This is a genomic window from Pantoea agglomerans NBRC 102470 (genome assembly GCF_001598475.1).
Lineage (GTDB): Bacteria > Pseudomonadota > Gammaproteobacteria > Enterobacterales > Enterobacteriaceae > Pantoea > Pantoea agglomerans.
Window position 1 is genome coordinate 170,598 of the sequence record NZ_BCZA01000003.1, and the last position, 114,376, is coordinate 284,973.

112 protein-coding genes, 8 tRNA genes and 1 pseudogene (2 of these 121 only partly in view) are annotated in these 114,376 nt (G+C 52.2%); 64 read left to right on the top strand and 57 right to left on the bottom strand.

From position 1 onward, the window contains the following. Together glnS and nagE are read right to left on the bottom strand one after the other, a co-directional pair. Nucleotides 1–208: the 5' portion of a glutamine--tRNA ligase gene (gene glnS / locus PAG01S_RS06955; RefSeq protein WP_010671287.1), read on the bottom strand. Its footprint begins 1,460 nt before the window's first position; only the first 208 of its 1,668 coding nucleotides appear in the window; it begins with the start codon at nt 206–208; its stop codon lies beyond the left edge, outside the window. Between the two features lie 152 nt (nt 209–360). Then, the gene (nagE, locus tag PAG01S_RS06960; RefSeq protein ID WP_031293061.1) at nt 361–2,388 is read right to left on the bottom strand and encodes an N-acetylglucosamine-specific PTS transporter subunit IIBC; all 2,028 of its coding nucleotides are present in this window, start codon (nt 2,386–2,388) and stop codon (nt 361–363) included. Between the two features lie 328 nt (nt 2,389–2,716). Here nagE and nagB point away from each other — a divergent pair, with 328 nt between their 5' ends. The 12 genes from nagB (at nt 2,717) to PAG01S_RS07020 (ending at nt 9,750) form a co-directional block, all read left to right on the top strand. Further along, nucleotides 2,717–3,517: a glucosamine-6-phosphate deaminase gene (gene nagB / locus PAG01S_RS06965; RefSeq protein ID WP_010260676.1), complete on the top strand. Its 801-nt coding sequence runs from the start codon at nt 2,717–2,719 to the stop codon at nt 3,515–3,517. A 62-nt stretch (nt 3,518–3,579) separates the two neighbouring features. Then, nucleotides 3,580–4,728 (top strand): N-acetylglucosamine-6-phosphate deacetylase, encoded by a 1,149-nt coding sequence (gene nagA / locus PAG01S_RS06970; protein WP_010671285.1) that lies wholly within the window; start codon nt 3,580–3,582, stop codon nt 4,726–4,728. A gap of 7 nt (nt 4,729–4,735) precedes the next feature. Continuing rightward, nucleotides 4,736–5,956 carry a DNA-binding transcriptional regulator NagC gene (nagC, locus tag PAG01S_RS06975; protein WP_062758165.1) on the top strand — a complete coding sequence of 407 codons (1,221 nt, stop codon included), beginning with the start codon at nt 4,736–4,738 and terminating at the stop codon, nt 5,954–5,956. A gap of 186 nt (nt 5,957–6,142) precedes the next feature. Next, complete coding sequence (locus PAG01S_RS06980; protein ID WP_010260664.1) at nt 6,143–6,895, top strand: HAD-IIA family hydrolase; 753 nt, start codon at nt 6,143–6,145, stop codon at nt 6,893–6,895. Nucleotides 6,896–7,202: 307 nt separating this feature from the next. Beyond that, nucleotides 7,203–8,870, top strand: a complete 1,668-nt coding sequence (gene asnB / locus PAG01S_RS06985) for an asparagine synthase B (protein ID WP_010671283.1) — start codon at nt 7,203–7,205, stop codon at nt 8,868–8,870. 218 nt (nt 8,871–9,088) lie between these two features. Further along, nucleotides 9,089–9,165 (top strand) — tRNA-Met (locus PAG01S_RS06990). 9 nt (nt 9,166–9,174) lie between these two features. After that, nucleotides 9,175–9,259, top strand: a tRNA-Leu gene (locus PAG01S_RS06995). A gap of 22 nt (nt 9,260–9,281) precedes the next feature. Continuing rightward, nucleotides 9,282–9,356: transfer RNA gene (locus PAG01S_RS07000), tRNA-Gln, on the top strand. Nucleotides 9,357–9,390: 34 nt separating this feature from the next. After that, nucleotides 9,391–9,465 (top strand) — tRNA-Gln (locus PAG01S_RS07005). A gap of 22 nt (nt 9,466–9,487) precedes the next feature. Further along, nucleotides 9,488–9,564: transfer RNA gene (locus tag PAG01S_RS07010), tRNA-Met, on the top strand. 6 nt (nt 9,565–9,570) lie between these two features. Continuing rightward, nucleotides 9,571–9,645 (top strand) — tRNA-Gln (locus PAG01S_RS07015). 30 nt (nt 9,646–9,675) lie between these two features. Further along, a tRNA-Gln gene (locus tag PAG01S_RS07020) sits at nt 9,676–9,750 on the top strand. A gap of 99 nt (nt 9,751–9,849) precedes the next feature. Here PAG01S_RS07020 and ubiF read toward each other — a convergent pair. Next, on the bottom strand, nt 9,850–11,022 hold the full coding sequence (ubiF, locus tag PAG01S_RS07025; RefSeq protein ID WP_062758167.1) for a 3-demethoxyubiquinol 3-hydroxylase: 1,173 nt from the start codon (nt 11,020–11,022) through the stop codon (nt 9,850–9,852). A gap of 172 nt (nt 11,023–11,194) precedes the next feature. Here ubiF and miaB point away from each other — a divergent pair, with 172 nt between their 5' ends. The 9 genes from miaB (at nt 11,195) to PAG01S_RS07070 (ending at nt 20,614) form a co-directional block, all read left to right on the top strand. Next, on the top strand, nt 11,195–12,619 hold the full coding sequence (gene miaB / locus PAG01S_RS07030) for a tRNA (N6-isopentenyl adenosine(37)-C2)-methylthiotransferase MiaB (protein ID WP_062758169.1): 1,425 nt from the start codon (nt 11,195–11,197) through the stop codon (nt 12,617–12,619). A gap of 209 nt (nt 12,620–12,828) precedes the next feature. After that, complete coding sequence (locus tag PAG01S_RS07035; RefSeq protein ID WP_010258952.1) at nt 12,829–13,890, top strand: PhoH family protein; 1,062 nt, start codon at nt 12,829–12,831, stop codon at nt 13,888–13,890. Further along, a complete protein-coding gene (ybeY, locus tag PAG01S_RS07040) occupies nt 13,887–14,360 on the top strand; it encodes an rRNA maturation RNase YbeY (protein WP_022626053.1) in 474 nt (157 codons plus the stop codon). Before PAG01S_RS07035 ends, ybeY begins: the two co-directional genes overlap by 4 nt. A gap of 82 nt (nt 14,361–14,442) precedes the next feature. Then, entirely contained in the window at nt 14,443–15,324 is an 882-nt protein-coding gene (corC, locus tag PAG01S_RS07045; RefSeq protein WP_008925004.1) for a CNNM family magnesium/cobalt transport protein CorC, read from the top strand. Between the two features lie 4 nt (nt 15,325–15,328). Further along, nucleotides 15,329–16,852 carry an apolipoprotein N-acyltransferase gene (gene lnt / locus PAG01S_RS07050; protein WP_010258955.1) on the top strand — a complete coding sequence of 508 codons (1,524 nt, stop codon included), beginning with the start codon at nt 15,329–15,331 and terminating at the stop codon, nt 16,850–16,852. A 440-nt stretch (nt 16,853–17,292) separates the two neighbouring features. Then, a complete protein-coding gene (locus PAG01S_RS07055; protein ID WP_010258958.1) occupies nt 17,293–18,189 on the top strand; it encodes an amino acid ABC transporter substrate-binding protein in 897 nt (298 codons plus the stop codon). Between the two features lie 281 nt (nt 18,190–18,470). Then, nucleotides 18,471–19,211, top strand: coding sequence for an amino acid ABC transporter permease (locus PAG01S_RS07060; protein ID WP_010258960.1), 741 nt, complete (start codon nt 18,471–18,473; stop codon nt 19,209–19,211). After that, on the top strand, nt 19,211–19,888 hold the full coding sequence (gene gltK / locus PAG01S_RS07065) for a glutamate/aspartate ABC transporter permease GltK (protein WP_010258961.1): 678 nt from the start codon (nt 19,211–19,213) through the stop codon (nt 19,886–19,888). Before PAG01S_RS07060 ends, gltK begins: the two co-directional genes overlap by 1 nt. Beyond that, the gene (locus PAG01S_RS07070; protein WP_010258962.1) at nt 19,889–20,614 is read left to right on the top strand and encodes an amino acid ABC transporter ATP-binding protein; all 726 of its coding nucleotides are present in this window, start codon (nt 19,889–19,891) and stop codon (nt 20,612–20,614) included. It begins immediately after the preceding gene. 58 nt (nt 20,615–20,672) lie between these two features. Here PAG01S_RS07070 and PAG01S_RS07075 read toward each other — a convergent pair whose 3' ends face one another. Beyond that, on the bottom strand, nt 20,673–21,155 hold the full coding sequence (locus PAG01S_RS07075; RefSeq protein ID WP_010258963.1) for a zinc ribbon-containing protein: 483 nt from the start codon (nt 21,153–21,155) through the stop codon (nt 20,673–20,675). Nucleotides 21,156–21,377: 222 nt separating this feature from the next. Here PAG01S_RS07075 and leuS point away from each other — a divergent pair, with 222 nt between their 5' ends. The 13 genes from leuS to lipA all read left to right on the top strand — a co-directional run bounded on the left by leuS (nt 21,378) and on the right by lipA (nt 34,873). Further along, the gene (leuS, locus tag PAG01S_RS07080; protein ID WP_062758170.1) at nt 21,378–23,960 is read left to right on the top strand and encodes a leucine--tRNA ligase; all 2,583 of its coding nucleotides are present in this window, start codon (nt 21,378–21,380) and stop codon (nt 23,958–23,960) included. Between the two features lie 14 nt (nt 23,961–23,974). Beyond that, the gene (gene lptE / locus PAG01S_RS07085) at nt 23,975–24,574 is read left to right on the top strand and encodes an LPS assembly lipoprotein LptE (protein WP_062758171.1); all 600 of its coding nucleotides are present in this window, start codon (nt 23,975–23,977) and stop codon (nt 24,572–24,574) included. Continuing rightward, on the top strand, nt 24,571–25,602 hold the full coding sequence (gene holA, locus PAG01S_RS07090) for a DNA polymerase III subunit delta (RefSeq protein ID WP_062758172.1): 1,032 nt from the start codon (nt 24,571–24,573) through the stop codon (nt 25,600–25,602). Before lptE ends, holA begins: the two co-directional genes overlap by 4 nt. Further along, nucleotides 25,595–26,239 carry a nicotinate-nucleotide adenylyltransferase gene (gene nadD, locus PAG01S_RS07095; protein WP_062758173.1) on the top strand — a complete coding sequence of 215 codons (645 nt, stop codon included), beginning with the start codon at nt 25,595–25,597 and terminating at the stop codon, nt 26,237–26,239. The genes holA and nadD overlap by 8 nt, the downstream gene beginning before the upstream one ends. A gap of 92 nt (nt 26,240–26,331) precedes the next feature. Then, a complete protein-coding gene (rsfS, locus tag PAG01S_RS07100) occupies nt 26,332–26,649 on the top strand; it encodes a ribosome silencing factor (protein ID WP_062758174.1) in 318 nt (105 codons plus the stop codon). Nucleotides 26,650–26,652: 3 nt separating this feature from the next. After that, the gene (gene rlmH, locus PAG01S_RS07105; protein ID WP_010258969.1) at nt 26,653–27,123 is read left to right on the top strand and encodes a 23S rRNA (pseudouridine(1915)-N(3))-methyltransferase RlmH; all 471 of its coding nucleotides are present in this window, start codon (nt 26,653–26,655) and stop codon (nt 27,121–27,123) included. A gap of 34 nt (nt 27,124–27,157) precedes the next feature. Continuing rightward, nucleotides 27,158–29,062, top strand: coding sequence for a peptidoglycan DD-transpeptidase MrdA (mrdA, locus tag PAG01S_RS07110; protein WP_010258971.1), 1,905 nt, complete (start codon nt 27,158–27,160; stop codon nt 29,060–29,062). A gap of 8 nt (nt 29,063–29,070) precedes the next feature. Beyond that, a complete protein-coding gene (gene mrdB / locus PAG01S_RS07115) occupies nt 29,071–30,183 on the top strand; it encodes a peptidoglycan glycosyltransferase MrdB (protein WP_010258973.1) in 1,113 nt (370 codons plus the stop codon). A gap of 10 nt (nt 30,184–30,193) precedes the next feature. Further along, entirely contained in the window at nt 30,194–31,291 is a 1,098-nt protein-coding gene (gene rlpA / locus PAG01S_RS07120; RefSeq protein WP_010671273.1) for an endolytic peptidoglycan transglycosylase RlpA, read from the top strand. Nucleotides 31,292–31,422: 131 nt separating this feature from the next. Continuing rightward, nucleotides 31,423–32,634, top strand: a complete 1,212-nt coding sequence (gene dacA, locus PAG01S_RS07125) for a D-alanyl-D-alanine carboxypeptidase DacA (RefSeq protein ID WP_010258977.1) — start codon at nt 31,423–31,425, stop codon at nt 32,632–32,634. 100 nt (nt 32,635–32,734) lie between these two features. Beyond that, entirely contained in the window at nt 32,735–32,998 is a 264-nt protein-coding gene (gene ybeD, locus PAG01S_RS07130; protein WP_003854030.1) for a DUF493 family protein YbeD, read from the top strand. An 80-nt stretch (nt 32,999–33,078) separates the two neighbouring features. Continuing rightward, nucleotides 33,079–33,738 carry a lipoyl(octanoyl) transferase LipB gene (gene lipB, locus PAG01S_RS07135; RefSeq protein ID WP_029519432.1) on the top strand — a complete coding sequence of 220 codons (660 nt, stop codon included), beginning with the start codon at nt 33,079–33,081 and terminating at the stop codon, nt 33,736–33,738. A 169-nt stretch (nt 33,739–33,907) separates the two neighbouring features. Continuing rightward, complete coding sequence (gene lipA, locus PAG01S_RS07140) at nt 33,908–34,873, top strand: lipoyl synthase (RefSeq protein ID WP_010258979.1); 966 nt, start codon at nt 33,908–33,910, stop codon at nt 34,871–34,873. Between the two features lie 112 nt (nt 34,874–34,985). On the opposite strand, the gene tatE is transcribed toward lipA, so the two are convergent. From tatE to PAG01S_RS07170, 6 genes are all read right to left on the bottom strand, one after another. Next, complete coding sequence (tatE, locus tag PAG01S_RS07145; protein ID WP_010671272.1) at nt 34,986–35,189, bottom strand: twin-arginine translocase subunit TatE; 204 nt, start codon at nt 35,187–35,189, stop codon at nt 34,986–34,988. Between the two features lie 92 nt (nt 35,190–35,281). Beyond that, nucleotides 35,282–36,052, bottom strand: a complete 771-nt coding sequence (locus PAG01S_RS07150) for an amino acid ABC transporter ATP-binding protein (RefSeq protein WP_045140679.1) — start codon at nt 36,050–36,052, stop codon at nt 35,282–35,284. Then, complete coding sequence (locus PAG01S_RS07155; RefSeq protein WP_052271540.1) at nt 36,049–36,984, bottom strand: amino acid ABC transporter permease; 936 nt, start codon at nt 36,982–36,984, stop codon at nt 36,049–36,051. The genes PAG01S_RS07150 and PAG01S_RS07155 overlap by 4 nt, the downstream gene beginning before the upstream one ends. Beyond that, the gene (locus PAG01S_RS07160; RefSeq protein ID WP_062758176.1) at nt 36,981–37,868 is read right to left on the bottom strand and encodes an ABC transporter substrate-binding protein; all 888 of its coding nucleotides are present in this window, start codon (nt 37,866–37,868) and stop codon (nt 36,981–36,983) included. Before PAG01S_RS07160 ends, PAG01S_RS07155 begins: the two co-directional genes overlap by 4 nt. A 22-nt stretch (nt 37,869–37,890) precedes the next feature. Next, nucleotides 37,891–38,679, bottom strand: coding sequence for a deaminated glutathione amidase (locus PAG01S_RS07165; RefSeq protein WP_062758177.1), 789 nt, complete (start codon nt 38,677–38,679; stop codon nt 37,891–37,893). Then, nucleotides 38,679–39,647 (bottom strand): ABC transporter substrate-binding protein, encoded by a 969-nt coding sequence (locus tag PAG01S_RS07170; RefSeq protein WP_033756873.1) that lies wholly within the window; start codon nt 39,645–39,647, stop codon nt 38,679–38,681. The genes PAG01S_RS07165 and PAG01S_RS07170 overlap by 1 nt, the downstream gene beginning before the upstream one ends. 120 nt (nt 39,648–39,767) lie before the next feature. Between PAG01S_RS07170 and PAG01S_RS07175 the strand changes: the two genes are divergently transcribed. Then, nucleotides 39,768–41,123 (top strand): aminotransferase-like domain-containing protein, encoded by a 1,356-nt coding sequence (locus PAG01S_RS07175; protein WP_033771120.1) that lies wholly within the window; start codon nt 39,768–39,770, stop codon nt 41,121–41,123. Here PAG01S_RS07175 and PAG01S_RS07180 read toward each other — a convergent pair. From PAG01S_RS07180 to PAG01S_RS22810, 3 genes are all read right to left on the bottom strand, one after another. Next, complete coding sequence (locus PAG01S_RS07180) at nt 41,101–41,532, bottom strand: GNAT family N-acetyltransferase (RefSeq protein ID WP_010258992.1); 432 nt, start codon at nt 41,530–41,532, stop codon at nt 41,101–41,103. The genes PAG01S_RS07175 and PAG01S_RS07180 overlap by 23 nt on opposite strands. A gap of 226 nt (nt 41,533–41,758) precedes the next feature. Then, on the bottom strand, nt 41,759–41,968 hold the full coding sequence (gene cspE, locus PAG01S_RS07185; protein WP_006118399.1) for a transcription antiterminator/RNA stability regulator CspE: 210 nt from the start codon (nt 41,966–41,968) through the stop codon (nt 41,759–41,761). A 957-nt stretch (nt 41,969–42,925) separates the two neighbouring features. Next, nucleotides 42,926–43,009 carry a small membrane protein YohP gene (locus PAG01S_RS22810; protein WP_019105993.1) on the bottom strand — a complete coding sequence of 28 codons (84 nt, stop codon included), beginning with the start codon at nt 43,007–43,009 and terminating at the stop codon, nt 42,926–42,928. A 256-nt stretch (nt 43,010–43,265) separates the two neighbouring features. Here PAG01S_RS22810 and PAG01S_RS07190 point away from each other — a divergent pair, with 256 nt between their 5' ends. Continuing rightward, nucleotides 43,266–43,511 carry a hypothetical protein gene (locus PAG01S_RS07190; protein ID WP_010258994.1) on the top strand — a complete coding sequence of 82 codons (246 nt, stop codon included), beginning with the start codon at nt 43,266–43,268 and terminating at the stop codon, nt 43,509–43,511. A 198-nt stretch (nt 43,512–43,709) separates the two neighbouring features. On the opposite strand, the gene gntT is transcribed toward PAG01S_RS07190, so the two are convergent. Then, entirely contained in the window at nt 43,710–45,026 is a 1,317-nt protein-coding gene (gene gntT, locus PAG01S_RS07195; RefSeq protein WP_010258995.1) for a gluconate transporter, read from the bottom strand. 291 nt (nt 45,027–45,317) lie between these two features. Between gntT and PAG01S_RS07200 the strand changes: the two genes are divergently transcribed. After that, the gene (locus PAG01S_RS07200) at nt 45,318–46,466 is read left to right on the top strand and encodes an iron-containing alcohol dehydrogenase (protein ID WP_062758317.1); all 1,149 of its coding nucleotides are present in this window, start codon (nt 45,318–45,320) and stop codon (nt 46,464–46,466) included. A gap of 165 nt (nt 46,467–46,631) precedes the next feature. Here the strand turns inward: PAG01S_RS07200 and PAG01S_RS07205 are convergent, their stop codons facing one another. From PAG01S_RS07205 to PAG01S_RS07220, 4 genes are all read right to left on the bottom strand, one after another. Beyond that, complete coding sequence (locus PAG01S_RS07205) at nt 46,632–47,468, bottom strand: Cof-type HAD-IIB family hydrolase (protein WP_033756869.1); 837 nt, start codon at nt 47,466–47,468, stop codon at nt 46,632–46,634. A gap of 102 nt (nt 47,469–47,570) precedes the next feature. After that, nucleotides 47,571–48,035, bottom strand: a complete 465-nt coding sequence (locus tag PAG01S_RS07210; protein WP_010671265.1) for an RcnB family protein — start codon at nt 48,033–48,035, stop codon at nt 47,571–47,573. Nucleotides 48,036–48,313: 278 nt separating this feature from the next. After that, nucleotides 48,314–49,411, bottom strand: coding sequence for an ABC transporter substrate-binding protein (locus PAG01S_RS07215; RefSeq protein WP_033756865.1), 1,098 nt, complete (start codon nt 49,409–49,411; stop codon nt 48,314–48,316). Between the two features lie 241 nt (nt 49,412–49,652). Beyond that, nucleotides 49,653–50,939 (bottom strand): HAAAP family serine/threonine permease, encoded by a 1,287-nt coding sequence (locus PAG01S_RS07220; RefSeq protein ID WP_010671264.1) that lies wholly within the window; start codon nt 50,937–50,939, stop codon nt 49,653–49,655. A 364-nt stretch (nt 50,940–51,303) separates the two neighbouring features. On the opposite strand from PAG01S_RS07220, the gene PAG01S_RS07225 reads away from it, so the two are divergent. Together PAG01S_RS07225 and PAG01S_RS07230 are read left to right on the top strand one after the other, a co-directional pair. Continuing rightward, a complete protein-coding gene (locus PAG01S_RS07225) occupies nt 51,304–51,894 on the top strand; it encodes a hypothetical protein (RefSeq protein WP_033771112.1) in 591 nt (196 codons plus the stop codon). 150 nt (nt 51,895–52,044) lie between these two features. Beyond that, on the top strand, nt 52,045–53,238 hold the full coding sequence (locus PAG01S_RS07230; RefSeq protein WP_062758179.1) for a zinc-dependent alcohol dehydrogenase: 1,194 nt from the start codon (nt 52,045–52,047) through the stop codon (nt 53,236–53,238). A gap of 64 nt (nt 53,239–53,302) precedes the next feature. On the opposite strand, the gene PAG01S_RS07235 is transcribed toward PAG01S_RS07230, so the two are convergent. Next, on the bottom strand, nt 53,303–53,509 hold the full coding sequence (locus PAG01S_RS07235) for a hypothetical protein (protein ID WP_010259007.1): 207 nt from the start codon (nt 53,507–53,509) through the stop codon (nt 53,303–53,305). Nucleotides 53,510–53,697: 188 nt separating this feature from the next. On the opposite strand from PAG01S_RS07235, the gene PAG01S_RS07240 reads away from it, so the two are divergent. After that, nucleotides 53,698–54,450, top strand: a complete 753-nt coding sequence (locus PAG01S_RS07240) for a GNAT family N-acetyltransferase (RefSeq protein WP_010671262.1) — start codon at nt 53,698–53,700, stop codon at nt 54,448–54,450. Here PAG01S_RS07240 and PAG01S_RS07245 read toward each other — a convergent pair. Beyond that, entirely contained in the window at nt 54,447–55,139 is a 693-nt protein-coding gene (locus tag PAG01S_RS07245; protein WP_010259010.1) for a DUF421 domain-containing protein, read from the bottom strand. The genes PAG01S_RS07240 and PAG01S_RS07245 overlap by 4 nt on opposite strands. A 600-nt stretch (nt 55,140–55,739) precedes the next feature. On the opposite strand from PAG01S_RS07245, the gene PAG01S_RS07255 reads away from it, so the two are divergent. Further along, nucleotides 55,740–59,501 carry an NAD(P)-binding protein gene (locus PAG01S_RS07255; RefSeq protein WP_062758181.1) on the top strand — a complete coding sequence of 1,254 codons (3,762 nt, stop codon included), beginning with the start codon at nt 55,740–55,742 and terminating at the stop codon, nt 59,499–59,501. A gap of 13 nt (nt 59,502–59,514) precedes the next feature. Here the strand turns inward: PAG01S_RS07255 and PAG01S_RS07260 are convergent, their stop codons facing one another. Continuing rightward, on the bottom strand, nt 59,515–59,844 hold the full coding sequence (locus tag PAG01S_RS07260) for a hypothetical protein (protein WP_045140688.1): 330 nt from the start codon (nt 59,842–59,844) through the stop codon (nt 59,515–59,517). 351 nt (nt 59,845–60,195) lie between these two features. Between PAG01S_RS07260 and PAG01S_RS07265 the strand changes: the two genes are divergently transcribed. Next, complete coding sequence (locus PAG01S_RS07265) at nt 60,196–61,419, top strand: AI-2E family transporter (protein WP_010259014.1); 1,224 nt, start codon at nt 60,196–60,198, stop codon at nt 61,417–61,419. 306 nt (nt 61,420–61,725) lie between these two features. Here PAG01S_RS07265 and PAG01S_RS07270 read toward each other — a convergent pair whose 3' ends face one another. From PAG01S_RS07270 to PAG01S_RS07280, 3 genes are all read right to left on the bottom strand, one after another. Continuing rightward, complete coding sequence (locus PAG01S_RS07270; RefSeq protein ID WP_010259015.1) at nt 61,726–62,043, bottom strand: KPN_00521 family repetitive protein; 318 nt, start codon at nt 62,041–62,043, stop codon at nt 61,726–61,728. A 138-nt stretch (nt 62,044–62,181) separates the two neighbouring features. Next, nucleotides 62,182–62,607 carry a DUF4186 domain-containing protein gene (locus PAG01S_RS07275; protein WP_062758183.1) on the bottom strand — a complete coding sequence of 142 codons (426 nt, stop codon included), beginning with the start codon at nt 62,605–62,607 and terminating at the stop codon, nt 62,182–62,184. 12 nt (nt 62,608–62,619) lie between these two features. After that, nucleotides 62,620–62,892, bottom strand: coding sequence for a cupin domain-containing protein (locus PAG01S_RS07280; protein WP_010259018.1), 273 nt, complete (start codon nt 62,890–62,892; stop codon nt 62,620–62,622). A 171-nt stretch (nt 62,893–63,063) separates the two neighbouring features. Between PAG01S_RS07280 and PAG01S_RS07285 the strand changes: the two genes are divergently transcribed. Further along, nucleotides 63,064–63,960 (top strand): lipid kinase, encoded by an 897-nt coding sequence (locus PAG01S_RS07285; protein WP_010259020.1) that lies wholly within the window; start codon nt 63,064–63,066, stop codon nt 63,958–63,960. A 36-nt stretch (nt 63,961–63,996) separates the two neighbouring features. Here the strand turns inward: PAG01S_RS07285 and PAG01S_RS07290 are convergent, their stop codons facing one another. The 6 genes from PAG01S_RS07290 to PAG01S_RS07315 all read right to left on the bottom strand — a co-directional run bounded on the left by PAG01S_RS07290 (nt 63,997) and on the right by PAG01S_RS07315 (nt 68,379). Next, on the bottom strand, nt 63,997–64,230 hold the full coding sequence (locus PAG01S_RS07290) for a BssS family protein (RefSeq protein ID WP_033785445.1): 234 nt from the start codon (nt 64,228–64,230) through the stop codon (nt 63,997–63,999). Nucleotides 64,231–64,480: 250 nt separating this feature from the next. Then, nucleotides 64,481–64,936 (bottom strand): DUF421 domain-containing protein, encoded by a 456-nt coding sequence (locus tag PAG01S_RS07295; RefSeq protein ID WP_010671255.1) that lies wholly within the window; start codon nt 64,934–64,936, stop codon nt 64,481–64,483. Between the two features lie 12 nt (nt 64,937–64,948). Further along, nucleotides 64,949–65,458, bottom strand: a complete 510-nt coding sequence (locus PAG01S_RS07300; protein ID WP_223565618.1) for a hypothetical protein — start codon at nt 65,456–65,458, stop codon at nt 64,949–64,951. Nucleotides 65,459–65,589: 131 nt separating this feature from the next. Then, entirely contained in the window at nt 65,590–66,555 is a 966-nt protein-coding gene (locus tag PAG01S_RS07305) for a magnesium and cobalt transport protein CorA (RefSeq protein WP_010259025.1), read from the bottom strand. A gap of 103 nt (nt 66,556–66,658) precedes the next feature. Beyond that, nucleotides 66,659–67,678 carry a DUF481 domain-containing protein gene (locus PAG01S_RS07310; RefSeq protein ID WP_062758185.1) on the bottom strand — a complete coding sequence of 340 codons (1,020 nt, stop codon included), beginning with the start codon at nt 67,676–67,678 and terminating at the stop codon, nt 66,659–66,661. A 104-nt stretch (nt 67,679–67,782) separates the two neighbouring features. Further along, nucleotides 67,783–68,379 (bottom strand): DUF1349 domain-containing protein, encoded by a 597-nt coding sequence (locus PAG01S_RS07315; protein WP_050498552.1) that lies wholly within the window; start codon nt 68,377–68,379, stop codon nt 67,783–67,785. 355 nt (nt 68,380–68,734) lie between these two features. On the opposite strand from PAG01S_RS07315, the gene PAG01S_RS07320 reads away from it, so the two are divergent. Continuing rightward, nucleotides 68,735–68,971 (top strand): DUF2171 domain-containing protein, encoded by a 237-nt coding sequence (locus PAG01S_RS07320; protein ID WP_003854080.1) that lies wholly within the window; start codon nt 68,735–68,737, stop codon nt 68,969–68,971. A gap of 346 nt (nt 68,972–69,317) precedes the next feature. Here PAG01S_RS07320 and PAG01S_RS07325 read toward each other — a convergent pair whose 3' ends face one another. From PAG01S_RS07325 to PAG01S_RS07340, 4 genes are all read right to left on the bottom strand, one after another. Next, a complete protein-coding gene (locus tag PAG01S_RS07325; protein WP_062758187.1) occupies nt 69,318–70,121 on the bottom strand; it encodes a carboxymuconolactone decarboxylase family protein in 804 nt (267 codons plus the stop codon). 25 nt (nt 70,122–70,146) lie between these two features. After that, nucleotides 70,147–70,869: a putative quinol monooxygenase gene (locus PAG01S_RS07330; protein ID WP_081114146.1), complete on the bottom strand. Its 723-nt coding sequence runs from the start codon at nt 70,867–70,869 to the stop codon at nt 70,147–70,149. A gap of 80 nt (nt 70,870–70,949) precedes the next feature. Further along, nucleotides 70,950–71,513, bottom strand: coding sequence for an NAD(P)H-dependent oxidoreductase (locus PAG01S_RS07335; protein ID WP_010259033.1), 564 nt, complete (start codon nt 71,511–71,513; stop codon nt 70,950–70,952). A gap of 217 nt (nt 71,514–71,730) precedes the next feature. Continuing rightward, nucleotides 71,731–72,054 carry a YciI family protein gene (locus PAG01S_RS07340; RefSeq protein ID WP_062758189.1) on the bottom strand — a complete coding sequence of 108 codons (324 nt, stop codon included), beginning with the start codon at nt 72,052–72,054 and terminating at the stop codon, nt 71,731–71,733. A 141-nt stretch (nt 72,055–72,195) separates the two neighbouring features. Here PAG01S_RS07340 and PAG01S_RS07345 point away from each other — a divergent pair, with 141 nt between their 5' ends. Then, on the top strand, nt 72,196–73,134 hold the full coding sequence (locus PAG01S_RS07345; protein WP_062758191.1) for a LysR family transcriptional regulator: 939 nt from the start codon (nt 72,196–72,198) through the stop codon (nt 73,132–73,134). Nucleotides 73,135–73,528: 394 nt separating this feature from the next. Beyond that, a complete protein-coding gene (locus tag PAG01S_RS07350; protein WP_062758193.1) occupies nt 73,529–75,568 on the top strand; it encodes an RNA/DNA-binding domain-containing protein in 2,040 nt (679 codons plus the stop codon). Nucleotides 75,569–76,045: 477 nt separating this feature from the next. Here PAG01S_RS07350 and PAG01S_RS07355 read toward each other — a convergent pair whose 3' ends face one another. From PAG01S_RS07355 to PAG01S_RS22220, 4 genes are read right to left on the bottom strand one after another with little or no spacing between them, the layout of a single operon-like run. Beyond that, on the bottom strand, nt 76,046–76,669 hold the full coding sequence (locus tag PAG01S_RS07355; protein WP_062758195.1) for an HNH endonuclease: 624 nt from the start codon (nt 76,667–76,669) through the stop codon (nt 76,046–76,048). 1 nt (nt 76,670) lies between these two features. Next, nucleotides 76,671–77,303 carry a response regulator gene (locus tag PAG01S_RS07360; protein WP_062758197.1) on the bottom strand — a complete coding sequence of 211 codons (633 nt, stop codon included), beginning with the start codon at nt 77,301–77,303 and terminating at the stop codon, nt 76,671–76,673. Nucleotides 77,304–77,313: 10 nt separating this feature from the next. Next, a complete protein-coding gene (locus PAG01S_RS07365; RefSeq protein WP_073970655.1) occupies nt 77,314–79,515 on the bottom strand; it encodes a sensor histidine kinase in 2,202 nt (733 codons plus the stop codon). Beyond that, the gene (locus PAG01S_RS22220; protein WP_073970656.1) at nt 79,499–80,800 is read right to left on the bottom strand and encodes an N-6 DNA methylase; all 1,302 of its coding nucleotides are present in this window, start codon (nt 80,798–80,800) and stop codon (nt 79,499–79,501) included. The genes PAG01S_RS07365 and PAG01S_RS22220 overlap by 17 nt, the downstream gene beginning before the upstream one ends. 291 nt (nt 80,801–81,091) lie before the next feature. Here PAG01S_RS22220 and PAG01S_RS07370 point away from each other — a divergent pair, with 291 nt between their 5' ends. The 3 genes from PAG01S_RS07370 to PAG01S_RS22085 all read left to right on the top strand — a co-directional run bounded on the left by PAG01S_RS07370 (nt 81,092) and on the right by PAG01S_RS22085 (nt 83,481). Beyond that, on the top strand, nt 81,092–81,484 hold the full coding sequence (locus tag PAG01S_RS07370) for a hypothetical protein (RefSeq protein ID WP_062758201.1): 393 nt from the start codon (nt 81,092–81,094) through the stop codon (nt 81,482–81,484). Between the two features lie 9 nt (nt 81,485–81,493). Then, entirely contained in the window at nt 81,494–82,600 is a 1,107-nt protein-coding gene (locus PAG01S_RS07375) for a relaxase/mobilization nuclease domain-containing protein (RefSeq protein ID WP_062758202.1), read from the top strand. A 296-nt stretch (nt 82,601–82,896) separates the two neighbouring features. After that, complete coding sequence (locus tag PAG01S_RS22085) at nt 82,897–83,481, top strand: DUF4755 domain-containing protein (RefSeq protein ID WP_088234229.1); 585 nt, start codon at nt 82,897–82,899, stop codon at nt 83,479–83,481. A gap of 479 nt (nt 83,482–83,960) precedes the next feature. Here the strand turns inward: PAG01S_RS22085 and PAG01S_RS07385 are convergent, their stop codons facing one another. The 14 genes and pseudogenes from PAG01S_RS07385 to PAG01S_RS07440 all read right to left on the bottom strand — a co-directional run bounded on the left by PAG01S_RS07385 (nt 83,961) and on the right by PAG01S_RS07440 (nt 94,982). After that, nucleotides 83,961–84,473 (bottom strand): hypothetical protein, encoded by a 513-nt coding sequence (locus PAG01S_RS07385; protein ID WP_062758206.1) that lies wholly within the window; start codon nt 84,471–84,473, stop codon nt 83,961–83,963. Between the two features lie 4 nt (nt 84,474–84,477). Beyond that, a complete protein-coding gene (locus PAG01S_RS07390) occupies nt 84,478–84,939 on the bottom strand; it encodes a Panacea domain-containing protein (RefSeq protein ID WP_062758207.1) in 462 nt (153 codons plus the stop codon). 604 nt (nt 84,940–85,543) lie between these two features. Next, nucleotides 85,544–85,690, bottom strand: a pseudogene (locus PAG01S_RS22580) (DUF943 family protein); the annotation flags it as partial. 168 nt (nt 85,691–85,858) lie between these two features. Beyond that, complete coding sequence (locus tag PAG01S_RS07395) at nt 85,859–86,119, bottom strand: hypothetical protein (RefSeq protein WP_062758209.1); 261 nt, start codon at nt 86,117–86,119, stop codon at nt 85,859–85,861. Nucleotides 86,120–86,272: 153 nt separating this feature from the next. Further along, the gene (locus PAG01S_RS07400; protein ID WP_062758211.1) at nt 86,273–86,680 is read right to left on the bottom strand and encodes a hypothetical protein; all 408 of its coding nucleotides are present in this window, start codon (nt 86,678–86,680) and stop codon (nt 86,273–86,275) included. A 91-nt stretch (nt 86,681–86,771) separates the two neighbouring features. Continuing rightward, nucleotides 86,772–87,170: a hypothetical protein gene (locus PAG01S_RS07405; protein ID WP_062758213.1), complete on the bottom strand. Its 399-nt coding sequence runs from the start codon at nt 87,168–87,170 to the stop codon at nt 86,772–86,774. Continuing rightward, the gene (locus PAG01S_RS07410; RefSeq protein WP_162268213.1) at nt 87,163–88,989 is read right to left on the bottom strand and encodes a DNA-binding protein; all 1,827 of its coding nucleotides are present in this window, start codon (nt 88,987–88,989) and stop codon (nt 87,163–87,165) included. Before PAG01S_RS07410 ends, PAG01S_RS07405 begins: the two co-directional genes overlap by 8 nt. Further along, a complete protein-coding gene (locus PAG01S_RS07415; protein WP_062758217.1) occupies nt 88,922–90,244 on the bottom strand; it encodes a site-specific integrase in 1,323 nt (440 codons plus the stop codon). Before PAG01S_RS07415 ends, PAG01S_RS07410 begins: the two co-directional genes overlap by 68 nt. Nucleotide 90,245: 1 nt before the next feature. Continuing rightward, a complete protein-coding gene (locus PAG01S_RS07420; protein WP_245006265.1) occupies nt 90,246–91,424 on the bottom strand; it encodes a tyrosine-type recombinase/integrase in 1,179 nt (392 codons plus the stop codon). 331 nt (nt 91,425–91,755) lie between these two features. Next, nucleotides 91,756–91,962, bottom strand: a complete 207-nt coding sequence (locus PAG01S_RS21605) for a helix-turn-helix transcriptional regulator (protein WP_073970657.1) — start codon at nt 91,960–91,962, stop codon at nt 91,756–91,758. Between the two features lie 169 nt (nt 91,963–92,131). Beyond that, nucleotides 92,132–92,944 (bottom strand): DUF6387 family protein, encoded by an 813-nt coding sequence (locus tag PAG01S_RS07425; protein WP_062758220.1) that lies wholly within the window; start codon nt 92,942–92,944, stop codon nt 92,132–92,134. Beyond that, on the bottom strand, nt 92,941–94,143 hold the full coding sequence (locus PAG01S_RS07430) for a tyrosine-type recombinase/integrase (RefSeq protein ID WP_062758222.1): 1,203 nt from the start codon (nt 94,141–94,143) through the stop codon (nt 92,941–92,943). Before PAG01S_RS07430 ends, PAG01S_RS07425 begins: the two co-directional genes overlap by 4 nt. 164 nt (nt 94,144–94,307) lie before the next feature. Continuing rightward, nucleotides 94,308–94,384: transfer RNA gene (locus PAG01S_RS07435), tRNA-Arg, on the bottom strand. Nucleotides 94,385–94,478: 94 nt separating this feature from the next. Further along, the gene (locus PAG01S_RS07440; protein ID WP_062758224.1) at nt 94,479–94,982 is read right to left on the bottom strand and encodes a DUF1198 family protein; all 504 of its coding nucleotides are present in this window, start codon (nt 94,980–94,982) and stop codon (nt 94,479–94,481) included. Nucleotides 94,983–95,155: 173 nt separating this feature from the next. Here PAG01S_RS07440 and folD point away from each other — a divergent pair, with 173 nt between their 5' ends. Together folD and ybcJ are read left to right on the top strand one after the other, a co-directional pair. Further along, nucleotides 95,156–96,022, top strand: a complete 867-nt coding sequence (gene folD / locus PAG01S_RS07445; protein WP_010671240.1) for a bifunctional methylenetetrahydrofolate dehydrogenase/methenyltetrahydrofolate cyclohydrolase FolD — start codon at nt 95,156–95,158, stop codon at nt 96,020–96,022. Next, nucleotides 96,023–96,235: a ribosome-associated protein YbcJ gene (gene ybcJ, locus PAG01S_RS07450; protein ID WP_003849455.1), complete on the top strand. Its 213-nt coding sequence runs from the start codon at nt 96,023–96,025 to the stop codon at nt 96,233–96,235. It abuts the gene before it with no gap. A 27-nt stretch (nt 96,236–96,262) separates the two neighbouring features. Here the strand turns inward: ybcJ and PAG01S_RS07455 are convergent, their stop codons facing one another. Together PAG01S_RS07455 and cysS are read right to left on the bottom strand one after the other, a co-directional pair. Then, nucleotides 96,263–97,369, bottom strand: a complete 1,107-nt coding sequence (locus PAG01S_RS07455) for an AAA family ATPase (protein ID WP_062758226.1) — start codon at nt 97,367–97,369, stop codon at nt 96,263–96,265. 33 nt (nt 97,370–97,402) lie between these two features. Beyond that, nucleotides 97,403–98,788, bottom strand: a complete 1,386-nt coding sequence (gene cysS, locus PAG01S_RS07460; RefSeq protein ID WP_039388349.1) for a cysteine--tRNA ligase — start codon at nt 98,786–98,788, stop codon at nt 97,403–97,405. Between the two features lie 212 nt (nt 98,789–99,000). Between cysS and ppiB the strand changes: the two genes are divergently transcribed. From ppiB to purK, 4 genes are all read left to right on the top strand, one after another. Then, nucleotides 99,001–99,495, top strand: coding sequence for a peptidylprolyl isomerase B (gene ppiB / locus PAG01S_RS07465; protein ID WP_010259052.1), 495 nt, complete (start codon nt 99,001–99,003; stop codon nt 99,493–99,495). After that, nucleotides 99,495–100,211 (top strand): UDP-2,3-diacylglucosamine diphosphatase, encoded by a 717-nt coding sequence (gene lpxH / locus PAG01S_RS07470; RefSeq protein ID WP_062758228.1) that lies wholly within the window; start codon nt 99,495–99,497, stop codon nt 100,209–100,211. Before ppiB ends, lpxH begins: the two co-directional genes overlap by 1 nt. A 131-nt stretch (nt 100,212–100,342) precedes the next feature. Continuing rightward, nucleotides 100,343–100,849 carry a 5-(carboxyamino)imidazole ribonucleotide mutase gene (gene purE, locus PAG01S_RS07475; protein ID WP_010259054.1) on the top strand — a complete coding sequence of 169 codons (507 nt, stop codon included), beginning with the start codon at nt 100,343–100,345 and terminating at the stop codon, nt 100,847–100,849. After that, a complete protein-coding gene (gene purK / locus PAG01S_RS07480) occupies nt 100,846–101,910 on the top strand; it encodes a 5-(carboxyamino)imidazole ribonucleotide synthase (protein ID WP_062758230.1) in 1,065 nt (354 codons plus the stop codon). The genes purE and purK overlap by 4 nt, the downstream gene beginning before the upstream one ends. 257 nt (nt 101,911–102,167) lie before the next feature. On the opposite strand, the gene ybbP is transcribed toward purK, so the two are convergent. After that, nucleotides 102,168–104,585, bottom strand: coding sequence for a putative ABC transporter permease subunit YbbP (ybbP, locus tag PAG01S_RS07485; protein WP_062758231.1), 2,418 nt, complete (start codon nt 104,583–104,585; stop codon nt 102,168–102,170). Continuing rightward, entirely contained in the window at nt 104,582–105,268 is a 687-nt protein-coding gene (gene ybbA / locus PAG01S_RS07490; RefSeq protein WP_010259059.1) for a putative ABC transporter ATP-binding protein YbbA, read from the bottom strand. Before ybbA ends, ybbP begins: the two co-directional genes overlap by 4 nt. Between ybbA and tesA the strand changes: the two genes are divergently transcribed. From tesA to PAG01S_RS07525, 7 genes are all read left to right on the top strand, one after another. After that, nucleotides 105,236–105,862, top strand: a complete 627-nt coding sequence (gene tesA / locus PAG01S_RS07495) for a multifunctional acyl-CoA thioesterase I/protease I/lysophospholipase L1 (RefSeq protein ID WP_010671236.1) — start codon at nt 105,236–105,238, stop codon at nt 105,860–105,862. The two genes, ybbA and tesA, sit on opposite strands and share 33 nt — an antisense overlap. Before the next feature lie 267 nt (nt 105,863–106,129). Next, on the top strand, nt 106,130–107,050 hold the full coding sequence (locus PAG01S_RS07500; protein WP_062758233.1) for a DUF8812 domain-containing protein: 921 nt from the start codon (nt 106,130–106,132) through the stop codon (nt 107,048–107,050). Next, nucleotides 107,047–107,496 (top strand): lysozyme inhibitor LprI family protein, encoded by a 450-nt coding sequence (locus tag PAG01S_RS07505; RefSeq protein ID WP_022626094.1) that lies wholly within the window; start codon nt 107,047–107,049, stop codon nt 107,494–107,496. The genes PAG01S_RS07500 and PAG01S_RS07505 overlap by 4 nt, the downstream gene beginning before the upstream one ends. Before the next feature lie 186 nt (nt 107,497–107,682). Then, nucleotides 107,683–108,456, top strand: a complete 774-nt coding sequence (locus tag PAG01S_RS07510) for an SDR family oxidoreductase (RefSeq protein WP_022626095.1) — start codon at nt 107,683–107,685, stop codon at nt 108,454–108,456. Between the two features lie 79 nt (nt 108,457–108,535). Next, the gene (locus PAG01S_RS07515) at nt 108,536–109,393 is read left to right on the top strand and encodes a thioredoxin family protein (protein WP_022626096.1); all 858 of its coding nucleotides are present in this window, start codon (nt 108,536–108,538) and stop codon (nt 109,391–109,393) included. Between the two features lie 58 nt (nt 109,394–109,451). Beyond that, entirely contained in the window at nt 109,452–110,366 is a 915-nt protein-coding gene (locus PAG01S_RS07520) for an SPFH domain-containing protein (RefSeq protein ID WP_010259065.1), read from the top strand. Further along, the gene (locus PAG01S_RS07525) at nt 110,366–110,812 is read left to right on the top strand and encodes an NfeD family protein (RefSeq protein WP_033779639.1); all 447 of its coding nucleotides are present in this window, start codon (nt 110,366–110,368) and stop codon (nt 110,810–110,812) included. The genes PAG01S_RS07520 and PAG01S_RS07525 overlap by 1 nt, the downstream gene beginning before the upstream one ends. Here PAG01S_RS07525 and cueR read toward each other — a convergent pair. Beyond that, complete coding sequence (cueR, locus tag PAG01S_RS07530; RefSeq protein ID WP_010671233.1) at nt 110,800–111,204, bottom strand: Cu(I)-responsive transcriptional regulator; 405 nt, start codon at nt 111,202–111,204, stop codon at nt 110,800–110,802. The genes PAG01S_RS07525 and cueR overlap by 13 nt on opposite strands. A gap of 97 nt (nt 111,205–111,301) precedes the next feature. Between cueR and copA the strand changes: the two genes are divergently transcribed. Both copA and PAG01S_RS07540 read left to right on the top strand, forming a co-directional pair. Next, nucleotides 111,302–113,815 (top strand): copper-exporting P-type ATPase CopA, encoded by a 2,514-nt coding sequence (gene copA / locus PAG01S_RS07535; protein WP_062758235.1) that lies wholly within the window; start codon nt 111,302–111,304, stop codon nt 113,813–113,815. 71 nt (nt 113,816–113,886) lie between these two features. Then, nucleotides 113,887–114,376, top strand: partial view of a TraB/GumN family protein gene (locus tag PAG01S_RS07540; protein ID WP_010259069.1) — the 5' portion only. The gene runs 314 nt beyond the window's last position; the window shows 490 of its 804 coding nt (coding positions 1–490); it begins with the start codon at nt 113,887–113,889; the stop codon falls past the right edge of the window.

Below are 114,376 nucleotides of genomic sequence, written 5' to 3' on the forward strand. Positions count from 1 at the left end.
TGGTATCGTCGAAACGCAGGTTGCATTGCCCCTGATAGTCCTGGGCGATGCCAAAATTCAGACAGATCGATTTCGCATGACCAATATGCAGATAGCCATTGGGCTCCGGCGGAAAACGGGTATGCACGCTGCTGTGCTTACCGCTCGCCAAATCTTCGTCAATGATCTGACGAATAAAGTTAGTTGGGCGGGCTTCAGCCTCACTCATCTCAAAAATCCTCAATACGAATAACGGGTGATTTGTACCACGAAGTAACGGAGTATGATCCACAAAGCGTCTGAGGGAAACAACCGTTTGTTAAGCCTTTAAAACAAAAAAGGCAGGAATCGCTTCCTGCCTGTGGGGTTCTGTTGCGGGGATTAGCCTTTCACTTCATACAGCGGGGTTTCCCCTGCTATTACCTGACCCTGTGCCAGTAAAGTCAGACCGGCGAAATCGTCGCTGTTGCTGACCACGACCGGACTCACCATTGAGCGGGCATTGGCGTTAAGGAATTCAAGGTCCATCTCCAGTACTCGCTGACCGGCGACCACGCTGGCCCCCTCTTCAACCAGACGGGTAAAGCCTTTACCTTCCAGCGCCACGGTATCCAGCCCCATGTGCACCACAATCTCCACGCCATTGTCGGTTTCCAGACAGAAGGCATGATTGGTGTTAAAGATTTTCACCAGCGTACCGGCAATCGGTGCCACTACCCATTTGTCGCTGGGCTTGATCGCCAGACCGTCGCCCACCGCTTTGCTGGCAAAGGCTTCATCCGGCACATCATCCAGCGCCACGACTTCACCGCTGACCGGCGCCAGCAGCGTGGCGATGACCTGCTTCTCACTGTTCAGCACCGCCTGCGGTTTAACATCCGGCTCGGCCGGCGCACTGCTGGTAGCCGCTGCAGCGACCGGACCTTTGGTCAGCACTTTTTTCATGGCCGAGGCGATGCTTTCTGCCTGGGTACCCACGATGATCTGCACGCTCTGTTTGTTAAGACGGATTACGCCGGACGCGCCAAGACGCTTAGCAACCGCCTCATTCACCTGCGCCGAGTCATTCACGTTAAGACGCAAACGGGTGATACAGGCATCGATGCTGGTTAAGTTAGCTGAACCACCAATCGCCCCAATGTAGCGGCGCGCCAGTGACTCTGTGGCACTTTCACCGCTATCCGTTTTATCAACGTTAACGTCATAACCATCAGTTTCATCACCATCAACCGCCAGCTCGCGGCCCGGCGTCATCAGGTTGAATTTTTTGATGGTAAAGCGGAACACCACATAATAGATAACGAAGAAGACCAGACCCTGCGGGATCAGCATGTACCAGTGTGTCGCCAGCGGATTACGGGTCGACAGCACCATATCCACCAGCCCGGCGCTGAAACCAAATCCGGCAATCCAGTGCATGCTGGCAGCGATGAAGACAGAAATACCGGTCAGGACGGCGTGGATCAGATAAAGCACGGGTGCCACGAACATGAAGGAGAACTCCAGCGGTTCGGTAATACCCGTAAAGAAGGCAGCAAACGCCGCGGCCAGCATGATACTACCCACTTTGACGCGGTTCTCAGGACGCGCACAGTGGTAGATAGCCAGCGCAGCACCCGGCAGACCAAACATCATGATCGGGAAGAAGCCCGCCTGATAACGACCGGTGATGCCGACTGTTGCCGAGCCATCAGCCAGTGACTGTGCACCGCCAAGGAATTTAGGAATGTCATTAATGCCCGCAACATCGAACCAGAACACCGAGTTCAGGGCGTGATGCAGACCGACCGGAATCAGCAGGCGGTTAAAGAAGGCGTAGATACCGGCACCGGCAGAGCCGAGCTTCTGGATATGTTCACCAAAGCCCACCAGACCGTTAAAGATAACCGGCCAGATATACATCAGGATAAAGGCGACCAGGATCATCAGGAACGAGACCAGTATCGGCACCAGTCGCCGTCCGCTGAAGAAGGAGAGTGCTTTCGGCAGCTCGACGTGGCTGAAGCGGTTATAGACCTCCGCCGACAGGATACCGACCAGAATACCGACAAACTGGTTATTAATTTTGCCAAACGCCACAGGTACCTGGTCAACCGGCATCTTCTGTATCATCGCCACCGCGGCCGGTGAGCAGAGCGTGGTGACTACCAGAAATCCCACAAAGCCGGTCAGGGCTGCCGCACCATCTTTATCTTTCGACATGCCATACGCGACACCAATCGCAAACAGCACTGACATGTTTTCAATGATGGCAGCACCAGATTTGATCAGTAACGCCGCCAGCGCATTACCTGCGCCCCAGCTGTCTGGATCGATCCAGTAGCCCACGCCCATTAATATCGCTGCTGCTGGCAGGGTTGCTACCGGCACCATCAGTGCGCGCCCCACCTTTTGTAAGTAACCTAACATATCCCCTTCCCCCTATGAGCCTGACTTGTCGCTTTGCGCTGCTTAATGTTGTTATGTCAGCTGCAAAGATCGTTAATACACTTCATATCACGCAGCGAAGTGTAATGATAAATTAATTCGCCTCGCAAATTAAAAGCCTGGTAAATGTGATTTTTATCACTAAAAAACATCGTTTCATACGGCAACATCTGGCTATGACCGTAAACTTATTTTATGATCCGAAATATTGAATTATGCGCCGCCCGTGGCGACAATGAATCATCTGTTCAGATTGGTGACTCACGCAACGGCTTAGCCATCCCCTTTCTATTTTCAATTGAGGTGAAACATGAGACTGATTCCTTTAGCGACACCAACCCAGGTGGGAAAATGGGCCGCCCGACATATTGTTAATCGTATCAATGCGTTTAACCCGACGGCGGATAAACCTTTTGTCCTGGGTCTGCCAACCGGCGGTACGCCACTGGAAGCGTACAAACACCTGATTGATATGCACAAAGCGGGCCAGGTCAGTTTTAAAAACGTCGTGACATTCAATATGGATGAATATGTTGGCCTGCCAAAAGAGCATCCTGAGAGCTATCACAGCTTCATGTATCGAAATTTCTTCGATCACGTTGATATTCAACCGGAAAATATCAACCTGCTGAATGGTAATGCCCCCGATATTGACGCAGAATGTCGTCAGTACGAAGAGAAAATTCGCGCGCTGGGTAAAATTCACCTGTTCATGGGCGGCGTTGGCAACGACGGTCATATCGCCTTTAACGAACCGGCTTCCTCTCTCGCTTCCCGTACCCGCATTAAAACCCTGACCCATGACACCCGCGTGGCGAACTCCCGCTTCTTTAACGGTGACGTTGATCAGGTGCCTAAATATGCGCTGACGGTCGGCGTCGGTACGCTGCTGGATGCAGAGGAAGTGATGATTCTGGTTACCGGCCATGTTAAAGCGCAGGCATTACAGGCGGCGGTTGAAGGCAACGTTAATCATATGTGGACCATCAGCTGCCTGCAGCTGCACGCGAAATCGGTGGTAGTGTGCGATGAGCCGGCCACCATGGAACTGAAAGTGAAAACCGTGAAATATTTCCGCGAAATGGAAGCGGAAAATATGAAAGGCGTGTAACAGAACATTGTCATGCCCTGCTGTTACGCTGAGTGACAGCAGGCCAGGACGGGAGAAGAGAGATGTACGCATTAGTTAACGGTCGAATCTACAGTGGCCATGAGGTTCTGGATAATCACGCGGTGGTAGTTGCCGATGGGCGTATAGCGCGCGTCTGTCCGCGTGAAGCACTCCCGGCGGATATTGAGCAGCGGGATATGGCAGGGGCAAATATTGCGCCAGGCTTTATCGATCTCCAGCTCAATGGCTGCGGTGGCGTGCAGTTCAATGACAGCCTTGAGGCGCTCAGCATTGAAACGCTGGAAACGATGCAGCGCGCCAATGAAAAGTCTGGCTGCACCAGCTTTTTACCGACGCTTATCACCAGCAGCGACGCCCTGATGAAACGGGCGATTGAAACCATGCGCGCTTACCTGCAGAAACATCAGAATCAGGCGCTGGGTCTGCATCTGGAAGGGCCCTGGCTGAGCAAAGCGAAAAAAGGCACCCACGATCCGGCGCTGATTCGCCTGCCGGATGCGGCAATGGTGCAGTACCTGTGCGACAACGCGGACGTCATCACCAAAGTCACGCTTGCCCCTGAAAATGCGGGTAGCGATGTGATTCGTCAATTGACTGATGCCGGGATTATTGTCTCAGCCGGTCACTCGAATGCGACCTATGAAGAAGCTAAAGCGGGCTTTTCTGCTGGTGTGAGTTTCGCGACGCACCTCTACAACGCCATGCCCACTTTTGCGGGACGTGAACCCGGGCTTATCGGTGCGCTGTTTGATTCGCCTGATGTATACTGCGGCATTATTGCGGACGGTTTACATGTACATTACGCTAACGTGCGCAATGCAAAACGCATCAAAGGCGACAAACTGGTGCTGGTCACGGATGCCACTGCACCGGCTGGCGCGGACATAAGCGAGTTTATTTTTGCAGGCAAAACAATCTATTATCGCGATGGGCTCTGTGTCGACGAAAACGGCACATTAAGTGGTTCTGCCCTGACGATGATTGAAGCGGTACAAAACAGCGTTGAGCATGCAGGGATCGCACTGGACGAAGCGTTGCGCATGGCAACACTCTACCCGGCACGGGCGATGGGCGTGGAAAGGCAGTCAGGCTCGATCGAAGCAGGAAAAATCGCGAACCTGACTGTGTTTACGCGCGACTTTAAAATCATAAAGACGTTTGTCAACGGAGACGACGTCCTGAGCGAGTAAGCACTGAATGACCACTGGCGGCCAGTCACAAATAGGAAATGTCGATCTTGTTAAGCAACTCAATAGCGCAGCGGTTTACCGGCTGATTGATCAACAGGGGCCGATATCGCGCATTCAGATTGCCGAACTTAGCCAGCTCGCGCCCGCCAGCGTCACCAAAATTACCCGTCAGTTGATTGAGCGCGGCCTGATCAAAGAGGTAGACCAGCAGGCGTCTACCGGTGGTCGCCGCGCCATCTCCATTATCACTGAAACCCGCCATTTCCATACCATCGGCGTCCGCCTCGGACGCAACGACGCCACCCTGACTCTGTTTGACCTCAGCGGTAAATCGCTGGCGCAGGAAGATTATGCGCTGCCGGAACGCACCCAGGAGACGCTGGAACATGCGCTGTTTAACGCCATCAGCAGCTTCATTGAGCAGCACCATCGTAAAATTCGCGAGCTGATCGCGATTTCAGTGATCCTGCCAGGGCTGGTCGATCCGATTAACGGCGTGATCCGCTATATGCCACACATCTCTGTCAGCCGCTGGCCGCTGGTCGCCAGTCTGAAAAAACGTTTTAACGTTACCAGTTTTGTGGGTCATGATATTCGCAGCCTGGCGCTGGCTGAGCACTATTTCGGTGCAAGCCGCGACTGTGCTGACTCAATTCTGGTGCGTTTACACCGTGGCACGGGCGCCGGCATTATTGCCAACGGCCATATTTTTCTCGGCAGCAACGGCAACGTTGGCGAGATCGGCCATATTCAGGTCGATCCGCTTGGCGAGCGCTGTCACTGCGGCAACTTTGGCTGCCTTGAAACCATTGCCGCCAACGGCGCCATTGAAAATCGGGTACGCCATCTGCTGAATCAGGGCTATCCCAGCGTACTGACGCTGGAGGCGTGCCAGATATCCCACATCTGCAAAGCGGCCAATCAGGGTGATGCACTGGCCTGCGAAGTGGTTGAGCACGTTGGCCGTTATCTTGGCAAAGCTATTGCGATTGCGATCAACCTGTTTAATCCGCAAAAAGTGGTGCTGGCGGGTGAGATCACTGAAGCAGAAAAAGTGCTGCTGCCCGCGATTGAGGGCTGCATTAATACTCAGGCATTAGAGGCCTTCCGTAAAAATCTGCCGGTCGTGCGTTCCACCCTGGATCATCGTTCCGCTATTGGCGCCTTTGCGCTCGCTAAACGTGCCATGCTTAACGGCATTCTGCTGCAACATCTTCTGGAAGACTAAGAGCCTATCCCAGTAGGCGTAATTGGTGCAGGCAGTCTGGACACGGACAGCGCGGAACAACCGGAGCGTACACGTAGTACGTGAGGATTGTGAGCACTGCCCAGGTTCAGAATGACAAATTAAATAGCCTAATGGGATAGGCTCTAAGCTAACCCGCTGCTGTGGCGGGCCACATCGGATCTGACTATGACCATTAAAAGCGTAATTTGTGATATCGATGGCGTGCTGATGCACGACAACACGGCCGTTCCCGGCGCACAGGAGTTTTTACAGCGCATTCTGGCCAAAGAGATGCCGCTGGTGGTGCTGACGAACTATCCCTCGCAAACCGAGCAGGATCTGGCCAACCGTTTTGCCTCGGCCGGTGTCGAGGTTCCCGATTCCGTTTTCTATACCTCCGCAATGGCAACCGCCGACTTCCTGCGCCGTCAGGAGGGCAAAAAGGCGTATGTAATTGGTGAGGGCGCACTGATTCATGAACTCTACAAAGCGGGCTTTACCATTACCGATGTGAATCCCGATTTTGTCATTGTCGGAGAGACGCGCTCGTTTAACTGGGACATGATGCATAAAGCGGCCTTCTTTGTGGCTAATGGCGCTCGTTTTATTGCCACCAACCCGGATACCCATGCGCGCGGTTTTATTCCTGCCTGTGGCGCACTCTGTGCGGGTATTGAGAAGATATCAGGCCGTCGCCCGTTTGTGGTCGGCAAGCCCAGCCCCTACATCATGCGCGCCGCGCTGAACAAAATGCAGGCCCACTCGGAAGAGACCGTGATTGTCGGTGACAATCTGCGAACCGATATTCTGGCCGGTTTTCAGGCGGGTCTGGAGACGGTGCTGGTGCTCTCCGGCGTCTCGACGCTGAGTGATATCGATGCCATGCCGTTCCGTCCGGACTGGATCTACCCTTCTGTGGCCGATATCGACCTGTTCTGATTCATTTCTCTTATGACGCATCCGGCTAATCTGTGATGCGTCACCTCTTTTTGCGCTATATATCCCACTTTTACTGCCTGATTTCTGCTCACAAAAGCTATTTTATTGCTGATCCATCAACGAAACGGCATTAAAATTATCGTTTATTCAATTTTATTGCCATGCAAGCAATCTTTTTATCAGTAAATCACGATTCCTCTTGCATTGAATGCACCAAATAGCGCATTTTCTTATGTATCACGCAGCATCAGGCTGCCGGACAAACGCAAAAGATAACATCGCCGTAAGGTGAGCTCAGGAGTCAGTTATGTGTTCAATTTTTGGTGTGCTGGATCTGAAAACCGATCCTGTTGAGCTGCGCAAAAAAGCGCTGGAATGTTCACGCTTAATGCGTCATCGCGGCCCGGACTGGTCAGGCGTCTATGCCGATGACCATGCTATTCTGGCGCATGAACGTCTCTCAATTGTTGACGTTAACAATGGCGCACAGCCGCTGTACAACGCCGATCACACCCACGTACTGGCAGTTAACGGCGAAATTTATAACCATCAGGCACTGCGCGCTGAACTCAGCGATCGCTACGCGTTTCAGACCGGTTCTGACTGTGAAGTGATTCTGGCGCTCTATCAGGAGAAAGGTGTCGATTTCCTCGATGAGCTGGAAGGCATGTTCGCCTTTATCCTCTATGACACCGTTAAAAAAACGTACCTGATTGGTCGCGACCACATCGGCATCATCCCGCTCTATATGGGTAACGATGAGCATGGCAACCTGTTTGTTGCTTCAGAAATGAAAGCGCTGGTGCCAGCCTGCCGTTCAATCAAAGAGTTCCCGCCGGGAAGCTACCTCTCCAGCACCGATGGCGAGATCCGCCGTTACTGGCAGCGCGACTGGATGGAATATAAAAACGTTGAGCACAACACCACCGACGCCGCTGGCCTGAAACATGCGCTGGAAGAGTCCGTGAAAAGCCACCTGATGTCAGATGTGCCTTACGGCGTGCTGCTGTCAGGCGGTCTGGACTCTTCCATCATTTCAGCCGTGACAAAGCGTTACGCGGCGAAGCGGGTTGAAGATCAGGATAAAAGTGATGCGTGGTGGCCACAGCTGCACTCCTTCGCGGTAGGGCTGGAAGGTTCACCCGACTTAAAAGCGGCGAAATCGGTGGCGGAGCATCTGGGCACCGTACACCATGAAATTCATTTCACCGTGCAGGAAGGTCTGGATGCCATTCGCGATGTGATTTATCACATTGAAACCTATGACGTCACCACCATTCGTGCCTCTACGCCAATGTACTTAATGTCACGTAAAATTAAAGCGATGGGCATTAAGATGGTGCTGTCGGGCGAAGGCGCAGATGAAGTCTTCGGCGGCTATCTCTATTTCCATAAAGCGCCAAACGCCAAAGAGTTCCACGAAGAAAACGTACGTAAACTGCAGGCGCTGCATATGTTCGACTGCGCCCGTGCCAACAAAGCGATGTCCGCCTGGGGCGTTGAAGCCCGCGTACCGTTCCTGGATAAAAAATTCCTGGATGTGGCGATGCGAATCAACCCGGCCGATAAAATGTGTGGCAGCAACGGTAAAATGGAGAAGCACATTCTGCGTGAATGTTTCTCCTCTTACCTGCCGGAGAGCGTGGCGTGGCGTCAGAAAGAGCAGTTCTCGGATGGCGTAGGTTACAGCTGGATCGACTCACTGAAAGAAGTGGCTGCGAAGCAAATCAGCGATCAGCAGCTGGCTACCGCTCACTTCCGCTTCCCGTTCAACACGCCGGGTTCGAAAGAAGCCTATCTCTATCGTGAGATCTTTGAAGAGCTGTTCCCGTTGGCGAGCGCGGCAGAGTGTGTGCCTGGCGGTCCATCGGTCGCCTGTTCTTCTGCCAAAGCGATTGAATGGGATGAAGCGTTTAAAAACATGGACGATCCCTCTGGTCGTGCCGTGGGTGTGCATCAGTCAGCCTATAAATAAGCCGGCAGAAAGCAACCAGAATGGGCCCGTTGTGGCCCATTTTTTTTACGATTAGCGTTGTATTCACTGAAAAATTGCCGAATAAACATCCAGGCTGGTTATAAGCCAGTCAAACAGCGATTATCTGGCAAAAAACGGTAAAAAAATTGTTGACGCTGTCTGGTCAACTCCGCATAATGCGCCCCGCAACGCCGATGAAGGTAACGCGAAAAAAAGATGGCTACGTAGCTCAGCTGGTTAGAGCACAGCACTCATAATGCTGGGGTCACAGGTTCGATTCCCGTCGTAGCCACCATCTTTTTTTGCGGGAGTGGCGAAATTGGTAGACGCACCAGATTTAGGTTCTGGCGCCGCAAGGTGTGCGAGTTCAAGTCTCGCCTCCCGCACCATTTCATTATTCGGCAGCGTGGATGGGATATCGCCAAGCGGTAAGGCACCGGTTTTTGATACCGGCATTCCCTGGTTCGAATCCAGGTATCCCAGCCAATTTCGATGATTCTCGAGGCTGAGAACGGACGAATGGGATATCGCCAAGCGGTAAGGCACCGGTTTTTGATACCGGCATTCCCTGGTTCGAATCCAGGTATCCCAGCCATCATTGAAATGCAGTACAATTTGGCTACGTAGCTCAGCTGGTTAGAGCACAGCACTCATAATGCTGGGGTCACAGGTTCGATTCCCGTCGTAGCCACCATATAATTGGGGTGTCGCCAAGCGGTAAGGCACTGGTTTCTGATACCAGCATTCCGGGGTTCGAATCCCTGCACCCCAGCCATACAAAAGACAATTTGAAAAACACCATTATTGGGGTGTCGCCAAGCGGTAAGGCACTGGTTTCTGATACCAGCATTCCGGGGTTCGAATCCCTGCACCCCAGCCAAATTGCACAACCTGGCCCGCTTTAGCGGGCTTTGTTGTTTTTGTCGTTCCCCTTCCTGATTGCAGGCCCGCCGTGCGGCGAGCCGACATGCGCAATCTGCTATAATCCCAGCGCGTAGCGCAATAACTGCCGCTTCAGTACCCCGGAATGTTCGGCGGCAATCAATCCGAGATTACGTGCAAACCGCAGCGGTGCCAGCTGATTGCTGAAGGCAAAATAGAACAGATCCATACCGCCCTGCATCAGCATATTGTCTTTACGACGTTGCCGGTGATAGCGCTGCAATACGCGCTCGGATGCCCAATCCTCCGCCGCACCGCGTGCGCTGACCAGCACATTAATCAATGCATCAATATCGCGATAGCCCAGATTCACGCCCTGCCCGGCCAGCGGATTAATGGTATGCGCGGCATCACCGACCAGCGCCAGTCCTGGCAGGACATACCGTGAAGCGTGACGCCGTACCAGCGGGAAGCCGCCCGCCACGTGGGCTTTAAAACGTCCCAGACGGGCCGGGAAGTGGCTGGCTATCTCTTTTTCCAGCTGGGCCATCGGCATCGCCTGTAGCTGGCGGACTCTTGCGGGCGCGTCATACCAGACCAGCGAGGCCCGGTTGCCATACAGCGGTAAAAAGGCGCGCGGTCCCTGAGGCGTAAAGTGCTGCCAGGTCGCATCGCCTGCCGGATGTTCGCAGGTCACGCTGATCAGTAAACAGGATTGCGCATAGCTCCAGCCATGAATACCAATCCCGGCCATCTGTCGCACCTGAGAGTTCGCGCCATCAGCCCCAACCACCAGGCGGGCGTGTAAGGCAACGCCGTCGTTGAGGTCGATGCGCCAGCCGCCATTTTCTGGCTGCAGGTTCTCCAGTGTGGCCGGGCAATAGCAGGTCACGCCCAGCGACTGCATCTCCTCCCATAACGCCCGCTGAAGCACGCTGTTCTCGACCATAAAGCCCAGCTCGGGCAGCCCCAGCGAGGCCGCATCAAAACTCACCTGCGCCGTCTGCCACTCCCAGGTTTCCAGCCTGCGATAGGGGGCGCTGCGCATCGCCTCTACCCGTGGCCAGACGTTAAGCTGCTTCAGCAACCCAACCGAGGATGAGCCAATCGCCGAAATTCGCAGATCGGGATCGCTGTCGGCATCAAAAGGCGCGGGTTCGGCACGCTCAATGACCGCAACGCGAAAATGTTGCTGCGTCAGTCCACAGGCCAGCGCCGCACCGACCATGCCACCGCCAACAATCACTACATCAAACTGATTATCCTGCATTGCTTATGTCCCTCTCTTATTCCCGCCAGCCTGCGCAACACGGGTCTGAATAAAGCAAAGTGTACCGGAAAACCGGATTGCTGGCAGAAAAGCCCTGAGGCTGGTCACAACAGCATCAAAGCATTACAATACGCGCCCCGCACTTCACTGCACTGAATCAATGGTTAGCGCGATGACAAAAAAACTGCATATCAAAACCTGGGGATGTCAGATGAATGAGTATGATTCATCCAAGATGTCTGATCTGCTGAACAGTTCGCACGGCTATACGCTGACCGAGGTTCCTGAAGAGGCGGATATTCTGCTGCTTAACACCTGTTCTATTCGCGAGAAAGCGCAGGAGAAAGTATTCCACCTGCTGGGACGCTGGAGAAAACTCAAAGAGCGCAACCCGGATGTGATTATCGGCGTGGGCGGCTGCGTGGCGTCGCAGGAAGGGGATCATATCCGCCAGCGTGCGCCCTGCGTGGATATCGTTTTTGGTCCGCAGACACTGCACCGCCTGCCAGAGATGATCAACACCGTGCGCGGCACCAAAAGCCCGGTGGTCGACATCAGCTTCCCGGAAATCGAGAAATTTGATCGCCTGCCGGAACCGCGCGCAGACGGCCCGACTGCCTTTGTCTCCATCATGGAAGGCTGCAACAAATATTGTACTTTCTGCGTGGTGCCTTACACCCGTGGCGAGGAAGTGAGCCGTCCGAGCGATGACATTCTGCTGGAGATCGCTCAGCTGGCAGCGCAGGGCGTGCGTGAAGTTAACCTGCTTGGCCAGAACGTTAACGCCTATCGTGGTGCCACCTTTGATGGTGAAATCTGTACCTTCGCTGAGCTGCTGCGCCTGGTCGCCGCCATCGACGGTATCGACCGCATTCGCTTCACCACCAGCCACCCGATTGAGTTCACCGATGACATCATTGAGGTCTACCGCGATACGCCGGAACTGGTGAGCTTCCTGCACCTGCCGGTTCAGAGTGGATCAGACCGTATTCTGACGCTGATGAAGCGTGCTCATACCGCGCTGGAGTATAAGGCGATTATCCGCAAGCTGCGCGCGGCGCGCCCGGATATTGAGATCAGCTCTGACTTCATCATTGGTTTCCCCGGTGAAACTCAGCAGGATTTCGAGCAGACCATGAAGCTTATCGCCGAGATCAATTTCGACGTCAGCTTCAGCTTTATCTACTCTGCCCGTCCCGGCACGCCCGCCGCTGACCTGCCGGATGATGTCAGCGAAGAGGAGAAAAAGCAGCGTCTGTGGATCCTGCAGGACCGCATTAACCAGCAGGCGCAGGCGATCAGTCGCCGCATGGTGGGGACAGTGCAGCGTATTCTGGTGGAAGGCATCTCCCGCAAGAACGTGATGGAAGTCTCTGGCCGCACCGAAAATAACCGCGTGGTGAATTTCGAAGGCTCGCCTGAAATGATCGGCCGCTTTGTGGATGTTGAGATTGTTGATGTCTACACCAACTCGCTGCGCGGCAAACTGGTGCGTACTGAAGAAGAGATGGGGCTGCGCATGGCGGAAAGCCCGGCGTCCGTGATCGCCCGTACCCGTAAAGAAAATGAAATCGGCGTGAGTCTGTTCCAGCCGTGATGCCTGCTTTACTGTGCGGCAGCGCGCATCGCGTTGCCGCCAATTTCACTTTGCACCACTTGCTTTCTGAAAGTGTCGCCCAAATATCTCTCCATAAGCTTGCGCCCAGGCGTTACGGCATAAATAATTTCGTTATGGTGCATCCGGTTAAGCTTAACGGTGCGTCAGACACATCCCATAACTGGCCCTGAGTGACCCAAAGGATTCGTTTGAATATCGAAACTCGTGAAATCGCCCTTGAACCGGCTGATAACCGTCGTCTGATGAGCCTGTGTGGGCCTTTCGACGATAATGTAAAACAGCTTGAGCGTCGTCTGGGCATTGAGATCAATCGTCGCGACAACGTTTTTAAGCTGTCAGGACGTCCACTTTGCGTGAATGCCGCAGCAGATATTCTGAAAACCCTCTATGTCGATACCGCGCCTGTGCGTGGCGACATCCCGGATATCGAGCCTGATCAGATTCACCTGGCGATCAAAGAGAGCCGGGTACTGGAGCAAACCGCTGAGAGCGTGCCGGAGTATGGTAAAGCGGTCAATATCAAGACCAAACGCGGTGTGATCAAGCCGCGCACTCCAAACCAGGCCCAGTACATCGCTAATGTGCTCGACCACGATATCACCTTTGGTGTCGGCCCGGCGGGTACCGGTAAAACCTATCTGGCGGTAGCCGCGGCAGTGGATGCGCTGGAGCGTCAGGAGATTCGCCGCATCATGCTGACCCGCCCTGCCGTCGAAGCGGGTGAAAAGCTGGGCTTTCTGCCAGGCGATCTGAGCCAGAAAGTCGACCCTTATCTGCGTCCGCTCTACGATGCGCTGTTCGAAATGCTCGGCTTCGAGCGGGTGGAAAAGCTGATGGAGCGCAACGTCATTGAAGTCGCCCCGCTGGCCTACATGCGTGGTCGTACCCTGAACGATGCGTTTATCATTCTTGATGAGAGCCAGAACACCACCATCGAGCAGATGAAAATGTTCCTGACGCGTATCGGCTTTAACTCTAAAGCGGTGATTACCGGCGACGTTACCCAGATTGACCTGCCGCGTCACGTCAAGTCAGGCCTGCGTCATGCCATTGAGGTGCTGGCGGACGTTGAAGAGATCAGCTTCAACTTCTTCCACAGCGAAGATGTGGTGCGCCATCCGGTAGTTGCCCGCATTGTCACCGCCTATGAAGCCTGGGAAGCGGCCGATCAGACCCGTCGTGACCAGCAGGCCGAAGAGCGTAAACGTGAAGCACTGGCTGCACAGAGCGCCACGCAGGAGAGCAAATGAGCGAGGTGATTCTCGACCTGCAGGTCGCCTGTGACAACACCGCTGACCTGCCTGATGAAAGCCAGTTTCATCGCTGGCTGTCAGCGGCTGTCACCCCTTTTCAGCCGGAAAGCGAAGTTACGGTGCGTCTGGTTGATGAAGCGGAGAGTCATGAGCTTAATCTGACTTATCGCGGCAAAGACAAGCCGACCAACGTCCTCTCTTTCCCGTTTGAAGCACCGCCGGGCATTGAGCTGCCGCTGCTGGGCGATCTGATCATCTGCCGCCAGGTCGTTGAGCAGGAAGCCGCTGAACAGGGTAAAAGCGCTGAAGCCCACTGGGCACATATGGTGGTACACGGCACGCTGCATCTGCTGGGTTACGACCATATTGAAGACGACGAAGCGGACGAGATGGAAGGGCTGGAGACCGAGATAATGCTTGCTCTTGGGTATCCTGATCCGTACATTTCGGAGAAAGAAGACGCCTGAATCCTGAATTCAGTCAATCCTGCTGTCAGTACAGGTTACTGACAGCACCCATTCCTCACCAGAGAGATCTTTAAAAACCGCCATGAGCGACGACCATTCTCAAAACAGCGATGCACCCAGTAGTAAAAAGGGATTTTTCTCCCTGTTGATCAACCAACTCTTTCACGGTGAACCAAAAAGCCGTGATGAGCTACTGGAGCTGATCCGCGACTCGAATAACAAAGAGCTGATTGACCAGGACACCCGCGACATGCTCGAAGGGGTACTGGATATTGCGGAGCAGCGCGTGCGTGACATCATGATCCCGCGCTCGCAAATGATCACCCTGAAACGTAATCAGAGCCTCGAAGAGTGTCTGGATGTCATCATCGAATCCGCCCATTCTCGTTTCCCGGTGATCAGCGAAGATAAAGATCATGTGGAAGGGATTCTGATGGCGAAAGATCTGCTGCCGTTTATGAGCAGCGAATCTGAGCCTTTCAGCATTGAGAAAGTGCTGCGTCCTGCGGTGGTTGTGCCTGAAAGTAAGCGTGTCGACCGGATGCTGAAAGAGTTCCGCTCCCAGCGTTACCACATGGCGATCGTCATTGATGAGTTTGGCGGTGTCTCCGGTCTGGTGACCATTGAAGACATCCTGGAGCTGATCGTCGGTGAAATTGAAGATGAGTATGACGACGAAGAAGATCGTGATATCCGTCAGCTCAACCGTCACACCTTTACCGTGCGTGCACTGACTGCCATTGAAGATTTCAACGAGGTGTTTGGCACCCAGTTCAGTGACGATGAAGTCGACACCATCGGTGGTCTGGTGATGCAGGGCTTCGGTCATCTGCCCGCTCGCGGTGAAAGCATCGAGATTGAGGGTTACCAGTTCAAGGTGGCGATGGCTGACAGCCGCCGCATCATCCAGGTTCACGTGACTATTCCGGAAAATTCGCCACAACCTCAACTGGAAGACGAATAAGTCTATGGCTTTAGCCTCACTCTACCCGCGTCAGCGGGTTCGCCTGCTGCTGGCTTTAATAACGGGTGCACTTGGCACCCTCGCCTTTTCTCCCTACGATTTCTGGCCCGCTGCACTGCTCTCGCTGTGTGGCTTACAGCTGTTGACTCTTAACCGCTCCAGCCCGCAGGCCAGCGCCATTGGGTTTGTCTGGGGTTTAGGTCTGTTCGGCAGTGGCATCAACTGGGTTTATGTCAGTGTCGCCACCTTTGGCGGCATGCCTGGCCCGGTCAATGTCTTTATCGTAGCGCTGCTGGCGGCTTATCTGGCGATCTACCCGGCGCTGTTTGCCGGCGTACTTAATCGCATCTGGCCGCGAACGACGCTGTGGCGCCTGGCGCTGGCGGCACCGGCATTGTGGCAGATCACCGAGTTCCTGCGCGGCTGGGTGCTGACCGGCTTTCCGTGGCTGCAGTTTGGTTACAGCCAGATCGATGGCCCGTTAAAAGGCCTGGCCCCACTGGCGGGCGTAGAGACGCTGACCTTCCTGCTGATGGTGGTGGCTGGCCTGCTGGCTTATGCCCTGCAACAGCGCAACGTCAGAAGTCTGGTAGCAGCGCTGCTGCTGCTGGCATTGCCATGGCCGTTGCGCTACATCCAGTGGGTTCAGCCGATGCCCGAGCGGGCCGTCGAGGTGGCGCTGGTGCAGGGAAACATCCCGCAATCGATGAAGTGGGATCCGCAGCAGCTTCTCACTACCCTGCGCATTTACAACGGTCTGAGTCAGCCGCTGATGGGCAAAGCGCCGATTATTATCTGGCCTGAATCGGCAATTACCGATCTGGAGAGTAATCAGCAGCCGTTCCTGCGTTCGCTGGATGACGAACTGCGTGAGCGCGGCAGTTCGCTGATCACCGGCATTGTGGACTCCCGGCTGGAGCAGAACCGATATCACGATTACAACACCGTAATCGTGCTGGGCGGTAAAGCGCCGTACAACTACTTCAGCGGCAATCGTTACCAGAAGAATCACCTGGTGCCGTTTGGCGAATTTGTGCCGCTGGCCGATCTGCTGCGTCCGCTGGCCCCGTTCTTCGATCTGCCGATGTCGGCATTCAGTCGTGGCAACTACCTCCAGCCGCAACTCAGCGTGGCGGGCTATAACCTGACCAGCGCCATCTGTTATGAGATCGTGCTGGGTGAACAGGTGCGGGCCAACTTCCATCCCGACACCAACTTCCTGTTGACCGTTTCGAACGATGCCTGGTTTGGTCACTCTATCGGCCCATGGCAGCACTTCCAGATGGCGAGGATGCGTGCGCTGGAACTGGGACGTCCGCTGTTGCGCAGCACCAATAATGGTGTGACGGCGGTGGTCAATGCCAGTGGTGATGTGGAAGCCATGCTGCCGCAGTTTACCCGCGATGTGCTGACCAGCAAGGTTACGCCAACGCAGGGAGAAACCCCGTATGCGCGGGCTGGCATCTGGCCAGTGTGGTCACTGACGCTGCTGGCGGCGGTGATAGCACTCCTGCGCCGTCGTCGATAACCTCCCCTCCTGTGCTCACTGAAGGCGAAGCACGTGCTTCGCCTTTTTCATGGTGACTCTCCGGTTTTTTTCACTCCCCACGCCGCACACTCTGCTGTCTTTCTAACCCATAACCTCTTTCTGGCACGATGATTGCAAAATGTTTCACTGCTTTTCGCAAACAGGCTGATTGCAGGCGCTGATGCCGGGCGGATTGCACCAAAACAATTGACGCTGCTGCACCATTAACGCGCAGGGTGAAAAAATTGCCTTTTTTTGGTGCGTATCACCTCGCAAAAAAGAAACTTTTTTGTTTCATTGCGTTAACAATCCGCTATGTTAATGACTCTTCTGCGCCCGTTTAAACCGCAGAATGAGCAGAAACGCAGCAGAAAACAGACACAACATCATAATCAGCGCAGGTTATATCCTGTGCCTTTTTCATACGAAGGAGTTGGAACATGCAACTACGCAAAGTGGCATTATCTCTTCTGCTGATCAGCGCAGCGGCGGGAGCGGCCCAGGCGGAAGATCTCAGCGGCACCCTGAAGAAGATCAATGACAATGGCGTCATTGTGGTCGGGCATCGCGAATCATCAGTTCCCTTTTCTTATTATGACAACCAGCAAAAAGTCGTCGGCTACTCACAGGCTTACTCAAACGCCATCGTTGAAGCGATTAAAGCAAAGCTGAACAAGCCTGATCTGCAGGTCAAAATGATCCCGATCACCTCACAAAACCGTATTCCGCTGCTGCAAAACGGCACCTACGATTATGAGTGTGGCTCGACCACCAATAACCTTGAGCGCCAGAAACAGGCCGCCTTCTCAGACACTATTTTTGTTATCGGCACCCGTCTGCTGGTGAAGAAAGATGGCCCGATCAAAGATTTCGCTGACCTGAAAGGCAAAACCGTAGTGGTGACCTCAGGTACCACCTCTGAAGTGCTGCTGCACAAACTCAACGACGAACAGAAACTGGATCTGCGCATCATCAGCGCAAAAGATCACGGTGACTCCTTCCGTACGCTGGAAACCGGTCGTGCCGTGGCCTTTATGATGGATGATGCCCTGCTGGCAGGCGAACGCGCCAAAGCCAAAAAGCCGGACAACTGGGAAATCCTGGGCACGCCACAGTCAAAAGAGGCTTATGGCTGCATGCTGCGTAAAGATGATCCGCAGTTCAAAGCCCTGGTGGATGAAACCATTGCCAAAGCCCAGACCTCTGGCCAGGCAGAAAAATGGTTCGACACCTGGTTCAAACAGCCGATTCCACCAAAGAACCTGAACATGAACTTTGAGCTCTCTGATGACATGAAAGCGCTGTTCAAAACACCAAATGATAAAGCACTGAATTAACAAAAAAAATACCCAATGGATTTCAGATTGCATTGAGGCAGCAGAAAAATGACTCCCGATGAGCCTGCTCCGGTAAGTGATTCGGGTGAGTGAATGTAGCCAACAAAAATGCAGCCTGAAAGACGACGGGTATAACAAGGGCGGCCTGGCTGCCCTCTCGATTGCTGAAACCGCGGCATGGACAGACAGACTGACACGGGTCGTTCCCCTGAGTCAGGAAATAAAACGCCGTTCATCAATCTTCAGGGTAGCTTAGCTACCCTTTTTTTCCGGAGCTCGTTATGGGTATCGATTGGAACTGGGGCATATTCCTCGAACAGGCCCCGTTCGGTAACACGACCTACCTCGGCTGGCTGTGGTCCGGTTTTCAGGTGACAATTGCCGTCTCCTGCTGCGCCTGGATTATCGCCTTCTGCGTGGGTTCATTTTTCGGCATTCTGCGCACCGTGCCTAATCGCCTGCTGTCGACCATTGGCACCTGCTATGTCGAACTGTTTCGTAACATCCCACTGATCGTCCAGTTCTTCTTCTGGTATCTGGTGGCGCCCGAGCTGGTGGGCGAAAAGCTTGGCATGTGGTTTAAGTCTGAGCTGGATCCCAACATTCAGTTCTTCCTCTCCTCGATGATCTGTCTTGGCCTGTTTACCGCCGCCCGCGTCTGCGAGCAGGTGCGCGCAGCGATTCAGTCACTGCCGAGTGGACAGAAGAATGCCGGTCTGGCGATGGGCTTAACCCTGCCGCAGACCTATCGCTATGTGCTGCTGCCGAATGCGTATCGCGTGATTGTGCCGCCGATGACCTCGGAAATGCTGAACCTGGTGAAGAACTCCGCTATCGCCTCCACCATTGGTCTGGTCGATATGGCGGCGCAGGCGGGCAAACTGCTCGACTATTCTGCCCACGCCTATGAATCCTTTACCGCCATTACGCTGGCCTACGTTGCGATTAACCTGGTGATTATGTTGTTGATGAGTCTGGTCGAGCGCAAAGTCCGGCTGCCAGGCAATGCGGGAGGCAAGTAATGTACGAGTTTGACTGGAGTTCGATTACACCCAGCCTGCCCTATCTGCTTAATGGCTTAGTGATCACCTTTAAGATCACGATTACCGCCGTGGTCTTCGGCATCCTGTGGGGCACTCTGCTGGCGGTGATGCGCCTGTCGACGTTTAAGCCTATCAGCTGGTTCGCTAAAATTTACGTCAACCTGTTCCGCTCAGTGCCGCTGGTCATGGTGCTGCTGTGGTTCTATCTGGTCGTGCCGAGTTTTCTGCAGCAGGTGCTGGGCCTGTCGCCCAAAACGGATATCCGACTGATTTCAGCCATGGTCGCCTTTTCGCTGTTCGAAGCGGCGTACTACTCTGAAATTATTCGCGCCGGCATCATCAGTATCTCGCGTGGACAGGGCAGTGCGGCTCTGGCGCTGGGCATGACGCAGTGGCAGGCAATGCGACTGATCATCCTGCCACAGGCGTTTCGCGCCATGGTTCCGCTGTTACTGACGCAAGGTATCGTGCTGTTCCAGGATACCTCGCTGGTTTATGTCTTAAGCCTGGCGGACTTCTTCCGTACCGCGTCCACCATTGGTGAGCGTGATGGCACCCAGGTTGAAATGGTTCTGTTTGCAGGTCTGGTCTACTTCGTTATCAGCCTGAGCGCATCGCTGTTGGTCAGCTATCTAAAAAGAAAAAGGACGGTTTAAATGATTAGCCTGAAAAATGTTTCTAAGTGGTATGGTCACTTTCAGGTGCTGACCGACTGCTCAACCGACGTCAAAACCGGTGAAGTGGTGGTGGTATGCGGCCCGTCCGGCTCCGGTAAATCAACGCTGATCAAAACGGTGAACGGCCTTGAGCCGATTCAGCAGGGCGTGATTGCGGTGAACGGCACCGAGGTGAATAACAAAAAGACTAATCTTGCGCAGCTTCGCAGCCAGGTCGGGATGGTGTTCCAGCACTTCGAGCTGTTTCCGCATCTGAGCATTATCAACAACCTGGTTCTGGCGCAGGTGAAAGTGCTGAAGCGCGACAAAGCGGCAGCCCGCGATAAAGGGCTGAAGCTGCTGAAGCGAGTGGGTCTCTCCGCCCATGCTGAGAAGTTTCCCGGCCAGCTCTCAGGTGGTCAGCAGCAGCGTGTGGCGATTGCGCGAGCGCTCTGCATGGACCCTATCGCGATGCTGTTTGATGAACCCACCTCCGCGCTGGATCCGGAAATGATCAACGAAGTGCTGGATGTGATGGTTGAACTGGCACAGGAAGGGATGACGATGATGGTGGTGACCCATGAGATGGGCTTCGCCCGTAAGGTTGCCAATCGCGTGATCTTTATGGATGAAGGGAAAATTATCGAAGACACCAACAAAGATGACTTCTTTAATAATCCACAGTCTGAGCGCGCTAAAGATTTCCTCGCAAAAATCCTGCACTAAACCTGACGAACAGGCGGGTCACCCAGGGTGGCCCGCTTCATTTAGCTACGCCGCACTATCAGGGTTCAAACGGCTGACGCTGGAACTGATCGTTGCCGCATTCCGGACAACGTGACAGCGTTTCAGGCGTATAGATTGCCCGGGTGAACTGGCATTTCTCACAGACCAGATTGCCCAGCCCCACCACTTCCCCGCTTTGATAAACCCCGTGATGATGCAGATCCTGGAAGACCTCTCGCCACTCCAGCTGACTTTTATCGGTGATATCCGCCAGCTCTTTCCAGACGCTCTCACGGATGATGCGCATAAACAGTGAGTCGGCCAGCGGTTCTTCCACATCGGTGTAGCTGCGTGCAAACTCGCCCAGATCACGGCGCACTGAGCTGAGCGCCTGGTCAATCTCCTGTTCCGTCATATCATCGCGCACCAGCAACTGGCTTCGTCGCCCGGCAATCAGCTCATCAAGGTTACGATCGCCCTGACGAAGACGTTCGGTCAATACGGCTAACGACTCGCGATATTCCTGAGCCACTTTATTCATTTTGTTCTCCTTTATGCAGACCCTCGCTGAACTAAGTTTAGTCGTAATGTTGCTTTTGCCGTGTCGTCTGTACAGTGAATTACAAAAGGGTGAAGGCTCTGACGCTTTCGGCAGAAATCGTGCCGGCAAAAGTGGGAAGTGTTGTTGATACGCGGCCTTATGGGTATGCTATGCGGATCTTAGAGCCAGAAAAATGTTTTTCATAAAGGACCACAGGCAGCCATGCAAGAGCAATACCGCCCGGAAGAAATTGAATCCCGTGTGCAGCAGCACTGGGATGAAAACGAAACGTTTAAAGTGACTGAGCAGGAAGGTAAAGAGAAATACTATTGCCTCTCCATGTTGCCCTATCCTTCTGGCCGCCTGCACATGGGCCACGTTCGTAACTACACCATCGGCGACGTAATCGCGCGTTATCAGCGTATGCTCGGCAAAAACGTACTACAGCCGATTGGCTGGGATGCTTTCGGCCTGCCTGCGGAAGGCGCTGCGGTGAAAAACAACACCGCTCCGGCCCCGTGGACTTACGACAATATCGCCTACATGAAAAACCAGCTCAAACTGCTGGGCTTTGGCTATGACTGGAGTCGTGAACTGGCAACCTGCCAGCCAGAGTACTATCGCTGGGAACAGTGGTTCTTTACCAAACTGTATGAAAAAGGCCTGGTCTATAAAAAGACCTCTGCCGTGAACTGGTGCCCGAACGATCAGACGGTGCTGGCGAACGAGCAGGTGATCGACGGCTGCTGCTGGCGCTGCGACACCAAAGTTGAGCGTAAAGAGATCCCGCAGTGGTTTATCAAAATCACCGATTATGCGGAAGAGCTGCTGAACGACCTGGATACGCTGGAAGAGTGGCCTGAGCAGGTCAAAACCATGCAGCGTAACTGGATTGGCCGCTCTGAAGGTGTCGAAATCACCTTCGATGTGGCTGACAGCGAAGAGAAGGTCACTGTCTACACCACCCGCCCGGATACCTTTATCGGCGCAACCTATGTTGCCGTTGCCGCAGGCCATCCGCTGGCGACCCAGGCGTCGGTCAATAATCCGGCGCTGGCTGACTTTATCGCTGAATGTCGCAATACCAAAGTGGCTGAAGCCGATATGGCGACCATGGAGAAGAAAGGCATGGCGACCGGCCTGTCTGTTGTTCATCCGCTGACCGGCGAGCTTATCCCGGTCTGGGTTGCCAACTTCGTACTGATGGAATATGGCACCGGCGCTGTGATGGCGGTTCCGGCGCACGATCAGCGCGACTGGGAGTTTGCCACTAAATATGATCTGCCGATTAAGCCGGTCATCCTGAATCTGGATGGTTCCATTCCTGATGTCAGCATTGCGGCGATGACTGACAAAGGTGCGCTGTTCAACTCAGGTGAGTTTAACGGCATGGATCACGCCACCGGTTTTAACGCCATCGCGGATTCGCTGGCGGCAAAAGGCGTGGGCGTGCGTAAAGTGAACTACCGCCTGCGCGACTGGGGTGTCTCCCGTCAGCGCTACTGGGGTGCCCCTATCCCGATGGTGACGCTGGAAGATGGCACCGTTATGCCTGCACCAGAAGACCAGCTGCCGGTGATCCTGCCGGAAGATGTGGTGATGGATGGCATTACCAGCCCAATCAAAGCGGATCCGGAGTGGGCTAAAACCACGGTAAACGGCCAGCCTGCTCTGCGTGAAACCGACACCTTTGACACCTTCATGGAGTCTTCCTGGTACTACGCGCGTTATACCTGCGCCAGCTACAAGGAAGGCATGCTGGATCCGGCAGCGGCAAACTACTGGCTGCCGGTCGATCAGTATGTGGGCGGTATTGAACACGCCATCATGCACCTGATGTATTTCCGCTTCTTCCACAAGCTGCTGCGTGACGCGGGCCTTGTGAACTCCAATGAGCCAGCCAAACGTCTGCTGTGCCAGGGCATGGTGCTGGCTGACGCCTTCTACTACCTTGGTGCCAACGGCGAGCGCAACTGGGTTTCACCGGTTGACGTTGAGGTTGAGCGGGATGAGAAAGGCCGCATTGTTAAAGCCACAGACACGCAGGGCCGCGAAGTGATCTACGCGGGCATGAGCAAAATGTCGAAGTCGAAAAACAACGGCATCGACCCACAGCTGATGGTTGAGCGTTACGGCGCGGATACCGTGCGTCTGTTTATGATGTTTGCTTCACCGGCGGATATGACGCTGGAGTGGCAGGAGTCGGGCGTTGAAGGGGCGAACCGCTTCCTGAAACGTGTCTGGAAGCTGGTCTTCGAGCATACACAGAAAGGTGCGACCGTGGCACTGGATGTGGAGAGCCTGAATGACGAGCAGAAATCGCTGCGTCGCGATCTGCACAAAACCATCGCCAAAGTGGCGGATGATATTGGCCGTCGTCAGACTTTCAACACTGCCATTGCGGCGATCATGGAGCTGATGAACAAACTGGCACGCGCCCCGCAGGAAAGCGAGCAGGATTGCGCCCTGATGCAGGAAGCGCTGCTGGCCATCGTCCGTCTGCTCTATCCGTTTACCCCGCACGCCTGCTATGTTCTGTGGCAGACGCTGGGTGGCGAAGGCACTATCGATGAAGCGAGCTGGCCGGTTGCGGATGAAGCCGCTATGGTTGAAGATTCGCTGCTGGTAGTGGTTCAGGTTAACGGTAAAGTGCGCGGTAAAATCACCGTGCCAGCCGATGCAACACAGGAACAGGTTCAGGCACGCGCTGCGCAGGAGCATCTGGTAGCGAAGTATCTGGACGGCGTGACTATCCGTAAAGTCATTTATGTACCGGGCAAACTGCTTAACCTGGTCGTAGGTTAAGTTCAGGAGGAACTGTGCGACATCCGATTATCAGGCTGTTTGTCATGCTGGCGGTGGTGATCACCGCTGGCTGTGGTTTTCATCCGCGCGGCACCACTCAGGTGCCCAGCGAACTGAAAACCCTGATTGTTTCAACCGGCGATCCTTATGGGCCGCTGGCGCGTACTGTGCGTCAGCAGCTGCGTATCAACGATGTCAAAATTGTTGAAGACAGCAAACAGAATCGCACCGATATTCCAACGCTGCGCCTGGGGCCTGAATCCTCGGGCCGTAACACGGCTTCGGTCTTTATCAGCGGCACCACTGCCGAGTATCAGATGGTGATGACCCTCACCGCGCAGGTGCTGCTGCCGGGCAAAGGTATCTATCCTATCAGCACCACGGTTTATCGGTCGTTCTTCGATAACCCGAACGCTGCGCTGGCAAAAGATGCCGAGCAGGATCTGATTACGCAGGAGATGCGTCAGCGTGCTGCTGAACAGCTGGTACGTAAACTGCTGACGGTACACGCCGCGCAGATCAACAGCAAAGAGACCTTACCGGCGTCAGTGATTCCGGTGCCGGGTCAGGGTTCACAGGAAGCGCCCACTTCCTCTGCTACCAGCCTGCAATGATCAGGATTTATCCTGAGCAACTCAGCGCGCAGCTCCGTGAGGGGCTGCGCGCCTGTTATTTGTTAGCCGGTAACGAACCGCTGCTGCTGCAGGAAAGTTCAGATGCGATTCGCGTCGCCGCAACCGCGCAGGGATTCGAAGAACATTTTAGTTTTACGCTGGATGCACAGACTGACTGGGAGAGCCTGTTCGTCAGTTGCCAGTCACTGAGCCTGTTTGCTCAGCGTCAGACCATGACGCTACAATTCCCCGATAATGGCCCCAACGCCGCGATGGCAGAGCAGCTGGTTAAGCTGTCGCAGTTGCTGCACGCCGATATTCTGCTGATTTGCCGGATGGCGAAGCTGACCAAAGCGCAGGAAAACAGCGCCTGGTTTAAAGCGTTGTCCGCCTCTGCGGTATTGGTGCCCTGTCAGACGCCTGAACAGGCGCAACTGCCACGCTGGGTCGTTAATCGCGCTAAGGCGCTGAAGTTATCGGTAGATGACGCGGCCGTGCAACTGTTGTGTTACTGCTATGAAGGCAATCTGCTGGCGCTGGCGCAGGCGCTGGAGCGGCTCTCGCTGCAGTGGCCCGACGGCAAGCTGACCCTGCCCCGGGTTGAAGAGGCGGTCAGTGATGCCGCGCACTTTACTCCTTTCCACTGGGTGGATGCCCTGCTGGCGGGAAAAAGCCGCCGCGCCCTGCATATTCTGCATCAGCTGGAGAAAGAAGAGAGCGAAGTGGTGATACTGCTGCGTACGCTGCAGCGTGATCTGCTGGCGCTGCTGCATCTGCAACGCCACCAGACAGCGCAGCCGCTGCGTACGCTGATGGATCAGCAGCGCATCTGGCAGAATCGCCGTGCGCTGTTTACCGACGCGCTGCAACGAGTGGATGCCACGCGTCTGCAACGCGCCATTCATCTGCTGAGTCAGATTGAAATCACCCTGAAGCAGGATTATGGACAGCCGGTGTGGCCGCAGTTACAGACCCTGACGCTGCTGCTCAGCAGTCGTGCTTTTCCGACGAGCTTTGCCCATGTCTGAGTTACACGCACTGTTTGGCGGCACCTTTGATCCGATTCATTTTGGCCATCTGCGCCCGGTCAAAGTGCTGGCGCAACAGACCGGCCTGCAGCGTGTGACGCTGCTGCCCAACAATGTACCGCCGCATCGTCCGCAACCGGAAGCCAGCGCTGCCCAGCGGGTTGCTATGCTGCGCTGCGCTATCCGCGACCTGCCGCTGTTTGAGATCGATACCCGCGAGCTGGAACGCGACACGCCGTCCTGGACCGTGACCACCCTGGAAGCCTGGCGCACCGAACGCGGTGCAGAACAGCCGCTGGGGTTTATTATTGGTCAGGATTCATTGCTGAGCTTATCAAAATGGCATCGCTGGCAGGATCTGCTGTCACTCTGCCATCTGCTGGTGTGCCAGCGCCCCGGCTATCCGACCCGGTTCGACTCGCCTGACATGCAGCGCTGGCTTGAGCAACACCTCGCTCAGGATATCCGGCAACTGCATCAGCAGCCCGCAGGCCATATCTGGCTGGCGGACACCCCTCTCTATGACATTTCGGCCACGGAAATTCGCCGCCGTCGCCACCAGAATCAGCCCTGCGACGATCTGTTGCCCGCTGCGGTTATCGATTATATCGACCGCGAAGGCTTATATCGCGACTGATCCGGGCATGCTATACTACGCCGCTTAATTTTTTGGCTGCACTCTCCGGGCTTACAGCCGGCTCGTTACCACCAGATTCCAAGGGGAACCTTTTGCAAGGTAAAGCACTCCAAGAGTTCGTTATTGATAAGATTGATGATCTCAAAGGCCAGGACATTGTCACCATCGACGTTCAGGGCAAATCCAGCATCACCGATTTCATGATCATCTGCACCGGCACCTCCACGCGTCATGTGACTTCGATCGCAGAACACGTAGAGCAGGAGTCGCGTTTAGCAGGCCTGATGCCATTAGGCATTGAAGGTAAAAGCGTGGCAGACTGGGTCGTGGTCGATCTGGGTGATGTCATCGTGCATGTGATGCAGGAAGAGAGTCGCCAGCTGTATGAGCTGGAAAAACTCTGGGGCTAATCGGTGAAACTGCAACTTGTTGCCGTCGGCACGAAAATGCCTGACTGGGTGCAGACCGGTTTTATGGAATATCTGCGCCGCTTCCCGAAAGATATGCCGCTTGAGCTGACCGAAGTGACCGCAGGTAAACGCGGTAAAAATGCTGATATCAAACGCATTCTTGAAAAAGAGGGTGAAGCGATGTTAGCGGCGGTCGGCAAAGGCAATCGCATCGTCACGCTGGATATTCCTGGTCATCCGTGGGAAACCCCGCAGCTGGCACAGCAGATTGAACGCTGGAAGCTGGATGGTCGCGACGTCAGCCTGCTGATTGGCGGGCCTGAAGGCCTGGCCCCCGCCTGTAAAGCGGCGGCAGAGCAGAGCTGGTCACTGTCAGCATTGACGTTGCCCCATCCGCTGGTGCGCGTGCTGGTAGCCGAAAGTCTGTATCGGGCCTGGAGCATAACGACAAATCATCCTTATCATCGTGAATGACCGATCAGCCCACATCAGACATGACAAGTAGCGGATGAAATTACAAAGCAACGCCTTTCGCGATTACAGCGCCGAACAGAAACTCTTTGTCCGTCGGGCCTTTATCGCCTTCGTCGGTATCTTACTGCTCTCTTCAGTACTGGTGGTTAACCTTTACCACCTGCAGATCCTTCGCTTTGATGATTACAGCACCCGCTCCAACCAGAACCGTATCAAACTGGTGCCTGTGGCCCCCAGCCGCGGCATAATTTACGATCGTACCGGCACGCCGCTGGCGCTGAACCGCACCATCTATCAGGCAGAACTGGTTCCGGAAAAAGTAGATAATCTGCAACAGACCCTGGAAAACTTACGCCCGATTCTTGAGCTGACTGACGACGACCTCGAAAACTTCCAGAAAGAGCGTAAACGCTCGCGTCGGTTCACCTCTATCCCGGTTAAAACCGGTCTGAATGACGTGCAGGTGGCGCGTTTTGCGGTCAATCAGTACCGCTTCCCCGGCGTGGAAGTTAAAGGTTACCAGCGCCGCTACTACCCTTACGGTGCCACGCTGACGCATGTGGTCGGCTACGTCTCAAAAATCAACGATCGTGACGTTGCACGCCTCGACAAAGAGGGCATATGGCCTAACTACGCCGCGACGCACGACATCGGTAAGCTGGGCATTGAAGCCTATTACGAAAATTTGCTGCACGGCAAAACCGGCTTTGAAGAGGTTGAGGTCAACAACCGTGGCCGGGTCATTCGCCAGCTGCATGAGGAGTCCCCTCAGGCAGGCCGTGATATCTATCTGACTATCGATCTCAAACTGCAGCAATATGTCGAGACCCTGCTGGCGGGCAGTCGCGCGGCCGTCGTGGTCAGCGATCCGCGCACCGGCGAAATCCTCGCCATGGTCTCAACGCCCAGCTATGACGCCAACATGTTTGTCGACGGTATTTCCAGTAAGGATTACCGCGGCCTGCTGGAAGATGAAAACCGTCCGCTCTATAACCGTGCGATTCAGGCTGCCTATCCACCGGCTTCGACGGTTAAACCTTATGTGGCGGTCTCTGCCCTGAGTGCTGGCGTGATTAACCGTAATACCAGCCTGTTTGATCCCGGCTGGTGGCAACTTCCTGGTTCAGAAAAACGCTTCCGCGACTGGAAAAAATGGGGCCACGGACGTCTGAACGTCACCAAAGCGCTGGAAGAGTCTGCCGATACCTTCTTCTATCAGGTTGCCTATGACATGGGTATCGACCGGCTGTCGGAGTGGATGAATAAATTTGGTTACGGCAGCCGTACCGGCATCGATTTACCGCAGGAGAGCGCCGGTAACATGCCGACCCGTGACTGGAAACAGAGACGCTTTAAAAAGCCGTGGTATCAGGGCGATACCATTCCGGTGGGGATCGGACAGGGTTACTGGACCGCCACGCCGTTGCAGATGAACAAAGCGATGATGATTCTGATCAACGACGGCGTCGTCAAGGTGCCGCATATGCTGCGCGCCACCCGCGAAGGCCGTACCCTGGTACCTTATCGCCAGCCGCCTGAAGCCCCGATTGGTGATATCCATTCCGGCTACTGGGAAATTGCCAAAGATGGCATGTATGGCGTGGCGAACCGGCCCAACGGCACCGCGCACAAGAGCTTCGCCGATGCGCCCTATAAAATCGCCGCCAAGTCCGGTACGGCTCAGGTCTTTGGCCTGAAAGAGAACGAAACCTATAACGCCCATAAAATTGCTGAACGATTACGCGACCATAAATTAATGACCGCGTTTGCCCCTTATGACAAACCTCGGGTCGCCGTGACCATTATCCTGGAAAATGGTGGCGCCGGTCCGGCTGTCGGCACCGTCATGCGTCAGATTCTGGATCACATTATGTTGGGTGATAACAATACAGTCCTGCCGGACGCCGCTCCTGTGCCGCCCGGTTATGAAGGTGAATAAACATGTCGATGCAAGATAGTCCGCAGAAACGTTCGATCTGGATGCGCATCCACATCGATCCGCTGTTTATGCTGATCATTCTCGGCCTGCTGACCTACAGCGCTGTGGTGATCTGGAGCGCCAGTGGTCAGGACCCCGGCATGATGGAGCGTAAACTCGGTCAGATCGCGATGGGGCTGGTCATCATGATTGTGCTGGCGCAGGTACCGCCGCGCGTCTATGAAGGCTGGGCGCCCTATCTCTATATTGTCTGCGTCATTCTGCTGGTGGCGGTGGATGCCTTTGGGCAGATCAGTAAAGGCGCTCAACGCTGGCTTGACCTCGGCTTTGTGCGTTTTCAGCCCTCTGAGATTGCCAAGATAGCGGTGCCTTTAATGGTGGCGCGCTTTATCAACCGCGATGTCTGTCCGCCGACGCTGAAAAATACCGGCATTGCGCTGATTCTGATCTTCCTGCCCACCCTGCTGGTGGCGGCACAGCCCGATCTCGGCACCTCAATTCTGATTGCCGCCTCCGGCTTGTTTGTGCTGTTCCTCTCGGGTATGAGCTGGAAACTGATTGGCGTAGCCGTGTTGCTGGTCGCCGCCTTTATCCCGATTTTGTGGTTTTTCCTGATGCACGATTATCAGCGTGACCGCGTGATGATGCTGCTCGACCCGGAAACAGATCCGCTGGGAGCGGGTTATCACATTATCCAGTCGAAAATTGCTATTGGCTCAGGAGGTCTGCGCGGTAAAGGCTGGCTGCAGGGCACCCAGTCTCAGCTGGAGTTTTTACCGGAACGTCATACCGACTTTATCTTTGCGGTTCTGGCCGAAGAGTTAGGCCTGGTTGGCGTGCTGCTGCTGCTGGCCCTTTATCTGCTGCTGATCATGCGGGGATTGGTGGTGGCAGCCCGGGCGCAGACCACCTTTGGCCGGGTAATGGCGGGCGGTTTAATGCTGATTTTATTCGTTTATGTTTTCGTTAACATTGGCATGGTTAGTGGTATCTTACCGGTAGTTGGCGTGCCGCTGCCGCTGGTCAGTTATGGCGGCTCCGCGCTTATCGTGCTTATGGCGGGATTTGGCATTGTGATGTCGATCCACACTCACCGAAAAATGTTATCTAAAAGTGTCTAAGAGGCTGCAGATGCGTAAGGAATGGCTTGGCGTTGCACTGGCATCACTGGTTCTGGCGGCCTGTACCACGCCGGAACCCCAAAATACGGCGCCGCCGCAACCGGCTTACAATGGACCGGTGGTGGAGATTCCAGGCGTTGAGCCACGTTATGAGCCGATCAATCCAGGCACCAGCCAGGATTACAGCGTGAACGGCAAAAATTATCGCGTCATTAAAGATCCGTCGAACTACAGTGAAGTCGGCCTGGCCACCTGGTACGGCGAAGAGGCGCAGGGCAACCGCACCGCTACCGGCGAAGCCTACGATCCTGATGCGCTGACCGCGGCCCACCCTACTCTGCCGCTGCCGAGCTATGTGCGCGTGACCAATATCGCGAATGGCCGACAGATTGTGGTGCGCGTTAACGATCGCGGCCCTTACACGCCAGGACGCATTATCGACCTGTCGCGGGCTGCCGGTGACCGCCTGAATATCTCCAACAATTCGCGCGTGCGGGTTGATTACATCAAGGTCGCCCCAGACGGTTCGCTCTCTGGCCCCGGCACCATCGGGACCGTCGTGGCAAAACAGAGCTACTCTCTGCCTGCCCGTCCAGACCTGAGTGGTGGCGCGGTGATGAACGGCGGCAGCGCAGCCCCCTCAGAGCCGCCTGCGCAAAATGTTGAGGCCATCAGCAACAGCACGCTGCAAAGCGGTGACAATATGGGCGCGCCGGTGCAGAGCAGCGGCTTTCTTGGTGCACCCCAGCCATTAGCGACCGGCGTACTGGAAGGTAACGAACCGCCAGCCGCCGCACCCGCCAGTTCCGCACCGGCAGTCAGCAATGCTGCTCCCGCAGCAGCCAGCGCCGCGCCTGCAGCCAGCAGTGGTGGTGCCGATGGATATGTGGTGCAGGTCGGTGCGCTGAATGACCCGGCGCGTGCCCAGCAGATGATGAAAAGCCTGAGCCAGCGTTATGGCGTGCCCGGTAAGGTAGAAGACGCGGGCAACAATGTGTATCGCGTTCAGCTCGGCGGTTACGCCTCCCGCGCCGAAGCGGCAGCGCTGCAACAGCGTCTGAGCAGTGAAGGCCAGGCCGCCTCATTTATTACTAACACGCGTCGCTGAACCGTTTATCAGACAGCTGCACGTTACGTCTGCTAACAACCCAATCATCACGTCCGGTGCCAGTTAATCTGGCATTGGGTATGATGAGTGACATTTTCAACCTCAAACTCACGGATGTTGTAGTCCTACACATGAACACGCTGAAATCATCTCGTTTGCTGAAACGCCTGACAGTGGGATCACTGATCGCTTTCTCTCTCAGCCATGCTGCTATTGCTGATGACGTCAATCTCAAGACCATGATTCCGGGCGTGCCGGACATTGATGCCGAAGCGTACGTCCTTATCGACTACAACTCAGGCAAAGTGCTGGCAGAGAAAAATGCCGATGCACGCCGCGATCCTGCCAGTCTGACCAAGATGATGACCAGCTATGTCATTGGTCAGGCCGTTAAAGCGGGTAAAATTCATCAGGACGATATGGTCACCGTCGGCCCGGATGCCTGGGCGACCGGCAACCCGGTGTTCAAAGGCTCATCGCTGATGTTCCTGAAGCCAGGCGACCGCGTGCCGGTTTCTCAGCTGACCCGTGGGATTGTGCTGCAGTCCGGTAACGACGCCTGTGTTGCAATGGCTGACTATGTTGCTGGCAGCCAGGATGCGTTCGTTAACCTGATGAACAACTACGTTAAAGCGATTGGTCTGCAGAATACCCACTTCCAGACTGTTCATGGTCTGGACGCGGAAGGTCAGTACAGCTCCGCGCGCGATATGGCGTTGATCGGTCAGGCGCTGATCCGTGACGTGCCGGAAGAGTATGCTGTTTATAAAGAGAAAGAGTTCACCTTCAATAATATCCGTCAGATGAACCGTAACGGTCTGCTGTGGGATACCAACCTGAATGTGGACGGCATCAAAACCGGTCACACCAACTCTGCCGGTTACAACCTGGTGGCGTCTGCAACTGAAGGCCAGATGCGCCTGATCTCCGCGGTAATGGGCGGTCATACCTACAAAGGCCGTGAAACTGAGAGTAAGAAACTGCTCACCTGGGGCTTCCGTTTCTTTGAAACCGTGGCGCCACTGAAAGCGGGCAAAGAGTTCGCCTCTGAGCCAGTCTGGTTCGGCGATAACGACCGTGTGCAGCTGGGCGTGGAAAAAGATGCTTACCTGACCATCCCACGTGGCCGCATGAAAGATCTGAAAGCCAGCTATGTGCTGACCAACACGGAACTGCATGCACCACTGAAGAAAAATCAGGTGGTCGGCAGCATCAACTTCCAGCTGGATGGCAAGACTATCGAACAGCGTCCGCTGGTGGTACTGAACGAGATCTCTGAAGGAGGTTTCTTTGGCCGTATCGTTGATTACATCAAGCTGATGTTCCATCACTGGTTCGGTTAAGCGTGGCGGGTGATTGAAAAATCACCCCTTCGCCCCCATTACACGATATTATGTTGCTCCCGCTCAGGCGGGAGCCTGTTTTTTATGCACCGGAGTTAATATGAAAACCAAACTGAATGAGCTGCTCGAATTTCCTACCCCATTTACCTACAAAGTAATGGGTCTGGCACAACCGGAGCTGGTTGATCAAGTGGTTGAAGTGGTGCAACGCCATGCGCCAGGCGACTACAGCCCTGAAGTTAAGCCGAGCAGCAAAGGCAACTATCACTCCGTCAACATCACTATCACCGCCACCCACATCGAGCAGGTAGAACGCCTGTACGAAGAGCTGGGCAACATCGAAATTGTGCGGATGGTACTGTAATTTACGGGTCGGCAAGGCGCCTCTGCCTGACGGTTTGCCGACGTTATCCTCAGCGTTTTTTCCTTTAGCGGGCTTTCGTTTTGTCAGTTGAAACTCTTCTTGTCCGCCAGTCAGGTCTGCGCGACTGGCAATCTGTCTCCGACGCCATGCATCACTATACCGACCAGCGCAACGACCAGAGTCGTGATGAAATCTGGCTGGTTGAACATCCTCCGGTCTTCACTCAGGGTCAGGCGGGCAAAGCAGAGCATCTGCTGATGCCAGGCGAAATCCCGGTGGTGCAGAGTGACCGCGGGGGTCAGGTCACCTATCACGGGCCAGGACAGCAGGTGATGTACGTCCTGATCGATGTGAAACGCCGTAAGCTCGGCGTACGCCAGCTGGTGACCATTCTGGAAGAGACGGTTATCGCCACCCTGGCAGAGTTTGGCGTCAGCGCCCGCGCCCGTGCTGATGCACCTGGCGTCTACGTTGGGGAAGAGAAAATCTGCTCACTGGGATTACGCATCCGTAAAGGCTGCTCGTTTCACGGTCTGGCGCTGAATGTTGCTATGGATTTGTCGCCCTTCCTGCGCATCAATCCCTGTGGTTACGCCGGCATGAGCATGACCCAGTTGAAAAATTTCCAGCCAGAGGTGACGACGGAGCAGGTACACTCTCCGCTGGTCAGCGCGTTTGCGCGGCTGTCAGGTTATGAAAATGTTGAATGGATTTCAGGGGATCTCCCTGTTAAACCTTAACGCAGAATGCGAATTTACAAATATGTAACTTATCCGCGCTGACTGTGGCTGCTTCGCAGGCGATGTGATGATATAATTTTTGCACTTTTTTCAAATAAAGTTGAAAGCAGCCTTCCCGGTTTGAGTGGGAACGCTTTCAAATCGCAATCCGACCGGAACCTGCTGATTTATGAGTAAACCAATTCAGATGGAACGCGGCGTCAAATATCGTGACGCAGACAAAATGGCGCTGATCCCGGTGAAAACCGTGGCTGTTGAACGGCAGGAGATGTTGCGTAAGCCGGAATGGATGAAAATCAAGCTGCCAGCTGACTCCAGTCGTATTCAGGGCATTAAAGCCGCGATGCGCAAAAACGGGCTGCACTCAGTCTGTGAAGAGGCATCCTGCCCTAACCTCGCCGAATGCTTCAACCACGGCACCGCCACCTTTATGATCCTTGGCGCAATCTGTACCCGTCGTTGTCCGTTCTGCGATGTGGCACATGGCCGCCCCAATGCCCCTGACGCTAACGAACCCGCTAAACTGGCGCAGACGATTGCCGATATGGGCCTGCGCTACGTGGTGATCACCTCGGTTGACCGCGATGATTTGCGTGATGGTGGCGCACAGCACTTTGCCGACTGCATCAGCGCGATTCGCGAAAAAAATCCGACGATCAAAATCGAAACGCTGGTGCCGGACTTCCGTGGCCGTATGGATCGCGCGCTGGAGATTCTTACCGCGACGCCACCGGATGTGTTTAACCACAATCTGGAAAACGTACCGCGCGTCTACCGCCAGGTGCGTCCGGGCGCGAACTACGAGTGGTCACTGAAGCTGCTTGAACGTTTCAAAGAGGCGCATCCTCACATCCCGACAAAATCGGGTCTGATGGTGGGCCTGGGCGAAACCAATGCCGAAATCGTTGAGGTGATGCGCGATCTGCGTCGCCATGGTGTCACCATGCTGACGCTGGGCCAGTATCTGCAGCCGAGCCGCCACCACCTGCCGGTTCAGCGCTACGTCAGCCCGGCTGAGTTCGATGAGATGAAAGAAGAAGCGATGGCGATGGGCTTTACCCATGCCGCGTGCGGTCCGTTTGTCCGTTCTTCCTATCATGCGGATATGCAGGCCAAAGGCGAAGAAGTGAAATAAGCACGCTTTTGCGGTCGGATGACCGAAAAACAAAAAACCAGACTGGAGACAGTCTGGTTTTTTTATCTGTGCCTGAAATAAAAAGTAACAGTTATTTGCAGCAAATAACCGATTAATCTTTATGAACGACGCGTTCTGCCGGCACGTCTTCAGCCGCAGTTCGGGTTGCGCTGGTATCTTCATCTTTCATGGCTTTTTTAAAGCCCTTGATTGCGGAGCCCAGATCGCCACCCAGTGAGCGCAACTTGTTGGTACCAAAAAGCAGTACGATAAGCGCACCGATAATCAGCAGCTTGGCAATACTGATACCTTCCATATTTAACCTTTCAACTTTATCGAATCACGGTGACTGATATTTACGCGCAGTTTGCCTGCGGCGACAACTGGAATCTGTAACAGAGTAAGATCTCAGATGAAGCGACTCAGGAACGCCTGGGTGCGCGGATGCTGTGGATTCGCGATCACCTCTTCAGGCGTGCCCTGCTCCACCACCACACCCCCATCCATAAAGACCACGCGATCGGCGGCTTCCCGCGCAAAGCTAATCTCATGAGTCACCACAATCATCGTTAATCCCTGGTCGGCCAGGGCACGCATGGTCGCCAGCACTTCGCCCACCAGTTCCGGATCGAGCGCGGAGGTCGGCTCATCAAACAGCATCAGCTGCGGCTTAATCGCCAGCGCCCGCGCAATCGCCACACGCTGTTGCTGTCCGCCCGAGAGGTGACGTGGCCAGGCGTCCGCTTTATCGCTTAATCCCACCGTCGCCAGCAGCGATCGGGCATGGGCCATCGCCTCCTGACGCGGGAATTTATGCACGCCGATGGGCGCTTCAGTGATGTTCTGCAGCACGGTCATATGGGGGTAGAGATTGAACTGCTGAAACACCATGCCAATTTTCTGGCGCTGACGGGCGATCTGGCGTGGCGACAACCGGTGCAGCACATGCCCTTTAAGTACATACCCGATCTGCTCATCACCGACCCGAATCGATCCGGCGTTCATCTCTTCAAGATGATTGATGCAGCGCAGAAACGTGGATTTACCGGAACCGGACGGCCCGAGGATCACCACTACCTCACCGGGCCAGACATCCAGATCGATCCCTTTCAGAACCTGATTGTCGCCGTAATTTTTCTGCACGTTGCGGGCGCAGACCAGGGGTTCACGCTGACTCATTGCTCCTCCTGCTGGGGTTGCGCGTTAGCGGCGACGGCGGCGCGTCTGGGGGCGCTGGCCACCCGACGAGTACCACGCGCGTAGTAACGCTCGATGGCGGACTGGCCCAGATTGAGGATCGAGGTGATCAGCAGATACCAGATCACCGCCACCATCAGCATCGGGATGATCTCGAAGGTACGGTTGTAGATGGCCTGCACCGAATAGAGCAGATCGCCCATTGCGATCACGCTGACCAGCGACGTCGCCTTGATCATGCTGATCAGCTGGTTGCCGGTGGGTGGAATAATCGATCGCATCGCCTGAGGAATGATGATGCGCCGCAGCGCCCGTGAACGACTCATACCAAAGGCCTGGGTAGTCTCTACCTGACCGTTATCCACCGACAGCAGACCGGCGCGAATAATTTCCGCCATATAGGCCGCTTCATTCAGCGCCAGCCCGGCAATAGCGGCTGTCAGTGGGGTGATCAGATCGTTGGTATTCCAGCTGGCCAGCGTGATATCGGTCCACGGCAGCGTCAGCGACAGCGCCGGAAACAGCGTAGAAAGGTTGTACCAGAAGATCAGCTGTACCAGTAGCGGCGTGCCACGAAAGAACCAGATATAGAGTCCGGCAACGCCGCGCAGCAACCGGTTCTCAGAGAGCCGCCAGACGCCCAGCAGCAGACCGAGCAGCGTGCCGAGCACCATCGACACCACTGTCAGCCCCAGAGTGACCTGCAACCCTTTGAGCACGGATCCTTCGGTAAACCACTTGAGTACCACCTGCCATTCAAAATTAGGGTTGGTCGCCACCAGCCACAATAGATTGGTGCCGATCACCAGCACTAAAATCCAGCTGATCCAGCGTCCGTAAGTGGGGGCGCTGCGAGCGAACGCCACGTCGCGCAGCTGTGCCTCGCCGCTGTGCAGATGGCGCGGCGGGCTCATTTGCTGGCCTCTTTCGCCAGATTCAGTCCGGGTGCGGTGGTCATGTTGCCCTCAAGCTGCCACTTTTTCATGATGGCCGCATACGTCCCGTTCTGATACAGCTCTTTGTAGGCATCCAGCACCACCTGACCCAGCGGCGAGCCTTTCGGCACCACCGTGCCCTGGAAAATATCGCCAAAGCCGTTTTTCTGCCCTTTGCCCGCCAGCTCAAGTTGCCCCTTCGCCTGATTAACAAAGTAAGTCAGCGGCGCCTGTGATGAGAAGAACGCATCGGAGCGTTTAGAGCGTACCGCCAGAATTGATGAAGGCTGATCGGTAAAGGCCTGCACCGTCACGGCCGGTTTCCCGTCGGCCACACACCGGGCTGACTGCTTACGGATAACCTGTTCCGCAGAGCCAGCGGCCATAACGGCAATGCGCTTGCCGCAGGTGTCGTCCAGCTGATTGATTCTGGCCGGATTGCCCTTCTGCACGCCAAACACCACAAACTCCTGCACAAAATCGATGAAATCCACTTTCTGCTGACGGTCCGGATAATCACCAATCGGCCCAATCGCCAGCTGATAACGACCCGCATTGATGCCGGTGAGTACGCCTGATAAACCACTCACCGTCGCATGCTCGATCTGCACACCCAGCAGTTGTGCCAGTGCAGTCGTTAATTCGGCCGACGCGCCCTCCATTGAGTGCGGGCCATTCACAATTTCATAGGGCGGAAATGAACCGTTATTCACTGAAATCATTTTGCCCGATTTTTTGATCTCATCTGGCAGCCTGTCATGCAGGGCCTGGTCAACTTTTTGCACCGGAATAGCGTCGGCAGCCTGCGCCAGGGATGCAGTCAGCCCCAGCGCCACGATTAAGGCGGTTGCTCTCTTCGTCATAATGGATTCCTGGTTCAGCGGATCAGTTGAGTTCGGGACGGGCAAAGCGCCGGTTTTCCAGTACCGGCAGCACCTGGCGGGCATAGGCGACGCGCTCAGGATCGAGATCGGCAAACAGCAGCGCCGGCGATTCCGCCGCATTCGCCACCGCTACGCCCAGCGGATCGACCACCAGACTGTTGCCGATATTGCGCGGGCCACACTCCCCCACCGCCACCATATAGCAGGTGTTCTCCAGCGCGCGGGCACGGGTAAGCAGTTCCCAGTGCATCTCTTTCAGCGGACCTTTAACCCAGGCGGCAGGCAGCACCAGCACCTCTGCACCATCCAGCACCAGCCGACGCGCCAGCTCAGGGAAGCGCACGTCATAGCAGGTCATTAATCCGACTTTCATACCCGCGACCTCAATCAGCGGCGGAATGACGTGGCCGGGATTGACCCGCTGCGACTCCTGCATCGCAAAGGCATCGTACAGATGCAGCTTTTCATAGGCGGCGATGATCTCACCGTTGCGGATCGCTACCAGCACGTTGAGCGCTTTTTGCTCCCCGGTGGGAACGTGAATGCTCATCATGGTGGTCAGCGCAGTATGCTTGCTGGCGGCCAGCAGCTGGCTCAGAAAAGGACCATCCAGCGGCTGCGCCGCCTTCAGCACTAAATCGGGGTCGGCTATATCACGTGCCAGCACCCCTTCCGGCAGTACCAGCAGATCGGCGCCACCTTCTGCTGCCCGCTGCATTAAGTCCAGACAGATACGGGCGTTCTCCTGCCATTCGCGGCTCACCGCAAATTGTCCCAGTGCTACTTTCATCATTTCTCTTCTCCCGCAGCGGCCGGAAACATTGCTTCCGGCGTCAGTACCTGATGAGTCAGCCCTTGCTCATAGAGCTCACGGCCAAAGTCCGCAATCATCTTTCTGTTAACGCTAAAACCATTCTGATTCCAGTCAGCGGGCAATTCCTGCGCAGTGCGTCGCAAATCGTCCAGCAGCCACGGCGTGGTGTCGGCATATTTCTCTCTTTTCTGCATCCACAGCCGGTAAGAGCGATCGATGACCTCACTTAACGCCGCAGGCAGCCACGGATGCGCCGCCGCCAGTGCCGGTTTCAGCGCCAGAATGTGGATGCCCGGCACATAGCCGACACGATTAAAGTAGTCCCGCTCCGCCTGATAAAAATCGGTCTGCAGCTGACGTAATCCCGAACCCGGCAGGAAAAAGCCCTCCGGCATAAATGGCGTGAAGATGGCATCCAGCTCACCCGCCTGCAGCATCTCTATCAGCGGTCGCTCGTCAGGCGCGGGTTCAATGCGGCCCGGGCGGCCAAATCCCGCCAGCCGATCGACAATCGGATGATCGGCTGTAAGACGACCGGCATACCAGAACACATCATCGATTTCGACGCCTGCTTCACGCAGCACCGTGCGTGTCCAGGTATTGCCCGAATCCTGCCAGCCGGTGACGCCGATTCTCTTACCTTTCAGCTGCGCAGGCGTGGTGATGGGGCTGCTGCTGGTGGTGATAATGCAGCGCTGGCGGAAGCCGCGCATCAGGAAGTGTGGCAGGCCAAGCAGTGTTTCGTCTCCTCTGGCCCGGCCCTGAGCATAGCGGCTGAAGGAGACTTCGCCCGCGTCATAGTCGGGGCTGGTCGCCAGATCATTCACAAGTGTGCCGACGCGGTCGATCTGCAGTTCAAAACCTTCTGGTCTGATATCGCCCAGCGCCAGCGGGGTAAAGTAGTCCCAGTCGCGTACCGCCAGTCTGATGAGTAGCCTTGCCATGATCTCTCCGTTTACGCTGCACCGTCGGGACGGGGCATAAAATAGTGCTTGAATTTGATACTAGATCCGGAATACTTACCTGAACAATCATTAATTTGTTACTGAACAAAGTATTTTCTTATGACAGAGAGCGTCGACCTCAACTGGTTTTGCAGCCAGATAAAATCGCCTTCAGTGAAAGGCATTGCACAGGCAGCCTCCGCGCTGATTCGTGACGGACAGATCGCGACAGGTATGCAGATGCCTGCGGTGCGGGAGATAGCGGAGCAGCTGGGTGTCAGCCCGGCAACCGTTTCTGCTGCCTGGGCGCAACTAAGAAAGCAGAAAGTGCTGGCGGGCAAGGGGCGCAGTGGTGTCTGGGTCAGTAGTAATACGGTGATGCCGCGTCCGATTCGCTTTGAGAAGATCGGCAACTACGGTGATAACATCCGCGCCGATCTGACCCTCGCCGCGCCCGACCCCGCCCTGCTGCCTGACCTGCAGCGTGCGCTGCAGGCGGCCCTGCACTCACCGCAGCTCAACAGCTACACCCGTGAGGCGATTTCCGCGCCGCTGCTTCAGGCGATCGCGCCGCGCTGGCCCTATGCTGCAGAGGCGTTTCTGGCGACAGATGGCGGTTTTGACGCGATGAATCTGCTGGTGCAAACCCTGGTCTCGCCGGGAGACCGCGTGATTATTGAAGATCCGACCGCGACCCGGCTGCTCGATATACTGGATAACGTCGGCGCAGAGATTCTGCCGCTGGCGTGTGATGATCAAGGCCCGCTGCCAGAGGTTCTTTCTCTTCTGCTGGAGCAGGCACCGGTAATGTTGATCTATCAGCCCCGCACCCACTCGGCCACCGGGAACAGCATCAGCCCGGCGCGACGTCAGGCAATGGCGCAGGTTCTGCAACAGAGCAACACACTGATCGTTGAGGATGATGGTATTGGCGATCTCTCCGCGGAGGCGAGCTGGAGCCTGGGTTCAATCTTTCCTGAACGCACGCTGCACGTCCGTTCGTTTTCCAAAGCCTATGGACCGGACCTGCGGCTGGCAGTGCTCTCTGCCACCTCGGAGATGGTCAGGCGCATTCAGTCATGGCGAAATTTTGGCGTCAGCTGGACCAGCCGCATTCTGCAGGATGCGGTGGCGTGGCTGCTGGAGGATGAGGAAACGCAACGGCAGATCGCTACCGCACGCGCGACCTACCGGCAACGGCGTGAAGCGTTGCTCGCGGCGCTGGCACAGCGTGGACTTGATCTGCCGCTTCGCGACGGATTAAGCCTCTATATTCCGGTGACTTCAGAGCAGTTTGCCATGATCACGCTGGCTGCCCGCGGTATTGCGGTCGTGCCAGGCGAGCGCTGTCGGCTCGGCCCAACCCAATTTATTCGCGTCAGTATCGCCAGCCTCAGGGATGAACAGCGGGAGATGATTGCCGGGGCGCTGGTCATCGCCAGCGGACGGGAATTTAACTCGCTTGCAGATCTTTGATGAGATAACAGGGGGATTCAACATAGCCTTCACGGGCGTAGAACTGGTTCGCCTTGAGACGTGACTGATGGCAATGGACTTCCATGCGATCGCAGCCACGACGAGCCGCCAGCATTTCGGCATGCTGAATCAGCTGCTGGCCGACGCCTTTACTGCGCTCACCTTCTGCAATGCAGAAATAGCTGATGCGGGCGAAATCACCGGCCAGCGCCAGCTGAGGAATAAAATGTAAGGAGAGAAACCCCAGCACCTGACTGCCATGTTCAGCCACCAACAGCGCTTCACTGGGATCGCTGCATAACTGCGCCAGGCGCTGTTCAATAAAGCTTTCAGTGCCGCCGTAGCCTAACTCGCTCAGTAATGCACTCAACGCAAAACTGTCTTTCAACTCTGCCTGACGTATGTTCATCCTGCCTCCTCACTCACCGGGTTCTGTCGCACAGTTATATAGCGTCGCAAGCCAAAAAGCTGCATCTCGGGTTGTTATAAATATGTTACGGTTATTTAGTGTGAACCGCCGCGCAGTTTGTGCGCCAACACGCCGAGAGTGAGAGTACGACAGGGGGGATGAAGCGCAGATTACAGCCATAAAAAAACCCGCCATAAGGCGGGTTTTTAGAATTCTGACTGTTAACTTACAGACTGATAACGTTAGCAGCAGATGGGCCTTTAGCGCCGTCGGTGATTTCAAACTCTACGCGCTGACCTTCAGCCAGAGTTTTGAAGCCGTTGCTCTGGATTGCAGAGAAATGTACGAATACATCTTTGCTGCCATCTTCAGGAGTAATGAAACCGAATCCTTTAGATTCATTAAACCACTTAACGTTACCTTTGATCTTAGACATCTATATTACCTTTACATGAAAAATGGACACTAAACTGTGTCGGGGTCTAGTACAGCAATTGCTGAGGGATTTGTCCAGCATGATTTGATGAAAAAGTGATAAATATCGACATTCTGTACATCCATCACACTTTCCTGCTTTTCGACTTGCGAAACATCGCTCAACGCGTATCAGGCGCAGAGCGGGTATCGGTCACTAACCTGCTGGAAACGAAACCCTTTTTAATTTTAAGCGGTTACGTTACTGACGTTAAAAAGAAAAATCTGATTAAGATATATTCCTGTTCTTAATGACGTTTACGCCGGTAAAAGGTCAATTTTTTTCTATCATCCGGACGGTAAGTCCCATGACCTTAAACCCGTTTTTCTGCTTTTTCAGGCCTGCGTCCTGCCAGTGGCTATTTATTGTACGATAAATCTTAAATTCACTGGCGAAGATCCCGCTCCCTCGCCAAAAAAAATGAGTCGGCTGTGCCATTATCATCAGTCATGGCAGGCTATTCGCGGATATTTTAGCCAACAACTAATAAACACTGATCTGGATCAATGAAATGCTTTTTAGTGGCCGAATGCGCATTTGGCAACAAACAATCAAAAGCATAAGAAACTACTTTTCTTATCGCAGTGCGAAATAATATTGCCGCGCAATAGATAAAGTCCGCTTAACCGGCCAGGCACAGGTATCCGTTAATGCTGAGTAAAAGGAGGGGGAGACACAGGATGGTGATGAAGATACGTTGCGGTCAATGTGGAAGCGCCCGATTCGTTTTTACTGATTACCGCGAGGGCCAGCGAAACTTTCATGGTGCCTGCTGCGCATACTGTAAGAAACCTCTGGGCTCACAGGATCTGCTGCCCAATACGCCGATGGATCCCATTACAGACGCTCTGTTGGCCAGCCAGAAAACATTGCGGGCACCTGATTAGGTGCCCGCTGTTGCTAAAGCGTTAACAGATATCAGAAAATCAGTTTGAACACCCCTGTCAGGGTCAGTAAGCCAACGATAAAAATGATCGCAATAATCCACAGAATAATTTTCATTTCCTTTCCCCTCACCAATTAAACACTTTTCCTGTAAGCATTATAGACAGGAAAATGCGCCCTGCCGCTTCACTTACGGCTCAACTGGTCATAAGTTCATCAACCCTGAGCTTTATTTAAATTCTGAGATAACGATCGCAACACCACTTTTTAACGGCTCTCTTTCTTCGTTTTACAGAACACTCCTGGCTAAAATTTAGGCGGCAAGGCAGGCCTCAAGAGTGATGAGATTGAAAATGAGTCGCGAGGAGATCTTATGAGCACGATTAATACCAGCATGGGCCGCTACAGCCTCAAGGCAAAAAACAGCGGTAACCACATCAAAGGGACTTTCGCCATCAACGATGAAGGCGGCACGCAGCTCTCTCTGCAGGAGTTTGACGAGCACTACCTTGATGATGTGGTGAATAACGTTATCTACCCCGTTACCGGTGGCAACCGTGACATTGCACACGCGCTGCGGGAACAGATGGTGAAAGCCGGTTTTGAACCGCCTCATTAACGTGGCAGATTCAGACTGAATCTTCTCTGTCAGGCCGCACCTTGCGGCCTTTTTTATGCTGTCTGTCCCGCACATCCCGCCTTTCCGGTTTAACCGGCAACAGGGGCAGCAAGCGCGACGGGATGTTCAAAGCTCAAAGAGGCAGCGGGAGAGACGCGAAAGCAGAGAGCCGCTGGCAGGCTTGCCAGCGGCCAGAAGTTAAATCGCCCAGGAGAGCAGCAGGCAACCCACCAGACCACAGACCGAAATAATGGTTTCCAGCGCCGACCAGGAGCGGATGGTTTCGCCAATCGTCAGGTTGAAATACTCTTTGAACAGCCAGAAGCCCGGGTCATTAACGTGCGAGAAGATCACGCTGCCGGACCCTACGGCGATGACCATCAGTTCCGGGCTGGCGCCGCTGGTGACAATCAGCGGTGCCACAATTCCCCCGGCGGTAATGGCCGCTACCGTGGCAGACCCCAGAGCAATACGCAGCACCGCGGCAATCGACCAGGCCATAAAGATTGGCGACAGCTGAGTAGAATGCATCATGCTGGCAATATATTTATCCACGCCGCTGTCCACCAGCACCTGTTTGAAGGCACCACCGCCGCCGATGATCAACAACATCATGGCGATGATTTTGATCGAGTCGGTCAGGGTATCCATGACCTGTTCCATCGTGCGACCGCGATTCAGTCCAAAGGTGAAGATTGCAATCAGCACCGCAATCAGTGTCGCCATCACCGGGTCGCCAAAGAACTCCGCATAGGGCAGCAGCACATGGCCTTTAGGCAGCAGCATCTCTGCCACCGCACGCAGCGCCATCAGCACCACAGGTACCAGTGCCGTCCAGACGCTGACGCCAAACCCAGGCATTTCCGCCTCGGTAAAGGTTTTCGGGTTATAGAGACCCTCAGGAATCGGTTTGTCGATGCCTTTCAGGAAGCGGGCGTAGACCGGACCCGCCAGAATCACCGTAGGAATACCCAGCAGCGTACCAAACAGCAGCGTTTTACCCATGTCAGCGTTAAACAGCGTCGCGATTGCGGTCGGGCCAGGATGCGGCGGAAGAAAGCCGTGCGTCACTGACAGCGCAGCCGCCATCGGCACCCCGACATAGAGCAGCGGCACACGTGCCGACGCCGCAACGCTGAACACTAGTGGCAGCATCAGTACAAAGCCGACTTCATAGAACAGCGCAAATCCGACGATAAAACCGGTCAGCACCAGCGCCCACTGAATATGCTTAGTGCCGAATTTTTCAATCAGGGTGGTGGCAATACGCTGCGCACCGCCGCAGTCGGCCAGCAATTTACCGAGCATGGCACCAAAGCCCATGATCAGCGCCAGGCTGCCCAGTGTGCCACCCACGCCCGCTTTGATTGAGGTAATCACTTTATTAACCGGCATGCCCTGCATCACACCGACCGCCAGCGCCACCAGGATCAGCGCGATAAATCCATTAAGCTTAAAGCGAATCATCAGCAGCAGCAGTAACGCGACGCCAATCGCCACATAGAGTAATGGCATAGCTTTTCTCCACCTTGTGCACTGAACATCATTCAGTGTCGGTTTATTATCATGATCCCCTGAGGGCTACAAAACAGTGCGCTGTAAGATGTTTACACATCCCGACAAACGCTGTTACCGATAACATGTTAAGGGTAACATCAGCAGGAAAGCACCACCCCGCCGGGGGTGAATTTCTGTTTTGAGAAGGTGATCAACTTTTTGCCAATGCGTTATCAGAAAGTTTGCCAGTCCCGGCGCCTTGCTTTTCGTTACACTCAGATTTTAGCGAAATGTAAAAAGGATGCGCTGGTGAGTGAGAACCTGAGTGAGCTGTACAGTAATCAACGAACCCTCTTTGGCCGGGGCAGCCTGGATAAACTGGTGCCGCTGCTGACCGCCCGGCCACAGCCTACCCTGCTGTTTTGTGGACAATCTTTTCTGCAAGGCCCCGCATATGCCCGGCTAAAAGCCGGACTCAACGATCATATTATTGGCTATGAAATTGTCAGTCATGAAGCCTCACCCGCCGAGATTGATGGCTGGGTTGCGCGCTGGCGCGGTCATGTCGATCGGGTCGTCGCGATTGGCGGCGGGAGCGTACTGGATGCGGCGAAAGCATTTAGCGCGATGGTACAACACCCATTGCCAACCGCCCGCTATCTGGAAAAAGTGGGTGACACCGCGGTTCAGCCCATCACGTTGCCGCTGATTGCTATTCCGACCACCGCCGGTACCGGCAGTGAAGTGACGCAAAATGCGGTAGTGACTGATCAGCGTGACATTCAGATAAAAGCGTCACTGCGCCACCCGGTCTTTGTGCCGGAGGTGGCAATTCTCGATGCCGATCTGCTGAAAGGTGCGCCTGACCGGGTGCTGGCGACCTGCGGTATTGATGCGTTTACCCACCTGTTCGAAGCGTATCTCTCCGGCAAAGGCAACCTCTTTACCCGACAGCTGGCGCTGACCGGCCTGCGTCAGTTTGTTCAGGCCTGGCCTGCCCTTAATCGTGAGGATGCTGCTGGCGACGAGGCACGGGAAGCGATGATGATGGCGTCGTGGCTGGGCGGTGTCAGTCTCAGCAGTGCGGGTCTGGGGGTGATCCACGGTATTGCAGGTGAACTGGGCGCGATAAAGCCGTTCCATCACGGTGAAGTGTGCGGACGTCTGCTGTTTCCGTTCCTGGATCTGTTGTCCGACAGCGAACAGCCACTACAGCGTAAGCTGATGGCGGAACTGCACCCGCAGCTGTTCAGCGAAACTACGGACTCACCGGCGCAGTTTCTGAAACAGTGGCTGCAGCAGCAGGCGATCACCCCATTCTGGCAGGATGGCCCTTCACTGAGCCGCGCCGAGGTGGAGTGGATTCTGGCGCGAGCCAACAGCAAAAATTCGCTGGTGAATTACAGCCGCGAACAGATGCAGATGATGATCGCGCAGGCCTGGCAAATCACGGCGTGATCAGGAGCCGCGCTGTCCGCCTTCACTGACCAGGCACAACCGGGCCTGCCAGCCTCGCCCGGCTTTGCTGCTCCTCAGCGCTATCCTGTTGCACCCGCTCTCTGAGCCAGGCGGCTGGCTGAATCACGGCGCTAACCGCCCTGGCTTAATCGCAGCGCCAGGCGGCTAAGCCTGCGTGGCGCTAAAAGGCCCCTCACCTGCCAGCATCTGCTCAATCACCTGCAGCACGCCCTGCTCGTTGTTAGAAGGCGCGGCATAGCGTGCCGCCTGTTTCACCCGCTGTGGCGCGTTGTCCATGGCAAAACTGAAGCCAGACTGTCTGAGCATCTCCAGATCGTTACCGCCATCACCAAAGGCCAGCACCTGGTCGTGCGCGATCCCCCAGCGTTGTGCCAGCAGATCCAGACCGTGCGCTTTATGATTCCCCGGCACGATCAAATCCACCGAGCCGTGACCGCTTGAGGTCGCTGCCACACGCCCCTGATGCAGACGTTCAATATCCGCCATCAGTGGCTCGATATAGTCATCAGAGAGATTCAGCGCGAACTTAAACAGCCGGTCATGCTGCACCTCATCCAGATGATGAATCGGCTTCAGCCGGTGACAGTAATGGCGCATCTTCTTCAGCCAGTTCTCTTCCATGCCGTCGAAGTACCAGGCGCTCTCCCGGCCACACAGCAGGTAACGCAGACCCGGATAGTCGCCGTTTTGCAGGGTATCGATTACCGCGTCAACATCGCGGCGTTCAAAGGCACCACAAAACAGTTCCTCATCACGATCGATAATCCATGCGCCGTTTTCGGCTACAAAGGCGATATCGCTGGCGATCTCCGGGAAAAATGATTTGAGCTGGTAATACTGATTGCCGCTGGCCACCACAAATTTGATGTCACGGGCGGTGAGTTGCTGATAGCAGTCGAGAAAGCGGGATCGATTGTACTGCTTGTTATCGTCCAGAAAGGTGCCATCCATATCTACCGCAACCATCTTAACCGTCGTCATCATGACTCCTTACACAGGGAAATTTCAGCGTGGAGTGTCAGGATAGCCGCTGGCGCAGCAAAACGGAAAGAAAGAGGGATGGCCGCAGCCATCCCCTGGGGATCAGTTCAGGGCGCTGTTCAGCACCAGCGCGGTAATTACCCCGGTTGCGGCAGCAATCAGCACATAGTTGCCGTCGATGTTTGCCCAGTGATAACCGCGCGGTGGTTCACGCAGACCGCGCTCATGCCAGTCGGCTACGCGGTAATGGTCGCCGCGGTACGCCTGCGGGACAGGATGCCCGCGACGGAAGTCGTGCCCCTGCCAGGCGAAATGGTCGCGATCATTACGTGCCTCTCTGCCCCGACCGTTGTTGTCCTGATCCGGGCGATGATTGACGCTGTCATGACGGTTGTTGCCACGCTCCTGATTCTGGTCAGAACCGCGATTGTCAGCACGATGGTCACCGTTCTGATGCGGCACAGGCTTGCGGTGCGCGTCATCACGATCGTCTGCCCGTGAGGCCTGAGAAAAGAGTGTGCTGCATGTCAAAAGTGAAGCGATAAGCGTTAATGTTGTTTTTTTCATGATACTGCCTCCGAAAATAACGGCTGTTCAGGCACCGTTGATCGGCATCATGGCAATAATTGTGGCGGGAAACATCTGTAAAAGTCTTAAAATCCGGTAACTTACACACTATTACGCTTGCTTAGCGCTTTCTTAACACAGGACATGCGATGACAACGTTGCTGACGCAATCCAGAGGTTAACCGGGCAACCTGCGCTGTCTGAAAATCACGCTCTGGTTGACGGATGATGGCCGATGAAAAGTCAGGATGCTGAAACGCACCCTGACATTTTTGCGGTTATGGCGTGCTGAGGATCACTGGCGCATCCGGTAACCCGGTAAAGTGCGTCACGATGTGGTGGTAATCAGCCGTCGGGTCCAGATCGCGGAACACTTCCGGATAGAGATCTTTTGCCAGAATTTCCATGCCGATAATGTTGTAAGGGTGATTATAGAAATGGTGATAAACGCCATACACCCGTTTCTGTTTCACCGGTTCGATCTGCTCCAGACCGGTGCGGCTCTGCAGGCGGTTAAAGGTGGCGGTCACGTCGGTCTGACTGGCACCGTAACCAAACGGCAGCACGTTACTGTTCGGGCGTTTAGAGCCGGTCATGATATAGACGTCCGGCTTCATGGCGATAATCTTCTCCAGCGACACAAATCCTGAGCTGCCGGGCAGCAGTGCAGAACCGATATTCTTGCCACCGACCGCTTCCACCAGCGCGCCCCAGCCGTTATGACCGTGTGTAAAGCAGCAGTTGTCGCTGTTACCGGCAATCGGTTCAATAAACACGGTTGGCTTGTGCGGCACCTGCGCAATCTTCTGCTGAAGCATCTGCCAGCGCTGCTGGTAAAAATCGGCGTAAGCTTTCGCCTCGGCTTCGCGATTCAGAACGGTGCCCAGCACTTTCACGCTCTTCAGGGTGTTCTCTTTCGGATGAAGTTCAACATCAAGGAACAGCACCGGGATATGGAGATTTTTCAGGGTGGCGAGCACGCCTGACTGCGTCAGGGCCGGTTTGGCGCGCAGCTGCGCAATCATCAGATCGGGCTGCTTCGCCAGCACGCTCTCCAGATTGACCTGCCCCTGATCGTTAAAGCCCATATCAACAATCGATGCCGCCTGCGGCCAGCGCTGCTTCAGCAGGTCCCAGGTCTGGGTATCCTGCTTTTTCGGCAGGTTGTTCCAGGCAACGACACGCTGAAACGGGTTCTGGCGATCCAGTAATGCCAGCGCCATCACGTCACGCCCATCCTGTAAAATCACATGCTGCGGCTCTTTTTGCAGCGTAATTTTCTGACCATCCATATCGGTCACCGTGACCGGATAGGTGGTAGCCGCACAGGCGGTTGACAGTAAAAGTGTGGTGGCAGCAACTATCCCGATTTTCATTTTTCTCCTGTCCTTTTAGGGAATAATAATTATTCGCGTTAACTCTACCATGCTGATAAGTACCAAATGTAACTATTGCTAACCAGATGCGTCTGAGAGGCGACATTAACAACGCGGCAGCGGGCTTAAATCAGGGAGCGATATCGCTGAATACGTGGAGGTGCATAGAGAGAATGGCGAAGGGCGGGCAGAATGGCAGGCGCATCCCAGGGGGATTGAGATGCGCCTGTTGCGCTAAGTGTTACTTCACCAGCGAATAGAAGATTGCGGAGATGGCAATCAGTCCGATCAGCACGACAAACAGATTGCTGATATGACCGCTGTACTTCCGCATCGCGGGTACCTTCTGGATAGCGTACATCGGCATCAGGAACAGAATCATCGCAATGACCGGCCCGCCAAGCGTCTCAATCATGCCGAGAATATTGGGATCCAGCGTTGCCACCAGCCAGGTCGTCAGCAGCATAAAGAGTCCGGTCAGGCGATTCAGTCTGGCGGGCGCGATGGTTTTGCCGCGACTGCGCAGCGCCTTATTAACCATGCCGTTAAATCCTTCGCGCGCACCAAGATAGTGACCGAGAAACGATTTCGTGATCGCCACAATGGCAATCAGCGGTCCCAGCCAGGCGATCATCGGCACCTTAAAATGGTTCGCCAGATAGGAAAGAATGGTGATGTTCTGCGCCTTGGCGGCGTGTAAATCTTCAGGCGACAGGCTCAGCACGCAGCTGAAGACAAAGAACATCACCGTCACCACCATCATCAGGTGCGAGCAGGCCAGAATGCGCGAACACTTTTTCTCTGCGGCATCGCCATACTCTTCCCGCTTTGCCAGCGCGAATGAGGAGATAATCGGCGAGTGATTAAAGGAGAAGACCATCACCGGAATCGCCAGCCACAGCGTCATCCACAGGCTGCTGCCCGCGGGCTGAACGTTCAGGGTCGAAAGCACAGCGCCGTGCCAGTGCGGGATCAGATAGCAGGCCATCAGCATCAGCACCGCCACAAAGGGATAAACCAGCACGCTCATCGCTTTGACAATCATCTTCTCGCCGAAACGCACAATGGTCATCAGTCCGACAATCAGCAGCAGCGACAGCAGCACACGCGGTGGCGGCACCAGGCCGAGCTGATTCACCATCAGGCTCTCAACCGTGTTGGTGATCGCTACGCTGTACATCAGCAGAATCGGGTAGATAGCGAAGAAATAGAGCAGCGTAATCAGCTTGCCCGCACCAACACCAAAATGCTCCTCGACCACCTCGGTGATATCCCCGGCCGGATTTTTACCGGAGAGAACGAATCGGGTCAGGGCGCGGTGCGCAAAAAAGGTCAGCGGAAACGCCAGTATCGCCATGATGATCAGCGGGATCAGCCCGCCGACGCCAGCATTGATAGGCAGGAACAGCACACCCGCCCCAATCGCCGTGCCGTATAAACCCAGCATCCACATGGTGTCGGTTTTACGCCATCCCGTATCGACGTCACTCTCAAGCGCGCCCAGCGTGCCAGTTTGCGTGGTTTTCATCAGATCTTCCGTTTTAAAAGCCGCCAGTAACCTGAGCCGTCAGGCAGGCAAATGTCCGCCCCACTCTGCGCCTCAGCTGCAACCGGATCAGTCAACGTGATGCTGACCCGCCCGTGCATAGGTAATCGATTGCGTGCGCCACTTTTTACACTACCTGACGATAAAAGTTCAAGCCGTGCAGATAAACATGCATGGATTGCTGAAAAAATCGTCAGGTTGTGCAAAGTGACTGCGCGGCGATCATGCCATCTTTGTGGCGGTTTTACCGCCCCTAAAAAGGTGATCCCTGTAACGGATCAGCGCAACGGGCTACGCTTAAACAGATTCTGTCGCGATCACGCCGACAGGTGCACTGGAGAAGAGAATGAAAATTGCCTGCCTCGGATGGGGATCGTTAATCTGGAAAGCTGGCGCACTGCCGGTGGCCAGTCAGTGGCATCATGATGGTCCTGAGCTACCGATTGAGTTTGTGCGCATCGCTGACGGCGGCGAGCTGTCGACCGCGATCTGCCTTAACGCCAGCCCGGTGCCGGTGTACTGGGCATGGCTGAATACCGCCTCACTTGAGAGCGCCTGCCGCGCATTGCGCCTCCGTGAGGCCATTCCGGACAGTCGTATCGATGGCATCGGGATGATGACGGTGACAGCGACCTCAGCGGGACCACTGGCAGAGTGGGCTAAGACCAAAGGCATAGAAGGTCTGATCTGGACCGGTCTGCCTGCCCGCATGGCGGGTGTCGAAGGCCAGATCCCGACGCTGGACGACGCGCGGCACTATCTGCAGCAGCTCACCGGTGAAACGCGTGAGCATGCCTGGCACTACATCGAACAGGTTCCGGCACAAATCGACACGGTTTATCGTCGTGCGTTTGCCGACCTCGCTCTCTGGCAACCTGACACCCGAGCCGTAACGGTCGCCACAACGCAGGTGCAGCCGCCCTGTCAGCCCGGCTGAAACTGGCCAGCCTGCTGCACCGCTCTGCTTACTCCTTAAAGGATTACTACACTTCAGGCAGGTTTCGATTTCAGGTTTCCTGAGTCTTTCCCGTGCGTGGCCACGCCTTCTGGTCTGGCCGCCGTCCCCTAATCATCAGGAGATGAACAGATGAAAGCATTAACTTATCACGGCCCCCATAAAGTCAGCGTCGATAACGTTCCCGATCCCGGTCTGGAAGCCGCAGATGACATTATTCTGCGTGTGACCGCCACCGCTATTTGCGGTTCAGACCTGCACCTTTACCGCGGCAAAATCCCCGGTACCGGGCACGGAGATATCTTTGGTCATGAGTTTATGGGCGAAGTGGTTGAAGCAGGCAGCGCAGTGACCGCCGTGGCCAAAGGCGATCGGGTGGTGATTCCGTTTGTTATCGCCTGTGGCGACTGTTTTTTCTGCCTGATGAGCCAGTATGCTGCCTGTGAAAATACCAACAGCGGACGGGGTGCCATCCTGAACCGGAAAAACATCACGCCGCCCGCGGCCCTGTTTGGTTTCAGCAAACTCTATGGCGGTGTGCCTGGTGGACAGGCGGAATATGTCCGGGTGCCGAAAGCCAATACCGGCCCGTTTAAAGTGCCGTCGGTGCTGTCGGATGAGAAAGTGCTGTTCCTGTCAGACATTCTGCCCACCGCGTGGCAGGCGGTGAAAAACGCCGAGGTGAAACCCGGCTCCAGCCTGGCGATTTTCGGTGCCGGACCGGTTGGCCTGCTCAGTGCCGCCTGCGCCCGACAGCAGGGTGCCGAACAGATCTACATGATCGACCACAACAACTACCGCTTAAACTTTGCCCGTGAGCGCTACGGTGTTATCCCGATTAACTTCGATGAGAACGATGACCCGGCCGGCTGGATTATCGAACACAGCACCGGAAATCGCGGTGTGGATGCAGTGATTGATGCAGTAGGATTCGAGGCAAAAGGCAGCATGACCGAAACCGTGCTCACCAATCTCAAACTAGAAGGCAGCAGCGGTAAAGCGTTGCGTCAGTGTATTGCCGCAGTAAGGCGTGGCGGTATCGTCAGCGTGCCGGGCGTCTATGCCGGATTCATTCACGGCTTCCTGTTTGGTGACGCCTTTGACAAAGGGCTGACCTTTAAGATGGGACAGACCCACGTACACGCTTATCTGCCCGACCTGCTGAAGCTGATCGAACAGGGCCATCTGACGCCGGAAGAGATTGTGACCCACCATCTGCCGCTGGAAGATGCTGCGCGTGGCTACGATATTTTCGCCAAACGTGAAGAGGAGTGCCGCAAGGTGATTCTGGTGCCTGGCATGGCAGCGACACAGGCCACAATATAATTTCACAATGGGTCTGAAACGCTTAACCCTGGCTCCCCGGCTGTTTTCCGCCGGGGATCTCATCTCAGAACGGCTTGCGTTGCAGGCTGCTTCGCCACTCCCGCCTCTCCAGCAGATGTTCATCCGGCGAATCCGCCGTATCAACCTGACTGCCCTGCTCCAGCCATCGCGCACTGCGTGAATGGGGATGACTTTCGCTGATCACCTGTTGTGAAAACGCGCCAAACGATAACAGCAAAAACAGTAATGCACTGGCCAGCCTCACTTTCATACGCACACCTCTTTGGTAACGGTGCCGCTATGCTGCCCGAAGGGTTTTCATTTTCTGTCAGTAACAGGCAAAGTTATGTGGTAAGCGGGAACAAGCTGCGACGGGTTTAACCGCGGTTCAGGATAGTCCGTCAGCCCGGCATCATAAGTTTCCCGGCTAACCGTCCGTTTTCTTTCAGGAGAATGCTATTGAACCTCAATCAGTTTGATCAGCCGGTCGGTGAGGCTCTGCCCGACTGGCAACCGGTCACCAGACCACCCTGTATGCCACTCACGGGTCAGCACTGCCTTCTCCTGCCGCTAAGCATCGATCATGCAGAACCGCTATTGCAGGCATTTATGCTGGCACCGGATGATCGCGACTGGACCTGGCTGAGCGCAGAGCGGCCCGCCTCTCTGCCGCAGATGCAGCACTGGATTGCGGATAAAGTGGCGGATGCGGCCCTGGTGTCCTTCACGGTCTGCTCGCCAAATCAGCAGCCCTGCGGCGTGGTCTGCTTCGCCAGCATTGAGCCGGGACACGGCACTGTTGAAATCGGTCACGTCACCTGGTCGCCGCTGATGCAGCGCAGTGTCATCGGCAGCGAGGCGATTTATCTGCTGCTGCAACAGGCTTTCTCGCTCGGCTATCGGCGAGTGGCGTGGCGCTGTGATTCAACCAATATCGCATCACGACGCGCAGCAGAACGGCTGGGGTTCCGCTTTGAGGGCCGTTTTCGTCAGGTTATGACGCGTAAACAGCGTAATCGCGATACCGACTGGCTATCAATTATTGACCGTGAATGGCCAGATGTTCAGCGCGCCCTGAGTGCCTGGCTAAGTGCGGATAATTTCGCTGCCGGGGGACAGCAAAAGCGCCCGCTCAGCGCCTGCTTCGCCGACGTTAACCCGGCTGATGCAAACGCGACAAGTCCTGAACGCGGAGCGGATGCTGGCGATTAATGCAGCCGACGCACGGTCAGTGCCGCGGACCAGCGCTGTCGCTGACAGCGCGGGCAGACAGCCTGCTGCTCAGCCTCAATGATCTGCGTCTGGCCGCAATGGGTGCAGGCATAGAGCGCGCTGACCGGCACAGTGCTGTAATCCTGCCGGTGCTCAGGAGGCAGTACGCTTAACCCGGCGCGCATCTCATCGTCATCGTAGAAATAGAGGCTGAGCTGACCATCGACCTCCACCAGCGCCAGCCGGATCTGCCCCAGATGCTCCACACCACTCTGCCGTAACTCCATATAAAACTCATCTTCAGAAATATTCAGACGATCCAGACTCTCCAGCACATACAATCCCTCTTTAATCAGGGTAATCACGTCGCCCTGAATAAGCCGTGAAAAGCGCGGGCTGTGCGCCGTCAGCCAGGTCGTGAAGCGGTAGAGCGCCAGCAGGACTACAAACACCATAATGACCGGCAGTACCGGCACATCATCGTAAAATGTCACATCACCGGACGCGGAACCCAGCGTCAGGATCACCACCAGCTCGAACAGCGACAGCTGGCGCACGCCGCGTCGTCCTGAGACTTTCAGAAAGGTGAACACCACCAGATAGGCGATCATGACCCGTACCACCACCTCAAACAAAAAGGTGGCCGGTTGATCGTTAAGTAAGAAACGGTGCCAGTCGAATGAGAACATAGTCTGTAAAACATCCTGTTTTAGGGGGCGCGCATCGTCGCATCACCCGTTGATGACCCGCAGATTCAGGCCAGTGATAAGTAAATCTTGTCGCCAGCCCGCCAAAAGGCAAGCGAAGCTGTAACGCGAAAGTGGGCGAGTCTGACCTCTCTGCATGTTGAGGAAAAGGTTAACAAAGCTGAAAATGGCACTGACACTATTCACGCTGCGCTTATCGGGCCGTTCGCAAAACCGCATGCTAAAACTTCCTGTTTCTTGCTGGATAATTTTTACCGCTGCGCTTTTTTCTTTTACTTCAATAAATTGCGAACCAAACCTTACTGCCTATACTTTCCAGTAAGGCTTCCGCAAAACCTTTCAACATCCAGAGAAGCCAGCCTTTTTCTGCCGATAGCGTCACTGGCCTATACCTGCTATCTCACTCGTCCACACCGCGACAGGCCCTGATGCCTGCAACTCAGTGTCTGTGGCTTATGGCATGGATCGCCCGTCCGTTCAGAGTGGTCAGATCGATCAGTCTGCAATGCATACCCTGACGCCCTGACCCGTTTCACGACGGCTCGTCAGCGGGGAGCGTGTTGCTTTTTTTCGGGAGATGCCATGACGCCCTTTTCCAGTTTCTGGCAGGCCGGCTACGAAGGTGCCGATCATATCAATCCTGCCGGCCTTGCGCTGTCGATGAACGATCTTAACCAGCATCAGGCGCGTGCAGCAGAAGATTATGCCGCGCTGGCCCCCTTTTCCATTCGCACAGTGCGCGAAAGCGTCGGCTGGCGGTTATGTGAGCACGATGGCCGCTATGACTTCTCGACGGTCGCGGCCCGGATGCAGGCCGCAGAGCAGCAGGGCATTCAGCTGAGCTGGACAATCTGCCACTACGGCTGGCCCGCTGGCGTCAGCCTGTTTGACCACGACTTTGTCAGCCGTTTCGCCGCCTTCTGTGGCGCACTGGCCCGCTTCCTGGCCCCCTGGTATCAGCAGGCGCCAGTCTACTCTCCGATGAATGAGATCTCCTTTGTCAGCTGGGGTATCTCGGTAGGGCTGTTCACCTGTGAGGCGATCCCTGAAGCGGATCGGGCGGATGCCGCCAAGCAGCAGCTGGTGCGCGCTACGCTGGCAGCCTGTGATGCCATCTGGCTGGCCGATCCGCGAGCCCGTCTGCTGCACTGTGATCCACTGATCCATATCGTGCCCGATCCCGCCGATCCGGCCAGCGACGTGCTGGCACGTGAGATGTGTGACACCCAGTATCAGGCATGGGACATGCTGAGCGGCAGGCTTAACCCGGAACTGGGCGGCGCCCCACGCTATCTCGATCTGATTGGCGTGAATTACTACCACGACAATCAGTGGGAGCAGGGATCAAACCTGCGGCTTTACTGGCATCTGGGCGACAGCCGACGCCTGCCGCTGCATCGGATGCTGCAGCAGGTCTGGCAGCGTTATCAGCGGCCACTGCTGCTGGCGGAAACCAGCCACGTCGGCAGCGGACGCGGAAGCTGGATCCTTGAGATCGCCGCGCAGGTTGCGCAGGCGCAACTGGCAGGCGTTGAGCTGCACGGCATCTGCCTCTATCCGATCCTCGATCGTCCCTTATGGGAGGAGACGACTTTCTGGACCCGCAGCGGTTTGTGGGATCTCGATCTGCTGGGGGCCGATCCCTATGCCCGCCAGCTACAGCAACCTTATGCCAGCGCATTACGTCAGGCGCAGCGCTTTTTGCAGCACATCCACTCCTCAAAACACCCCTGTCAGGAGCACCCTATGAAACCACCTGTTCTCATCGTTTTCAGCCATTTACGCTGGGGATTTGTTTTTCAGCGTCCGCAGCAGCTACTGACACGACTGGCACAGCACTATCGCGTGCTGTTTGTCGAAGAGCCGGTCTGGCAGGCGGGGCCACAGGGCCTGCATCAGAGCTCGCCTGCCGCTAACATCACGGTGATCCAGCCGCATACCGACAGCGACGCGCCTGGTTTCCACGACAGCCAGATCGCCCCGCTGCTGCTGTTGCTGACGCCGCTGCTGGAGGAAGATGAACAGCCGCTGATCTGGTTCTATACGCCGATGGCGCTGCCGTTGCTGACCCCTTTTGATCCCTCACTGGTGATTTACGACTGCATGGATGAGCTTTCCGCTTTTCAGAATGCACCGCGCCAGCTGCAGCAGCGCGAATCCGCGCTGATGACCCGCGCCGATCTGGTCTTTACCGGCGGCACCAGCCTCTATGAAGCGAAGCGTGACAAACATCCTCAGGTTTACTGCTTTCCCAGCAGCGTTGATGCTATCCACTTTGAGCAGGCGCGCGATCGCAGCAATCGTCATCCGATGCAGGATGCGATTCCGGCACAGCGTCTTGGCTATTACGGCGTGCTGGATGAGCGCATAGACCTGCCGCTGATTGCGGCGCTGGCGGACAGCCACCCCGAGTGGCAGATTGTTATGGTCGGGCCGGTGGTAAAAATTGATCCCGCCAGCCTGCCGCAGCGCGACAATATTCACTGGCTCGGCCAGCAGCCCTATCAGGCGCTGCCGCAGTTTCTGGCAGGCTGGGATGTCTGTCTGATGCCGTTTGCCATCAATGCCTCGACGCGCTACATCTCACCGACCAAGGTGCTGGAGTATATGGCGGCGCAGCTGCCGATTGTCAGTACCGCGATTATTGACGTAGCGCGGCATTACGCAGAGGAAGTGGCGGTGGCAGAGAGCCACGCGGAATTTATTGCCGCCTGTGAACAGGCAATGGCGATTGGTGCCGCAGAAAGGCTGGCGCTGGCGGGACGGATGCAGGCAAAGGTCGATGCCACCTCATGGGATCGCACCGCTGAACAGATTCATGGACTGATCCAGCAGGCGCTGACGCAGCGTCAGCCCGCACTAAGGTCGGCCAGCCAGGGCAGCGCGCAGGCGAATATCACGCCGTTAACCCCATTGATGCTGGAGAGTGAAGCCGTGCCCTGCCTGATTATCGGAGCCGGGCCAACCGGGCTGAGCGCCGGTTATCATTACGGCGAAGGCGCGGTGCTGCTGGAGAAAAATAGCACCCCTGGCGGCTGGTGCCGCTCGATTGACGATCAGGGTTTTACCTTCGACTATGCCGGTCACATTATGTTCTCGCAGGACCCGTACGTCTTACAGCTGTATGAGATGTTGCTGGGCGACAACCTGCACTGGCAGGCGCGTGAAGCCTGGGTCTACAGCGACGGCGTTTATACCCGCTATCCCTTCCAGTCCGCGCTGCACGGCTTGCCGGTCGAGGTGGTAAAAGAGTGCGTGCTGGGCGCTATCGAGGCGCGTTATGGCGAAACGGCAGCCGCCGCTGTGCCACTGGATCGGGTGCGGGCACGGCGGGACTGCTGCGCAGATGGCGCGATCCCCGATGAGGGCAGCAGCACAGGCGTGGTGGAAGGCGAAGAGGATTTCCAGCACTTCATTATGCGCACCTGGGGCAAAGGCATCGCGCGTCACTTTGCCCTGCCCTACAACCAGAAACTGTGGAAGGTGCCGCTGACCGACATGGAAACTTCATGGCTGGGCGGACGCGTACCGCTGCCCGATCTGGCGCAGATCATTGATGGCGCGCTGCAACCGCTGGCGAAACCGGTTGGCCCCAACGCCCGTTTCGGCTATCCGCTGCGCGGTGGCTTCCAGGCGCTGATGTCCGGCTTTTTGCCGCACCTGAAATGTACGCTGGAAACGGACGCCACCCTGACCCGCCTCTACCCGCAGGCGCACGTCGCGCTGCTGGCGGATGGTCGCCACTACCGTTATGAGCAATTAATCAGCACCATGCCGCTGCCGGAGCTGATTAAACTGATGGGCGATGAAGTGCCGGATAGTGTGCAACGGGCGGCGCAGCAGCTGAAGTTTGTCTCGGTGCGCTGCGTTAATCTGGGAATTGGCCGCGCCGACCTGACCGAAAAGCACTGGATTTACTATCCTGGCGATACGCTGTTTCACCGCATCTTTGTGCAGGGCAATGCGAGTCCGCACTGCAACCCGCCGGGCGGTTTCGGCTTAACCTGCGAAATCACCTATAACGCGGCCAATCCGCTGCCGCTGGCGGGGGATGCGCTGATTGAGCGCTGCCGTCAGGATTGCATCAGAGTTGGCATGATCACCGCGGACGATCCGCTGCTCTGTGCCTCAGAGGTCGATATGCCCTACGCCTACGTGGTCTATGACCATGCGCGCAGCGCTAACGTGGCGCTGATCCGCCAGTGGCTGCTGACCCAGGACATTCATCTGTCAGGCCGCTACAGCGAGTGGGAATATTACAACTCGGATCACGCCTTCCTTGCCGGTAAACGCGCCGCCGAAAATGTCCGGCTGCAGCATGTCAGCGAACGGACGCTCGGCTGACCCGGCGCAGTCGCTACGAAAGCCGCTGGCTGCACTTCGCGGCTTTCAGCGACTGTAACTGCGTCAGTCGCCGCTCCGCCTTCTGGCTGGCATTGTATTTCGCAATGCCATTGCCCAGCCCGAAATCCCCGACAAAGCCCAGCACGGTCAGTGCATCGAACTGGCCGGTCTGCTCAATATCACTCTGCACGCTGTGCGCTTTCACCAGCTCCTGATCCAGCGCGCTGCAATTCAGCATCGCCGTCTCTTCCGGGGTGACCGCGGACGCCTGCGGATACTGCTTGGTGGCGCAGCCGGTTAATACCAGCGTCAGCAGCACGATTAAGACGCTCTGTTTACTCATTTTTCATTGCCTGTTTTTTATCCAGTTAATACTGTTATCGGCAGCATCCCCCGGGATCATGAGTCTCTGACCTACCAATAATGGTCGAAACCGCTACGCTAATGTAGGATTCAGCGCGCTGCTGTCAGTTGCAGCGTGTTACCTGTAGGAAGTCACGCAGCGAACGCACATTGCCCGTTCATCACTTCTGCCAGACCTTTCAAAGAGTTAGCCAGCATGATGCTGTCATCAGCAGCGTTTAAAAAGCAAAGCCTGACCGATAATCAGTGACGAGGCAGCCGCATAAGCAAAGCCAGACACAGAAAATTCGCGCGTCGGGTTTATCAGAGTTGTTCGAGATGAGGTTTTTCCATGCGTTTTAAAGGATTGAACATCGGGTTTTTCATTTTGATTCTGGCTATTGCCACCCTCGGTTTTTTCGAGGTGCTTTCGCCCTATTTCTCGCCGATTTTATGGGCGGCGATTCTGGCGGTGATTTTCCATCCGCTGAAAACGTATCTGCGGATCCGAATGGGCGAACGCAATGGCCTGGCCGCGTTGATTACCCTGCTCTGTATCTGTCTGATTGTGTTCACGCCGCTGGCCATTATCGCCTCATCGCTGGTGGTCGAAACCAACGCGGTCTATCACAAACTGCAGACCAATTCGGCGCAGTTCCCGGCGGTCTTCGCCGATCTGTTGCAGCATCTGCCGCGCTGGGCAAAACATTATCTGGCTGAAAATAACCTGGATAACGCCGAACAGATTCAGCAGAAGCTCTCCTCGTTTGCCCTCAAGGGCGGTCAGTATGTGGCAGGCAGCGCCTTTATCATCGGTAAAGGGACGTTCAGCTTCACCGTCGGCTTTGGCGTGATGCTTTATCTGCTGTTCTTCCTGCTGAAAGATGGCTCCTATCTGGTACATCTGATCCTGGAAGCGCTGCCGCTCTCAACCTACGTGAAGCATCACCTGATGGTGAAGTTTGCGGCCGTGGCGCGCGCGACGGTGAAAGGCACGGTGGTGGTCGGTATTGTTCAGGGTATTCTCGGCGGGCTGGCATTCTGGTTTACCGGTATAGACGGCAGCCTGCTGTGGGGCGCACTGATGGCCTTCCTCTCCCTTATTCCGGCAGTCGGTTCCGCCATTATCTGGGTGCCTGCGGCGATCTTCTTCTTCGCCACCGGTGCACTGTGGAAAGGGCTGTTCCTGGTGGGCTTCTTCGTAGTGATCGTCGGACTGGTGGATAACATCCTGCGTCCGCTGCTGGTCGGCAAAGACACCAAAATGCCTGACTATCTGATCCTGATCGCCACGCTGGGCGGCATGGAGATTTACGGCATCAACGGTTTTGTAATCGGTCCGGTGATTGCCGCCCTGTTTATCGCCTGCTGGAACCTGCTCTCCGGACGCGATAACCGCGAAAACATCGAAGCCATCGACGAAGAGTTTATCGAAGAAGGTAAGAAACAGTCCGATACCGCGGCAGAGGCTGCGGCTGAAGCGGCGGCGGCCTCCGCCGATGCGGCTGCAGAGACGGAAAGGAAAGTCGCGGCGTTAGCCGCCTCAGAGAAAGAAACAGCGGAAAAGAAAGCGTAATCTGAGTCAACCATAAAAAACCTACTTTTCAGTTGGTTACAGACAGCTTACCTGGTTGAATCAGTTTTACTCTGACAGCAATGAATAAGCTCACAACGCGCAGGGTTCTGGGTCAGAAGAGGAAAGCGTCCCGCGCCAGGACGGCGCGGGCCGAGCATGTCATGGACGACGGCCTTTGCGTCTTTCCGATCTGACCCAGTACCCTGAGCAGGCTCGATCCAGCAGCAATCCAAAGCCAGAATTTCCCAACCATAAAAAAACCCACCTTTCGGTGGGTTCTTTTTTTAACCTGAGAACAGCCGCGAATTAATTAGTCGCTTTGTTTTTCAGATCTTCAGCACCCTGCTTGGTTTTATCCCAGCCTTTCTCAGTGCCTTCTTTGGTTTTGTGCCAGCCTTTCTGCGTACCTTCGGTGATTTTACTGCCGGTGGTATCGCTTTTGCCTTCAGCGGCATGCTCAGACTTCAGCTTCAGCTCTTTGCCTTCGTTCTGGGTCTGATGCAGTTTTTCCTTCGCGGTATCGGCGCCTTTATGCGCTTCCGCAACGGTGTTGTCTGTGGTGGTAGCAGCAAATACCGGCGAGGCCAGCAAAATAGCAGACAGTGCAATAATTGATTTCTTCATAATTCCCTCTGTATGAATCGTTGCCGTGTAGGTTTTAATCCTGGCATAGTGTTCCCAGGAAAGATTTAAGAATAAACCAGGAATGAAAAAGGGCCAGTTTTCACCAGAAAAAGCCGCCGGTTGTAGCTTTTTCGTCCATTACCAAAGTGCGAGTTGCGGATCGTCGTCCGGTTTCGGCTGGCTTCGGCTAACGCGAGCAGGCGGTGCAGGCTGCTGCATCTGATGAGTGATCCACTGCAGTAACACCGTCACTATATAGGTCTGCTGCTCCGCGCTCAGCGGCTGGTGCTGTCCGATGTTGTGCCACTTACTCAGACAGCCACGACAGCAGGTTGCGGTGGCGTGCTGAGCGATAAACACCGGGTGGCCGCGCATCGGCGTCTGCTTGCCATCATTTTCAGGCTGCGCAGGCGCCAGCCGCTGTGCCACAAACTCAGCGGCGTGCAGGCGCAATACCGGCTCGCCTTTGCTGCTCGCATAATCATATTCCGCGCGTCCCAGACGAAAGCGCTGGCGGAACGGCGAGCGTGACAGCCGGGTAAACAGGTCGTCAGAAACCTTCATGCTGATTGCCAGTCACTCATATTTACGTCCCGCCAGATAGCGTACGCCCTGCGACCCGAACGCCTCACGATGGAGTTCATTGGGCTGCAGATGAAATGTCTCACCGGGATGATAGGTGGTATCGCCTTGTTCGGTACTGATGGTGATGTCACCACTCAGAATCAGTGCCAGTGCTTCAAAGGGATGTACGTGATTATCAAGCTGGGCGGCGGCTGCACGCTCAATCAACAGAGGCTCGTCAAAACCCTGTTCGGCTAACAATTTTCTGAATTCGTGTTCTGTCATCGCAACTCCTCAGTGTGGATCTGACCCTTAGCAGTGTAGACGATCTTTATCGCCGCTTATGGCACTCAACAGGTTACGTAAAGTAGCGCAAGCAGGGTTGTTCACCGGTCAGGCCAGTGCTGTACTTGCCGTCTCGTTACAGCCATTTTGACATCGGGATAACGCAAAAGTATGTCTCAACAGGAGAAAACTGCCCTGCTGCTGATTAATCAGCGCTCGCGCAAAGGACGCGCCGAGGCCAGCCGCGCACAGTCGCTGCTGGCTCAGGCCGGGTTCACCCTGCTGCAACCGGCCGGAGATGATACCCGCAGCTACAGCGAATTAATCGCGGCGTATGCCCATCGCGTTGATGCGGTGATCGTCGGCGGTGGCGACGGCACGCTTAATGCGGCCGCGCCGGGACTGATGCAGACCGGCCTGCCGCTGGGCATTTTACCGCTGGGCACCGCCAACGATTTTGCCCGCACGCTGGGCATTCCAGCCAGCCTGGAGTCCGCGATAAAGATTATCGCTGACGGTCAGCTGCGCGCAGTGGACCTCGGTGAGGTGAATCAGCACCTGTTTCTGAACGTCTCCAGCATCGGCTTTTCGGTGGAACTGGCGCGCAACCTCACGGCGGAATCGAAAAAACGCTGGGGAGTGGGCGGTTATGCCCTGGCGGCTTTGCGGGTGCTGCGGCAGAGCCGTCCCTTCAGCGCTACGCTGGTGCATCAGGGCCATCGGACGCCGATCAAAACGGTTCAGGTGTCGGTGGGCAATGGACGGTTTTATGGGGGCGGCATGACAGTGGAACAGCGTGCCGCACCGGACGATGGGTTACTGGATGTCTACAGTCTGGAGCTGCAGCATAGCTGGCAGCTCATTGCGCTGCTGCCCTTTCTGCGGCGCGGCACTCACGGTCGCTGGCGTAACGTGCGGGCATTCAGCGCCACGGAGCTGACGATTGAGACGCGCCGTCCCCATTACATCAATGCAGATGGTGAGATTATCGGTCAGACACCCGCGCATTTTCGCCTGATCGCCAGTGCACTGCGGGTTTATGCACCGGGCGACAGCGCAGCAAAATAGCCCGACGGTGGGCGCGGTACCGATCGCGGTGAGAAACTAGTGCTGGGTGCTCTTTTTTTCAGCGTAGTCGATGTGTTCGGAAAGATTGGCGACCAGCTTTTTCGCCATGTCGAGGGTCAGACCCAGAAACAGGGTCTCCTGCGGGCCCTTTTCACGCGGGGCATTGGGATCGATATAACCGAATTTCACTACCAGTGCCTGATGAGTGTTCAGGGGACCAATATGCCAGCCGGTAACCGGGTAGAAGGTAAATCGCGTAAATTCATTCATTTAATCCTGACTGTAAAAGCATAACGCTGATTGATAGTCAGGCCAGCTCTGATGATAAAGCATGAGTGGAATACTCAGTCTGAACGAAATCGACAGGATTACAAGGGAAGCGGCATAACAAGCGCAGCGTGACGCAATGAGGATCTGTAATGCATTCAGGGCCTGCTGCAGCAAGGGGATGAGGATATTTCAGGCGTGTGTAACCTGCGCGGCTCCGGCACGGGCGCTCTCCTGTCAGGGCGAACGCCCCTCAGGACTCTTTATCGGCTCGGGGAATAATCGAGATATGGCCGTTAACCTCCAGCACCGCATATTTAATCTGATCAAATCGCTCCAGACCCTGCCCGGAGCGCGCCGCTTCCAGCACATCATCAGGACTGATGCCGGTCATCTTCATGCGGTCAGTCAGCAGATTACCATTCTCGACCAGGATCACCGGGCCACCATCGATCACCTGTTCCACCACCGGAAAGCGACTTTTCAGTTTGCCCAGCACAATATCAATCGCTACCAGCGTGATAATAGTCAGCGCCGCGCCGGTAACAGAAAAATCGTCGCCCAGCAGCGCCTGCTGAGTTGCTTCACTGATGATCAATAGCAGAATCAGATCGAAAGAGGTCATCTGCAACAGAGTGCGTCTGCCGGCAATTTTGAACACGACCATCAGCACCAGGTAGATCGCTGCGGCACGTAATACCGTTTCCATAAAGCGCCTCTGTCAGGGATAAATCCATTGGGTAAAACGGGCCGGAGCATGGCCGTCACCATGAATAGTGACGTGAATGCGGCCCGCATTGCGCGGCTGCAGGCCAAGCCAGATCGCGTGATCCGGTCCGGTGTTGCGGGCCGAAAAGGTCAGCCGCAGATCGCTGCCAATCGTCACCGCCTCCAGCGGTTGAGGCTGCAGCGTCTGGATTTGCAGGTTATCCAGGGCGCCACCGCCAATCGTAACGGTAAAGCGATCGGTTACCGGTGCGTTGTAGCGAATGCGCATATCCATATTGCTCTCAACCCGGCCAAACCGTTCATACTCCACCTGGATGGTCCCGTCCGGCGAGCGGGCGCTGCCGTTACTCAGCACGCCTTTGGAAAAGAGTCCGCACGCACCCAGAATCACCAGCGCAATCAGGACGTATTCACCGATACGCTGAATCAGCCATTCACGGCGTACCCAGCGGAGGTTTTCCTGAATCGGTACCGCCTGGCCGCTGCTATCCTCTTTTTTCACCGTGACCTCACACACTGTTGGCTCAGGAACAAAAACTGAACGCTGCGTTAAGCATAGCCAGACAGTATCGGTTCACTATCTGGCGGGTCGTGACCTTTTCACCGGGACAATCTGGCACCGCATCCTGCCGTTTACAGCCAGCCGGAGCGACGCAGTTTGGCCCACAGCCCGCCGCAGGCCAGCAGGGTCAGCCCCACCGCCAGCGGATAGCCATACAGCGACTTCAGCTCCGGCATATGCTCGAAGTTCATGCCATACATACTGAAGACCACGGTCGGGATCACCAGGATCGCACCCCAGCCTGCCAGCTTTTTCACCACTTCATTCTGCTGCACCGTCACCAGCGCCAGATTGACCTGCATGGCGCTGGTCAGCATTTCGCGCATATCTTCCGCGTCGGTGACGACATGGCGGGCGTGATCCTGCACGTCACGGATGTAGGCGCGCAGCGGACGCGGGATCAGATCTTCATGCAGGTGGATCAGCTGATTGCAGATCTCCTCCACGGGCAGCGCCGCATTGCGCAGTTTCAGCAGATGACGCCGCACGGTGTAGACCGACTGCACCGACTTGCGATCAAATTCACTGGTGAAGAGATCGTTCTCCATCTGTCCGACCCGTTCATTCAGCGAGGTAGAGAGCTCGGCATAGCGATCAACAATAAAATCGAGCAGGCAGTAGAGCGGATAAGCGGGACCAAACTTCAGCAGCGCCGGGTTTTCAGCCGCCCGCTGCCGCACCGGGGTGTAGCTTTCAGAGGCGCCGTGACGGATGCTGATCAGGAAGTTTTTTCCGACAAAAAGATGCGTTTCGCCCAGTTCGCAGCTGTCATCCTTAGCGCACACCGTTTTCACCACGATAAACAGCGATTCGCCATAATGTTCAATTTTAGGTCGCTGATGGGCATTGAGTGCATCCTCAACCGCCAGTTCATGAAGGCCGAACTCCTCTTTAATCTTTGCCATAAACTCAGCGTCTGGCTGCCACAACCCGAGCCAGATAAACGCCTCCGGCTCTTTAATCACTTCACTGATATCATCGACTTCGACCTCTTCGCCCGCGCATCCCGGACGATACACCCTGCTGCTTACGATCATCTTCTGCTTTCCCGTTGTGACAATACATGCAGCTTAGCCAATCCCGCGCCTGTAACCGGATAAAAACCGTAAGGATTTGCTGCGGCGCTGTTCGATCAGCGGCTTACCACTTCAGCCCTAATCCGGTGGAGAAAATGCCTTCGTTCAGGGTATCGGGTATGCCGCTGACCAGATTACGGTGATAGCCAACGTGCAGCGTTGACCACGAAGTCAGGCTGTAGCGCAGCCCGACTTCGGCATCCAGCATAAATACGCCGTCATCATCCAGCGAATGGCCGACATCGCCATTGCTGTAAAGCGTGAACGATTTGCCCAGCAGATAGCGCTGATAGTTCCAGCGCAGCGAGCCGCCAAAGTGCCGCTCTTCCCGGTCATCGCTGTAGCCATACTCAAAGGCACCACCCAGCACCGAGAGTGAAAACGCGCTCAGTTCGGTATCCCACAACTGATAACCCGGACCGGTGCCGATTAGCGCCTGACGTGACAGATTCTCCACCCAGTCGCGCTTGTAGGTGGCGCGGGTCTGCCAGAAGAACTGCTCCCTGACCAGATAATCAAAGGCGTAGCGCAGGCTGTAGTTATCGGTATTGATGTTCTCGTTTTCCTGCTCGCGATTGTAGGTCGCACCGATATCGTGACGCCATTTTCCCTGATTCAGTTTCGTGTTGAGCGCGAAGCTGTAGTCGTCAGTTTTGGTCGAGGCTTTTTTGACCTTCACGCCCGCATCGATGTTGCCGGTCCAGGAAAGCTGATCGCTGCGGACTTTGGCTTTCATAAACTCATCAATGCGCCGCAGCGAAACCTGCTGCTCCTGCTCGTTGCGTTCCACCCAGACATAGCCGGGATCGGATGAGGAGAGCCGCACCTGATAATGTTCGCCGGTCTTTTTGTTTTCGACATTCACCGGATTCTCGCTGGCGAGCGTACTGACCGCACTCCAGTCCAGCGTGACGGTACCGGCGTAGTGTGTCTCTATCCCCAGCTTGCCGTCGCTGAGATAACGAATCGTGCCGGTCAGCCGATCGCCATTATTCAGCCAGACGGTATCGGCAGTGGCCTGCTGTGCCCATCCGGCGCAGCAACTGATGACCAGCAGCGGGATAAACGAGGTGGCGCAACGCATAGCTTTCCCTGTAAAGGCGTCGTCTTGCACGGGCGACGCGTCACCGCAAATTCTGACCTGACAATTAAGCCGATTCTGCGACGATATGCAATGCGCCGCCTGGCTCAGGAGAGATCGTGCAGTGCTTTGCCGAGCGGTGGAGTAATAGCGAAGTCCGTAAAACTCATCGCCAGCCCTTCACGTTCAGGCGAGCAGCCCATCACTCCGACAAACCGCCGCGCCTGACCGGGCCACGGGCAGAGCCGTAACAGCGGCCAGCTCACGCCGTCGGTAGAGTACTGAATTCTTAAGGCCGCATTTTCCAGCGTGGCACGCAGCCAGAACTGGCGCGCATCGCCGGGAAACACACCGGTAGACCAGTCGGAAAACTCGCGCGTCACCACGCTGCCAATGGCGGGCTGATCGTCGTTAAACTCAATGCCCGCCTTAACCCAGTGCGTTTCGTTATCCTGAATAAACAGCCCGGCCTGATCGTAGAGCTGACTGAAATCCGCCCTCACCTGCACCTGAACGGTAAAGTCGTTTTCCACCCAGAAGCCAAAAGCGTGGCCGCTGTGCCGTTCGAAGCCATACCAGGTACGCTGCCAGAAATCGCTGTTCAGCGCGGTTTCGAACCTCAGCGTATCGCCATCCAGACTGTGTACCGGCGGCTGATTAATCCAGACGCCACCTTCAGTGGTAATTGAACTGACTGCTGTCATAGGCACTCCTTTGGGTAAGTTAAACCGCCCGCGTGCTGGCCGATCTGCGGTGTGGCGATTGACCTGATTATCATAGCGTTGATTGGTGAACGGGCGGCAGACGATTGCGGCAAATCTGATGGTGTCGATGTGGCAGGCAGTGAGGTCAGCAGACCCGTGGCTGCAGACACTCCGGCTCTGTTTGCGGTTTCGCTTATATGCCCTTTATTCTCCTGCCGGCAATAAATAACAACGACCAGGTCCAGCTCACTGAACTATTTCATTTTGTTAATCCCCTGGCGAAAACAGCATTTAACAACCAGGCTTGTTTTGTCTGAGGGCAACTGAACTCATTAAATATAAGGATTAAGCCACCATGGTAGATAAATCAGAAATTTTAGATCACGCGCAGGTTGTTGATGTGAATGGCGAACATGTCGGGATTGTCGACCACTTCGAAGGCGACGACAAAATTAAGCTGGCGAAAAGCGATCCTGAAGCGGGCGGCAAACACCACATTATTCCATTCAGCTGGGTGAAAGAAGTTGATGATAATAAAGTCATCCTTTCTAAAGCCAAAGCGGATGTTGAAAGTGAATGGCAGTCTGCATAAAACATTAGCCGTGGCGCCCGCCACGGCTTATTTTATTTATTCCGCAATGTAATTTCCGCCTCCTGCCCTGCCCATCTTTAATTTATTACTGCTTTATATTTCACACCGCCTGAAACGTCTTCAGCAATATCTGTCAGATTTTTACTTTCCATGACGGGGTGCTCCCTGTTTTTATGCTCTGTGGCGGGTGGTCGTAAGCGGAAGGTTTGAGGGGATCATCATGGCATTGCGCCGGGAGGAAAAAAACCACCAGAATGGCGCAGCACTTTGCCGGATCTCTGTCGGTATCCGGCGGGCATAAGAAACGGCGGGTGAAGTAAAACCTGAGATCCTCACCCGCTGCGGGTTATTCCTGTTTTGCTGCGCGATCCCGCAGTACTTCCCCCACCACCGGAGCCGCTGAAAAGGCATTTGGCCAGCCAGCATAGAACGCGGCCTGAGTGATAATCTCGCCCGCTTCTTCAGCCGTCAATCCGTTGTCCATCGCCCGGTTGAGATGGTAGCTAATTTGCGCACTTTGTCCCGAAGCAATCAGCGCGCTGACCGTCACCAGACTTCTGTCACGAGGCTGTAGCGCTGGCCGCTGCCACAGATTGAGAAACAGCGGATCGGCGGTGAATCTGACCAGCCCGGGCGAGATCGGCCCCACATTTTTCTCTACCGTTGCAGAACGCTGCTGTTCGGCTGCCTGATTTAGTGGCAGCAGTGCCGGAGAGGCTTCGGCCAGTTGATCGGCACCAATACCTCGCGCCTTAAACACATTTTTGGTCACCGCAATTGCGGACATCGCATTGGGCCAGCCGGAATAGAACGCCAGGTGAGTGATAATTTCGGAGACTTCGGCAGGCGTCACTCCACTATCGAGCGCCACACCGGCGTAATGTTGTAACTCAGCAGGCTGGTTGCGGGCGATGAGAATGGCAAGCGTGACGATACTGCGGTCACGGATCGAAAGTGCGTCGCGTTTCCAGAGATCGTCGGTTATCGCTTCACGTCCGAAACGAGCCAGTGCGGGAGAGACGGACTCAATGTCAGCAACCGAAAGGCTGGATGGATTGACGTTCAACATAGTTTCACCTCTTTTGGGTTCAGCAGCGGCCAGGTCGGCCAGCATCATGGAGATCGCGGCGGCGGCAATCACTTTTTTCATCCTCTGATCAGCTCCCTGGTAAAGGTCAGTTAACAACAGAATTGAGAGCGCCGCGGTTTTTCAGCAGAGCAGGCACCACGGGGATCGCCTCTTTGCGGTCGGTCATCTCAGCTGTCAGCCGGATATAGTCGCGAAAATGGGGCGTTTCGCGGTGCTGCTGATAGGCGGCGTCACTCGCGTAGATTTCATAGAAGAACCAGCGATATCTGTTTTTCGCATCGGTCGCGGCATACATCGCCAGCACGCCCGGTTCCACCTTCAGTGACTCTGCCATTTCAGGCAGCACAATATCGCGGAATGCCTGTTGATCGGCCGGTTTCACGTCAACAATCACCAGGTTATTGATGGTTTCTTTATTTTGTACGAAGGGTTTATCACCCAGAAACTGCGGCTCCAGCACGGTGCTCTTTTTCTGGCCGATAAGATCAGGTGCGCGTGTAATAAAAGACCGGTACGGCTCAGAACTGAGATGTTGCTGGTATGCCTCTTCACTCGCATAAATTTCAATCATATAAGCCTGATGAGCATTTTCTTTATGTTTCAGTGAATACATCGCCAGCGTACCTGGTTGCTCTGCCAGCGAACGGGTAATATTATCTCTGGCAACTTCATCGTACTGTCCGTTTTTCCCTGGCTTAATTTCCATTTCATGCAGATTAATGACACGGTTTGTGGGTTCTGCTAAAGCGGCTGCCGATGCCGGGCCGGCCATCAGCAGAGTCAGAGTCAGAGCGGTAATATTGTTCACGGTCTGCCTTAATTATCGGATGAGGTGATTTGCGATTCATTCGGTGCATTAACCGGCGCGATTTCTGTTTCATCTGGCTATTAAGCCGTCGTGAGTTCCGCATTGAGCTGAGCAATGAGTCGCGACGCGTGTTGCTTTGCTGCAGCAATTTGCTGCGTGATAATAGTTTCATTACGACTGGCATAGCTTATCCCGCAGGTATAAACCGGTTTCTGCATCTCCAGATTGCAGAGTCGGGCGGTGGTTTCAAACTGAATCAGATAATCCTCCAGCTGATGACCAAAGACGCCATCTGCCGCGTATAACGCCTGCGGTGCGCCAGTAGTGAAGGAGAGGATCAGTTTTTTACCGCCGAGTCTGGCCGTTGATCCGTGCGCAAACCCATGAACAAATACGTCATCCAGCCATAACTTCATGAGGCCTGGCAGCGAATACCAGGAGAAGGGAAATTGCCAGACGATAATATCTGCCTTCAGCAGTGCATCCTGTTCGGCGCTGACATTGATATTGTTGTCCGGATAAAGTGCATCCAGACGACGGATTTCAGCATCAGGCAGCGCAGAAGCGACTTCATTAAGAATGGTAGCATTACCGACCGAATGGCTCAGGTCAGGATGACCGGAAATAATTAATATATTTTTCATTTTCAGTTTTTAATCATCTATTTTTTAACAGATAACCAGGCGTTGGCGATGCCATCACGCGCTGGGGACTTTTTGCCGTCCGGCACCGTTTAATCAAATCCCACCGATACGGCATCCGCCTTTCCTGCCGCCAGCGCTTCACGCGGCGTTTTTACTGCGCCGCCTCCCTGACACCTGTCGGATGACTGGTGATAACACGGTAGCGGTTTGCGACTGATCATTGGGTCGTGCCCTCTTGCTGAGGCTTATACTCTGCAGCGAACAGGCTTTCCCAGTTGGTGAATGCACCTAACGGGATGCAGTCAAAACTCAGCAGACCGGCTTTTGCCAGCGGAAAGTCAGCCAGCAGGCTTTGGGCCTGTTCCACCGAGTCGCATTCAAGGAAGATCGCAACGCCGGGTCGATCCTGTCGGTAGTAAATATCGCGTAGCGCACCGGATTTAAACAGACTCCAGGCATGGAAAGCTTCGGCAGCCAGATGAGGGTGATACTTTTCCAGCGTGGCATCGGGGGCGGGTTTATCCAGACACAAAATTCGCATATCAATCTCCTGAGATTCACGGCCAGGGGGAACTGATAAGGAGTATATGCTCGCGATTTAGTGAAGATTAGGCCACTATTGACTCAAAGATATTTAGCCTGTGGCTAATAATAAGCAGCCCGATTGTGTCAGGATTATCCCGTGAACAACGCCATCTATAACCAGATACGCATCTTCCAGAGCATTGCCCGCGAAGGGAATATTTCATCGGCAGCGCGCAAACTGGAGATTACTCCCCCCTCTGTCAGTAAGGCGCTGAAGCTACTTGAAGCGCACATCGGTCATCCGCTATTTGTGCGAACCACGCGCCGGATTGAGCTGACCGATGCCGGACAGCAGCTGCTGGAACAAACTTCGGCAGCGGTAGCCTCGCTGGAAAAATCGCTGGAAAGCATTCGTGACCAGAATCAGGAACCGTCGGGACTGGTCAGAATCACCCTTTCGCGCTTTGCCTATCTGCTGGTGCTGAAACCTGCGATGGCCGCTTTCTGCCAGCAATATCCCGGTATTCAGCTGGAAATTTCGGTATACGATGGCACCGTTAACATCATTGATGAACGTTTTGATCTGGGGATCCGGTTTGGCGACATTCTGGAAGGTGGCGTGGTGGCGCGCCCGCTGATGAAGCCATTTCGCGAAGGTTTGTATGCTTCTTCTGCCTACCTGGCAGCGTTCGGCATTCCAGCGTCTCCGTCTGACCTGCATCAGCACCGGCTTATCGGTTACCGGTTTATCACCAATAATCGTATTCTGCCGCTGATTCTGGATCATCATGGCGAACAGCTGACCGTTGAGATGCCGGGTCAGTTGATGAGTAATGATATTGAGGTGATGGCTGATGGCATTCGCAACGGGCTGGGTATCGGGCGACTGTTTGAACCGGTTCATAATTTACAGCCGGATAAAGAGGCATTTATTCCGGTGATGGAGCGTTACTGGAAAACTTATCCGCCGGTTTATCTCTATTATCCTAAAAGCGCGGGTAAAACGAAAAGAGTAAAAACGTTAATCGACTTTCTGCTTAAGCACACTGCGGAATGCCCTAATGAGGGCGGGTTTTACTCTCCTTCAAGTCAATGAATGAGGACCGACAAGAGAGCTGATCGACACAAACCAGGCTTTAGCCGAAAAAGCGGAACGACCAATGATGGTGCTGATTTCTGCGCAGCGATAAGCCTGTATCCCACTTTAATTGAGTAATGTTGAAGGTCAGCCTGTTAACTAAAAATGGAGCGAGTTGACGATACCCATGGCTTTCAAATCATCAATGATAATGACTCCCGTTCATACCACCTCTCGTGCATAGCAGCTTCTTACTGAATAACATTTTGCAAAATGATTATCACAAAAGTTCTTCGTGAGTCTTTCCTGGATATCCCGGCAGTGAGGATCCGCTGCATTTTACTGGCGGTGATAAAAATCGGGTGATTAATGTATGTTAAGTTAGTCCGTTTTTCGGGGATGAGGAATAGATATGTTTTTGCAAATACAGGATATCATTGATCTGCAGACTCTCATTGAATCAGAGCAGGTCGAGTTTAAGTTGGCTGGTGGCAAAGACGGCAAAGGTGAGTTACCAAAAGATTTCTGGCCGACTTATTCTGCAATGGCAAATGGAAGAGGTGGCTGGGTCATCCTGGGCGTCAAGGAACAGGATGGTGAGTTCACGCCCGTCGGTGTAGTTGATTCCCAAAAGATTAAAACTGATTTATTCAATCAACTGAACGATCGCGATCGGGTCAGTGCCAATGTAATTCGATCCGAAAAAGATGTGCAGCTGGTGAGCTTACAGGGTAAGGAGGTATTAGCTATACACATCTCTCCCGCCATGCGAAAACAAAAGCCCGTTCACTTAAAAAAATCCCCTTTTGGTAACACCTACCAGCGGCTTCATGAAGGGGATCGCGTCTGTGATGATATGACGGTTAAGCGTATGCTTGCCGAGCAAATCCACGACAGTCGCGACAATGAAGTCCTCTCTGAGCATTATGGTTTCGACGAAGACATCGATCTTGATAGCCTGAAAGTTTACCGCAACTTACTTTCTTTAAATAATCCCCAGCATCCCTATCTAGCCTGTGAACCTTTTGAGTTACTCAAGATGGTTGGTGGGTGGAGAAAAGACCGTGAAACGGGAAAGCAGGGCATAACACTTGCAGGAATTCTGATGTTTGGTAAGTGGGAGGCCATTACGGCTGCTTTACCTAACTATATGGTGGATTATCAGGAGCGTCCAGAGGCAAAAACGGAACTGCGCTGGGTTGACAGGATAACTCCTGACGGCACCTGGTCAGGCAACCTCTTTGATTTTTACCGCAAAGTTTATCAGAGGCTGGTTTCCGATCTCAAAGTCCCTTTTACCCTTGAGGAAGGGCAGCGTAAAACCGATACGCCAGTCCACATCGCGTTGCGCGAAGCGTTGGTTAATACGCTGGTGCACGCTGATTACTCGGATCGGGTTTCCATTCTCATTGTTAAACGACCCGATATGTTCGGTTTTCGGAACCCAGGGCTTATGCGCCTGCCTTTAGAAGATGTGGTAGCAGGCGGTACAAGCGACTGTCGTAATCGCCTTCTGCACCAGATGTTTCTGCTTATTGGGCTGGGCGAGAAAGCCGGTTCAGGAATGCCTAAAATATTCAGTGGCTGGACGTCGGCTAACTGGAGAACACCAAAGTTATGGGAAAAACCAATACCAGCGCAGACGTTGCTCGAGCTATCAACTGCAAGTCTTATTCCTCAGCACATCCTTGACGCGTTACACCAGCAATTTGGTGAGCGGTTCAACGTGCTTGACGACTTTGAACAGGTCATTATTGCAACAGCAGCCATTGAAGGCTGGGTAAATCATGAACGTGCATGTCAGCTAACCACTAAGCATCCACGGGAAGTTACTCTGACACTCCCCCGGCTGGAAAGTAAAGGTTTCCTCGCGTCAGCTGGGGAGCAGAAGAGCAAACATTACACGTTGCCAGGCGTATCAGTGATGACACCAGAGGAAGTCTTCTCACAGGGTGTGGTTAATGTGTTAAGCAGCTCCACACATTATGGTGAGAGCTCCACACATAGCGTACAGGACTCCACACATATCGATGATGGCCTGACACAGCGTGATATTGCGCCAGATGACTCAGCAATGAACGAGTCTGGTCTGGAAGATGGTCATCAATACGTTATAAGGGATGAACATGGACGCATATTAAACCGCTTTATTGACTTACCTTACATAGACTCTGTAGATAATCTGACACAAGCGTTCCGTAATAATTTGTATGCGCAAGCGGCAGTCCCGCGTAAAAAGCTGCGACTAAAGAACAAGGATCAGATGAATACGGTGATCCTGACAGTATGCCAGGGACATTTTATTTCAGTATCTGCGCTAGGAGAAATCCTGAACCGTAACCCTAATGCGCTGCGCCAGCAATATCTTAAGCAGCTGGTGGATCATGGGCAACTTAAGCTGGCATTTCCTCAATATAAAAATCATTCAAAGCAAGGATACAGTTCTGTATAAGGGGGCATTGCCTCAGCAAGTGCTATGCATCAGTTTCTGTTTAATTTGTGATAGAAAGGATGAAGCAGAGGGCTATTTTATCACTCGCTTTTCCCTTGTTCTGCTGCACAATGATTAACTTTGGAGCTCGTTATAATTTTTGTTTTTAAGGGATTACAGACTTCAGGAGAGAGTATCAGAAGGGAGAATTTGGTACCCTACAGGATTCAAACCTTCTGACCAGTCTTATGTTCTATATACGATTTTTTTGATTTCAGTTTGTTACCTGCCCCCAGATATGCCCCCTCAACAAAGTGAGCATTCCCATAACGGAGATTTCATCACTGAATAAACTTATGAGAGCAAATACCTGTTAATAACACTGATTTTAAAAAAGTTATTACCATCTCATATTCTGGAAATTTTGGAATGCGTCAATGAAAACATCGAAAATCTTATTTCCCCAGTGTGAAAATCGAAAAAATCATTATAATAATATTATATTAAAGTATGTAAATCATTTCTTAATAAAGAATAAGAGTGTAACTTTTGTTTAAGTTTATCTCTATCAATCACACCGTTACAAAAGTCTTCATATGCTAAATCCACTCTGTTGTCGATATCCTTCAAAGCTTTAGAAAGCAATGAGCGAATAATTCTTAATTGTCTTACTTTTATTCTTGAGGGTCTATTCAAATCTAATATTTCAATAACATAAGGTGCCGGTTCTTTTAGAGCCTGAAGAAATCCTTTACTGTCAACACAATAATATTCTTGAATATCTTCAACAAAAGGATCTATAAACCCAATCACACCATCATGGCTAGGTTTATTGAAATCTTTTTTGTCGCCTGGCCAATGATTAGATTTCAATCGATTACATTTAGGACAAGAAAGCACTAGATTCTCAGGATTATTGATGTGCTCTTTAAAATAATCCTGCGGGCGAAAGTGATCTAACTGCATACCTTCAAAAGCGTGCTCTCTATAGTGAACATCACAGTAAACACAACTCTCTAGGCAGTCCTGTATAATTGCTTCCTTATAATGGTTATAGGCATAATAAGAACCATCTTTTTTCTTTTCGTAGCTCTTTTGCCGTTTTAGTTTTGAATAAAACATATTATATCCTTTTTATTTTGTTATAAATATCTTCAATTTTTTTTGCTGTTTCCGTAAAAAGCTCATTAACATTCTCATCGATTAAACTATCTTGCAAAACAATATTTTTCTTTCTTAAAAAATTTAGCTGGTCAAGCTCTTCTTTTTCAGCCGGAGTTATAGCACCATTTAAAAACTTCCTAAGATATTCGTCTAATTTCTCTGCTCTTTCGGACATAATATCATTGTATACATTCTGATGCCGTCTGACTTTAGCTGTTAAAGACTCCAAAGTTTCCTCGTCAGAAAGCTCATTCTTATCAATAACATACTCAACCTCAGCCGGACCAAACTCATTATTAAATTCATTTTTAAAAGCGGTAAAAATATAAATCGGTATTTTATGATCTAATTCTCTTATCTTCTTTGCGAGACTTTGGCCTACAAAATTAGCTTGCCCAAGTTGATTCATTTTTTCATCTAAAACAAAACCTGCAACAGAATGCATATCGTTTATCTTGATAAGCATATCCTCTAACAAAAACTCTGGGGCTATATCTTTTAATTCAAAATCACCTCCAAAAACCTCTTGAAGAACCTCTGTGTAGGTTTCGCGAGCTTCTGAATCATCATCTATGTAAATTATCTTTTTCATTCAAGACCTCTTAATCTAAACAAGGAGTTGTAATTTTAAAACTTGCCCCACCTAACTCACATGTCGGTTGGGCTTCGATGACACCAGATGAGCGTGCAATTACGAAATTTTTAACTATTGCTAAACCCATACCAGTCCCGATTTGATCACCTTTAGGGTCTTTCTTCGTGCTAAAACCAGTATCAAATATATGCTTCTCGGTCCCTGGCTCTAAACCGCGCCCACTATCTGAAAATGTAAAAATAATCTTCTTATTAATATTATCTTTTTCAAGAGTGATTTTTATTGTTCTCTCTCCTTCTCTTCTTTCTTCAAGCGCCCACATTGAGTTAGTTAAAAAGTTGATAACTGTGCTCTCCCAATCCATTTGAAAGCCTTTAACATAGAAAGACTCCTCTTCATCCCAATTAGTAACTATATCTATTTTGCTTTTTTTGAGAGAGTTAGTAAAAACGTCTATGATACTCTTAACTATAGATTTCAGCTCAAGTTTATTCATATGTCTTTTATCTATTTTCACGTTACTCAATGCAAAACCTGCAAAAGCAGAAATATATTTCAAACTAACATCTAAAGCATCAATTTTCTTTATTGCCTTAACCCTGTCAATTTCCAAATCTTCATTTATTATTCTTCTTAAGACTCTAATGTTAGTTAGAGCCATACTAGATTGCTGTCTCGACTCATGACCTAAAGAAACTGTTAATATTCCTAGCGAAGCTAAATTTGCCATAGTATCATTGAGTTTTTCCATTTTATCGATAAGCAAAGCTACATCATTATTTTCCTTTTGCTGTTTCTCAACCACCGCAAATAGACTGTTTGCTAATTTAGTCAGCTTTTTCTTATCTAATCTCTTTGAAGACAAATCGTGTTCAATTTTGTTTTTGAGAATATCGATTTCTGAAGATGTTTTTTCTGTTCTTTCCTTGATATCTTTTAGTTCAATTTTTGGAGAGGACTCGCTTTGTGACTGTGCTTTCGAAGTTATTTCAATTTCAAATTGTTCAATAACCCTTAAAACGAATGCTCGCATATCAAAAAAAGCTTCATTTTCAATGATGCCCTCACGGTTAGCTTGGTCATTAAGTATTTGATTTTCAAATCTTGAAATAAACACAGCACCGACAACAACATTAGGACCTATTTTCCACCCCTTATCTTTGATAGCCTCAGGATTTCTAACTTTTCTTAAGCCTAAGTCCAACCAATCCCCTTTTCCTGTAGGTTCGCCGTATGGTCTAACTCTGAAATTGTCTCTGTAAATCCTAACACCTTGGTTTGCATCTAAAAAATTCCGTAGTTGCTTTAATTTGAATTGATTATCTTTGGTTGATTCACGAGGTATAAAATATAACTTAAATGATAAAGGTCCACATCTTGGAATATCTCCTCTGTTATTAACCCAATCAGGCCAATTTAAAGGAAATTCTATCTCGGGTAGTTCATCCTTATATTTAAACCTGACTAAAAAACTTCCATCTTTATTTAGATTAGCATTTGCTTCCCAGCGAGCAAACTTTAATATATCAGATGAATCTAATGACGTTTCATTTTCACCTTCAAATGATAGTTCAACTTTGAAATCCTCTACCTCCCTAAAAGGTGAAACTAATAACCTAAGTTCTTTTAATAGATCGTCTTTTATATATCCATTCCAATCATCTTTGAGACCAATTAAAATCAATCTCGTTCCACTTCCGGCAATCAATGCATTACCATATTTATCTGAATATGGAAAAGGGATGGAATGAATCTTATGCTTAATATCAAAAAAACTTTGATTAGTTGACTCGTATCGTCTCCAATCAACATCTATTTGAAATATTGAGTCATCACTTTCACTCTTAGTTTGAAGAATAACTCTTTTGCATAATCTGTCTATGCCTAATCGACCTAAGCCTTTTGCACCGGTTAAAACACGACCAGATAGTGAAGTGGCATTGATAGTTTTATTTTCAGTCCCAATTCTCAACCATTTTTCAATAAGTTGATCTAAACTCATTCCATTTCCATCATCCTCGATGATCATAGTAGAAACAGGTTTAGTTAAATTAAAAAAAGATAATTTTACATTACTAGCGTCGGCATCATAAGCATTTTTGACCAACTCTGATATAGCTGTAGTTGAATTAGATATACTCTCCCGACCTAATTGAAGAGGTAATCGTGATGAAAGATCAAACGATACATTATTAATTAGTTTTTTCATTTTCTTTACCCAATTCAAAAGGGATTGTTGATAAAGACTTTACAGTTAAGTGACGGCATCTAATGGTTTCATTCAAATAAGAATTTACGAAATCGCTTTTCAAAAATGACAATAACTCGGTACAATCTTGAACCTTTCCAGATATCGGCTTAACAACAAGTAAATGATTTTCAATATAGACACTTTCTGTGCCTGTAACTAACTGAGATGAAGCTCTAAATTTGTCTTTAGGTGAAGATGTTCGCTTCACGATTAAAAATGGTGGTTTAATGGCTAAACTTTTATGCATTCTTAGTTCTTTTATCTCACGGCTGTCTATAGTTGACCAAGGAATTACAGATCGTGGGTATATGTATTTATTACTCTCTCCCTCACACTTATCACGATATGGCACAACCTTTCCAACAGACACTTTAAAATAATTTGATATTCTTTTTATTTCATTATTATCGTAAATTTTTGACCATGCAATACTGTTATTACTATTGACTATCCCGTTAATGATGAAAACATCTACATTGGTTTTTTTATCAAATCTTCCCTTTATATATATTTCTGCCCGTAATGATTTTTCGACAGCACTTCGCCATTTTTCGTATCTAGTCCCAGTCCTTAAAACATCAGGAAGTATAGCTACGATCTGTGTTCCTTGTTTACATTGTGTCATAAACTTGTCAACGAAAACTGCCGCTAAATTGACTTTCCCACCTTTCCAATGATTATATTCCGCTAGTTTCTCTTGATTATATGGAGGATTCATCAGTATATGAGTATAAACACTCATGTCATAATCGTTTTTGAGAGAATCATAACATTTTATATTTTTAAGAATTTTAGTGTAATGTTCTAAACAATGCCCCTCAAAAAAAGCCCCTCGTTTAATAGCCTCAAAAACGATTCGTATTTGTGTTGCCTCTATAAAATTCTGATGTAGATCAAAGCCATGCAAAAAACCATTCCAATAATACAAAGTGTCACTTAAACTTCCGTATACATTTAATTTTGTTGTCAAACAAACTAAAAGGTTACCGACACCACATGCAGGATCTAATACCGAAAAATTATCCGAATTTATATCGAGAAAACTTAGGCATTCAAATGCTAATTCATCTCCAGTAAAAAAAACACCATTTTTTCTTAAAGAATTTATCGACTCGTTTGAACGCAAATACTCCTGAGCGGAAAGCAATACACTCAATTCCTGATCGATATAATTAACATCTTTATTTTTAAATCTCTCAAAAATGAATTTCAGTTTTAAATTATATTCATTTAAACCAATCATATTAACTCACAAAAAATTTTTCGCTAATACACTATATCAAAAAAAAACACAAATGAAAAGAAAGCGTTATAGTGTTTCTCACTGGCAATCTTTTCTAATCGCTTTAATTAAAAGCAAGGGCTAACTCAGCGAAGCTGAGTTCCCCTTGTTTTTCTTCCTTGTAGTCAGAAAAAGAAAACCAAGTCAAAATCTGAAGCTAAAGCTAAAGCATTGACACAATTGCATATTATGATATTCATTTATACATAGCATACGGACTTGCTATAAACCACATAATCAAAAGGAGTTGATATGGAAAAATTTAATAATATATTTGATGACGAGTTTCCTTCGTCATTCAGTGATGATCCAAAAGCAAAGAAGCTACCACCTAACCGCATCCGCAAGCATACAGTAACGGTTCGTCTTAACGATTTTGAACTCAAGCAAATAAACGATTTGAGGAACCAGGCAAGCAAAAGTTGTTGGCTGAGAAGCTCAGCTCTTCAGCAATTGCCACCATCTGTCCCTGAGATAAATCGTGAAGCCTGGCACCAACTGACGGCTTCATTGCAGAAGCTCAACGACCTTACATCTTTCCTCAGTCGTAGAGGAACAGATGCTCAGCCTCTATCCCAAGAAGTTAATGCACTAAAAGTGAAGCTGTCGCATGTAAGAGATGCTCTGCTGAAATTAAATGAGTAAAGATCCTGTATGAAGGGAATGAACAGGATTCGCCGGGGTAAGAACTTTCATGGTGTCGTCTCATATGCTCTTTCCCCTGCTCCTCATCACTCCACCCCTCCTGTTCTGATAGGAGGTAACCTTGTAGGCATTACAGTGGAGGAGTTAACAGCAGAGTTCGCTAAAACTCAGCAACTGAGAAAGGATGTTGAGAAAGCTGTATGGCATAACTCGCTACGATTACCGAAGGGCGATTCATTAACCAATGAGCACTGGAAGCTCATTGCCGACGATTACATGAAGCGGATGGGTTTCTCAGATACTCATCTCCGATGTTATGTTCTGCATGATGACGAAGTTGGTCAACACATACATATCATTGCTTCCCGTATAAACATTTTAAACGGCCAGCTTTACTTGGGCAGGAACGAGAACCTTAAGAGCACTCGTATCATCCAGGAGCTTGAAAAAGATCATCAGCTCACTCGAACCAAAGGTCCTTCACCTTCTAAACCGCCCCAGAAGCATAAGAAGCTCACTCGTAACGAAGAAATGATGGAAGTAAGGACCGGAGAGAAAGCTTCTAAGAGAGTGATTCAGGAAGCTATAGATGCGGTTTTGGTCTTCTTCAATGAAATCACTATCGAGGACTTTATAAATGCCCTGCAAAAGCAAAGTATTACTGCGATAGCGAATATTGCATCGACTGGAAAGATGAACGGTTTCTCGTTTGAATACGGTGGTTTCACATTCAAGGCATCACAGCTTGGAAAAGCATATGGTTGGTCAAACCTGAGCAACCGAATCGTCTCCAGCCCATTACAAGCAGAATCTGTCTTAAATGTAACGGTTGCAGATAATGAAAGCCTGGTAAGTTCTACTGAAGTCCAACATTCGATTAACTTGCCATCATATAGCTCAAACTCGAACGAACACAGCATACCTCGCTGGTTACAGTGGATACCTTACCTTAACGAGCTTGTATCCCATTTAAAGACTATTGGTTCAACGATACTCAAACCCATAAAAGGAAAAGTTACCATCCACGTAATTCACACTGTAAGTCCAGAATCCAGAGAGATACTAGAAGAAAGTTCGAAAAGTTTAGCGGAAAAACATCTCTTTAAGGTTGCCTAAAAGATCTAGTTTTCAGCAAGTTAAATGGCTTAACAAAACATAAATTCGCAAAAAATTTCATTTCAATTCAAATTGATAGATAAAAACGATCGATCGTTTTTACTGATCAATTAACTTTATATGATAGTTAATGGCTATCAATGTGATCCGATCGATCGGTATAAATGATTTGCTAGAACTTATTTCTAAGTCGTAATGTAACTTCAAACGAAGAGACATAGCACACTGATTTATCAGCAAAATAGCTGATGGATAATTGCGCCTCTAATCCAGCAAACCTCATGAAGGACCTTTGCATGACAGCAATGACTGAAGTTAAGCAACCAAACTTTTTAATGATGAAACGAGTATGGATTGCTATTGCTCTACCATTGACCATTTTCTATTTCTCAGGTATTCAAGGGTTGATCCAGCTTGCTCTCGTTTGGATTTTCGTAAGCATCATGCTTTTGATGTTTGCATATAAAAAGTTTCGAATTAAGAAATGGAATGCGAGCACCAAAGATGTTTTCGGAGAGTCGGACGGCATGTGGAGTCATGAGTTCGGTCCTACCGCCATGAGACTTGATGAGAAGCGAAAATTGATCCATCTCAGAGAAGGCAATAAGCAAAAGACCTATCCATTCGAGGCAGTTAAAGAATGGCGATACAATTTGTCTACAACGAGAGAACGAGTTGGTATCAACAAAGAACTCGACCGCACTCATGATTTCAGTGAATCGGGCTTTTACATCTCAGTAGACGATGTTCAGTATCCAGAATGGAGAGTAATGTTCTTCCCTCAAAAGGGTGACTTCAACTCACAGGAAGGTATACGTGATACGGAACTGCAACTTAAGCGGTGGATGCATGTTTTTGATAAAATCATTAATAGAAAATAGCACTGTTTAACTATCATAAAAATGCCAGCTTAAATGCTGGCTTTATATAGGGTCAGATCTCATTAAAAATAAAGCTTGGTTTATAGTAAGACCAATCCGTTTTGTATTAACTTTTTTCCCAGCACTTGCCCCCCTGATCTAAATTGTTTAATTGACATATTAACTTTCCTATAATCAGTAGCTAATTTCTCCTGCATATCTTATACAATCAACTTAATAGCAATATCTGGCTACAACTCTATATTCAGCACTAATGCAATCCTGATAATAAATGTATGTGCAGCCAAACTAACAAGCCGAAGGATACAGTATTCGGAAGAATGATATCGTTCGTTAGCTAAAATCTGCTTATATCAGAGGGTTAATCAAGTGGCAGGTGGCAGGAAAAGTGAGTGATTAGCTGTAAATAAATAAAAAATGGCCCGTTCCCCCCTTAAAGTAGTCAAAGAAATTGTTCGGTTTGAAAAATTTAAGTTTTACTATGGGAAGACCCGATGCTCTCTGTCCAGCATAACCAAGAAGAAAGCAGATTGAGATTGGAACCCATGAACCCTTAGCTTATCATTAATTCTCAGTTCGAAAAAAGCCAGTTCAGGATCAATTAAAGATTGAACTTTTTTTATCGTTTCTTTACCTGATTTCATTTCAGATAAATGGTATTTAGTGTATCCAAATCCAGTTTTGTTTCCGACTTTCCCCCCAGTCTCATAGATATTTCCCCACGTATAGTTGGACAATTTTTTAACAAAAGTGGAAAATTGCTTTAACTCTTCTTTTTTCCAGTCAGAAAAACATTCCCAGTCATCCTGAAAATATTTCAAAATAACATAAGGTTTTTTGTCAATAATCTTCTCTCTGAGACCGTCTCTCTTAATTGATGGAAAATCAAAAATCTTCTTTTCAAGATCTGTAACATATGAAGAGTCTGAATTTACAAGAGACTCTTTATTTATTGTATCACGAGGAATATTCCTATTTCCTTTTTTAGCCAAGATTTCACATCCCGTATTTAGTTTTGAAAAATGACTTGATTTCTGTCTTAGGCATTACTTTTTCACAGCGTTGCTCAGGCTCAAATCCTTCGCGAGCTTTGATCCACGGCTGATCACCGTGTGTCATTCTTTCAAGTGTTTTGGCAGGCAATTCACCATAAGAGTCAATAACTTGAATCAAAACACTTTCGGTTTTTTTTGAAAATTTAGGCAATTTTTTATCTTTAGGAACAGGTAAAGTGTTCCAACCATGTTCTTTATAAGTATGAAAAATTTCAGGAACAACAGGTCCATGCGCCCAAGCTTGTATTTTTTCTTTAAACAACTCAGAGTCGTTGAGAACTTGATGCCAAGCTTCAGCATAATAAAGAAGTTTTTGAATTTTTAAGTGTGTTACAACATCGCCTGATTCAGCAAACTTGTGAATAAACCAAGTAGCAACATCTTTAGCACTATAAACTTTCATTTCATCACCTACAATGTATTTTTAATTATCATCTATAATTATAACAAAAACACTTGAGTAGTCAATTTAATATTCCGTTTAATTCCAACATTAAGCCTGATCACCTCAATTAGGCTTTTATCATACTAAAAGAAAACTAATTTTTTTACGCAATATCTCTTTGCACCATCAACAGCAAGCTTAGTATGTTGATCAATAAGGAGCAATTCATATTTTTTTTATTCATAATCAGTTTTTAGGTTCGATAGATTTTAAAGAACATATTTAACAATAAATACATAAAATGCAGAACACTGCTGATTTTCCCTATTTCTACAAATTTGTATATCAAAGCTGACAAACGCATTAGTTAGTATTGTGAGTATTTGATGGTTTTCCTAAATTCATCAACTTTGATCAGTTCACTAGAGGGTTTCCGTTAGTAAGATTCGCCATCAAGACGGTAATGAATGTAGACATCCTGTATTTTGGATATGTCCATGAGCCAGTTTGACTTATCTATACAGTTTTCTTATTTTTTCATGCCGTCAAAGCATAGCAAGTAATCATTATTATGATTTAGGAAAAATGCAGAAATCTTAGGAGCAAGCTTTTGATAATAGATTTAAAAAATCCAATGTGAAAATTTATAATTTTTAGGGTAAGACATGAACTTATCTATATCATTATCCCACCACTTGATTTTATCGCTATCAGTGAAAGGCATATTCTTAACTAACAAATTTTCATAAGAGCCAGAACCATTAATGGCAAGGACCTTAAGACAATAAAAAAAATAAAAGCATGGTTAGCGGAAAAATTGTAATTTTTTATATTTACTAGTTTCACTACCCATAAAAGTGACTTTCATGTTATTAAATTTTACTCTTATTTGACAAACCTGTGTGCTTTCCAGGCCAGATTCATTAGTATGACAAAGTTAAACGATTATGGCACCGATGATAAGGAAGATTGCATAAGAAATCAGGCTTTCTTTATGCCCTTTCGCTATACCATAAATGAAAACTGATAAAATATTGAGCATGGAAATTATACCAGCCCAAAAGCGCTTGCTAAGCTCCTGAATGAGAGACTGAAGTGTATCTGATTTTTTCTCATCTCTGGTAAGAATCTCATTAAGCTTGCGGATATCCTTCGCTGAAAATCCATTCAAAAGGAACTGTTGCTCAAAATCGCTCATTTCATCATCCTGAAACGCTATAAGCTAAAAAAAATATATCATACATTAAAGCTGAGATGCCATATGATCCATTTGCGGAACACTCGCCCTAAGTTAAGTGTAAAGATCATATGGCATAGTTATTGTATCGCCATACTGAATAGAAAGTATATCCTAAACCCTTTTCTTCGTTTTAAAACCATCTGATTTAAGCTCTGGTGAAGGAGTAAAGCTCTGTTTTTGAGAAGCAAATATTCTTTCTACTTCATACTCATTCCAGATAATGTACTCGATAATAAACTTGTAGAAATACAGCACTCGTTCGAGACTGACAGTTGAAGGTATTGTATAAAAGTTTGGACTGAGTAAAGCCGAACTCAAAATTGCAATAATGTTGCTTGGCCCCTTCAGATAGGGATTCTGATAGTCTTGCTGATACTTCAAAAAGTATCCTACACAGAACAGGTAAGCATCCTTTACGATTTTTTCTTTATTGCAGTCTGATTCATCGTATCTAAGAATGAAGCGATTGAGAAGTATCAAAAACTTTTGATCTGGTAAATATCTATTTAGTTTATTCATAATAAGCATCCTTGCTATTTGTGAAATGTCATCCTGACAATTAAACTTTTAACAAATAATCCGCCCCTGTCAATAGGTAACACCTATCAATTTAAAGGTTTTTCTTTGACAATGGTCTTTCTAATTGCTCACGAGTAACCTGATGAAGCAATGCATTATATTGCCAAACAACAAACTGCTCAGAAAGTTTATTATTTATTTTAGTTAAAGACTCGACTTCTGCTTGTAGTCTCTTGATTCTTTGAGCAGCTATTTTTAAATTAGCGGGCTTAACAATTTCTTTATCCCCTCTTTTTATCTTTACTTTCTTTTCATTAAATACTTCTGCAATCAATGAATGACTGCTAAGTGATTGTCGTGTAGGTCTCTTTCCGATTATCAGAGTTACCTCATCACATAGAGCTTCCCATGTTAACTTTTGGTTATGATGCCAGATATTAATAACATGAATGATATTCTTTTCATCAAGTCTTGATAGGTGTTTAGCCATTTATTTCTCCTTTATTTATTTTTTTAGTATGGAAATCTTTCCATTTTTCTGCCGCCATATTACCGCCTCTGAAATCAGATTCAGAAATCGAGAGTATTTTAATTTTCAAATCCCTTATTTCTTTTATATCACTACCAGATTCGTTCTCAGGATAATAATTGCATGGTTGCATTGCATATTTAAGCCTGCAAAGCCCATGTTTGCTCACTAAGGTAGAACCGGTAATTTCTTTATTCTCATCAAGTTTGTTTTCAAACATCATTTTGACAGGTATCACATTTCCTACTTTTTCTAATGCTTTTGCTTTTACAGCTTGAGCAACCATATGAGCATGTGGTGTATGATCATAAACACTGTTTTGGGCTATACACTGCCTTCCAGACCATCGAGCTATGTCAAACTCAGACATACCAGCTATTTGTGCCAAAGTGTTTAAAAAATGCCTTATTGAATGGGTTTTCAATGATGAGTCTGAAGCAGACTGCTGTTTGGATCTGGAAAAAATACCTCCATTTTCGATATCATAAGAAATATTATGCTTTACTGGTTTGAAGAACAATTTACCACTACTTTTAGACAATCTCTTAAAATCACAAACTTTTAACAAACAAAGGGCATTCGAGTATTTGATATTCTTTTTCCTGTCATACCAAGGAAAATCATCCGGTGCCCATTGTTTCAATATTTCGTTTAGAGATTTTAAAGAATAAGTGTAATCATTAGGGATCAGATCTAATGTGCTTAGCTTTTTATTTATTGATGAAGGAGATAAATTAGTGAAGCCCAGCACACTGCAAACTTGTTCTGCTGATAACAAATAGTCATTATTTATCTCATTGCTTAGAGAGTTCCTGTAGATCTCAGATGTCTCTAAATATTGAGCCAGTTCTCTTCCGCTTTGTGATAACAGTTTTAATCTTGCTATAGCTTTTTTGGCAACAGGAACCATAGATGATGCAATCCACTTCACATCCCCCTCGTATCCTTTTGCTGAAAAAAACCTAATACCATACCTCTCTATACCATTACTGTTTTGTTCCCACACTTCACAGTCGGCTGGCAATGAGAGAATTTCACTTATTCTACTCGGTGCACACATCAGTAAAGTCAGGACTGAAGCAGTGAACATATCCCTTTTAGAGAGAGAGTTATCATCCTTTGCAAAGAATTTTGCGAGTTCAACTATGTATGAAATATCAGGCAATTTGTCATGTCCTGCAAGATTGTGATCATAGCTTTTAACTTCATAGATTGGCATTTTAAGAGGATTAAACCATTCCACATATCCTAAATCAGCTAAATTGTATTCCCTTAAGAACTTTTCAATTTCTTTGAGTTCTTTTCCTGCATTATATGCGGTTGTCTCAGAGTAAATATTAGTAAAAATCTCCACACATCTTTCGAAGATAAAGTTACTACAGTTATATATTTTAGCTGACTGAAATTCATTCAATAAAACTCCTTCCAATATTTTTAGCACATTCATTCTCTGGTTATAATCATTTCTTCTTCCATAAGAATGTAAGTGTTTAATATATGCTTTTGAAAATAACATAAAACCCGAATCCAGAGGCGATTTACGTTTACTTTTAAAAAAATCATACTTATAGAAATTATAATATCGATCCCATACAAGGGAATCCCATACCATTTTTTTCTTTTCGATAAAAAAATCGCCTTCTATTTCTTTTATGAAACAGTCTAAGTTTTTCGAATAAATTGTGTCTTTTAACCTCTTAACATTATCATAATTATTCATACATGCCTCCCCAGCTTTCAAAAAACCTACAGTTTTTACAATGAGTATTACTACTTTCATTTTGTGCAACATGAAAAGTAGATCTCATCAGTTCTATAAACCTATTGGCATTAGTTTCAGGTTCTACTCCAAGAAATAACTTTGAGAGCGGTTCAAAAAAAACATCCATTCTTTTGTCTATTTCAGATGCATTATCGGCATGATTTTTAATGTAAATACCTGAGCAAGCTACACTACTATGATCTAATGCTTTAGCAATTGTGTGAATTGAAGCTCCTTTCCTTGCTAATTCACTTCCTAATGTATATCTAAAACGGGCAGGATTAACTTTTATTGGTTTGTCTGTCCTTGCAGAAAAAACCGGGTTAATTCTGAAAAGATTATCTATTCTCTTTGTGATACCTCTGTTCTTTGAGTGGAGAAAGTCAGATTCGATTTTAGCGATTAACATTCCTTCTTCTGAGCAAAATGCTAGTTCTTTTTTGTTAATAAACAATGGCAGTTCTCTACCTATGTTTTCATTAACTTTCGCCCCAATCTGTTTTTCAACAATACTTAATACTGATTGTGAAAGTTCAGTGAGCTTCTCATACAAAAAATCACTTATCTCAACAGATGAAAACTCACTTCTGAAATTTTGTCTCTGCTTAACCTTCGGAATATTTATAAATACATTATCTTCAACTTTAACTATATCTTTAATTCGAATGGAAGAAATTTGTTGTGTCCTTCTTCCTGTATAAATCAACAGCAAAAGAAAGCAGTAGGTATCTTCACTTATCTTCCCCTCATCATTAAGAGCATGTATCTTTTTCAAGATGCTTTCCATTTCTCTCTGATCAAAGGGACCACAGTCGGGATTCCTTCGTTTTACTGCATCTCCACAAATTGCACTCCTAATATACAATTTATTAAGGAGTTGAACTGAAGACACCTCCACACCGAAGTGGCCAAGTTCATGCCATTTTAAAATGAAATTCTTAATGATTTTTAGTCTATTTTCCTGATTCTTTCCAAGATAAGATTTGAAATCCAAAATCGACTTCTTATTAATTACTGTTAAGCCTAACGCCCTTCCCCATTGGGTAAAGATCTGATTGATTTTCTTTGTATGCCCGGAACTATACTCCATCGCAAAATAAGCGAGTGTTTTAACATAGCCGTCTTTAAGATCCGAATGTAAATATTGAGTTACATTTTTTGGATATACAACAATATCTTTACTTAGCTTCCACCCATCATCATTCAATTCAAATAAATAACCTTTCATTCTTGCATGACATATATCTGCCTTAAGATTTTTATCTCCCAACATTTTAGTTTCCTTTTAAGATTTCATTTCTGTAATCATAAAGTGATTGAACAACTTCCTTTTCATTTTCAACCAGAAACTTACGATTATAGATTTCACACATATTAGAATTATCAGACCAACCCATAAGATAATTTCTTAATTTATCTTCTGAACAGGTTTTTAATTTTCCTTTTGAAATCGATTTCGAAAAGGAATAGTTCCAAGTGTGTCTTAGCATATGTCCTGAGATATTATTTAAGTTAGAATCTTTGGTTTTTATAGTTGATATTAATTTTTCATATGCATGAACAGTAAGAGGTTCCCCTTCATTTCTCCCATTACCATGAGTAATCAACAAGTAATCATGGCTTTTATTTTTAGAATGTCTTTCCCTATCATTAAAGATATAATGATAAACTGCATCAATTAGGTCATCTCTTAAAGGAATCTCTCTACTCAAAGTTTTAACTAATGGTTGGACTTTCCGAATATCGCTCTTGTCATCATGTCTTCTTTTTATAGTTAGTATTTTCTTCAAAAAGTCGAAGTCGGCAATTCGTAGATTAAGCAGCTCACCAGCTCTAATTCCGAGATGATACAGGAGTAAAAAAACCAGTTTATTTCGAAATCTAACATCAACACTGAATGGATTCTCAATGTTATCAACTTCAAGCAAGTTGAACAGGATATAAATCTGTTCGTCTTTAAGAGTTTTCTCTTTAGGTTTATAATTTTTATAAGAGTTTGGATTTGGTTTATTCGCTCTAATGCTATTTATGAATGTATTAACCTTCTGTTTATCGTTAATGTTATCTGATTTATGAATTATGTCGCACAACCATTTAATGTAGGTGCATGTTGTATGTATTCGATATCCATAAGTTCCTTTAGCCACATCACTATTTATAGGTAATACTCTGTTATTGTTTTTCAGACCTGAGAAGTTTCTTCTGAGAGTGTCAATAAGCTCTTCTGTTTCAAAAAGAGTCAAGTATTCTCTATTTAAGATTCTTTTCTCTAAGTCAATTTTATTTCGGTTCAGAAATCTCATTAGAATTACGAGATTTGTTGATGCTATCTCCAGGGTCGAAACAGAGGCTCCCTTTTTCCGCAAAACCGAAGTCATGAAGAGATTAGGATAATATAGAGGCATATCGTCTTCCTTGTTCACGATCAGACAATATCGTTCACCGTCACTCATAATTAATCTTTTTATCTTGCAGGGCATTTTATAAACCTCCTAAATATTTACATTGCGTTATCATTCCGACTTAATCTGTATTTCATGAGATTTAATTTTGCAAATTTCGTTTTAAATATGTAGGTTTTGTTTATATTTAATTTAATAAAAATAGAGGCTTAAAAAAATTTTCTTTCACGTGAAAGAAACCAGTAAGGCTAGTTACGGGTATCCATACCCGATATTTTGAAGAGCATCTCGAAAGCTTTTAAAAAAAAGAGGTGCGATTTTTTTGTTAAAAATTTAGTAAAATATGCACCTACCTTTGCATTTAAACTTTACAAAATAATATTTATTTACGAGACTCAATAACCCTTTCTAAAATCCACTGTTCAATCTCCGCCTCAATAAAAGCCACAGATCTGGAACCTAATTTGATAGGTTTTGGAAATCTATCTTCAGAAATCAATCGGTAAATCCATGCTTTCTTGTAGCCTGTTTTATGTAGCACTTCAGGTAAGCGAATGAGTCGTGTGGTGATTGGAGTTGCTGTATTCATGATTGTATCTCCTCGTCTTGTCGATGAGTTGATACTAATACCCAGCAGGTAGGCTATTGAAGGGAGTATTGGTATATAGAATTCTATGCGTTAATCGCTTGAAAAAAAGTGAGAGGAAAAAAATTAATTTTATCTCCCACTTGAAAATTTAATTTAAACATGAAATCCCTTACAGTAAACTTCTGAGTCCCCTAAGCGGAATTCCCTCCATATGATTGTTTTTATTTATAAAATTCTCAATGCTTTTGCATGTCTCTCCAGACAATGCTTTCTCAGCTAAAGGACGGTCAGTTTCCTTGAGTTGCTCTTCTCCTCGGATCTCATCAGTTAATCTTGGGTAGAGAATCCTTGATAAGACAGTATTCGTTAAGGCTATTTTTTTAAACTTGGCCCACAGAAGCAAGTCCATCATGGGCAGTATTCGATAATCTATAAGTTTGATGATTTTGGCCAATCCAAATTTTTCAATTTTGCTTTCCTTAATCTGATAATCGTCCCTCCAAACAGGAAGCATAACCTTTAGTGCATTTATAATTTCTTCATCAGTGGAATTTTTAATGTCGAATGATATGAACAGCCTATTATCACCATCCTTTCTTATTACATCTTTCATAATAGAAGTTATCGACTGATACTTGATTTCTTTTTTAAGTTCTCCCGTTCCTTTTACAAAAGAATCAGGAGCAAAAAATTCAAGAGTTCTCTTTAAACTTTCAATTTGTCTAAAACTTACCTGATGAATATGGCTGTTATTATGGTTAGATAACTCTCCCATATTCATTGTTTGACTGATAAAGGGTTTTCCATCTAAGATCATTTCGAATGTAGTATCATCTCCTTCAAAGAAGTCCATTCCTTCAAATATATTTCTCCTGACTTGAAATTCTTTATAAAACTCCTTCAAAGATAATTTTTCCACATCCTGATAATTTTCAATATTGAACCATGACTGAAGCTCAATGTTAATTTCGTTCACCTTCATTGCTTCACCTTTCCGAGCTTAGATTCAATTTTTAATTTATCGAGATATTCAGCATACCATTGCATCATTTCACGACGCCCATCCAGATATTGAGCATGGTTATAGGTGCCACGAATAGTATTTCTATCGGCATGAGCAAGCTGTGTCTCAATCCATGCACTATCAAAACCTTGCTCATGCAAGATCGTGCTTAAAGTATGTCGAAAGCCATGTCCTGTAGCCCTTCCTGCATAGCCGATCTTTTTGATTACCTGATTGATACTGGCTTCACTCATGCTTTTTCGTGAGTCATTTCTACCGGGAAAAATAAATTTGAATCCGCCAGTAATCACTCTTAACTCCTCAAGAAGCCTAAGAGCTTGATCAGATAAAGGCACCATATGTGGTCTTTTCATTTTCATGCGAGCAACTGGGATTTGCCAAAGACGTCTTTCGAAATCTATCTCAGTCCATTCTGCTGAGCGAAGCTCAATCGTCCTCAGTCCAGTTAGCATGAGAAGCTGAGTAGCTGTTTGAGTGATTTTGCTACCAGAATATTGCTCCAGTTGTCTCTGAAACTCGCCCAGCTCTGCTACTGACAAATGTGGAAAATGTTTTTGCTTTGGTGCTTTGAGCACACCGACTAAATCTGATACGGGATTGTGCTCAGCCCTGCCAGAAATGACTGCATAGGTAAAAATCTGGCGACATGCCTGACGGGTTTTCTTTAGCTTATCGAGAACTCCCCGTTTTTCCATCTTGCGAAAGACATCAAGCATTTCTTTTGCATTGATATCCGCAACAGGTCTTTTGCCGATGTGAGGAAAAATATCCTTCTTCAGGTATTCCAGGATGTCTGTAGCATAACCTTTAGACCATGATGCTTTCTTGTGCTCATGCCATTCAAGAGCGATAAGTTCAAAGCTGTTGTTCACAGCTAGGATTTTTGCAGCCTTGATATCCTGCTTCTGCTGACTCGGGTCTCCGCCTTCCAGCAGAAGCTTCTTAGCTTCTGAACGCTTCTGTCTGGCTTCTGCGAGGCTCAGTAACGGATATGTCCCAAACACTACCCGCTTCTCTTTACCAGCTATACGGTATTTGAGTCTCCAGCTTTTGGCTCCGTTTGGAAATATTTCAAGATACATACCACCACCATCCGAAAGTTTGTATGACTTTTCTTTTGGCTTCGCAGAGTCGATTTGTCGGGCTGTTAGCTTCATTTGGGGGCATCATTTCCATTGAACCTGTCGATGCCCCCTATCGTGCCCCCATATTGGATAAGAACGCAATAGGTGACCTTGGACCAATACGGACCAGTTAAAAGATTTATATTCTGATTTTTAAGGGAAAAGTAGACTTTAAGGGATGTAAACAGAAGAGAAAGTGGTACGCCCTACAGGATTCGAACCTGTGACCTACGGCTTAGAAGGCCGGTGCTCTATCCAACTGAGCTAAGGGCGCATGGAGATGGCACGGATTATACGTCGGGAAGCGGGTACGTCAACGTTTTTGCCGTTTCTCCGCAGCGAAGTGCTGCGGTAATGACCAATTGACGTCAGTGGCGCCTGCGCCATTCGCTGAGCGACACGAGTTTACTGTTGTCGGTAAATTCTCCTTCCAGCTCAATCCCTTGTGATGTGAAACGCGCATTGTATTGCTCACGAAGTGCATGCAGCGCCTGGATGTCCGGCTCCAGCTGGCGCAGAAAGCCCAGCGCGAGCAGCAGCTGCTGGCGGCTAATAAGCGGTGGAAAACCGGCATGACTGAGAATCGCATGCCAGCGCTGGCTGTTCTCCTCGCTACCGTCAACAATGAACACCTGCCAGATCAGCAGTACCGCTGCGCCATTATGCAGGTGCGTTTCATTATCCTTGCTGAGATAGTCGGTAAACTCTTTCGCCGCCTCTTTCCCCATCATAGAGATCATTGATTCCACCTGTACCGGTGGCAGCTGCAGCCGTTTGCTGAGCCGCTGAGCGGCGTGGCGTGAGCCAGCGGTGAGCAGCTGAAATCCAGCGACAAACACCACCGCCAGAGTAGCAAGCATTATCCAAATCATTACATCGTCCCCGGATTGTCCTGCAGATATCATACGCATGCAGGCTGGCACTCGTCGCGACGAAAAAGCCGGAAAGCACATACGCGGCTGAAACTGTAACTGACAGCGCGCCGCGCTTCTGACAAAATACCCCCCTTCCCCGATTCAACACAACACAGTGGATTTCCTCTCTGATGGCAGCAAAAATTATTGACGGTAAAACGATTGCGCAGCAGGTGCGCGTTGAGGTTGCGGAAAAAGTGAAGCAGCGTCTGGCCGCCGGAAAACGTGCGCCGGGTCTGGCAGTGGTTCTGGTGGGTGAAAACCCGGCATCGCAGATCTACGTGGCCAGCAAACGCCGCGCCTGTGAAGAGGTCGGTTTCCACTCCCGCTCTTACGATCTGCCTGCCACGACCCGAGAAGCTGAGCTGCTGGAGCTGATTGATGCGCTCAATCAGGACGACGAAATCGATGGCATCCTGGTGCAGCTGCCACTGCCAGCCGGCATTGATAATGTCAAAGTGCTGGAGCGCATCACGCCTGATAAAGATGTCGATGGATTCCACCCCTATAATGTCGGTCGCCTCTGTCAGCGTGCGCCAACCCTGCGTCCCTGCACGCCACGCGGTATCGTGACGCTGCTGGAGCGCTACAATATTGATACGTATGGCCTGAATGCCGTGGTGGTTGGCGCATCCAATATTGTTGGTCGTCCGATGAGTATGGAACTGCTGCTGGCGGGCTGCACCACGACCGTCACTCATCGCTTTACCAAAGATCTGCGCCATCACGTTGAGCATGCCGATCTGCTGGTCGTTGCAGTGGGTAAGCCAGGGTTTATTCCGGGTGACTGGATCAAACCGGGCGCCATCGTCATCGACGTGGGCATTAACCGGCTGGAGAGCGGCAAAGTGGTGGGCGATGTTGATTTTGACAGTGCATCCGAGCGCGCCTCCTACATTACCCCGGTGCCGGGCGGTGTGGGTCCAATGACAGTAGCAACACTGATTCAAAACACGCTGCAGGCGTGCGAAGAGTTTCATGATAAAGAGGTAGTATAAATGACAAGTTTTTCACTGGGTAAATTCCCGCACGTCGATCTGTGTGACCTGCTGAAACTGGAAGGATGGGTTCAGAGCGGCGCACAGGCGAAAGTCGTGATTGCCGAGGGTGAAGTGAAGGTCAACGGTGCGGTAGAAACCCGCAAGCGCTGCAAAATCGTAGCCGGTCAGACTGTAGAATTCGCGGGTTTCCGCATTACTGTGGTCGAGTGATTTCCGGGCGTCCCTGCGGGGACGCTGTTACACCCGCTCATCCCCCTTCACGCACGTCTCCCCTTCCCGCTGTTCCAGTGCAATATGATTCACCGCCGTATGCTGCGCTATCAACGTCGCGAGCCGGGGTGAATGGCTGGTGATCCAGAGCTGACTGAACTCGCTGGCTTCGGCGATTAAGCGCGCCAGCGCAGGCAACAGATCTTCATGCAGGCTGTTTTCCGGCTCATTCAGTGCCATAAAGGCAGGCGGACGCGGGCTGAGCAGTGCGACAACCAGACAGAGAAACCGCAGCGTGCCATCAGAAAACTCGGCGCTCTCCAGCGGACGCAGAATGCCCTGGCGCGACATCAGCATCTGGAAACGGCCATACTGCACATCGACATCAAACTGGCTGTCGGGAAACGCCTGTTCCATCACCTCAGACAGGAGTTCGGAATGACCGCGCTCAACAATGGTCGCCCAGGCCGCCGCCAGATTGCTGCCATCATGGCTCAGCACCGGCGCACGCACGCCAATCTGCGGTGCCCGTATCGGTGAGCCAGGCCAGACCGCAAACTCATGGTAAAAGCGCCACTGCTGCAGACGTTCGCGCAACTGCGAAAGCTCCGGATAGCGATGCGGTTCGCCAAGCTGACCAAACAGCGACTCTTCGGGATGCAGCACCGCCGGATAGGCGACGCGCTCGCCCTCAACGTTGTGCAGAAAGGCGGTCTGATTTTCGCGCTGCATAATACAGGCGGAAGGACGGCGCTGCTGACCGCTCAGCCAGAGTCGCTCCTGCTTCACCAGCGGATCGAGATTAAACAGGCTGGTCACCAGCGGCTCGGGAAAGCCAATCTCCAGCTGGTAATCCATGTCATCCATCACCACGGCCAGCTCCAGGCGCTTTGGATCGTGTCGGCGATCGCCCCGGCGTAAGCCGCCCGCCCACATCGCTTTCTGAATGCCGCCTTCTTCAGCCAGCGCCAGTGCCAGGCGACCGCTGGCCGCCTCATGCAGCAGCCGCACCGCTTTGTAGAGGTTGGATTTACCGCAGCCGTTGGGACCGCTCACCACATTCAGCTGCTGCAGCGACAGCGTCAGGTTACGTATCGAGCGGAAGCCGCGGATCTGAATCTGTTCAATCGCCATAATAAAAAAGGGCGATTGCTCGCCCTCTCCGGTTTATTTTCGACGCCAGCTGGAGCCCTGTGGCCCATCCTCGACGATGACACCCAGCGCGTTAAGCTTGTCGCGCGCGATGTCCGCTTCCGCCCAGGCTTTGGCGGCGCGCGCATCGGCACGGGCTTTCACCCAGTGCTCAATCTCGGCAACCTCTTCGTCATTGACCTGCGCGCCGCTTTGCAGGAACAACTCAGGGTCCTGCTGCAGAATGCCCAGCACGTTGGCCATCTCGCGCAGCTTCGACGCCAGCCCGTGCGCTGAAGCGCCATCTTCACTTTTCAGGCGGTTCACTTCACGCGCCATATCGAACAGCACCGAATAGGCTTCCGGGGTGTTGAAATCATCATCCATCGCGCTGCGGAACCGCGCTTCAAACGCTTCGCCGCCGTGGGCAGGCACGCTGCTGTCGGTGTGACGCAGTGCCGTATAGAGACGCTCCAGCGCCGCACGCGCCTGATTCAGGTTATCTTCGCCGTAGTTAAGCTGGCTGCGATAGTGACCGGACATCAGGAAGTAACGCACCGTCTCCGCATCATAATGTTGCAGCACGTCACGCACGGTGAAGAAGTTACCGAGCGATTTGGACATCTTCTCGCGGTCAACCATCACCATGCCGGAGTGCATCCAGTAGTTGACGTAAGGACCGTCATGGGCGCAGCTCGACTGAGCGATTTCGTTTTCATGGTGCGGGAACATCAGATCGGAGCCGCCGCCGTGGATATCGAAATGGGTGCCCAGCTGTTTGCAGTTCATTGCCGAGCACTCGATGTGCCAGCCGGGACGACCGTTGCCCCAAGGCGATGACCAGGCTGGCTCATCCGCTTTGGACATTTTCCACAGCACGAAGTCCATCGGATTGCGTTTCACGTCGGCGACTTCAACGCGCGCGCCCGCCTGCAACTGCTCCAGATCCTGACGCGACAGCGCGCCGTAATCGGTGTCGCTGAGCACATCGAACATCACGTCGCCGTTCTCCGCCACATAAGCGTGACCGCGAGCGATCAGCGTCTCCACCAGCTCGATAATCTCAGCGATGTGACGGGTAGCGCGCGGCTCCTCATCGGGCGGCAGAATCCCCAGCGCGGCGAAGTCGTTGTGCATCTCGCCAATCATGCGGTTAGTCAGGGTTTCGATGCTCTCGCCGTTTTCGTTGGCGCGCCTGATGATTTTGTCATCAATGTCGGTAATGTTACGTACATAATTAAGCTGATAACCGAGGTAACGCAGGTAGCGCGCCACCACGTCAAACGCCACGAACGTCCGCCCATGACCAATGTGACAGAGGTCATACACCGTGATGCCGCAAACATACATCCCGATTTTACCGGCATGAATGGGTTTGAATTCCTCTTTCTGTCGACTCAGGGTGTTATAAATCTTAAGCATTGAACGGTTCCGTTTTCGCGTGTGGTTGGCACTTTTAAGTATCCAGACATTGTGCCGTATTTTTATCGCTCGCGCGACGCAAAGCAAGCCAACTGCGCCGCGCTGCTGACGCGTCATTGGAAATTATGATATAAGAACGGTCGACAAAAAGGGGGACGCCCATCGACAGAGCGACCTCAGCAACTGATGACAACCTTTACAGGACGACAAAAATGGTAACTTTCCAGACGAACCATGGCGATATCGTAATCAAAACTTTCGATGATAAAGCGCCGGCAACCGTACAGAACTTCCTGGATTACTGCCGTGAAGGTTTTTACGACAACACCATTTTCCACCGCGTAATCAACGGCTTTATGATTCAGGGCGGCGGCTTCGAGCCGGGCATGAAGCAGAAAGAAACCAAAGCCGAAATTCAGAACGAAGCCAGCAATGGCCTGAAAAACACCAAAGGTACGCTGGCAATGGCACGTACCTCTGCGCCGCACTCTGCGACCGCACAGTTTTTCATCAACGTAGCTGACAACGACTTCCTGAACTTCCGTGACGAAAGCGTTCAGGGCTGGGGCTACTGCGTGTTCGCTGAAGTGGTTGAAGGTATGGATGTGGTCGAGAAGATCAAAGCGGTCTCTACCGGCCGCAGCGGCATGCACCAGGATGTGCCAAAAGACGACGTCGTTATCCAGAAAGTGACCGTCAGCGAGTAATGTCGCGCACGCTGTTTATCGCAGATCTCCATCTGTGTCAGGAAGAACCGGCGATTACCGCCGGTTTTCTGCATTTTTTACAGCGCGAAGCACCCCACTGCGACGCGCTCTATATTCTCGGCGATCTGTTTGAAGCCTGGATTGGCGACGACGATCCCAATCCGCTGCATCAGCAGGTTGCCCGCGCCCTGCGCACCCTGCCGGTTCCGGTTTACTTTATCCATGGCAATCGCGACTTCCTGATTGGCCGACGCTTTGCGCAGACCTGCGGCATGACGCTGCTGCCGGAAGAGCAGGTGCTGACGCTCTACGGCCATCGGTTGCTGATCATGCACGGCGATACGCTCTGTACCGACGATGCGGGTTACCTGCGTTTTCGGGCCAAAGTGCATAATCCCTGGATCCAGCGGCTGTTTCTCGCGTTGCCGTTGTGGATCCGTAAACGCATTGCTGCCCGGATGCGCGCCGACAGTAAACAGGCCAACCAGCATAAATCCCAGACCATCATGGATGTGAATCAGGAAGCAGTCGTCGCCACTATGCTGCGCCAGCAGGTGCCGCTGTTAATCCACGGTCACACTCATCGCCCGGCGATTCATACGCTGAGCCTGCAGGGTGAACCGGCGCAACGCGCGGTGCTGGGTGCCTGGCACTGCCGGGGTTCCATGATCCAGCTCGACGCCAGTGGCATTCAGCTTATCCATTTCGACTTTTAATCTGCGGTTAAATCCACGACCTTAAGCCCGACGCAACCGTTTTCCTTGCGTGCTTCTCATGCTATTCTCGGTGCCCTTCAAAACCTGTCCGCCCGGCCAGGTCTGTTTGTTCATTCACAGGAGTTGACCCCATGTCATCCAACGCCCCGGCCCGCATCGCCATTGTTATGGGTTCCAGAAGTGACTGGGCCACCATGCAGTTCGCCGCTGAAATCCTCTCCAGCCTGGACGTCCCTTTTGATGTTGAAGTGGTCTCTGCGCACCGCACCCCGGATAAACTGTTCAGCTTCGCCGAAACGGCAGCCGACAAGGGTCTTCAGGTGATTATTGCTGGCGCAGGTGGCGCGGCACATCTGCCGGGTATGCTGGCGGCAAAAACGCTGGTGCCGGTGCTGGGTGTGCCGGTGCAGAGCGCAGCACTGAGCGGCGTCGATAGCCTCTATTCAATTGTGCAGATGCCGCGCGGTATTCCGGTCGGTACGCTGGCGATTGGCAAGGCGGGCGCAGCCAATGCCGCGCTGCTGGCGGCGCAGATTCTGGCGCTGCATGACAGTGCGCTGGCGTTACGCCTGACCACCTGGCGTCAGAGCCAGACCGATGAGGTGCTGAACCATCCCGATCCGCGGGTGGATGCATGAAGCCGGTTTGCGTACTGGGCAACGGCCAGTTAGGTCGTATGCTGCGTCAGGCGGGTGAACCCCTGGGCATCGCGGTTTATCCGGTGGGCTTAGACGCCGATCCCACCGCGCTCCCTATCGCCGACAGCGTGATCACCGCCGAAATCGAACGGTGGCCGGAGACGGCGCTGACGCGTGAACTGGCCAGCCATCCAGCCTTTGTTAACCGCGATATCTTTCCGCGTCTGGCGGATCGTCTGACGCAGAAACAGCTGCTGGATCAGCTGGGACTGGCCACCGCGCCGTGGCAGTTGCTGGCAGATAAAAGCGAATGGCCAGCGGTGTTCGACTCGCTGGGCGAGTTAGCGATTGTGAAAAGCCGCACCGGCGGTTACGACGGCCGGGGTCAGTGGCGTCTGCGTGCCGATGAAACTCACACCCTGCCGGAGGCGTGCTACGGCGAATGCATCGTTGAGCAGGGCATCAACTTTTCCGGTGAAGTCTCACTGGTGGGGGCGCGCGGTCACGATGGCCAGGTGGTGTTCTATCCGCTGACGCACAACCTGCATCAGGATGGCATTCTGCGCACCAGCGTTGCGCTGCCGCAGGCGGATCAGGCACAGCAGCAGCAGGCCGAAGCGATGCTGAGTGCGATCATGCAGGAACTGAACTACGTCGGCGTAATGGCGATGGAGTGTTTCGTTACGCCAGCTGGATTGCTGATCAATGAGCTGGCGCCGCGCGTCCATAACAGCGGGCACTGGACGCAGAACGGTGCGTCTATCAGCCAGTTTGAGCTGCATCTGCGCGCCATTCTTGGCCTGGCATTACCGCAGCCGGTGGTGTTTGCGCCGTCGGCGATGGTCAATCTGATCGGCACTGACGTGAATCTCAGCTGGCTGCAGCAGCCGCTGGTGCATCTGCACTGGTATGACAAAGAGGTGCGTCCGGGTCGTAAAGTGGGCCATCTGAATCTGACCGACAGCGATGCAGAACGGCTAAAAGCGGCACTGAATTCGCTGGTGCCTCAGCTACCGGAAGCGTACGCCAGCGGCATCGCCTGGGCGGTTGAAAAGCTGTAGTTTCCCGCACCTGAGTCTGATGATGGCTTTACCAGGCAGCTTAGAGCGATTGAGCAGTCGCCTTTAAGTCAGAGGGAGACGCCGGTAACGGGAAACGATCGCAAAGACGCAAAAACGGCATCCCTGCCAGCTCGGCACGCGCCATCCCTGGCGCGTGACGCTTTGCTCTTCGTTTCCCGTTACCCGCTTGCTGGTGATGGGTGCGATCTGGATGAAGGTCAAAGGCGGGCTTAGTGCAGCCTTATGCCTACACTCCCTTACGCCGCATCAAACTTCCTGAACAACGCTTTCCCTTTCAGTAATCGGATCCCCAGCCAGCCACCGCACAGCGACAACAGCAGCGCGCCACACAACGGCAGCGCCAGCCACAGGATCCAGTCAGGCTGCCACGGGAAGTCGAAAATCTTAGTCTGTAATCCCCACAGCGCCGCTTCTGCCCCCATCGCCGCCGCCACGCCGGAGACCACGCCGAGCAGGGCAAACTCACACCACAGCGTCGTGCGCAGCAGGCGTTTACCGGCACCCAGCGTGCGATAGACCACCAGCTCCTGACGCCGCTGACGCATACCAACCTGAATCTGCGCCAGCAGCAGCAACACGCCGCAGGCGGTCACCAGCATCACCATGATCTCCAGCGCCTGGCTGACCTGCGCCAGCACCTGACCGATCTGCCGCATTATGCTGCCGATATCCAGCAGACTTAGCGCCGGAAAAGCACGGTTAAGCTGCGCCAGCAGAACAGGATTCGCCTCCATGCGGAAGCTGGTGAGCCAGGTCTGCGGCTGGCTGTCGAGCGCGCCCGGCGGGAAGATAAAGAAGAAGTTCGGCTTCAGGCTTTCCCAGTCCACTTTACGCAAACTGGTAATGCGCGCGCTGAAGGTCTGCGTATCGCCATCGAACGTCAGGGTATCGCCGAGCTTCAGCCCCAGCCGATCGGCCAGTTCCACTTCCATCGACACTTCACCCGCTTTGGGTGGCCAGTTGCCTGCCACCAGTGGATTATGATCCGGGCGATCGGCCAGTTCCGTCAGGTTGAGTTCACGGTTCAGGGCGTTATCCAGCTTCGGATCGGCCGGTTTGCCGTTGAGTTCACTGAGCCGCACCCGCGCAATCGGGTAAAAGGTCCCGGGCGTGATCTGATGCGACTGCAGGAAATCACGCACCTGCGGCACCTGATCTGCCGTCATGTTCAGCAGAAAGAAGTTCGGGCTATCCGCCGGAAACTGCTGCTGCCAGCGATCCAGCAGATCGCCACGCATTACCAGCAGCAGCGCCAGCAGCATGAACGACAGCGAAAAGGCCGCAAGCTGGCTCAGCGTCATGCCGGGCTGGCGCAGCAGCCGGTTAATCGCCAGTCGTAACGCCAGGTTGCGCACTACCAGCCGACGCAGCAGCAGCAGGGTTCCCCAGCCGAGTAGGGCCAGCAATCCCGCCAGCACCACCACACCCGCCAGCAGCGCCCAGAGCATTTTACTGCCGCCAACCAGCAGCGCTAACAGCGTCACCACAACAGCAATCATCACCGGAGTATAGATCTTCAGCGGCCAGAGATTCGCCACCGCATCGCGCCGCAACACCCGCAGCGGCTGTGTCGCCAGCAGCAGACGATAGGGACGCAGACCCACCAGCAGCGAAATCACAAACAACGATCCCACCGCCCAGATCCACGGCCAGACGCTCGCCGCCGGTAAGCTGGCAGGCAGCACGGGTTTCAGCATCGCCATCAGGATCGCTTCCACGCCCTGACCCACCAGGCCACCGGCAATCGCCGCCAGCAGCAGCACCGCCAGCCACTGACCGATGATCAGCCGCTGCAACGCGCCGTGCGTCGCACCCAGGGTTTTCAGCACCGCCACCAGATCGTAGCGGCTGCGGCAATAGTGGCTCATGGCAACCGCCACGGCCGCAATCGCCAGCATCAGCGTCAGCAAGGCCGAGAGCAGCAGGAACTGCTGCGCGCGCTGCATCGAACGGCCTAATGCATCTTCCGAGTTCTCCACGCTGATCCAGCGCTGGTCCGCCTTCAGCTGCGGTTCAATCCAGCGGTCATAGCTGGCCAGCTGATCGGGATTACCGGAGAACTTATAGCGCCAGGTGATGCGGCTGCCTGGCTGAATCGCACCGGTTTTGGCGGCATCCGCCAGATTGATCAGCAGACGCGGCGCCATCTCAAACGGGTTAAAGCCGCCATCCGGCTCCTGGATCACCTCCCCGCTGATGCGCAGCTGGGTGTCACCCACTTCCAGCGTGTCGCCCACTTTCAGGTTCAGCAGCGCCATCAGGCGCGGTGCCGCCAGCGCGGTACCCGCCTGCGGCCTCAGCCCTGGCGGCTGCGTCTGCAGCGTGCCAAACATCGGGTAGCGATCGTCCACCGCTTTTACTGAGGCAAGCTGCGGGGACTGATCGGCAAATGTCATGGTCATAAAGGTCAGCTGACGGCTCACCGTCAGACCGCTTTCAGCCGCTTTTGCCAGCCAGGCTTCTGGCGCTGCATCACTGCTGCGCAGCGTACGGTCGCCGGCCATAAAATCACGGCTCTGCTGATTCAGCCCTTTTTCCATGCGATCGCTGATCGACCCCAGCGCCAGCACGCAGGCCACCGCCAGCGTCAGCGCAAGCCAGACAATCAGCAGCGAGGGCGAACGCCACTCGCGCCAGAACCAGCGCCAGATCATTGCTCCTCCCACAATTTACCGTCGCGCAGCCGCAGGCGACGATCGCAGCGCGCCGCCAGTTGCTCGTCATGCGTCACCAGAATCAGCGTGGTGGCGAAGTCGCGGTTAAGGGAAAACAGCAGATCGGCAATGCGGTCACCGGTTTTACGATCGAGATTGCCGGTCGGTTCATCGGCAAACAGCAGACCAGGACGGCCACTGAAGGCGCGGGCCAGCGCCACCCGCTGCTGCTCGCCGCCTGAAAGCTGGGCGGGCAGATGATGCAGACGTTCACCCAGTCCGAGCAGCGTCAGAAGCTCTCTCGCCTGTTCACGGCTCTGACGGTCGCTGTCGCCGCGCAGCAGCGAAGGCAGCTGCACGTTCTCCTGGGCATTCAGGGTTGGCACCAGCATAAATGACTGGAATACAAAGCCGACCTGCCGGGCACGCAGGGCCGCACGCTGCTCTTCGTTCATCTGGTGCAGCGGCTGCCCCAGCAGATGGACTTCGCCGCTGCTGCCATCGTCCAGCCCGGCCAGAATTCCGAGCAGGGTTGACTTGCCGGAACCGGACTCGCCAATCAGCGCAATGGTCTCAGCTGGTTTGACAACCAACTCAACTCCGGTAAGGATGGTTAACTGATGCTCTCCCTGACCGACGGACTTAGTAAGATGATGAACTTCAACAATGTTTTCCGCTGGCATTATCCCTTCCTGTTATTGATTCTTCTGCTGGTGTCGCGTCTTGCTGCTGCAGATACGCTGATGGTACTGGGCGACAGCCTGAGTGCGGGCTATCGCATGTCTGCCACTGCGGCCTGGCCCAGCCTGCTCGATAAGCAGTGGCAGCAAAAACCTAAAGTGATCAACGCCAGTATCAGCGGTGATACGGCTGCACAGGGGCTGGCGCGCCTGCCCGCACTATTAAAACAGCATCAGCCGCAATGGGTGTTAATCGAATTGGGCGGTAACGATGGTTTGCGCGGTTTCCCGCCCGACGCTATCGCGCAGAATCTGAGTAAAGTTATCGACGATGTTAAAGCCGCCAATGCGAAGCCGCTGCTGATGCAGATTCGTCTGCCTGCCAACTATGGCCGCCGCTACACCGAAGCGTTCAGCGGCATCTATCCCGGATTAGCACAGCAGCATAACATTCCTCTGGTGCCCTTTTTCATGGAGCAGGTTTATCTGAAACCCGAGTGGATGCAGCAGGATGGCATTCATCCTAATCCTGATGCCCAGCCTTTTATCGCCCAGTTAATGGCAAAAGACCTGGCCCCCTTAGTTAAGCAGCCGTAGCGCGCCGGGATGCGCAAAAAGGGTAAAGAAATGCAAAAGCACTAAATAACGGCAAGGTGGCGACGGAGATTTTCGACCGCTTTGCCATCTCTAAGTGTCCAGGCTTACTCTCTAAACAATATCAATGAGAAAAGATAATTCTGCCGTTCCTTAAAATTCACTTTAATGCATCTTAAATTAGCATTTTAACAGTCGCATATAAGTTGGCGTTACCCTCTCCAACTGGTTAATATTTCTGCACGGAATTTTAGCTGCAAAGGAATGTATATGCCCTATCACCGCTATCACGACCCCCGCATATTTCGCCTGACTTCATCTGTCGGCGCTTGTGGAACCAATAATCCCAATGAAGTTAAATCAATTCAACGCATGATAAATGATGCTGGCTATCAGTTCGCAACGGGTCGCAGGCTCCCAACAAATGGACAATGCGATACTGCCACCACTGAAGCTATACGCTGGTATCAGCGGTTGCTGAATCTCTCGCCGAGTGGATTGGTTCAGCCAACCGACACATGGTTTATCAGGGCAATAAGTGAAGCAACCACACCTGGCTGGCGGCCTTCTAATACCTCTGGCCCCTTACGAGTCAGCCAGGGACAAATTACTTTTGACGCCGAAGGCACCGACTATATAACCGCCGTGGAGCCCTTCAAACAGCGCCGCTATCCCAATTTTTCACGCATTCTTCAATGGCCGCCCACGAGTTTTTCGGGGGTTACACTTGGTCGAGGCTATGATATGGGCAGTAGATCTGCTGGTGAAATCTACTCCACACTAAGGCAAGCTGGGATTGAAGAATATAAAGCCGTTTTGTGCTCTAAAGCAGCTGGCCTGAAAGGGCGGCACGCAGAACAGTTTGTTAAGGTTTATGGTCCGTTGGTCGGCGAGATAACCCACACTCAACAAATCCGACTTTTTGAAATTGCGTACAGGGTTAAACGGAACGAAGCCCTTAACCTTTATCGGCGAATAGCACAATCCATGCCTTCCGCCCCAGCATGGGAACAGTTAGACCCCAAAATTCGAGATGTCGTAACCGATATTTTCTATCAGGGTGTTCACAATGCCAGGGCACTGTTTCAGGCCGCAATTGAAGGTAAGCCCGCATTAATAGCCCATATTAAAAGTAGTCCTACATACATGACCTACGAAAACCACAGAAACAGAATAAGGTATCTACAGTGAAAAAAGTCTTAATTCTAATGGTTGCTCTTATTGCACCTGCTATGGCGCAGGCTGAATTATCATCAGGGCCAGAACGTAACGCCTGCTTCAAACAGAATGAAGACATACCAACTGCATATAACTGTCTGTCTGCCAAAAGAGACAACAGCAATAAAGCGCTGGATGCGCTAATAGCGGATACAGTTAAGAGAATCAAAGCCAACAATGTCGGCCCTTTTAATGGAAAAGAGTCCAGCAAAGAAACGTCCGGAGACGTTTACTCTCGGCGCTTTCTGGATGCGCAAAAAAAATGGAAGGATTACCGGACTCAACTTTGCCTGTCTGTAGCTACAGAGCTTAACGAGGACGCATACGACTACCAGTCATATATCGACCAGTGCCAAATTAATCTGAACAAAAACCATTCTGCTGAAATCACACAAATGGGACTGCCACCCGTCAATTAAGCACACTGGTCTCACTGCTCAGACGTAAAATCTGAAATCGGGCATTTTTTGCGGGGCTGTATAGCCCCGTTTACCGCCCGTTCTGTCAGCCGGTGCGGGCGACAAACTGTCAATCCACAACATAAAAGCATTAACGAACATAACTTAACTTATTGATTATTAAATCTTATTCAAGGGCGTGAATTTGTGCAAAAAACCATTCTGATTACAGGTTGTTCGAGCGGTATTGGCCTGGTTGCCGCTCACGATTTACTGGCGCGGGGCTACCGGGTGATCGCCGCCTGCCGTAAAGCAGAGGATGTCGCCCGCATGGAAACACTGGGCTTTACCGGGCTGCAGCTGGATCTCGACGATCCGCAAAGTGTGGATCAGGCCGCCGACACAGTGCTCGCGCTCTGCGATAACCGTCTGACGGCGCTGTTTAACAACGCCGGATTTGGTCTCTATGGCCCGCTGCACACCCTCTCCCGCCAGCAGCTGGAACAGCAGTTTTCCAGCAACTTTTTCGGCGTCCATCAGCTGACACTGCGTCTGTTGCCCGCGTTGCAGGCCAGCGGCGATGGCCGCATTATTAATACCAGCTCGGTGCTGGGGCTGATCTCCACACCAGGCCGGGGTGCCTATGCCGCCAGTAAATATGCGCTGGAAGCCTGGAGCGATGCATTGCGGCTTGAAGTGCGCAGCCGCGGCATCCGGGTCAGCCTGATTGAACCGGGTCCGATTCAGACCCGTTTTACCGACAATGTGACGCAGGGCGAACAGCATAACCCGGTGCGCAATCCTGGCATCGCGGCACGTTTTACCCTGCCACCGGAAGCCATTCTGCCTAAACTTCGTCATGCACTCGAGAGTAAACATCCGCGTTTACGCTATCCGGTGACACTGGTCGCACACATAATGAGCCTGCTGAAACGGTTACTCCCCGGCTGGATGCTGGATCGCATTTTGCGCAGCCATTAATCAGCCATGCGCAATAGCGCTTGAAGCCGGGCCAGTTGGCCCCATATTCTTAGAACACTTTTTGCAAAGAGACTTATCCATGTCACCACAAGCTTCGATCATCGACATCAACGAATCTAACCTGCAGCAGACCCTTGAGCAGTCGATGCAGCTGCCGGTGCTGTTCTACTTCTGGTCTGAGCGCAGCCAGCACTGTCAGGAGCTGACGCCCGTGCTGGAGCGCCTGGCGCAGGAGTACGCGGGTCAGTTTATTCTTGCAAAACTGGATTGCGACAAAGAGCAAAGGGTGGCGTCGCAGTTTGGTCTGCGTTCAATCCCGACCGTCTATCTGTTCCAGGATGGTCAGCCGGTTGATGGCTTCCAGGGACCGCAGCCGGAAGAAGCGATCCGCGCCCTGCTGGAAAAAGTCCTGCCGCGCGAAGAAGAGCTGAAAGCGCAGCAGGCGATGGCGCTGATGCAGGAAGGTAAACCGCTGGAGGCGCTGCCGTTGTTAAAAGATGCGTGGCAGCTGAGCAATCAGTCCAGCGAGATCGGTTTCCTGCTGGCTGACGTACTGATTACCCTGAACCGCAGCGATGAAGCGGAAGCGGTGCTGAAAGTGGTGCCATTGCAGGATCAGGATACCCGCTATCAGAGCCTGATGGCGCAGATCGATCTGCTGAAACAGGCAGCGGATACGCCGGAGATTCAGCAGCTGCAATCACAGCTGGAGGCTGACCCGACTAACGCCGGGCTGGCTGCTAAACTCTCGTTACAGCTGCATCAGGTGGGTCGTAATGAAGAAGCGCTGGAACTGCTGTTCAGCTTCCTGAAATCCGATCTCAATGCCGCTGATGGCCAGGCGCGTAAAATGCTGCAGGAGATTCTGGCGGCGCTGGGTACCGGCGATGCACTTGCCGCGCGTTATCGTCGTCAGCTCTATTCCCTGCTCTACTAAGCGGCAGCACCCCGGGCCGAAGCGACTCGGCCCGTTAATCTGACAACGCGGAGGTTGTATGATAACTGTAATTCCTGCCCTGATTATTCTGGCGCTGGTGGCGGTCTGGGCCACCGTCAAGATCGTGCCACAAGGTTTTCAATGGACGGTTGAGCGCTTTGGCCGTTATACCCGCACCCTGCAGCCAGGATTAAGCCTGGTGGTGCCGTTCATGGATCGTGTCGGTCGTAAGATCAACATGATGGAACAGGTACTCGATATTCCCTCGCAGGAGATCATCTCCAAAGACAATGCCAACGTCACTATCGATGCAGTCTGCTTTATTCAGGTCGTTGACCCGGCGCGTGCCGCGTATGAAGTCAGCAATCTTGAGCAGGCGATTCTTAACCTCACCATGACCAATATGCGTACCGTGCTTGGCAGCATGGAGCTGGACGAAATGCTGTCACAGCGCGACAGCATCAACACCCGCCTGCTGCATATCGTGGATGAAGCGACCAATCCGTGGGGTGTCAAGATCACCCGCATCGAGATCCGCGATGTGCGTCCGCCGCAGGAGCTGATTGGCGCGATGAATGCGCAGATGAAAGCGGAGCGAACTAAACGCGCCGATATTCTGACAGCCGAAGGGGTGCGACAGGCGGCGATCCTGCGCGCTGAAGGGGATAAGCAGTCACAAATCCTCAAAGCAGAAGGTGAACGGACCTCGGCGTTCCTGCAGGCAGAAGCGCGCGAACGTCAGGCTGAAGCGGAAGCTAACGCCACTAAGATGGTCTCGGAAGCGATCGCATCAGGTGATATTCAGGCCATTAACTACTTTGTGGCACAGAAATATACCGATGCGCTGCAAAAAATCGGTGAAGCTAATAACAGCAAAGTGGTGATGATGCCGCTGGAGGCGAGCAGTCTGCTGGGTTCGATTGCGGGCATCGGTGAACTGCTGAAGGAATCACGCACTGAGTCGAAACGCTGATGCTGGTCGATATTATCGCGCATCCGCACTGGTTCTGGCTGACGCTGGGTGGGTTACTGCTGGCGGCTGAGATGCTGGGCACCAGCGGTTACCTGCTCTGGAGCGGGCTGGCGGCGGTCATCGTCGGCCTCATTGAGTGGTTTGTGCCGGTAAGCTGGACGGCGCAGGGCTCTCTGTTTGCCGTGCTGACGCTGGTCTGCGTCTTTTTATGGTATCGCTGGATGCGCCACCGTGAAGCGCGTCAGAAACCCAATGCCCTGAACCAGCGCGGCAGTCAGATGATCGGGTTGCAGCTGACGCTGGATACCGCGCTGCATAACCGCACCGGCCATGTGCGGATCGGGGACAGCAGCTGGCGGGTCGAGGCGGAGCAGGATCTGCCTGCGGGCACAGCAGTGGTCGTAACCGGCATTGAGGGGATTACGCTGCGTATTCAGCCACGCTGACCGCAGCATCCAGCCAGATTGTTGATAATCGGACATTCGGCGCCGTCATCGCCGGGACAGGCCTCTGCCAGCGCCAGCAGGCGAGCGCGCATGACGTGCAGCTCTTCAATATGCGCCGCAATTTCCTCCGCTTTCTGCAGAGTACGGGCTTTTACATCGGCACTGTGGCGCGACGGATTGTTAAACAGCGCCACCAGCTCACGACACTCATCCAGCGTGAAGCCAACCTGTCGTGCCTGACGTAACAGGTTCAGCTCCTCAAGATGGTGTCCGTTGTAGCTGCGGTAGCCATTTTCACTGCGCAACGGCGGCGTCACCACCCCCTTCTCTTCGTAAAAACGTATCGCCTTGCTGGTCAGTCCGGTCTTTTTTGCCACATCGCTGATGTTCATTTTCGTCCCCTTGACCTTCCCCTTGATGGAAGGTTTATGCTTAAGCATGAATCGAAAATGACCAATCGGTCAAATGGGATTACAGAAGGAGTTGATTATGTCACACACTATTTCTCTGGCACTGGACGGCTTATCCTGCGGCCACTGTGTCAAACGTGTCAAAGAGGCACTGGAACAACGCGATGATGTTGACCAGGCCGACGTGACCCAACAGGAAGCGCAGGTTTCCGGTCACGCAGATGCGGCCGCGCTGATCGCCACCGTGGAGCAGGCGGGTTATCACGCGACGCTGAAAACCGCGGACGCTTCCCCAAAGTCTGAACCGTTGACAGCATCAGAGCCGCCGCCGGAGGCGCTGACAACGGAGACTGCTTCCCGTCCGGCAGGAACAACCCTCCCCACCTATATGCTGCTGATTGAGGGCATGACCTGCGCCAGTTGCGTGAGCCGGGTGGAAAAAGCGCTGCAGCAGGTCGCAGGCGTCAGCCAGGCGCGCGTCAATCTCGGCGAACGCAGTGCGCTGGTGCTGGGCGACGCTGATCCGCAGCAGCTGGTAGCGGCCGTCGATGCCGCGGGTTATGGCGCGCAGGTAGTGGATGACGAGCAGGAGCGACGAGAGAAGCAGCAGCTTAGCGCCCGCAGCGCGATGCGGCGTTTCAGCTGGCAGGCTGCTGTCGCCTTAGCATTTGGCGTGCCGCTGATGATCTGGGGCATGGTGGGCGACAACATGATGCTCACCGACCACAACCACGGCGTCTGGCTGACGCTGGGCATCGTGACTCTGCTGATCATGATCGTCACCGGCAGCCATTTTTATCGCAGTGCCTGGCGCAGTTTACGCAATGGCAGCGCCACCATGGATACGCTGGTGGCACTCGGCACAGGCGCCGCCTGGATTTACTCCTTTAGCGTGGTGTTGTGGCCCGACTTTTTCCCGCCGCAGGCGCGCCATCTCTATTTCGAAGCCAGCGTCATGATCCTGGGCCTGATCAATCTGGGGCATGCCCTGGAGCAGCGGGCGCGTCAGCGATCTTCTAAAGCGCTGGAAAGATTGCTGGATCTGACGCCAGCCCAGGCGCGGCAGGTTGATCAACAGGGCGACAGGCTGATTCCGGTCAGCGAAGTGCAGCCCGGCATGACGCTGCGCCTGGTCACCGGTGATCGGGTACCGGTCGATGGCGAAATCGCTACCGGTGAAGCCTGGTTTGATGAAGCGATGCTGACCGGCGAAGCGGTGCCGCAAAGCAAGACCCCGGGCGCAGCCATCTTTGCCGGCACCCTGGTGCAGGATGGCTCGGTAGAATTTATCGCCCGGGCGACGGGTAATCACACCACCCTGTCGCGCATTATCCGGCTGGTGCGTCAGGCGCAGAGCAGTAAACCGGATGTGGGCCGTCTGGCGGATCGCATCTCGGCCGTTTTTGTCCCGGTGGTGGTGTTGATCGCACTGTTCAGCGGCGCAGTATGGTATCTGTTCGGGCCGCAGCCACAAATTGCCTACATGCTGGTGATCGCGACAACCGTGCTGATTATCGCCTGTCCTTGTGCGCTGGGCCTGGCGACGCCGATGTCGATTATTGCTGGTGTTGGCCGCGCCGCCGAGCTGGGGGTGCTGGTGCGCGACGCCGATGCCTTGCAGCGCGCCAGTCAAATCGACACCCTGGTGTTTGATAAAACCGGCACACTTACTTCCGGCAAGCCGCAGGTCAGTGACGTGCAGGTCTGGGGCGATGCCACCCGTGAATCAGTGTTAGCGACCGCGGCTGCGCTGGAGTTCGCCTCGGGTCATCCGCTGGCAAAAGCGATTGTCGCCGAAGCGAAACTGACCCAGCCGCCTCTGTTAGCGCAATTTCGTACAATACGCGGCAAAGGGGTCAGCGGTAGTCTGGATGGCAGAACGCTGCTGCTGGGTAATGCCGCGCTAATGCAGGATAACGGCGTCGATTACCAGGCGGCGGAAGCAGAGATTGCGCGGCTGACGCAACAGGGTGCAACGCCGGTGTTACTGGCTGAGCAGGGCCAGCTAACCGGGCTTATCGCGCTGCGCGATCAGCTTCGTCCGGAAAGCGGCGCAGCCCTGAAGCGACTGCATCAGCAGGGTTATCGCCTGATTATGCTGACCGGCGATCATGAAAATACCGCGCGCGCCATTGCTGCCGAGGTCGGTATTGATGAAGTGATTGCGGGCGTGATGCCGGAAGGCAAAGCGGCTGCAATTGAACACTTACAGCAGCAGGGTCGTCGCGTCGCGATGGTAGGCGATGGCATCAATGACGCGCCCGCACTGGCGCAGGCCGATGTGGGCATTGCCATGGGTGGCGGCAGCGATGTGGCGGTGGAAACCGCGGGCATTACGTTGATGCGTGCCGACCTGAACAGCGTGGCGGACGCGTTAGCGCTCTCTTCCGCGACGCTGCGCAATATCCGGCAGAATCTGTTTGGGGCATTTATCTATAACAGCATCGGCATTCCGGTGGCAGCGGGTGTGCTCTATCCGCTGACCGGTACCCTGCTCAGCCCGATTGTGGCGGGTGCAGCGATGGCGCTCTCCTCCATTACCGTGGTCAGCAATGCTAACCGCCTGCTGCGTTACCGGCCACCACGCGAGTGATCGCCGTTTCAGCGCTGTTTTTCACGCGCTGAAGTCGCTAGCATGGGGTTTTGAATCGCAAAGGACCGGGAATGACAGGCAACATCTGGCGCTCACTGCGCGGCTTTATCAGCCAACTTTTTCCCGCCAGTTACCGCTGGCCTGCGATGGATGTCCGGCTTGGCGATCGTCAGCTGCATCTGGTCGGCAGCATCCATATGGGAACGCGCGACATGCAGCCGTTGCCCGCCCGTCTGCTGCGTCAGTTGCAGCAGGCGGATGCACTGATTGTGGAAGCGGATATTACGCAGGGTGGTTCACCCTTTGATCACCACGGCGATCGTCCCGCGCTTTCCACCCGGCTGGATAGCCACGCGATGCAAACGCTCACTGCACTCTGTCAGGAGATGAGCCTCAATCTGAGCCTGTTTGATAATCTGCCCGCCTGGCAGGTGGCGCTGATGTTACAGGCGCAGCAGGCACAAAGACTGGGATTGCGACCTGACTACGGCATCGATTATCAGCTGTTGCAGGCCGCGAAAGGTCTGAACAAACCGGTGATTGAACTGGAAGGCGCAGAGG

Bases quoted from the DNA above. Each gene is read 5' to 3' on its own strand.
- nadD (WP_062758173.1), top strand. From the start codon at position 25,595: ATGTCTGAGTTACACGCACTGTTTGGCGGCACCTTTGATCCGATTCAT.
- PAG01S_RS06980 (WP_010260664.1), top strand. From the start codon at position 6,143: ATGACCATTAAAAGCGTAATTTGTGATATCGATGGCGTGCTGATGCAC.
- corC (WP_008925004.1), top strand. From the start codon at position 14,443: ATGAGCGACGACCATTCTCAAAACAGCGATGCACCCAGTAGTAAAAAG.
- PAG01S_RS21605 (WP_073970657.1), bottom strand. From the start codon at position 91,962: ATGAATACAGCAACTCCAATCACCACACGACTCATTCGCTTACCTGAA.
- PAG01S_RS22220 (WP_073970656.1), bottom strand. From the start codon at position 80,800: ATGATTGGTTTAAATGAATATAATTTAAAACTGAAATTCATTTTTGAG.
- nagE (WP_031293061.1), bottom strand. From the start codon at position 2,388: ATGTTAGGTTACTTACAAAAGGTGGGGCGCGCACTGATGGTGCCGGTA.
- PAG01S_RS07275 (WP_062758183.1), bottom strand. From the start codon at position 62,607: ATGAAGGTTTCTGACGACCTGTTTACCCGGCTGTCACGCTCGCCGTTC.
- PAG01S_RS07175 (WP_033771120.1), top strand. From the start codon at position 39,768: ATGACAGAGAGCGTCGACCTCAACTGGTTTTGCAGCCAGATAAAATCG.
- PAG01S_RS07410 (WP_162268213.1), bottom strand. From the start codon at position 88,989: ATGAAAGTAGTAATACTCATTGTAAAAACTGTAGGTTTTTTGAAAGCT.
- PAG01S_RS07055 (WP_010258958.1), top strand. From the start codon at position 17,293: ATGCAACTACGCAAAGTGGCATTATCTCTTCTGCTGATCAGCGCAGCG.
- ybbA (WP_010259059.1), bottom strand. From the start codon at position 105,268: ATGCCAGCGGAAAACATTGTTGAAGTTCATCATCTTACTAAGTCCGTC.
- PAG01S_RS07395 (WP_062758209.1), bottom strand. From the start codon at position 86,119: ATGAGCGATTTTGAGCAACAGTTCCTTTTGAATGGATTTTCAGCGAAG.
- PAG01S_RS07285 (WP_010259020.1), top strand. From the start codon at position 63,064: ATGTCTCAACAGGAGAAAACTGCCCTGCTGCTGATTAATCAGCGCTCG.
- PAG01S_RS07400 (WP_062758211.1), bottom strand. From the start codon at position 86,680: ATGAATAAACTAAATAGATATTTACCAGATCAAAAGTTTTTGATACTT.
- miaB (WP_062758169.1), top strand. From the start codon at position 11,195: ATGACAAAAAAACTGCATATCAAAACCTGGGGATGTCAGATGAATGAG.
- PAG01S_RS07150 (WP_045140679.1), bottom strand. From the start codon at position 36,052: ATGAGTCAGCGTGAACCCCTGGTCTGCGCCCGCAACGTGCAGAAAAAT.
- cysS (WP_039388349.1), bottom strand. From the start codon at position 98,788: ATGCTTAAGATTTATAACACCCTGAGTCGACAGAAAGAGGAATTCAAA.
- PAG01S_RS07270 (WP_010259015.1), bottom strand. From the start codon at position 62,043: ATGAAGAAATCAATTATTGCACTGTCTGCTATTTTGCTGGCCTCGCCG.
- PAG01S_RS07255 (WP_062758181.1), top strand. From the start codon at position 55,740: ATGACGCCCTTTTCCAGTTTCTGGCAGGCCGGCTACGAAGGTGCCGAT.
- rlpA (WP_010671273.1), top strand. From the start codon at position 30,194: ATGCGTAAGGAATGGCTTGGCGTTGCACTGGCATCACTGGTTCTGGCG.
- ybeY (WP_022626053.1), top strand. From the start codon at position 13,887: ATGAGCGAGGTGATTCTCGACCTGCAGGTCGCCTGTGACAACACCGCT.
- PAG01S_RS07230 (WP_062758179.1), top strand. From the start codon at position 52,045: ATGAAAGCATTAACTTATCACGGCCCCCATAAAGTCAGCGTCGATAAC.
- leuS (WP_062758170.1), top strand. From the start codon at position 21,378: ATGCAAGAGCAATACCGCCCGGAAGAAATTGAATCCCGTGTGCAGCAG.
- mrdA (WP_010258971.1), top strand. From the start codon at position 27,158: ATGAAATTACAAAGCAACGCCTTTCGCGATTACAGCGCCGAACAGAAA.
- PAG01S_RS07390 (WP_062758207.1), bottom strand. From the start codon at position 84,939: ATGAAAGTTTATAGTGCTAAAGATGTTGCTACTTGGTTTATTCACAAG.
- tatE (WP_010671272.1), bottom strand. From the start codon at position 35,189: ATGGAAGGTATCAGTATTGCCAAGCTGCTGATTATCGGTGCGCTTATC.
- PAG01S_RS07515 (WP_022626096.1), top strand. From the start codon at position 108,536: ATGTCACCACAAGCTTCGATCATCGACATCAACGAATCTAACCTGCAG.
- lipA (WP_010258979.1), top strand. From the start codon at position 33,908: ATGAGTAAACCAATTCAGATGGAACGCGGCGTCAAATATCGTGACGCA.
- PAG01S_RS07160 (WP_062758176.1), bottom strand. From the start codon at position 37,868: ATGACGAAGAGAGCAACCGCCTTAATCGTGGCGCTGGGGCTGACTGCA.
- PAG01S_RS07360 (WP_062758197.1), bottom strand. From the start codon at position 77,303: ATGAAAAAGATAATTTACATAGATGATGATTCAGAAGCTCGCGAAACC.
- cspE (WP_006118399.1), bottom strand. From the start codon at position 41,968: ATGTCTAAGATCAAAGGTAACGTTAAGTGGTTTAATGAATCTAAAGGA.
- PAG01S_RS07165 (WP_062758177.1), bottom strand. From the start codon at position 38,679: ATGAAAGTAGCACTGGGACAATTTGCGGTGAGCCGCGAATGGCAGGAG.
- PAG01S_RS22810 (WP_019105993.1), bottom strand. From the start codon at position 43,009: ATGAAAATTATTCTGTGGATTATTGCGATCATTTTTATCGTTGGCTTA.
- PAG01S_RS07170 (WP_033756873.1), bottom strand. From the start codon at position 39,647: ATGGCAAGGCTACTCATCAGACTGGCGGTACGCGACTGGGACTACTTT.
- folD (WP_010671240.1), top strand. From the start codon at position 95,156: ATGGCAGCAAAAATTATTGACGGTAAAACGATTGCGCAGCAGGTGCGC.
- copA (WP_062758235.1), top strand. From the start codon at position 111,302: ATGTCACACACTATTTCTCTGGCACTGGACGGCTTATCCTGCGGCCAC.
- asnB (WP_010671283.1), top strand. From the start codon at position 7,203: ATGTGTTCAATTTTTGGTGTGCTGGATCTGAAAACCGATCCTGTTGAG.
- PAG01S_RS07070 (WP_010258962.1), top strand. From the start codon at position 19,889: ATGATTAGCCTGAAAAATGTTTCTAAGTGGTATGGTCACTTTCAGGTG.
- PAG01S_RS07375 (WP_062758202.1), top strand. From the start codon at position 81,494: ATGAAGGGAATGAACAGGATTCGCCGGGGTAAGAACTTTCATGGTGTC.
- dacA (WP_010258977.1), top strand. From the start codon at position 31,423: ATGAACACGCTGAAATCATCTCGTTTGCTGAAACGCCTGACAGTGGGA.
- PAG01S_RS07290 (WP_033785445.1), bottom strand. From the start codon at position 64,230: ATGAATGAATTTACGCGATTTACCTTCTACCCGGTTACCGGCTGGCAT.
- PAG01S_RS07245 (WP_010259010.1), bottom strand. From the start codon at position 55,139: ATGTTCTCATTCGACTGGCACCGTTTCTTACTTAACGATCAACCGGCC.
- ybcJ (WP_003849455.1), top strand. From the start codon at position 96,023: ATGACAAGTTTTTCACTGGGTAAATTCCCGCACGTCGATCTGTGTGAC.
- PAG01S_RS07075 (WP_010258963.1), bottom strand. From the start codon at position 21,155: ATGAATAAAGTGGCTCAGGAATATCGCGAGTCGTTAGCCGTATTGACC.
- PAG01S_RS07315 (WP_050498552.1), bottom strand. From the start codon at position 68,379: ATGACAGCAGTCAGTTCAATTACCACTGAAGGTGGCGTCTGGATTAAT.
- PAG01S_RS07430 (WP_062758222.1), bottom strand. From the start codon at position 94,143: ATGAAGCTAACAGCCCGACAAATCGACTCTGCGAAGCCAAAAGAAAAG.
- PAG01S_RS07455 (WP_062758226.1), bottom strand. From the start codon at position 97,369: ATGGCGATTGAACAGATTCAGATCCGCGGCTTCCGCTCGATACGTAAC.
- ppiB (WP_010259052.1), top strand. From the start codon at position 99,001: ATGGTAACTTTCCAGACGAACCATGGCGATATCGTAATCAAAACTTTC.
- PAG01S_RS07310 (WP_062758185.1), bottom strand. From the start codon at position 67,678: ATGCGTTGCGCCACCTCGTTTATCCCGCTGCTGGTCATCAGTTGCTGC.
- ybeD (WP_003854030.1), top strand. From the start codon at position 32,735: ATGAAAACCAAACTGAATGAGCTGCTCGAATTTCCTACCCCATTTACC.
- nagC (WP_062758165.1), top strand. From the start codon at position 4,736: ATGACCACTGGCGGCCAGTCACAAATAGGAAATGTCGATCTTGTTAAG.
- PAG01S_RS07440 (WP_062758224.1), bottom strand. From the start codon at position 94,982: ATGATTTGGATAATGCTTGCTACTCTGGCGGTGGTGTTTGTCGCTGGA.
- lpxH (WP_062758228.1), top strand. From the start codon at position 99,495: ATGTCGCGCACGCTGTTTATCGCAGATCTCCATCTGTGTCAGGAAGAA.
- PAG01S_RS07205 (WP_033756869.1), bottom strand. From the start codon at position 47,468: ATGACGACGGTTAAGATGGTTGCGGTAGATATGGATGGCACCTTTCTG.
- PAG01S_RS07260 (WP_045140688.1), bottom strand. From the start codon at position 59,844: ATGAGTAAACAGAGCGTCTTAATCGTGCTGCTGACGCTGGTATTAACC.
- purK (WP_062758230.1), top strand. From the start codon at position 100,846: ATGAAGCCGGTTTGCGTACTGGGCAACGGCCAGTTAGGTCGTATGCTG.
- PAG01S_RS07365 (WP_073970655.1), bottom strand. From the start codon at position 79,515: ATGAAAAAACTAATTAATAATGTATCGTTTGATCTTTCATCACGATTA.
- PAG01S_RS07350 (WP_062758193.1), top strand. From the start codon at position 73,529: ATGTTTTTGCAAATACAGGATATCATTGATCTGCAGACTCTCATTGAA.
- gntT (WP_010258995.1), bottom strand. From the start codon at position 45,026: ATGCCATTACTCTATGTGGCGATTGGCGTCGCGTTACTGCTGCTGCTG.
- tesA (WP_010671236.1), top strand. From the start codon at position 105,236: ATGATGAACTTCAACAATGTTTTCCGCTGGCATTATCCCTTCCTGTTA.
- lnt (WP_010258955.1), top strand. From the start codon at position 15,329: ATGGCTTTAGCCTCACTCTACCCGCGTCAGCGGGTTCGCCTGCTGCTG.
- mrdB (WP_010258973.1), top strand. From the start codon at position 29,071: ATGCAAGATAGTCCGCAGAAACGTTCGATCTGGATGCGCATCCACATC.
- PAG01S_RS07295 (WP_010671255.1), bottom strand. From the start codon at position 64,936: ATGGAAACGGTATTACGTGCCGCAGCGATCTACCTGGTGCTGATGGTC.
- PAG01S_RS07420 (WP_245006265.1), bottom strand. From the start codon at position 91,424: ATGAGTGACGGTGAACGATATTGTCTGATCGTGAACAAGGAAGACGAT.
- purE (WP_010259054.1), top strand. From the start codon at position 100,343: ATGTCATCCAACGCCCCGGCCCGCATCGCCATTGTTATGGGTTCCAGA.
- nagA (WP_010671285.1), top strand. From the start codon at position 3,580: ATGTACGCATTAGTTAACGGTCGAATCTACAGTGGCCATGAGGTTCTG.
- holA (WP_062758172.1), top strand. From the start codon at position 24,571: ATGATCAGGATTTATCCTGAGCAACTCAGCGCGCAGCTCCGTGAGGGG.
- nagB (WP_010260676.1), top strand. From the start codon at position 2,717: ATGAGACTGATTCCTTTAGCGACACCAACCCAGGTGGGAAAATGGGCC.
- PAG01S_RS07215 (WP_033756865.1), bottom strand. From the start codon at position 49,411: ATGAAAATCGGGATAGTTGCTGCCACCACACTTTTACTGTCAACCGCC.
- PAG01S_RS07520 (WP_010259065.1), top strand. From the start codon at position 109,452: ATGATAACTGTAATTCCTGCCCTGATTATTCTGGCGCTGGTGGCGGTC.
- PAG01S_RS07210 (WP_010671265.1), bottom strand. From the start codon at position 48,035: ATGAAAAAAACAACATTAACGCTTATCGCTTCACTTTTGACATGCAGC.
- PAG01S_RS07220 (WP_010671264.1), bottom strand. From the start codon at position 50,939: ATGAAAACCACGCAAACTGGCACGCTGGGCGCGCTTGAGAGTGACGTC.
- PAG01S_RS07280 (WP_010259018.1), bottom strand. From the start codon at position 62,892: ATGACAGAACACGAATTCAGAAAATTGTTAGCCGAACAGGGTTTTGAC.
- PAG01S_RS07425 (WP_062758220.1), bottom strand. From the start codon at position 92,944: ATGAAGGTGAACGAAATTAACATTGAGCTTCAGTCATGGTTCAATATT.
- PAG01S_RS07500 (WP_062758233.1), top strand. From the start codon at position 106,130: ATGCCCTATCACCGCTATCACGACCCCCGCATATTTCGCCTGACTTCA.
- PAG01S_RS07335 (WP_010259033.1), bottom strand. From the start codon at position 71,513: ATGAAAAATATATTAATTATTTCCGGTCATCCTGACCTGAGCCATTCG.
- PAG01S_RS07340 (WP_062758189.1), bottom strand. From the start codon at position 72,054: ATGCGAATTTTGTGTCTGGATAAACCCGCCCCCGATGCCACGCTGGAA.
- ybbP (WP_062758231.1), bottom strand. From the start codon at position 104,585: ATGATCTGGCGCTGGTTCTGGCGCGAGTGGCGTTCGCCCTCGCTGCTG.
- ubiF (WP_062758167.1), bottom strand. From the start codon at position 11,022: ATGCAGGATAATCAGTTTGATGTAGTGATTGTTGGCGGTGGCATGGTC.
- PAG01S_RS07155 (WP_052271540.1), bottom strand. From the start codon at position 36,984: ATGAGCCCGCCGCGCCATCTGCACAGCGGCGAGGCACAGCTGCGCGAC.
- PAG01S_RS07525 (WP_033779639.1), top strand. From the start codon at position 110,366: ATGCTGGTCGATATTATCGCGCATCCGCACTGGTTCTGGCTGACGCTG.
- PAG01S_RS07405 (WP_062758213.1), bottom strand. From the start codon at position 87,170: ATGGCTAAACACCTATCAAGACTTGATGAAAAGAATATCATTCATGTT.
- PAG01S_RS07190 (WP_010258994.1), top strand. From the start codon at position 43,266: ATGAGCACGATTAATACCAGCATGGGCCGCTACAGCCTCAAGGCAAAA.
- PAG01S_RS07225 (WP_033771112.1), top strand. From the start codon at position 51,304: ATGAAAATTGCCTGCCTCGGATGGGGATCGTTAATCTGGAAAGCTGGC.
- PAG01S_RS07320 (WP_003854080.1), top strand. From the start codon at position 68,735: ATGGTAGATAAATCAGAAATTTTAGATCACGCGCAGGTTGTTGATGTG.
- PAG01S_RS22085 (WP_088234229.1), top strand. From the start codon at position 82,897: ATGACAGCAATGACTGAAGTTAAGCAACCAAACTTTTTAATGATGAAA.
- PAG01S_RS07305 (WP_010259025.1), bottom strand. From the start codon at position 66,555: ATGATCGTAAGCAGCAGGGTGTATCGTCCGGGATGCGCGGGCGAAGAG.
- PAG01S_RS07355 (WP_062758195.1), bottom strand. From the start codon at position 76,669: ATGTTTTATTCAAAACTAAAACGGCAAAAGAGCTACGAAAAGAAAAAA.
- PAG01S_RS07415 (WP_062758217.1), bottom strand. From the start codon at position 90,244: ATGTTGGGAGATAAAAATCTTAAGGCAGATATATGTCATGCAAGAATG.
- PAG01S_RS07060 (WP_010258960.1), top strand. From the start codon at position 18,471: ATGGGTATCGATTGGAACTGGGGCATATTCCTCGAACAGGCCCCGTTC.
- cueR (WP_010671233.1), bottom strand. From the start codon at position 111,204: ATGAACATCAGCGATGTGGCAAAAAAGACCGGACTGACCAGCAAGGCG.
- PAG01S_RS07325 (WP_062758187.1), bottom strand. From the start codon at position 70,121: ATGAAAAAAGTGATTGCCGCCGCCGCGATCTCCATGATGCTGGCCGAC.
- PAG01S_RS07265 (WP_010259014.1), top strand. From the start codon at position 60,196: ATGCGTTTTAAAGGATTGAACATCGGGTTTTTCATTTTGATTCTGGCT.
- PAG01S_RS07235 (WP_010259007.1), bottom strand. From the start codon at position 53,509: ATGAAAGTGAGGCTGGCCAGTGCATTACTGTTTTTGCTGTTATCGTTT.
- PAG01S_RS07370 (WP_062758201.1), top strand. From the start codon at position 81,092: ATGGAAAAATTTAATAATATATTTGATGACGAGTTTCCTTCGTCATTC.
- gltK (WP_010258961.1), top strand. From the start codon at position 19,211: ATGTACGAGTTTGACTGGAGTTCGATTACACCCAGCCTGCCCTATCTG.
- PAG01S_RS07180 (WP_010258992.1), bottom strand. From the start codon at position 41,532: ATGAACATACGTCAGGCAGAGTTGAAAGACAGTTTTGCGTTGAGTGCA.